The sequence below is a fragment of the Serratia sp. CY44782 genome (assembly GCF_052168715.1).
GTDB classification, from domain to species: Bacteria; Pseudomonadota; Gammaproteobacteria; order Enterobacterales; family Enterobacteriaceae; genus Serratia; species Serratia nevei.
The window spans coordinates 57,672-173,014 of record NZ_JBJNME010000012.1 but is presented as its reverse complement, the minus strand read 5'-3'; the positions used below and the strand labels follow the sequence as shown (position 1 = coordinate 173,014).

Here is a 115,343-nt window from a genome sequence, read left to right as displayed (position 1 = left end):
TACAACCTCTATACCAAAATGACCGGCTCGCAGCGCATCGGCATGTTCGGCGCGCAGAAAGACGATCTGCCGGCCATCTGGCGCAAGCTGCTCGCCGCCGGTTTTGAAACCGGCCACGCGTATGCCAAGGCGCTGCGCATGGCGAAAACCTGCGTCGGCAGCACCTGGTGCCGCTATGGCGTCGGCGACAGCGTCGGCTTCGGCGTCACGCTGGAACATCGCTACAAAGGCATCCGCACCCCGCACAAAATGAAGTTCGGCGTCTCGGGCTGTACCCGTGAATGCGCCGAGGCGCAGGGCAAGGACGTCGGTATCATCGCCACCGAGAACGGCTGGAACCTGTACGTCTGCGGCAACGGCGGCATGAAACCGCGCCACGCCGACCTGCTGGCCGCCGACCTCGATCGCGAGACGCTAGTGCGCTACCTCGACCGCTTCATGATGTTCTATATCCGCACCGCCGATAAACTGCAGCGCACCTCGGTGTGGCTGGAGAGCCTGGAAGGCGGCATCGATTACCTGCGCAAGGTGATCATCGACGACAAGCTCGGTATCAACGACCAGTTGGAAGCGGAAATCGCCCGCCTGCGCGATGCGGTGATTTGCGAGTGGAAAGAGACCGTCGAGCATCCGGAAACGCAGCTGCGCTTCTCCCACTTCATCAACAGCCCGCTGCGCGATCCGAATGTGCAGGTGGTGGCCGAACGCGACCAGCACCGCCCGGCACGCCCTGACGAGCGCATTCCCGTCACCCTGATCGATACCGAGGAGAGCCACGCATGAGCCAGTGGATTACCGTTTGTCCCGTCGCCGACATTCTGCCCGGCACCGGCGTGTGCGCCCTGATCGGCGATCGGCAGGTGGCAGTGTTCCGTCCCTATGCCGACGAGCAGGTGTTCGCCATCAGCAATATCGACCCGTTCGCCCAGGCCAGCGTGCTGTCGCGCGGCCTCATCGCCGAACATCAGGGCGAGCTGTGGGTCGCCAGCCCGCTGAAGAAACAGCATTTCCGCTTGTACGACGGCCACTGTCTGGAAGACGACAGCCGTTCCGTCGCCAGCTTCACCAGCCGGGTGGTCGACGGCATCGTGCAAGTCGCGGCATAACCTTTCGGGAGGCAACATGTTTACCGACACGATCAATAAATGCGCCGCCAACGCGGCGCGCATCGTCCGCCTGGCGAAAGAGAGCCCGCTCGGCTTCTGGATCAGCTCGGCGATGGCCGGCGCCTACGTCGGCCTCGGCATCATCCTGATCTTCACCCTCGGCAATCTGGTCGACCCCAGCGTGCGCCCGCTGGTGATGGGCGCCACCTTCGGCATCGCCCTGACGCTGGTGATCATCGCCGGTTCCGAGCTGTTCACCGGCCATACGATGTTCCTGACGCTCGGCGTCAAGGCCGGCACCATCCGCCAGAGCCAGATGTGGGCGGTGCTGCCGCAAACCTGGCTCGGCAACCTGCTCGGCTCGGTGCTGGTGGCGCTGATGTATTACTACGGGGGCGGCAGCCTGCTGCCGGTGGATACCAGCCTGGTGCACAGCGCCGCGCTGGCGAAAACCACCGCGCCGGCCGAAGTGCTGTTCTTCAAGGGGGTGCTGTGCAACTGGCTGGTTTGCCTGGCGATTTGGATGGCGATCCGCGTAGAAGGCGCCGCCAAGTTCATCGCCATTTGGTGGTGCCTGCTGGCCTTTATCGCCTCGGGTTACGAACACTCCGTCGCCAACATGACGCTGTTCGCCCTCTCCTGGTTCGGCAACCACAGCGAGGCCTACACCCTCGCCGGCATCGGCCACAACCTGCTGTGGGTGACGCTAGGCAATATCCTGTCCGGCTCGGTGCTGATGGGTCTGGGGTATTGGTACGCTACGCCGCGCGCCGAACGCCCGCAGGCGGCGAAAGCCGCCGCACGTCAGACCGCCTGAGTTTTCGGGGGCGCACTTCGCCCCCACACTGATTATCCCGAGGAGTGCCGATGGACTACCTGCCGATTTTCTGCCAACTGCAACACAAAGCCTGCCTGCTGGTCGGCGGCGGCGAGATCGCCGAACGCAAGGCCCGCCTGCTGCTGGACGCCGGCGCAGCGCTGACCGTCAACGCCGTGGACTTCACCCCGCAGTTTCGCCTGTGGGCGGAAGAAGGCCGATTGACGCTGGCCGAAGGCGAATTCAGCCCGGCCCTGCTGGCGGAAAAATGGCTGGTGATCGCCGCCACCGACCGGCTGGAGGTCAACGCGCTGGTGTATCAGTGCGCCAACCAGCAGCGGGTGTTCTGCAACGTGGTGGACGATCCGAAACGCGCCAGCTTTATCATGCCGTCTATCATCGATCGTTCGCCGATCATGGTGGCGGTGTCCTCCGGCGGCAAAGCGCCGGTGCTGGCGCGGCTGCTGCGCGAGAAGCTGGAAGCGATGCTGCCGCAGCACCTCGGCAAGCTGGCGCAGCTGGGCGGCTCGCTGCGGCAACGGGTAAAACAACGCTTCAATAGCCTCGGCGCGCGCCGTCGCTTCTGGGAACGGTTATTCGCCCACGATCGGCTGGCGCAGTCGCTGGCAAACGACGACGCCACGCTGGCCGAACGCCAGCTCGAGCAGCTGTTCAGTGAACAGCCGGAAGATCGCGGTGAAGTGGTGCTGGTGGGCGCCGGGCCGGGCGATGCCGGCTTGTTGACGCTGAAAGGGCTGCAGCAGATCCAGCAGGCCGACGTGGTGGTTTACGACCGGCTGGTCTCCGAAGAGATCATGACGCTGGTGCGCCGCGACGCCGAACGTATCTTCGTCGGCAAACGCGCCGGGCACCACTGCGTGCCGCAAGAGCAAATCAACCAAATCCTGCTGCAGCAGGCGCAGCAAGGCAAACGCGTGGTGCGTCTGAAGGGCGGCGATCCCTTTATCTTTGGCCGCGGCGGCGAAGAGCTGGAGACGCTGGCAGACGCCAACGTGCCGTTCTCGGTGGTGCCGGGCATTACCGCCGCCTCCGGCTGTTCCGCCTACAGCGGCATCCCGCTCACCCACCGCGACCATGCGCAGAGCGTGCGCCTGGTGACCGGGCACGCCAAGGCCGACGGCGGATTGGACTGGGCGACGCTGGCCGCCGGGCAACAGACGCTGGTGTTCTATATGGGGCTGTCGCAGGCGGCGGAGATCCAGCGCCAGCTGATCGCGAATAGATTGCCGGCCACCACGCCGGTGGCGCTGGTAGAAAACGGCACTTCCTGCCGCCAGCGGGTGATCGAAGGCGAGCTTGGCCAACTGGGCGCCCTGTCACTGCAGGCCGCCAGCCCCAGCCTGATCATCGTCGGCAGCGTGGTCAGCCTGCGCAGCAAACTCAACTGGTTCGCCAGCGAGGCATCACCCGCCGGTCTGGCGCAAATGGCGTGATACCGACATAAAAAAAGCGGCCCGTGGCCGCTTTTTTTATTTTCGCCGGCGTTACGCCTGCGGCGGTACGAAACCGACGGCCTGATAGACCTTCGCCAGGGTTTCCTGCGCGCGTGCGCGGGCCTTGGCGGCACCGTCGCGCATCACCTGCTGCAGATAGGCTTCGTCGTTACGGAAGCGGTGATAACGCTCCTGCAGCTCACCCAGCATGCCGGAGACGGCTTCCGCCACCGCGCCTTTCAGGTGGCCGTACATCTGGCCTTCGAACTCGGCTTCCAACTGCGCGATGCTCTTGCCGGTCACACCGGCGAGAATATCCAGCAGGTTGGAGACGCCCGCCTTGTTGACCACGTCGTAACGCACGACAGGCGGCTCTTCCGAGTCGGTCATTGCGCGCTTAATCTTCTTGGTCACCGCTTTCGGATCTTCCAGCAGGCCGATCACGTTGTTGCGGTTATCGTCCGACTTGGACATCTTCTTGGTCGGTTCCTGCAGCGACATCACGCGCGCGCCGGATTTAGGAATAAACGGCTCCGGCACTTTGAACACGTCGCCGTACAGCGCGTTGAAACGCTGCCCTACGTCGCGGCTCAGTTCCAGGTGCTGCTTCTGGTCTTCGCCCACCGGCACCTGGTTGGTTTGATACAGCAGGATATCCGCCGCCATCAGCACCGGATAGCTGAACAGCCCGGCGTTGATGTTCTCCGCGTAGCGCGCGGATTTGTCTTTGAACTGCGTCATGCGGCTCAGTTCGCCGAAATAGGTGTAGCAGTTCAGCACCCAGCTCAGCTGCGTGTGCTCAGGCACGTGCGACTGCACGAAGATGGTGCTTTTTTCCGGATCGATGCCGCAGGCCAGGTACAGCGCCAGCGTATCCAGCGTGGCTTTGCGCAGTTTCTCGGCGTCCTGGCGCACGGTGATGGCATGCAGATCGACGATGCAGTAGATGCAGTCGTAGTCGTCCTGCATCTGCACCCACTGACGCAGCGCACCCATGTAGTTGCCGATGGTCAGTTCGCCGGACGGCTGCGCGCCGCTAAATACGATGGGCTTACTCATGTTTAAATTTCCTGATTCTCTAAAGATGACAGCCCAAGAGCGGGCAACAAATCGGCGAAGCGCTCCAACACCCGATCGGGGTGGCTCAGGGCTATCGATTCGCCGTAGTTATAACCGTAGGTAAAGCCGACGCTTGGGCAACCGGCGCCCTGCGCGGCTTGAATATCGTTGCGTGAATCGCCGACGAACAGCAGTTCATGCGCGCGCAGCCCAAGCTTGCCGAGCACCAGATACAACGGCGCCGGGTGCGGTTTCTTTTCCGTCACGTCGTCGCCGCCGATCACCAGCGAGAAATAGTCGCCAATGCCCAGCGCCGCCAGCAGCGGCGCCACGAACGGCGTCGGTTTGTTGGTCACCAGCGCCATCGGGTAGCCGTGCGCGGCCAGCCGGGCCAGCGTCTCTTGCACCTGCGGGAACAGGCGGCTACCGCTGTCGACGGTCTGCGCATAGAAATGGTCGAAGCGTTCACGCAGCCGGCCGCTCTGTTCCGGCGTGCCTTCTGCTTCCGCCCAGCGCAGCGCGCGCTGCACCAGCACGTCGGCGCCGTTGCCGATCCAGGTGCCAACCCGCTCCTCACCCGCTTGCGGCAGGCCCGCTTCTTCCAGCGCCATATCGATGGCGGCCGCCAGGCCCGGCGCGCTGTCGACCAGCGTGCCGTCCAGATCGAAGGCCAATGCGCGGATCGCGCCGAAATCAGCCATGGGAAACCTTCGCCAGCTCGCTGCGCATCTCGTCGATCACCTTGCGGTAGTCCGGCTGGCCAAAGATGGCGGAACCGGCGACGAACATATCGGCGCCCGCGGCGGCGATTTCGGCGATGTTATCCACCTTCACCCCGCCGTCGACTTCCAGGCGGATGTCGCGACCGCTGTCGTCGATCAGCTTGCGCACCTGGCGCAGCTTGTCCAGGGTGCCGTGGATGAACGACTGGCCGCCGAAGCCCGGGTTAACCGACATCAGCAGGATCACGTCGATTTTATCCATCACGTAGTCGAGATAGCTCAGCGGCGTGGCCGGGTTGAACACCAGGCCGGCTTTACAGCCGTGCTCTTTGATCAGCTGAATGGTGCGATCGACATGCTCGGAAGCTTCGGGGTGGAAAGAGATATAAGACGCGCCGGCCTTGGCGAAATCAGGCACGATGCGGTCCACCGGTTTGACCATCAGGTGCACGTCAATCGGCGCGGTAATGCCGTAGTTGCGCAGCGCTTCGCACACCATCGGACCGATGGTCAGATTGGGCACGTAGTGGTTGTCCATCACGTCGAAGTGCACCACGTCGCCGCCTGCGGCCAGCACGTTAGCGGTATCTTCACCTAACCGGGCAAAATCTGCCGACAGAATGGACGGGGCAATCAAAAACTTTTTCATCCGCTTCTCCAAACGTAGGGTCGAGTTGTTATGCGCCGGGGCACCCCGGCTTAGCGATACAGCGCCAAAAGCTCGTTCACTTTGCTGCGGCCGAGAATATTGCGACTGATCGTGCGACGTGCTTTCACCACATACAGCGCAGCATGTTGGTACCAGTCGCGCGTCAGCTCAGTATCGTGATTGGAGATCAATACCGGTACCTGGCTCTCTACCGAGAGCTGGTGCGCCAGATGCGCCAGACTCTGCTGATCGGCGATGCTGAAGCTGTTGGTGTGATAAGCCGTGAAATTCGCCGTCGCCGACAGCGGCGCGTAAGGCGGATCGCAATACACCACGGTACCGGCCATGGCCTTCGCCATAGTATCGCGGTAATGCTCGCAGACAAAAGTGGCATTGCGCGATTTTTCGGCAAACCAGTAGAGCTCTTCTTCCGGGAAGTACGGTTTCTTGTACCGGCCAAACGGCACGTTGAACTCGCCGCGCAGGTTATAGCGGCACAGGCCGTTATAGCAGTGGCGGTTCAGGTACAGGAACAGCAGCGCCCGACGGTAAGGCTCGGTGCTAGTATTGAACTCTTCTCGCAGCAGGTAAAACTGATCCGAGTTATTGAATTCATCGGCGAAAAGCGTGCGGGCATCGCGCACGAAGTCATCCGTGCGCAGCTTAACGATGTTATACAGGTTGATAAGATCGCTATTGATGTCGGCGAGAATGTAGGCGTCGTAATCCGTATTCAGGAAGACGGATCCCGCACCCACGAAGGGCTCGATTAAGCAGTCTCCCGCCGGCAGATGGCGACGAATCTCGTCTACCAGCGGGTATTTTCCACCAGCCCATTTTAAAAAAGCGCGGTTTTTCTTCATGCCGTCAATTAGCTACTTATACAATTCAGAGCGGCGGATTGTACTCTGTTTCAGACAGCACATCAGCGCACAAATTTAAATGATTTATTTTTTAAGATCTTGCTGCACTTGGTGTACAGGTCGGACCCATGGTTTTTTCGCCTGCACATCCGCCGGCAGCGTAGCGATAGCGCGCTTCGCTTCAGCAGAAGATGCGTAGTTGCCGCTTACCAGCACATACCACGGCTTGCCGTCACGCTTGGTGGCGTATACCAGGTAGTTCTGCAGCTTCTGCTGTTTGGCGTAGGCGTTCAGCGTATCGGAACGCGAAGCGCTGCTCAGCTGCAGCGTGTAATGGCTGCCCGGTGCAGACTGCAGTGAACTGCCGCTGCTGCTGACCGCCCCCGCTTTCGCGGTGGAAGACGGCTTGACCGGCGGCGTATACACCGTAGTCGGTGATTTATGCTGCGTCGCGGTCGGTTTGGTGGCGGCGGTTTTCGCCGGCGTTTTATGCTGTTGCGGCGCGGTGCCTTGCACAGGGCGCGTCGCCTCGCGCGCCGCAGCGCCGCTCATCACCGTTGCCGGTGCAGTCGGCAACGTCGACGCTGCGCCGGTCATGCCCTGGGTTGCGGCATCCACCTGCCCCTGCTGCTGCGACAGCGCATCCGCCATGTTGCCAGGCAGATCGACGCGCTGCTGCGCACCGCCCTGCTGAGGCTGAGTTTGCGCTTCGGTCGGCGTGCCGGAGATCGGCGGAACGCTGACGTTCTGCGGTTGCTGCGGCTGAGTCGCGCTCACACCGTTGTTATCGTGGGTATCCGTCGTGCCGCCCGGCACGCCGTTGTTGGCGGTGGTCAGCGACGAAGAGCCGGACAGGTTGATGTCGCGAGCCGCGCCATTTTGCGCGCCGCTCTCCTGAGCCGCCTCATGCTTGGTCGGCGCCTTCAAGGCGGAACCGATACCGATAATCAGCAGCAACAGCACCAAAATGCCGATGCCAATCATCAAATGCTGGCGCGAGACGGCGAAGCGCGGCGCGGCGGCCGGCTTGCGCGAACGCGTAGGACGACGATCGCTGCTATCAGGTCTGAGATCGTCTTCCGGTTTAAACTCGTCCATCTGAAACCCTCCAACTAGAGGCAAAAGCCCACCACCGTAGACCTACCGTGGCACGGGCAGATTAACCCGATGATGGCAAAGCGACACCCGTCGTGCTCTGCTCACTGTATTAATATAGATGCAAATGGCGGCTAAGCCACTGTTACTTAGTCCGATTTAATTACGCTGCTGCTCAGGCAGGCAGGCGGCGATCGACGCCAGCACCAGCTCATGCCCTACGCCGCCGCGCACTTCCGCCGCACCGATCGCGGTCGGCAGCACCAGACGCAGTTCACCCGCCAGCACTTTCTTGTCGCGCAGCATGTGCGGCAAATAGGACTCCGGCGTCATTTCCTGCGGCCCGCAGACCGGCAATCCGGCGCGCAGCAGCAGCGTTTTGATGCGTTCGATATCTTCAACGGAGAACTGGCCAAGACGGTGCGCGGTTTCCGCCGCCATCACCATGCCTGCAGCCACCGCTTCGCCGTGCAGCCATACGCCGTAGCCCATTTCGGCTTCGATGGCATGGCCGTAAGTATGGCCCAGATTCAGCAAGGCGCGCAGACCGCTTTCGCGTTCGTCGGCGGCCACAACCTCGGCCTTCAGCTCGCAGCAGCGGCGGATGCAGTAGGCCAACGCCTGCATATCCAACGCCATCAGCGCATCGATGTTGTTTTCCAACCAGACGAAGAACTCGCGATCGAGAATGATCCCGTATTTGATGACTTCAGCCAGGCCGGAAGAGAGTTCACGCGTCGGCAACGTTTTCAGGCAATCCAGATCAACCACCACCGAAGCGGGTTGATAGAAAGCGCCGATCATGTTTTTGCCGAGCGGGTGGTTGACGGCGGTCTTGCCGCCCACGGAAGAATCCACCTGCGACAACAGCGTGGTGGGAACCTGAATGAAGCGCACGCCGCGTTGATAGCATGCGGCGGCAAAACCGGTCAGATCGCCGACAACGCCGCCACCGAGCGCTATCAGCGTCGTGTCGCGCCCGTGCGGTTTTTCAAGCAGCGCCGAAAACACCTGCTCCAACACCGCCAGAGATTTGTACTGTTCCCCATCGGGAAGGATCACCTGATCCACCACGACGCCGCCCCGCTCCAGCACCTGCCGGACGCGCTCCAAATAGAGCGGCGCCAGGGTCTGGTTGGTGACCAACATCGCTTGCTCACCCGCCTTCAACGGCATAAAAGAAGCCGGATCGTTAAACAATCCGGCGGCGATGGTAATCGGGTAGCTGCGCTCCCCAAGCGTTACAGTAATTCTCTCCATGTCGCGCTCAGTTCTCTGTATGGTGCGGCGGTGGTTGATCCCCGCAGCGGCGGGGAACACAAATCAGTTTTCCGCATTGGCCGACGGCGAACGCGAAAATCGGCAATCAGTTGCTTTCCAGCATGTTGATGATCTGGTTAGCAACCACTTTAGCGCTCTGATCGTCGGTGCGGATGGTGACATCGGCAATCTCTTCATACAACGGATTGCGCTCTTTCGCCAAGGCTTCCAGCACTTCACGCGGCGGAGAATCGACCTGCAGCAGCGGGCGTTTTTTATCACGCTGGGTACGAGCCAGCTGCTTCTCGATCGTGGTTTCCAGATAGACCACCACGCCGCGCGCGGACAGACGGTTGCGCGTTTCACGCGACTTCACCGAACCGCCGCCGGTCGCCAACACAATCCCTTGTTTTTCCGTCAGTTCATTAATGACTTTTTCTTCACGATCGCGGAAACCTTCTTCCCCTTCCACGTCGAATACCCAGCCCACGTCAGCTCCGGTACGTCGCTCAATTTCTTGATCGGAGTCGAAGAACTCCATATTGAGTTGCTGAGCTAACTGACGGCCAATAGTGCTTTTGCCGGCACCCATAGGCCCAACCAGAAAGATATTGCGTTTCTCTGCCATGTTTTTCGGTATTACTAAGACAATTCGTTAATGTTAACCCGCCCCGCCAATCAAATCAGCGGCGGGACCTAAACTGAAACCTCATGAGCGATAGTGCGAGATCAGACGAAAAATTATCTCAACACTCTTGGTAGTTTGGCAACCGAATAAATCGCAATCCACGCCGCGGGAGGGAAACCATATGTTTTTAACGGCGTCTTGACGCTAACAAAAAACCTCGGTGCTCAATTCGGTAACCCTTGTAAGCTAAATCGGCCGCAGCGTCAAACGCAGATCCCCCCAAGGAGATAAAAAAGTGTATCTGCTCATCAACTTTAGGAGATTTGCCGTCCGGCTGACAGGTAGCCGCTTATCCCTTAATCAGGGTCGGCGTAATGAAGATCACCAGCTCGCGTTTTTTCTGTTGTGCGCCGCTTTGTCGGAACAAGCCTCCCAATAACGGCGCATTCGCCAATCCCGGCACCTTGTCCGCCGTCTTGCCGCTATGCCGTTGAAAAATACCGCCAAGCACCAGGGTTTCACCGTTTTTCACCGTGATCTGCGTTTTAATCTCCTGTTTATCGATGGTCAGCGCTTCCCCCGCGCCCCGGCTGATGGCGCGCCCCGGCATATTTTGGCTGATGTGCAACGTCAGCGTGATGCGCCCGTCCGGCAACACTTTCGGCGTCACCTCCATGCCCAGCACCGCCTCTTTGAACTCGATGGCGGTCGCACCGCTGGCGCCGCTTGACACTTCGTAAGGGATCTCGGTTCCCTGCTTGATGCTGGCGGTTTGCAGGTGCGCCGTCAGCAGCCGCGGGCTGGCGATGATCTCCACCTGATTCTCCTGCTCCAGCGCCGTCAGCTCGAGGCTCAGCAAACGCCCGCTGATGCGCGCCAGATGGAAACCGGCGTTCACCGCGCTGCGCTCCAGCGGCAGGTTGACGCCGAGATTGCCCGGCCGCAGCGGCTGCGCCGGCCTATCGTCAGGCGCCAATCCCCAACGCACGCCGAGTTCGCGCAGGCTTTCGCTGTTGATGGTCACGATATGCGCAGCCAGCTGGACCTGTGCCAGCGGCGCGTCCATTTCCGTTACCCGCTTTTTCAACTGCGCCAGGATCGGCGCGGTGTCGCGCAGCAGCAGCGTATTGGTGCGCTTATCCGCCAGCACGCTGCCCCGCTCGCTGAGCAAGGCGCCGCGTTGGGCATTGAGGCTTTCGGCAATCTCCGCCACATCGCCGTTCTGTAACGTCAGGCTCAGGCTGTGCAGCGGTTGCCGCTGCGCCATCGCCTCTCGCTGCTGCCTTTTTTCCTGCGCGTCCGGCTCCGGCGCAATCAGCATCACGTTACCCTCCCGCGTCATCGCCAGTTTGCCCATGCGCAGGGTCAGCGCCAGCGCCTGAGGCCAGGGCACATTCTCCAGCCGCAGCGTCAGGTTGCCGCTCACGCCGGGTGCGGCGATCAGGTTCATCTGCCGATAATCCGCCAGCGCCTGCAGGATGACCGTGACCGGCGCATCCTGAAACTCCAGCGAAATAACCTGTTTATCCTGCGCCTGTGCAGCGCCGAGCGTCAGACACCACAGCGCCACGCCCAATCCAGCGCGTCCTTTCATGGCTTCCCATCCTTGTTGTCGCCCATCATGAGCGAGATGTCGCCCTGGCTCGCCGGGCAATCCGGTTCGGCCACCAGCGCCGTTAACGTTAGGCTGCGCGCCTGCACCTGCGTCACCTGCCAGCGCTCGGCCAGCACCCACTGCTGCGGCCGCAGGCGCAACCATTGCCCCGCTGGCGTCACCACCCAGCCATAACGCAACGTCGGTTGCCCGATGACGCCTTTCAGTCGCCAGCCCGCCGGCGATGCCGCCGTTTGGGCACAAGCAGGCAGCGGAGGCGGCGCAAACGGGTCGCGCGGCTCAGCGCATAAGGCCCACGGCCATAGCAGCCACCACCACCCACGGCCGGGTCTTCTACTCATCGGGCTGATCCTCGGTGGCATCCTGCAAAACCAACCGCGCCGTCATGCCAAGGGGCGGCGTCTCCACGCTCAGCTGCTCGAGGCGTAAATCGGCGGGCAGCGCCTCCAGCAGCGCCAACAAACCGGCGTAATCAATGCGCAAGCTCAGCGTTTGCCGCGGCGGTTTTTCCTGCCGCTGCCAGCGCAGCAAAGCGCCTCCCGCACGTTGCAGCACGCTCGCCAGATCGCCGGTGGTGGTCGGCGCAAGCGCCGCCGGGATAACGGTTTGCGGCATCTCTTCCAACTGGCTCTGCACCATAGCGATCTGTTGCAGCAGGCGCTGTTGCCGCTCCACCGCGTTTTCCCGCTGCCGCCATTCGTCTTGCAACAGCCAGCCGCCGCTCAACAGCGCCAGCGTGCCGATGCCCAACCCTTGCGACAGCAGCAATAGCCAGCCCGGCAAGCTCAGCCAAAGGCGCAACCCGGATGACAAACGGCTATCCATCACGCCCCCACTGCGCCGCCAGATGAAAGGAGTACAGGCCGTCTTCGCGTTGCGCCACCTCCGCCAAATGCAGCCGTGGCAACGCAGACATCCCCGCCAGCCGCCGTTCGAACTGCGTGATGGCCGCAGGAGAGCGGCTCAATCCACGCAGCCGCAGGCCGTTCGCCGCATTGCTGTCCAACGCCGTGAGCCACAGCGGCGGAGGAATGCTGGAAGACAATTGCTGCAGCAGCTGCAAATAACGCCGGTTATGTTGGGCGTTATTTGCCTGCCATTCGGCGCGGGCACTGTGCATCGCTTGCTGCGCCCGCTCTTGCTGCTGCTGGCGGGCGAGCAACGTCAATGCCGCCAGCTCCTCACCCAGCATCGCCTGCCGCGCCTGCCGCTGCGTCTGTTGGTGACGCAGTTGGCCGGCGACCAGGAACAGTGCCAGCAGCAGCGCCGTTACCTGCAACAGCAGCACGCCCAGCCAGAAATAGGCGCGTCGCCGATCGCGGCGCTGGCGCCAGGGCAGAAAGTTGACCTGATACATCAACGATCCTCCTCGCGCAGCGCCAGACCACCGGCCAACGCGAACGCAGAAGGATGCACAGGTAACGGCGGACGCAGCTGCGTAAAGGCGCTGAGCGGCGACCAGGCAAGGCAACCGACGGGCAAGTCTCCCGCCAGCACGCTGCCGGCATAGACCGGCCGATCGTCGCCCGCCGGCGTCAGGGCTTGCAGCGCCAGCCGCGCCTGCGCACCATCGTCGCCAGGAACCAGACCAAAGGCAAAGGCGCCATCGGCTGGCGCCACCCAAAGCCATTCCCGGTCGAGGCGATGCATCAGCCCCGCGGCGAGCGGCACGCCCGCCGCCGTCGCCATCACCCGCAGCGCGCAAGGGGTGATATCGACCGCCTGCGGATGCAGGCCAGCCTGACGCAGACAAAGCAGCCACTGCTGCAGTTCCTGCCGCCGCGCGGCGGTCAACAGCAGCGCCGCCTCATCCCCCGGTGCGGCGCGATAGTCGAGCGCCAGCGTCTGGCCATCGAGCGGAAACTGCTTCAAACCGTGGCCACCGATATAGTCGCTGCGTTCCGGCTCGCGCAGCCGCGCATCAGGCCGTGCCATAAGCTGCTGTAACACACGCTGCGCCGGCAGGGCAATGCGTAAGGAAATATGTCGCGGCAGTTGGACGCGCCATTGCCGCAGCGCCCGGATCAGGAATTCGGAAGGTTCCAGGCAGCCGTCGCGTAAAACTGCCTGCGGCAGCGCCTGCTGCCACCAGTGGCGCAACTGCCAGCCGTTGCGGCGGCGTTGGGCCGCCACCGCCCGCACGCAGTCGATTTGTATATCCAGCCCCACCTGCCATGCTTGAGGGAACATGTTTCGCAAGCCTCCATAACATCAGATGATAAAAGAACATATCCATGTCGCAGGCTTGCCTTTATACTACCGCGCGGTTGTTTATAAACTGCCCAAATGACTTAGAAATGGGAAATCTCAGGTGAAGTTCGTAAAGTATTTACTAATCCTTGCAGTATGTTGCATCGTGCTGGGAGCAGCCTCGATTTTCGGCTTGTACAAATATGTCGAGCCGCAGCTGCCCGACGTCGCAACGCTGAAAGATGTGCGGCTGCAAATACCGATGCAGGTTTACAGCGCCGATGGCGAACTGATCGCCCAGTACGGCGAGAAGCGCCGCATTCCGCTGAAGCTGGATCAAATTCCGCCGGTGATGGTGCACGCATTTATCGCCACCGAAGACAGCCGCTTCTACGATCACCACGGCGTCGATCCGGTCGGCATCTTCCGCGCCGCCTCCATCGCGCTGGTCTCCGGCCACGCTTCGCAGGGGGCCAGTACCATTACCCAACAGCTGGCGCGTAACTTCTTCTTAAGCCCGGAACGCACCCTGATGCGTAAAATCAAGGAAGCCTTCCTGGCGGTGCGCATCGAGCAGATGCTCACCAAGGATGAAATCCTTGAGCTGTATCTGAACAAGATCTATCTGGGTTACCGCGCCTACGGCGTGGGCGCCGCCGCGCAGGTCTATTTCGGCAAAGACGTCAGCCAGCTGACCCTGAGCGAAATGGCGACCATCGCCGGCCTGCCGAAAGCGCCGTCCACCTTCAACCCGCTCTATTCGCACGATCGCGCCGTTGCCCGTCGCAACGTGGTGCTGTCGCGCATGCTGGACGAACACTACATCACGCAGGCGCAGTACGATCAGGCGCGTTCCGAAGATCTGGTGGCCAACTACCATGCGCCGGAAATCAGCTTCTCCGCGCCGTATCTCTCCGAGATGGTGCGTCAGGAGATGATCAAGCGCTACGGTGAAAATGCCTATACCGACGGTTACAAGGTTTACACCACCGTCACCAAACGGCTGCAGCTGGCGGCGCAGGAGTCGGTGCGCAACAACGTGCTGGCCTATGACATGCGCCACGGCTACCGCGGCCCGTCCAACGTGTTGTGGAAAGTCGGCGAAGCGGCCTGGGATCGCAAACAGATTGTCGATTCGCTGAAAAATCTGCCGAACTACGGCCCGCTGGCGCCGGCGGTGATCACCGCCGCCAACCCGCAGGAAGCGACGGCGATGCTGGCCGACGGCAGCAGCATTGCCCTGCCGATGGCGACCATGCGCTGGGCGCGCCCATACCGTTCAGACACGCAGCAAGGCCCAACGCCGAAACGCGTCACCGACGTGGTGCAGGCCGGCCAGCAGGTGTGGGTGCGTAAAGTGAACGAGGCCTGGTGGCTGTCGCAGGTCCCGGACGTCAACTCGGCGCTGGTCTCGATCAATCCGAACGACGGCGCGGTGAAAGCGCTGGTCGGCGGCTTCGACTTCAACCAGAGCAAGTTCAACCGCGTCACGCAGGCTCTGCGCCAGGTGGGGTCGAACATCAAACCGTTCCTGTACACCGCCGCGATGGATAAAGGCCTGACGCTGGCCACCATCCTGAACGACCTACCGATCACCCGCTGGGATGCCGGCGCCGGCACCGACTGGCGGCCGAAGAACTCGCCGCCGACCTACGACGGCCCGATTCGCCTGCGCCAGGGGCTGGGGCAATCGAAGAACGTGGTGATGGTACGCGCAATGCGTGCGATGGGCGTCGACTACGCGGCGGAATATCTGCAGCGCTTCGGCTTCCCGGCGCAGAACATCGTGCATACCGAATCGCTAGCGCTGGGTTCTGCCTCCTTCACCCCGATGCAGCTGGTGCGCGGCTACGCGGTGCTGGCGAACGGCGGTTACCTGGTTGACCCGTACTTCATCACCAAAATTGAAGACGACAACGGCAATACGGTGTTCGAAGCCAAACCGAAAGTGGTGTGCAGCAGCTGCAACCTGCCGGTGATCTACGGCGACACCCACCGTTCGGCGGTGCTGTCCGACGACAACATCGAAAACGTCGCCACCTCGCAGGAAGGCAGCAACAGCACGGTGCCGATGCCGCAGCTGGAGCAGGTTACCCCGGCTCAGGTGCAGCAGGACGGCGACCAACAGTATGCGCCGCACGTGATCAGCACGCCGCTGGCCTTCCTCATCCACGACGCGCTGAACAGCAACATCTTCGGTGAACCGGGTTGGATGGGCACGGCCTGGCGCGCAGGGCGCGATCTGAAACGTCATGATATCGGCGGCAAAACCGGTACCACCAACAGTTCCAAAGACGCCTGGTTCTCCGGTTATGGCCCGGATACCGTGACGTCGGTGTGGATCGGTTTCGACGATCACCGCCGCGACCTGGGCCGTTCGACGGTATCCGGCGCCATCCCGGATCAGATTTCCGGCGGTGAAGGCGGAGCCAAGAGCGCCCAGCCGGCGTGGGACGACTTCATGAAGACCGCGCTGGAAGGCATCCCGGAGCAGAAAGTCACGCCGCCGCCGGGCATCATCAGCGTCACCATCGACAAGAGCAGCGGCAAGCTCTCTGGCGGTGGCGGCGGCAGCCGTTCCGAGTACTTCATCGAAGGAACTCAGCCGACGGACTACCCATCGCGCGATACCGGCACCACGTTGACCGATCCGGGCGGTGAAAGCCACGAGCTGTTCTGATCGAAAAGGGCCAGAGAAATCTGGCCCTTTTTTGTTTGGCGCGAAGCGTATCAGCGCGAAGCGCGCAAAAATGCCTCGGAGAGGAACAGCGCGCTGACGTTGCGCGCCTCACGAAAATCCGGTTCCGCCAGCAGCGCCATCATGTCGGCGATCGGCCAACGCACCTGCGGCAGGGGCTCCGGTTCATCCCCTTCCAGGCTCTGCGGATAGAGATCGTGCGCCAGCACGATATTCATTTTGCTGGAAAAGTAAGAGGGCGCCATCGTCAGCTTGCTGAGAAAATCGAAGCGCTTCGCGCCGTATCCCACCTCTTCCATCAGCTCGCGGTTGGCCGCCTCCAGCACCCCCTCACCGGGATCGATCAGCCCTTTCGGGAACCCCAGCTCATAGGATTCGGTGCCCACCGCATATTCGCGGATCAGCAGCAGGTCATCGCCAATCACCGGCACGATCATCACCGCTTCGCGATCCGAAGGCCGCATGCGCTCATACACCCGCCGCACACCGTTGCTGAATTCCAAATCGACCGACTCGACGTTGAACAAACGCGAACGCGCGACGGTTTCCACTTTCAGAATTTTAGGTTTTTGCAGGTGTTTATCCATGATTGCCTCAAAGAGGTTACCCAGGCGCGGACGGGGCAACCGAAATAATGATTGGCGTAACGCACGGCTCGTTGGCGCTCAAACGCTGACCAAATTCGATCTTGATCACATTGTGCGTTAAGGGCAAGCTCCGCCGCAACGAGCATGAACAGTAATTTACTTTCTTTTAACAAGCGTAGCCAGCGGCGGGCGATTTTCCGTACTGATTCAGCAAACAGCACGCATGAAAATAGGATAATACCGATATCGACGGCAGAGGCCGGTTGCTAGTATCACGCAGGCAAGAATCAGTGATAAAATGGCCTTGCGTCATGAAGGAATGAGATCCAGAGCGAGAATCTGTTTGTTCCCTCATTAGTTCTGGGTGCCTCCTGGCGGTTTACTCCGTATAATATTCACCTTTTCATCAGGTTGGCGAAATTCACGGGTGTGAGATGGGGATTGCATGAGCACAATAGTGTTGATATTGGCCTTAGTGCTTGTCTGCCTGATTGCCGCCGGCCTGTACCTGTGGTTCAAGGCGCGTAACCCGTCGGCGCTGGCGCACGCGCTGCCGTTTATCAAACCTGCCCACCGTAAGCTGACCGACGAAGAGCGTGCTGCGGTCGAGTTCTATCTCAATCAACAAAACAAGCTGAGCAACAAGCTGTTGCCCGGCGGCGGCGCTACCTTGCCCGCAGCCAAACTGGCGCTCACCCCGCAAAGCGATAACGTTTATCCCGTCACGCACGCCATCACCCGCTATGGGCTGGCCAGCGACGATCCCAATAAATGGCGCTATTACCTCGATGCCGAAGAGGTGCACCTGCCGCCGTTTTGGGAACCCTATATCACCGCCGACAACCATGTGGAAGTGATCCGTACCCAGACGCTGCCGCTGGTGATTTCGCTCAACGGGCACTCGCTGAAAGATCATATTCACGACCGGCCGCAACCGCCGGTGGTGAGCGCCGCGCCGACCAAAAACGCCTCTATCCGCAAGGAAGAGAGCGAGCATGTCGAGCTGGTCAATATTCGCAAGGAAACGCCGGAAGAGCATGCGCTGAACCGGCCTAACGGCATCCGTGAAGCCGTCATCATCTCCGCCGCGCTGCTGCTGCTGTTCTTCAGCCTGATAAGCCCGGTGCTGGTGATCCCCTGGATGATTTTCGTGGCGGTGCTGATGATCGCTTGGGGATGCTGGAACCTGTTCCGCCGTCCGGCGTCACGCGAGCTGAAAGAGATCCATTGCCTACGCGGCACGCCGAAGCGCTGGGGCCTGTTCGGCGAATCCGGCCAGGGACAGATCAGCAACATTTCACTCGGCATCATCGATCTTATCTACCCGCCGCATTGGCAGCCTTACCTGACGCAGGACCTGGGCAAGACCACCGATGTGGACGTCTACCTCAATCGGCAGGTAGTGCGCCAGGGGCGCTTCCTCTCGCTGCATGACGAAGTGAAAAACTTCCCGCTGCAGCAGTGGGGCCGCAACGCGGTGCTGGTCGCCAGCTCGGCGCTGGTGCTGCTGTTACTGCTGATCTATATCCCGCTCAACCTGCCGCTGACCCTCAGCATGGCCTGGCTGCAGGGCGCGCAAAAAGTGGAAGTGACCAGCGTGCAGGCGCTGGAAGCCACGCCGCTGCGCATCGGCGACACGCTGAAAGTGCGCGGCAGCGGCATGTGCTATGTCCCACCGCCGGCCAATGGGGGCGGCGCCGCCAATTTCGCGCCGTTCGACTGCTCCGGCATTTACTGGAACAACGCCGCCCCGCTACCGCAGCCGGAATCTGAAGTCATAGACAAAGCGACGGCCCTGCTGGCCACGGTCAACAGCCAGCTGCATCCGAGCGGCGCCGATCAGAAGGTCAACCCGCAGTTGGCCAGCGCCATCGAGAAATCCGGCATGATCCTGTTGGACGACTTCTCTGATATCGTTTTGAAAACGCAGGATTTGTGCCAGGCGGAAAACGACTGCGTGCGGTTGAAGAACGCTCTGGTCAACCTGGGCAATGCCAAAAACTGGAGCGGCCTGGTGAAACGCGCCAGGTCCGGCGCACTGCAAGGCGTCAACGTCCTGCTGCGCCCGGTGAGCGCCGAGTCGCTGGAAAGCCTGACCCAAGTCGCCACGTCGTCGTTCATCTTCAATGAAACGCGTTTGGCCGCCGCAGCGCTCAACAGCCCGCCGCCGGGCGGTTTCCTGATCAGCAGCGACGAAGGCCGCCAGCTGGTCAGCCATCCGCAGCCGTCGGCGCCGCAAAGCGAATACAACGCCCTCGACCAGTGGAATGAGTTGCAGCGCCTTTCCACTCTGCTGCTGCACACCCCCTTCCAGGCACAGGGCGTGATCACCAGCCTCAGCGTCGACGCCAACGGCACCCGTCATGTGGCGCTGCACAGCGAACCGGACATGATCACCCTATGGCGCTATCTCGGTACCAGTCTGCTGTTGCTGGCGGTGGTCGTCAGCCTGGGCTATAACGCCTGGCGGCTGGTGCAGCGTCGGCGCATCAATCAGCACCGCGTCGCCGATATCCAGCGTTATTACGACAGCTGCTTCAATCCGCAGCTCAATCCGATGTCGATGCGGCCGATGGCCTGAACCTGACGCCGGGGCCTCCGCCCTGTCATCTGCTTATGCTACGCTAACGCTATTATTCTCATCTGCGGACCGCCCGTCGGTCCGCCCGTGGAGTTTTTATGGTTCCCGAGTTTGATTGGCCGCAGATCGATACCGTGCTGCTGGATATGGACGGCACCTTGCTGGATCTGGAGTTCGACAGCCACTTTTGGCTCAGCCTGGTGCCGCAGGCGCTGAGCGAAAGGCGCGCCATTCCTTTCGACGAAGCCCGTCATATCATTGAGCGGGAGTATCAGGCGGTGCAGCACACCATGAACTGGTATTGCTTCGATTACTGGAGCGAGCGGTTGGATCTGGATATCTACCGCATGACCAGCGAAGTCGGCAGCCGCGCCCGGCTGCGCGAAGACACCGAGCCGTTTTTACAGGCGCTGCGCGACGCCGGTCTGCAAACCATTTTGCTGACCAACGCCCATCCGCACAGCCTGGCGGTGAAAATCGAGCATACCGGCCTCGATCGGCACCTTGATTTATTGTTTTCCACCCACACATTTGGTTATCCGAAAGAAGATCAGCGTCTGTGGCAGGCGGTGCAACAGCACACCGGATTCAATCCGCAGCGCACGCTGTTCGTCGACGACGGCGAGCCGATCCTCGACGCGGCACGCACTTTTGGCATTCGTTACTGCCTGGGCGTGCAAAACCCGGACTCCAGTACGGCGGAGAAAAGCTTCCAGCGCCATCCGTCGATGCGTGACTATCGCCTGCTGATACCGGCGCTGGCCAAGGGGGAAGCATGAAGGAAAAAGCGACGCGCGACGACGCGGTACGGCTGGATAAGTGGCTCTGGGCCGCACGCTTCTATAAGACCCGCGCGCTGGCACGCGAAATGATCGACGGCGGCAAGGTGCATTACAACGGCCAGCGCGGCAAGCCGAGCAAGATTGTCGAACTCAACGCCGAGCTCAAGCTGCGGCAGGGCAACGAAGAACGCACGGTGATCGTGCTGGCGCTGACCAGCCAACGCCGCGGCGCCGGCGAGGCGCAGCAAATGTATCAGGAAACCGAAGCCAGCATCGCCAACCGCGAAAAGATGGCGCTGGCGCGCAAGATGAACGCGTTGACCATGCCGCATCCGGACCGTCGTCCGGACAAAAAGGAGCGGCGCGACCTGATGAAATTTAAATTTGGTGAGCCGGAATAACCCCTCACCGCAATGAGAGAAGATTATGTCCAACCATGACCAATTGCACCGTTACCTGTTTGAAAACTACGCGGTGCGCGGCGAGCTGGTTACCGTCAGCGAAACCTATCAGCAGATCCTGAACAACCACGACTACCCGGCGCCAGTGCAAAAGCTGCTGGGCGAGCTGCTGGTCGCCACCAGTCTGCTGACCGCGACCCTGAAGTTCGACGGCGACATCACCGTGCAGCTGCAAGGCGACGGCCCGCTGAAGCTGGCGGTGATCAACGGCAACAACCGTCAGGAGATGCGCGGCGTTGCGCGCACTCAGGCACCTATCGCCGACGACAGCACCTTGCATCAGATGATCGGCAACGGCGTCATGGTCATCACCATTTCGCCGACGGAAGGCGAGCGCTATCAGGGCGTGGTCGGTCTGGAAGGTGAAACCCTGGCCGAATGCCTGGAAGCCTACTTCCGCCAGTCCGAGCAGCTGCCAACCCGCCTGTTCATCCGCACCGGCGAAGCGGAAGGCAACGCCGCGGCGGCCGGTATGCTGCTGCAGGTGCTGCCGGCGCAGGACGGCAACCTCGATGATTTCGATCATCTGGTGCAACTGACCAACACGGTAAAAAGCGAAGAGCTGTTCGGCCTGCCGGCCAACGAAGTGCTGTACCGCCTGTATCACCAGGAAGAGGTCACCCTGTACGAACCGCAGGACGTGCAGTTCCGTTGCACCTGTTCGCGCCAGCGTTGCGCCGACGCGCTGCTGACCCTGCCGACCGACGAAGTGGCGGACATGCTGGAGCAGGACGGCAATATCGACATGCACTGCGACTACTGTGGCAGCCACTATGTCTTTGACCCGGTTGATGTTGCCGCTTTGTATGCGGGTAACACCGGCGAAAGCGAACAGTTGCACTAAGTCACACCCCCTCGGCGGGCGCGCTCGGCGCCCGCCAACGCCCGCCGTTTGCACGTTTGCTTTTTTCCGTGTGCTATCTCTCAGATCGTAACGAAATACCGCCTAAAACGTTAAATATTTGATACCCATCGCGGTTACGCACCGTTAGATCCCTACAATTGCCGCCAGAAATTCTGTGACCAAGGAGTAGTAACATGCGCGTTAAAGGTATAACCCCTCAGGATCTGGCCGCTTACGGCATTCACGACGTTAGCGAAATCGTTCACAACCCGAGCTATGAACTGCTGTTTAAGGAAGAAACAGACCCATCTCTGGAAGGTTTTGAGCGTGGGGTAGTCACCAAGCTGGGTGCCGTCTCCGTCGATACCGGCATCTTCACCGGCCGCTCGCCGAAAGACAAATACATCGTCCGCGACGACATCACCCGCGATACCGTGTGGTGGGCCGATCAGGGCAAAGGCAAAAACGACAACAAACCCCTCAGCCCGGAAGTGTGGGCCGATCTGAAACACCTGGTCACCGAACAACTGTCCGGCAAACGCCTGTTCGTGGTGGATACCTTCTGCGGCGCCAACGCCGACTCGCGCCTGAAAGTGCGCTTCATCACCGAGGTGGCCTGGCAGGCGCACTTCGTGAAAAACATGTTCATCCGCCCAAGCGACGACGAGCTGGCTGACTTCGAGCCGGACTTCGTGGTGATGAACGGCGCCAAATGCACCAACCCGAACTGGCAGCAGCAAGGCCTGAACTCGGAGAACTTCGTCGCCTTCAACCTGACCGAGCGCATGCAGCTGATCGGCGGCACCTGGTACGGCGGCGAAATGAAGAAAGGCATGTTCTCAATGATGAACTACCTGCTGCCGCTGAAAGGCATCGCCTCGATGCACTGCTCGGCCAACGTGGGCGAGAAAGGCGACGTGGCGGTGTTCTTTGGCCTGTCCGGTACCGGCAAGACCACCCTCTCCACCGATCCTAAGCGTCAGCTGATCGGCGATGACGAGCACGGCTGGGACGACGACGGCGTGTTCAACTTCGAAGGCGGCTGCTACGCCAAGACCATCAAGCTGTCTGAAGAAGCCGAGCCGGACATCTACCACGCCATCAAACGCGACGCGCTGCTGGAAAACGTCACCGTGCTGGCCGACGGCAGCATCGACTTCAACGACGGTTCGAAAACCGAGAACACCCGCGTTTCTTACCCGATCTATCATATCCAGAACATCGTCAAGCCGGTGTCCAAGGCGGGTCACGCCACCAAGGTGATCTTCCTGACCGCCGATGCCTTCGGGGTACTGCCGCCGGTATCGCGTCTGACCGCCAACCAGACTCAGTACCACTTCCTGTCCGGCTTCACCGCCAAGCTGGCCGGCACCGAGCGCGGCGTAACCGAACCAACACCAACCTTCTCCGCCTGCTTCGGCGCCGCGTTCCTGTCGCTGCACCCGACGCAGTACGCCGAAGTGCTGGTGAAACGCATGCAGGCCGCCGGCGCCCAGGCTTACCTGGTCAACACCGGCTGGAACGGCACCGGCAAGCGCATCTCGATCAAAGATACGCGCGGCATCATCGACGCCATCCTGAGCGGTGAAATCGACAAGGCGGAAACCGTTACCCTGCCGATCTTCGATCTGGCGATGCCGACCGCACTGCCGGGCGTGAACCCGGAGATCCTCGATCCGCGCAATACCTACGCCAGCCTCGAGCAGTGGCAGGAAAAAGCGCAGGATCTGGCCGAGCGCTTCATCACCAACTTCGACAAATACACCGACACGCCTGCGGGCGCCGCGCTGGTCAGCGCCGGCCCTAAGCTGTAATTCGGTAGCGTTACCTCTTCAACTAAGGCGCGGATCCCGCGCCTTTTTTTATTTTCAGCGATTGCTTTTTAACCAGCAAGGCGAGAAAATAAGTCAATGCAATCATTGATAGCAAAGGAGGTTTCAATGGCTACTATCACCGTCAGAAATCTAGACGACGAAATCAAAGAGCTGCTGCGTATCTCAGCGGCGAAAAACGGCCATTCCATGGAAGAGGAAGCGCGCATGATCCTGAAACAGGCGCTGGTGAAAAAGCCGCCGCGCTATGGATTGGGTACCTGGATGCATCAGCACTTCGCCGAATTCGGCGGCGTCGAGCTGGAGATCCCACCGCGTGATGCCGTGCCACCACGCATCGTCACCTTTGATGATGAAGATGACAACGCATGATTATTCTCGACACCAACGTCATTTCAGAGACGCTGCGCCCCAGTCCGTACTACAACGTCATTAACTGGTTAAATGAAAAGGACAATGACGAGCTCTATCTGAGCGCCATTGTCCTAGCCGAACTGTTCAGCGGCGTCGCCTGCATGCCTGACAGCAAGCGCCAGCGGGATCTCAAACTCAAATTGGCGGACGCGATTGAATTGAAGTTCGAGGGGCAGATATTGCCGTTTGATGGTCTGTGCGCGATGCAATACGCGGAATTGACGGCAAGGAATCGGCTTCTGGGTAAAGCGATGAGCATGCCGGATGCCCAAATCGCCGCCACCTGCCTGCATTACGGCGCGGCCCTGGCCACCCGCAACACCAAAGACTTCCTCCACTGCGGCATCGAGTTAATCGATCCGTGGCAGGCGCCGACCGGCCGTCGGTTGCATGAGGATGCGGCGGAATACTACGTGATGAGCAGGAAGTCCTGACGGGGCCGCAGCAACGCGGCCCGCGCCAAGAGCGTCAGGCGTTTTCCCTGGCGGTTTGATGGCCGTTGGCCGACTCTTTCTTCTCCATCGGCAACGGAATATACGCGCGGATCAATAGCCCGCCGCGTTCGCTGGTGCCGATATCCAGTTCGCCGTCGTGCGCGTCGATAATACGCTGCACGATCGCCAGCCCCAGACCGGTGCCGCTGGTGCTGCGCGCGCTGTCACCGCGTACGAACGGCTGCAACAGGTGCTTCAATTCTTCCGGCTTGATGCCCGGGCCGTCATCCTCTACCTGGAACCAGCCGCGCTGCAGCTCGCGGCCGCTGCTGACCTTGATCCAGCCGTTGCCGTAACGTGCCGCGTTCACCACCATGTTCACCGCCGCCCGCTTAATCGACAGCGGATGCACGTTCATCATCAGCTCGCCCGGCGACAGCGCGGTTTCAATCACCCGCTCATAGCCGCTCTCCGCCGCGACCACCTCGCCCAAAATGGCGTTCAGATCGCTGCTTTCGGTCGGCATCTCCTGCCCGGTGCGCAGGTAATCGATGAACTGCTCGATGATGGCGTTGCACTCTTCGATGTCTTTATTGATCGACTCGGCCAGATAGCCGTCTTCGGCGCTCATCATCTCCGTCGCCAGCCGGATGCGCGTCAACGGCGTGCGCAGGTCATGGCTGACCCCAGCCATCAGCAAGGTGCGGTCATCCGCCAGCTGCTTGACGCCCGACGCCATCTGATTGAATGCGCGAGTCACCGACCGCACTTCGGAAGCGCCATACTCGCGCAGCGGCGGCGGAATGATGCCCTTGCCCACCTGCAGCGCCGCATGTTCCAGCTCCACCAGCGGGCGGTTTTGAATGCGGATAAATAGCCAGGCGCCGCCGATCGCCAGCAGCATGATCGCCAGCGTATAGCGGAACAGCGGAGAGAAGTCGCCCTGGTGGATTTCCGTCAGCGGTACGCGCACCCAGATATCGGGCTGCAGCCAGGTTTTCAGCCACACCACCGGGGAGTTCTTGTTCACCTCCACCCGCACATCGGTCGGCCCGCCGAGCTGCTGCGCCATCTGCTGGCTGAGGAACTGGTAGTGCTGCGCCCAGCGCAGGCCGCTCTCCTCCGCCGCCGAGTTGGTGTAGAGAGAGATGCCCAGTTCGCGGTAGATCTCACGGCGGAACGCCGGCGGCACTTCCAGCAGCGTGCCGTCCTCCAGCTGCAGCCGATCGGTCATCAGCATACGCACTTCGTACGCCAATACCTTGTTGAACTGCTGCAGGCTGGGCAGGATGGCGAAGTTCAGCACCACCAGATAGGTCGTCACCAGACTGACGAACAGCAAGGTGACGATCAACAACAGGGTTCGGGCAAACGAGCTACGCGGTGAAAAGCGCAATCGCCTCATGCCTTACTGCCGTCCGGGACGAACACGTAGCCGAGACCCCAAACGGTCTGGATATAACGCGGATGCGCCGGATCTTCTTCCACCATGCGGCGCAGGCGCGAGATCTGCACGTCGATGGAGCGCTCCATGGCGCTGTATTCGCGGCCACGCGCCAGGTTCATCAGCTTATCGCGCGACAGCGGTTCACGCGGGTGGCTGACCAGCGCCTTCAGGACCGCGAACTCGCCGCTGGTCAACGGCATCGGTTCATCTTCGCGGAACATCTCGCGGGTGCCGAGGTTCAGTTTGAATTTGCCGAACGCGATCACCGCTTCTTCCTGCGAAGGCGCGCCCGGCAGTTCGTTAGCCTGGCGGCGCAGCACCGCGCGGATGCGAGCCAACAGCTCACGCGGGTTGAACGGCTTAGGAATGTAGTCGTCGGCGCCGATTTCCAGCCCCACGATGCGATCGACCTCTTCGCCTTTGGCGGTGACCATAATGATCGGCATCGGGTTGCTCTGGCTGCGCAGGCGGCGGCAGATGGACAGCCCATCTTCGCCCGGCAACATCAGATCGAGCACCATCAGATGGAAGGATTCACGGGTCAGCAAGCGATCCATTTGCTCAGCGTTGGCAACGCTGCGAACCTGGAAGCCCTGCTCGGTTAAATAACGTTCTAAAAGCGCGCGCAGGCGCATGTCATCATCGACAACCAGGATCTTATGATTCTCTTGCATGGTATTACTCCCAAAGGCTTTATTGCCTGACTCGAATATTGTTAGAAAACCTTGCCATTTGAGACAGCGTTTAATGGTATGTATTCTAGACGAAATTGTTACAAAGCTTATTCTTTTCCCCATTTATCAACAATTTTCATCGAATGTCGACGGGGGTTCGTCAAAATTTCGCCCTTTATCGGCGCAATGTGGGGCGGCGGCCCAATTTTGCGCAATTTCGCCACCGGCGAACCGCACGGTGGCGTTTTGACGGCGAGTCAGGAAGTCTGCAAGAAACGCGCCAGCTGCCGGCGCAGCTGCCGGTTCTCTTGCTGCAGCGCATCAACCCGATCGAGCAGCGTCAGCGCCATGGCGATCCCCGGCCAATCCAGATCCAGCTCGGCCCGCAGCCTGCGTGCGCGCTGCAGATGGCTCAGCGCCGGGTAATCGAACTCCCAGCTCGGCTGCGCCGGCTCCAGCGGCACGATCACGCCCAGGCCGACGATCTCGACCAGCTCATCCTCTGAAATCTCCACCCTCTGACACAGTTCCACCACGGTGAATGTGATCTCTTTTTTCATCATGTGCTTTACTCCCATTCCGCGCGCGGGTTGAACGCCGCCTGTTCAGCCAGTTCTCGCCACAGGGCGCTGGCCTTCTCGTTCGGCTTCGGCGGCATCACAACCTTGAGAATGACATACAGATCGCCGGGCTCTTTCTTGCCCGCCAGCCCCTTGCCCTTGACCCGCAGCCGTTTGCCGCTCTGGCTGCCGGCCGGCACGGTCAGCGCGATTTTGCCGGTCAGCGTCGGCACCTCGATGCTGGCCCCCAGCGCCGCTTCCCACGGGGCGAGCGGCGCCACGATGCTCAGGTTGTGGCCGTCAATCTCGAACAGCGGATGCGGCGCGAGGCGGATGACCAGATACAGGTCGCCGTTCTGGCCGCCGCCCACGCCGGCAACGCCCTGCCCCTTGAGGCGAATGCGCTCGCCGTCGCCCACGCCGGCCGGGATTTTCACGTTCAGCGTTTTGCTGGCTTCGCTCACCTGCCGCCCCAGCTCGTCGTACACCGGCAGCTTGTAGGAGATCTCGCGGCTTTGGCCATGCAGCGTTTCCTCGAGGAACAGCGGCACCTCCATCTCGAGATCCTGGCCGCGGAAGCCATGCCCGCCGTGCGAGTGCGAAGCGGAGCGGTGCCCACCCGCCGCACGCCCGCCGAACATGCTTTCGAAGAAATCGGAGAAGTCTTGCGCGTCGGCACCGCCGCCGTGCCATGAAGCGCTCTGCTGATAGCCGCCGTGATCGCCGCGCGCCTGGCGGCCAAAGTTCGGATCGTTGCGGTGCAGCCGGATCTGATCGTACTCAGCGCGGCGCTCTTCGTCCTTCAGCACCTCATAGGCTTCGGCCAGCTCCTTGAATTTGCTCTCGGCGTCTTCTTCGGTGCTCACGTCAGGGTGATATTTACGCGCCAGCCGGCGGTAGGCCGTTTTGATGGTTTTCAGATCGGCGTTGGGCTCAACGCCCATCGTTGCGTAGTAATCTTTAAATTCCATGCGGTAATACCTTCAATGTGTTGGGTTGTGCGCCAAAATTCCTTGTCTCTCTCGCCAGATATCCTCCTTTCATCACATTCCTTTTCCGCTATCGCTAAGCATACTCCCGATTGTTAAAAGCTGCGCAAACTGAATAAAAACCGTGCGACAACGCGCAGGCCCGCGCGCCATTTCTAAAGCCCTGCGCATTCACGTACACTGTGGCGGTGGCCCCATAAAGATAAATCACGATGAGAACTCAACTGATAACCCGTGAAGGGTATGACAAGCTCAAACAAGAGCTGGATTACCTCTGGCGCGAAGAACGCCCCGAGGTGACCAAGAAAGTGACCTGGGCCGCCAGCCTGGGCGACAGAAGCGAAAACGCCGACTACCAGTACAACAAGAAGCGGCTGCGCGAAATTGACCGCCGCGTCCGCTATCTGACCAAATGCCTGGAGCAGCTGAAGATCGTCGATTACTCCCCGCAGCAGGAAGGCAAAGTGTTCTTCGGCGCCTGGGTGGAAGTAGAGAACGAAGACGGCGAGACCAAACGCTTTCGCATCGTCGGTTACGACGAGATCTTCGGCCGCAAGGATTACATCTCCATCGACGCGCCGATGGCGCGCGCCCTGCTGAAAAAAGAGGTCGGGGACGTCGCCACCGTCAATACGCCGCTGGGCGAGGCACAGTGGTACGTGAACGAGATAGACTACCCGAAGTAAGCTTTCAGCTTTTTCCGAACCGCCGCCAACGCCGCCGCCTGAGCTGCTCTCCACGCCGCGGCCGCGCGGCGGCGGCCCGCTCCACTGGCATTTTCCCCGATCAATCCGTATAACTGTCCCCCTGTTTATTCACCGTTCTCAATACAGATACCAGACCTATGAATGACCCACTGAGCCGCATTATTGCAACAGAACTGCAGGCCCGGCCGGAGCAAGTCGACTCCGCCATCCGTCTGCTGGATGAAGGTAATACCGTGCCCTTTATTGCACGCTATCGTAAGGAAGTCACCGGGGGCCTGGACGACACCCAACTGCGCCAGCTGGAAACCCGCCTGGGTTATCTGCGTGAACTGGAAGATCGTCGCCAGACCATCCTGAAGTCGATCGATGAACAGGGCAAACTGACCGAACAACTGGCGGGAGCGATCAACGCCACGCTGAGCAAGACCGAACTCGAAGACCTCTACCTGCCGTACAAACCGAAGCGCCGCACCCGCGGCCAGATCGCCATCGAGGCCGGTCTGGAACCGCTGGCGGACGCGCTGTGGCAGGATCCGCAACAGCAGCCGGAACAGCTGGCTGAACGCTACGTCGATGCCGACAAGGGCGTGGCGGACGTCAAAGCCGCCCTCGACGGCGCGCGCTATATCCTGATGGAGCGCTTCGCCGAAGACGCCACGCTGCTGGCCAAGGTGCGCGACTACCTGTGGAAAAACGCCCATCTGGTGTCCAAAGTGGTCGAGGGCAAGGAAGAAGAAGGCGCCAAGTTCCGCGACTATTTCGATCATCACGAACCGATTTCCCAGGTGCCTTCGCACCGCGCGCTGGCGATGTTCCGCGGCCGCAACGAAGGCGTGCTGCAGCTGGCGTTGAACGCCGATCCGCAGTTTGAGGAAGCGCCGCGCGAAAGCCAGGCGGAGCTGATCATCATCAATCACCTCAACCTGCGCCTGAACAACGCCCCGGCCGACGCCTGGCGCAAGGCAGTGGTCAACTGGACCTGGCGCATCAAGGTGCTGCTGCACCTGGAAACCGAGCTGATGGGCACGGTGCGCGAGCGCGCGGAAGACGAAGCGATCAACGTGTTCGCCCGCAACATGCACGATCTGCTGATGGCCGCGCCGGCCGGCATGCGCGCCACCATGGGCCTCGATCCTGGCCTGCGCACCGGGGTGAAAGTCGCCGTGGTCGACGCGACCGGCAAGCTGGTCGCCACAGATACCGTCTACCCACACACCGGGCAAGCGGCCAAAGCCGCCGCCATCGTCGCGGCGCTGTGCATCAAACACAATGTAGAACTGGTGGCCATCGGCAACGGCACCGCTTCACGTGAGACCGAGCGCTTTTATCTCGACCTGCAAAAGCAGTTCGGCGAGGTCCGGGCGCAGAAAGTGATCGTCAGCGAAGCGGGCGCCTCGGTGTATTCCGCGTCCGAACTGGCGGCGCTGGAATTTCCGGATCTCGACGTGTCGCTGCGCGGCGCGGTGTCCATCGCCCGCCGCCTGCAGGATCCGCTGGCGGAGCTGGTGAAGATCGACCCGAAATCCATCGGCGTCGGCCAGTATCAGCACGACGTCAGCCAGAGCCAGCTGGCGAAGAAGCTGGACTCGGTGGTGGAAGACTGCGTGAACGCCGTCGGCGTCGATCTGAACACCGCGTCGGTGCCGTTGCTGACCCGCGTGGCCGGCCTGACGCGCATGATGGCGCAAAATATCGTCAACTGGCGCGACGAGAACGGCCGCTTCAGCAACCGTGAACAGCTGCTGAAGGTCAGCCGCCTGGGGCCGAAGGCCTTCGAACAGTGCGCCGGCTTCCTGCGCATCAACCACGGTGACAATCCGCTGGACGCTTCCACCGTTCACCCGGAAGCCTACCCGGTGGTGCAGCGCATTCTGGCCGCCACCGAGCAGACGCTGCAGGATCTGATGGGCAACGCTTCGGCGGTGCGCAGCCTGAAAGCGGTCGATTTCACCGACGACAAGTTCGGCGTGCCGACGGTCACCGATATCCTGAAAGAGCTGGAGAAACCGGGCCGCGATCCGCGCCCTGAGTTCAAAACCGCGACCTTTGCCGAAGGGGTGGAAACCCTCAACGATCTGCAGGTGGGCATGATCCTGGAAGGGTCGGTCACCAACGTCACCAACTTTGGGGCCTTCGTGGATATCGGCGTGCATCAGGACGGCCTCGTGCACATCTCCTCGCTGGCGGACAAGTTCGTTGAAGATCCGCACACCGTGGTGAAGGCCGGCGACATCGTCAAAGTGAAGGTGATGGAAGTCGATCTGCAGCGTAAACGCATCGCGCTGAGCATGCGCCTGGATGAGCAGCCGGGCGAAGGTTCACCGCGCCGCGGCGGCAACGCGCCAGCGCAGGCACGCGACAACGCCAGCCGTTCGGCGGGCGCCAACAAGGCCAAACCACGCAACGCGGCGCCGGCCGGCAACAGCGCCATGGGCGACGCGCTGGCGGCGGCGTTCGGTAAGAAACGCTAAGTCGGAACCGACAGGGCGGAGCCTGCTCCGCCCTTTCTGATGAATAAAACCTGCGGCATTTTTTGACCCGTCTCAATAAACCGTCATCTTTTTACGTCCCGTTCCTGCGTGACCATCCTCCCATTATTCAGGCAATAAAAATCCTCTCCGCAGCCATTTATTAACAACTTCGTTAACACGCCTGTTTCATCTCGCGAATTGTGAACGAAACACAAATGGTTACCGCTCGCATTACGCCGGAATAATGTTATTGAATTACCTTTCGGCGGAAATAAATAAAGGGAAAAAACCATCGAAGTTTGCAAACAAGAAAACTCGGCTACAAATACGTAACTGATTTAACTCGTCATTCTCATTTGTTCCCGCTCGCCAGCGGTGGTAAAACGTCATTAATCTAGGCAACGCCATCAAAAACTGTCGTCGCCATAATAATTGGTTACAATACCCTTACTTTTTGTATTGAACGCGATAATGATAATTACTATTATTTGCGCTCACTTTATTGCATGACCTTATGGATGAATACCGCCGACGGCGTGGCATTTTCGCCGGCAACGTCCAATTATCATCAGCCCGATGTTCATCGGCACCCGGAAGGTTAATCACATGCAGCTTCAACCTAAACGCACGTATAAGATTGTCGGCTTTTCCGGTGAAATTGCGCCGGCCTACCGCCAGAAACTGTTATCGCTCGGCATGCTGCCCGGCTCTTCGTTCGACGTGGTGCGCGTCGCGCCGCTGGGCGATCCGATAGAAATTAAAACTCGCCGCGTCAGCCTGGTGCTGCGCAGGAAGGATCTGGCGCTGCTGCAGCTCGACGGCCAGTCCTGAGCCGGCACGCCCTCCGTTTGCCGACGCGCCCTTGCGCCGGCGCTGTTCTCCTTGAAGACGACACGCTGAACTATGAAAAAACTCACCATCGGCTTAATCGGTAACCCGAACTCCGGCAAAACCACGCTGTTCAACCAGCTGACCGGCGCACGCCAACGGGTCGGCAACTGGGCGGGCGTGACGGTCGAACGCAAAGAAGGCCATTTCACGACCCCACAGTCCGACGTGCGGCTGGTCGATTTGCCGGGCACCTATTCCCTGACCACCATTTCAGAGCAAACCTCGCTCGATGAGCAGATCGCCTGCCACTACATTTTGAGCGGCGACGCCGATCTGCTGATCAACGTGGTCGACGCCTCCAACCTGGAGCGCAACCTCTATCTGACGCTGCAGCTGCTGGAGCTGGGCATTCCCTGCATCGTGGCGCTGAACATGCTCGACATCGCCACAAGCCAGCATATCGATATCGACGTCGCCGCGCTGTCGGCGCGCCTCGGCTGCCCGGTGGTGCCGATGGTCTCCACCCGCGCCGACGGCATCGGCGTGCTGAAACAGATGATCGACAATCACCACATCAACGAACAGCTGGCGCTGGTGAACTATCCGCCGCTGTTGCTGAAAGAGGTCGCCACGCTGAGCGACGCCATGCCGCAAACGCTGCCGGCAGTACAGCGCCGCTGGCTGGCGCTGCAGATGCTGGAAGGTGACATCTACAGCCACCGGCTGGCCGGCCCCGCCGTCACACTGCTGCCTGCGGCCACCCGGGCATTGCAACAGCAGCAGCAAGAAGACCCGGCGCTGGTGATCGCCGACGCGCGCTACCAGTCTATCGCCGCCCTGTGCGACGCGGTCAGCAACTCGCAGCAGGCGATGCCCAACCGCTTGACCGAGATGCTGGATAAAGTGATCCTCAACCGCTGGCTGGGCGTGCCGATCTTCCTGCTGGTGATGTACCTGATGTTCCTGCTGGCGATCAACATCGGCGGCGCGCTGCAGCCGATCTTTGATATCGGCTCGGCGGCGATCTTCATTCAGGGCATTCAGTGGCTCGGCTACACCCTGCACTTCCCCGACTGGCTGACCGTTTTCCTGGCGCAGGGCATCGGCGGTGGTATCAACACCGTGCTGCCGCTGGTGCCGCAGATCGGCATGATGTACCTGTTCCTGTCCTTCCTGGAGGATTCCGGCTACATGGCGCGCGCGGCGTTCGTGATGGACCGCCTGATGCAGGCGCTCGGGCTGCCGGGCAAATCCTTCGTGCCGCTGATCGTCGGCTTCGGCTGCAACGTGCCGTCCATCATGGGTGCCCGGACGCTGGACGCCCAGCGCGAACGCCTGATCACCATCATGATGGCGCCGTTCATGTCGTGCGGTGCCCGTCTGGCGATCTTTGCGGTGTTCGCCGCCGCCTTCTTCGGCCAGGACGGCGCCGGGGTGGTGTTCTCGCTGTACATGCTCGGCATTGTGGTGGCGATCCTCACCGGTCTGGTGCTCAAATACACCATCATGCGTGGCGAAGCCTCGCCGTTCGTGATGGAGCTGCCGGTCTACCACGTGCCGCACCTGAAAAGCCTGCTGCTGCAAACCTGGCAGCGGCTGAAAGGCTTCGTACTGCGCGCCGGTAAGGTGATCGTGGTGGCCAGCATGTTCATCGGCGGCCTGAACAGCTTCTCGTTCAGCGGCAAGACGGTCGACAATATCAACGACTCCGCGCTGGCCTCGGTCTCCAAGGTATTGACGCCGCTGCTGCAACCGATGGGCGTCCACAGCGATAACTGGCAGGCCACCGTCGGTCTGGTGACCGGCGCGATGGCGAAAGAAGTGGTGGTCGGCACGCTGAACACGCTGTACACCGCCGAGCACATCAACAAAGAGGCGTTCGACGCCGCCAACTTCAACCTGCTCGATGAGCTGGGCGGCGCGCTGAACGAAACCTGGGACGGCCTGAAAAACACCTTTAGCCTGAGCGTGCTCTCCAACCCAATCGAAGCCAGCAAGGGCGACGGCGAGATGGGCGTCGGCTCGATGGGCGTGATGAGCAGTAAATTCGGCTCCGGCATCTCCGCCTACAGCTACCTGATCTTCGTGCTGCTGTATGTGCCCTGCGTCTCGGTGATGGGCGCCATCGCCCGTGAATCGAGCCGCGGCTGGATGACCTTCTCTATTCTGTGGGGGCTGAACGTGGCCTACTCGCTGGCGACGCTGTTCTATCAGGTGGCCACCTTCAACCAACACCCGCAGTACAGCCTGACGGCGATCCTGGTGGTGCTGGCGGTGAACCTGCTGGTGCTGTTCGGCCTGCGCCGGGCGCGCAGCCGCGTTACGGTGCGCCTGGGCAACGCTACGCCGGCGGCCTGTTGCCAGGGCGCCAAGGGGAGCTGTCACTGATGGCCGGGCTGCTGCAGGTGCGCGATGCGCTGGCGCTGCTTGGCAGCGCTCAGGCGCAGCAGCTCAGCCAATCGCTGGCGACGCCGCTGCCGTTGGTGCAGGCGATGCTGGACCGATTGGCGGCGATGGGAAAAGTCGAACGTATCGAACAGGATGACGGCGCCTGTCTGAGCGGCAGTTGCAAAGGCTGCCCGCAGGGCCAGGGGTGCAGTACGGTGTTCTACCGGCTGAAGGCCTGACGATCAGGGGCGCCACTGCGGCGCCCCTTGCCGTTGAAGGCTTATTGCTTGTCTTTGTAAACTTCAGCGATGGCGCTGAATTTACCGTGCTCGCGGCCTGCCAGGATCACGTAGTATTGACCGCCCTTTTCGTCCGCCAGTTTGGACAGCTCATCCTTGGCATCCATCGGCGAGGTGGTCTGCGCCGTGGTGGTCACGGTGCCGATCTTCTCGTATTTACCCGGGTTCTTATCCAGATCTTCCTTGGTCAGCAGGGTTGCCGCCATGGAGCCGAAAGACACCGAACCCAGCACTGCCGCTGCAATAATCATCTTCAATGATTTCATGACACTAACCTCTCAATGGATAATTTATCTGTTATGAAAGCCGTCAAGAATCCATGCGTAGTACAGCAGGCTGCCGCGACATCCTCAGGCCTCGTTGCTTTCCCTGACGGGGCCTGTTTCCCAGAGACGAAACGCCAAAATGAAAAGCGCCGCGCGCGGTCTTTTCATTTTGCAGCCAACGCATTGACTCACTAAGTATCGAACAGCTTTGTCTTTTATCCACCCGGCGGCGTTTTTTTTCGCGCCCTATCGTGCGTTTTCCCGCCGCATTCAATGTGCTGCAATAAACGCTTCGATCATCGTCACAAATTCGTCGGGATGAGAGATAAACGGCGCATGGGCGGCTTTGGCCACGACCTGCGACGTAGAATTCGGCCAGGCGGCGTCGAGCAGCTCGGCGACCTTGCGCGGCACCAGCCCGTCCAGATAGCCGTAAATCCGCAGCAGCGGCAGCTCCAGCGCGGCCAACGGCGCGCGCAGATCGGCGGTGCGCAGAATCTCCAGCCCGCCGTTCAACACCTCGACGCTCGGCGTCGGCTGGTTGAGCACCACCGCTTTCAGCTGGCGCGCATCCTGACGCGCACTCTCGGTGCCCAGCGTCTGCAACGCCAGAAAACGCTCGACGGTGCGCTGGAAATCCAGGCTCAGCTGGTGCTGAAAACCGCTCAGCACGTCCGGGCGGATCCCCGGCCACTCATCGCGGGCGGCAAAGCAAGGCGAAGAGGCCACGGTGATCAAGCCCTTGAGCCGCTCAGGTTGCATCAACGCCGCCTGGCTGGCCACCAGCCCGCCGAGCGACCAGCCTAGCCACCAGGCCTGCGGCGGGGCGGCCGCCAGCACGATTTCCGTCATCTGCTCCAGCAACAGGGCGCCGAACCCCTGGCTGCGGCCGTACCCCGGCAGATCGACCAGGTGCAGGCGAAAATGCGGCGCCAGTCGCGCCTGAATGCAACTCCACACTTCGGCGTTCAATCCCCAGCCGTGCAGCAGCACAAGATCGCGTTCGCCTTCACCTATTGTTTGCCAGTACAGCGCTGTCATTGGTTATTGTCCTTTCATGCTTATCCGTCTCGGAGGCTCTATGCTATCAATCCGCAGCCGCTGTTGGCTATGCCGACAGCCGTTGAGCCTGATGCGTCATGGCATCTGCAGCTGCTGCCTGCGCCATCTGCCGGCCAGCCCCCCGTGTTGCCCGCGCTGCGGGTTGCCCGCCGGGGGGACGCAAACGCCCTGCGGCCGCTGCCTGCAACGGCCGCCGCCCTGGCAACGGCTGGTGTTCGTCGGCGACTACGTTGCGCCCCTCAGCCAACTGGTAAAGAGGTTCAAGTTTCACCACGCGCCCGAGCTGGCCCCGGCGTTGGCGCGCCTGATGCTGTTGCGCTGGCAGCAGGCGCGCAGAGAGCAGTATCTGAACAGACCCGACCTGATTTTAGCGGTACCCTTGCATGCATCACGCTGCTGGCGCCGCGGCTATAACCAGAGCGATCTGCTGGCCCGGCCGCTGGCGCGCTGGCTGGGCTGCCCCTATCGGCCCGCCGCCTTGCGCCGGGTACGCAAGACCGCCCTGCAACAGCGGCTGAGCGCCGGAGCGCGCAGGCGCAATCTGCAGCGCGCGTTCGTCTGCACCGTCTCGGTCGCCGGCCGGCATATCGCCCTGGTGGATGACGTGGTGACCACCGGCAGCACCGTCGCGGAGATCGCGGCACTGCTGCGGCGGCAAGGCGCCGCCTCGGTGCAGATCTGGTGCGTTTGCCGCACGTTGTAGTGCCACGGCAATGGGCGTATTATAACCGACTATAGAAGTCAACTATTGAGCTAATGCTATGATCCGTATAACAGATGCTGCACAGGAACACTTTGCCAAACTGCTGGCAAATCAAGAAGAAGGCACCCAAATCCGCGTATTCGTGATCAACCCGGGCACGCCGACGGCCGAATGCGGTGTCTCTTATTGCCCGCCGGACGCGGTAGAAGCGACGGATACCGAACTGAAGTTCGACAAACTGTCCGCCTATGTCGATGAACTGAGCGCGCCGTATCTGGAAGACGCCGAAATCGACTTCGTAACCGACCAGCTGGGTTCTCAGCTGACGCTGAAGGCGCCGAACGCCAAAATGCGCAAGGTCGATGACAACGCGCCGCTGATGGAGCGCGTGGAATACGTGCTGCAGTCGCAGATCAACCCACAGCTGGCGGGCCACGGCGGCCGCGTGACGCTGATGGAGATCACCGACGACAACATGGCGATCTTGCAGTTCGGCGGCGGTTGCAACGGCTGTTCGATGGTCGACGTCACGCTGAAAGAAGGCATCGAGAAAGAGCTGCTGCAGAAGTTCCCGGAGCTGAAGGGCGTGCGTGATTTGACCGAGCACCAGCGCGGCGAGCACTCTTACTACTGATATCCGGCGCTCGCGCCACGGTAGATAACGCAATGCCGGAAGGGGGAACCCGTTCCGGCATTGTCGTTTTTAGCCCACCGACACTTTGCGCCGCCGTTTGTCCAAATCCTTCAGCAGCCGGTTTATCCGCGGATCGGCGAACATCTCCTCCAGCGTTTGGGTCAGCTTGCGCCGCCAGTTAGGGTACTGGTCACTGGTGCCGGGAATATTGACCGGATCGGCCATGTCCAGCCAGTCTTCCGGCTGCAGGCCGAGCAGGGCGCTGGCGCTGTCGGCGACATAACGCTGCAGGCCGCGGTTAAGCAGCGGGCTCATGCCGAGCAGCGCCGCCCTCTTGCCCACCTTCTGCGGCACGCAGCCATAGCGATGTAACCCGTCCAGCAGCCCTTGCTTGGCGCGTTCCCGATCGGCGAACAGCGCCCGCAGGATCTCCGCGTCCGGATAGAGCCCCAGTCGGTTGCCCAGCGTCAGATCGCCGCTTTGCCAATAGCCGCGCAACGTCGGCAGATCGTGGGTAGTGATGGTCGCCATCGCCTGCACCGGATAGGCCTGCGGCGCGCGGAAATGGTGTTCACCGTCGCTTTCGAAATACAGCACCTTGTAGGAATAGACGCCGCTGTCGCGCAGCTTGCCGACGATCTCTACCGGCACGGTGCCGAGATCCTCGCCGATCACCATGCAGCGGTGGCGCTGGCTTTCCAGCGCCAGCACCGCCAGCAGATCGTCCACCGGATATTTGACGTAGGCGCCGCGATCGGCGGTTTCGCCATAAGGGATCCACCACAGCCGCAGCAGCGCCATGACGTGATCGATACGCAACGCGCCGCAGCTGGTCATGTTGGCGCGCAAAAGATCGATGAACGGCTGATAACCGCGCGCCGCCATCACGTGCGGATCCATCGGCGGCAGGCCCCAGTTTTGCCCCAGCGGCCCCAGGATGTCCGGCGGCGCGCCGACCGACGCTTTCAGGCAGTACAGCTCGCGGTCGCACCAGGTTTCCGCCCCGCCTTCCGCCACCCCGACCGCCAGATCGCGATACAGACCAATCGGCATCTGCTGCTGCCGGCTCTGCTCAAAACACTGCGCAAACTGCGTGGCCGCCAGCCATTGCAGCCACAGGTAAAAGCGGACCGCGTCCTGATGTTCGTCGCAGAACTGCCGCACCGCTTCGCTCTGCCCCCGCCGATAGCCCTCGGGCCAGGCCGGCCATCCCCACTGGCTGGCGTCTTTGGCCGCCAGGTGGGCATGCAGCGCGTCGAACGCCGCCTGCTGATACAGGCTGTCGCCGCCCTCAGTCACGAACCGTTCGAACGCCTGACGCTGCGCGTCGTTCGGCTTGCGCGCCTGAAACAGCGGGAACGTCAGCTTCAGCGCCGCCAGCTTCAGCTGCATCACGGCGGTGTAATCCACCCACTCCGCGGCGCGCGCCTTGGCCAACTGCTTCTGCGTCGCCGGCTTCTGCCACCAGCGCTGCGCCGCGTCGCTGCGCTGGAAATCCTCCACCGCGTTGACGTCGATATACGCCAGATTCAGCCAGCGGCGCGACGAGGGGCTGTAAGGGCTGGCGCTCTCCGGGTTGGCCGGATACAGCGCATGGATCGGATTGAGGCCGACGAAGGCACCGCCGCGCTCCCCCACCTGCTCCACCATCAGACGCAGATCGCCGAAATCGCCGATGCCCCAGTTGCGATCGGAACGCAGCGTATACAGCTGAACGCAGGCGCCCCACAGTTTCTTGCCGGTCAGCAAGGCGTCCGGCTCGAAGCAGCGCCTCGGCGCGACGATCACTCGGCATGGCCACTGCCGTGCGCCCTGGCTCAGCGTCAATTGGTGATACCCCGCCGGCAGGTCGCCGGGCAGCGTCAGGGTCTTGCGCGCGCCGACGCGCCCCTGCAGGCATTCGCCGTCTTCACGCTGCAGCACCCACAGGTAGTCGCCTTCGCCCGCCGGGGTCAGCGCCAGCGGCGCGCCCTGATAGAACACCTTGACCGCCGGCAACGGCGATGCCGCCCCTTCCTGCGCGGCATCGGCCCGGTTCATGGCCGCCAGCAACTTGCGCTTGGTCTCCGGCTCAATCGCCTGCCGCTTGCCGTGGGCATTGATGAAATCGGCAGCGATCCCCGCCTGCACTGCCGCCTGATCGATACGCTTACGATCCATTCGCTCTCCTTAACGTTTGGCTTGCCAGATGCGCTGCTGGTAATCGCGAATCGAGCGATCCGAGCTGAACATGCCGACGCGCGCAGTGTTAAGGATAGTCCGCCGCGTCCATTCGTCCCGGTCGCGGTACAGTTCGTCGACCCGGCGCTGCGCCTGGCAGTACGAGGCGAAGTCCGCCAGCACCAGATAGGGATCGCCGCCTTCCAGCAGGCTGTGCAGCATCATGTCGAACGCGTGCTTGTCGCCGTGGCTGAACGCGCCGCTCGCCAGCTCGTCCAAAATCGCCTTCAGGTGCTTGTCTTTCTTGCGGTAGCTGAGCGGATCGTAGCCCTTCGCCAGTATCGCCTTCACCTGCTCCACGGTATTGCCGAAGATAAAGATATTGTCTTCGCCCACCTGCTCGGCGATTTCGACGTTGGCGCCGTCCAGCGTGCCGACCGTCAGCGCGCCGTTCAGCGCCAGCTTCATGTTGCCGGTGCCGGAGGCCTCTTTGCCGGCGGTGGAGATCTGCTCGGAGATATCCGCCGCCGGGATCATCAGTTCGGCCACCGACACGCGGTAGTCAGGAATGAACGCCACTTTCAGGCGATCTTTCACCAACGGATCGTTATTGATCTTCTCGGCCGCCTGGTTGATCGCGTAAATGATGTTTTTCGCCAGGTAGTAGCCCGGCGCCGCCTTGGCGCCGAACAGGAAGACGCGCGGCACGATGTCCAGATTCGGGTTGTCGCGCAGCTGGCGATACAGCGACAGGATGTGCAGCAGGTTCAGGTGCTGGCGTTTGTACTCGTGCAGACGCTTGATCTGCACGTCGAAAATCGCGTCCGGATCGAGAGTCAACCCCATCACGCCGTGCACGTAATGGGCCAGCGCCACCTTGTTGTCGCGTTTGATCTGCTGATAACGCTGGCGGAACGCCGCGTCGTCGGCGAATTTTTCCAGCCCGCGCAACGCGTCGAGATCGTTCGCCCATTCCACCTTCAGCGTCTCGTCGATCAGGCCCGACAGCGCCGGGTTGCACTGTTTCAGCCAGCGACGCGGCGTGATGCCGTTGGTGACGTTATGGAATTTGTTCGGCCACAGCTGGTGATATTCCGGGAACAGATCCTTCACCACCAGATCCGAGTGCAGCTGAGCCACGCCGTTGACTGCAAAGCCGCTGACCACGCACAGGTTGGCCATGCGCACCTGCTTGTTGTGATGCACCGCCAGTTTGGCCCACACCGCCTCGTCGCCCGGCCAGTGCTTATCCACCTGCTTTTTGAACCTGGCGTTGATCTGTTTGATGATGGAGAAATGGCGCGGCAGCAGGCTGCGCACCAGTTTTTCATCCCAGCACTCCAGCGCTTCCGGCATCAGGGTGTGGTTGGTATAGGCGAAGGTGTTGCTGGTGATCGCCCAGGCCGCCTCCCACTCCAGCTGGTGTTCGTCCAGCAGAATGCGCAGCATTTCCGGAATGGCGATGGTCGGGTGGGTGTCGTTCAGCTGGATCACTTCGTACTTCGGCAGCTCTTCAATCTTGCGGCCGGCCTGATGGTGCTTGCGCAAAATGTCCGCCACCGAGCAGGCGCACTGGAAATACTGCTGCATCAGGCGCAGGCGCTTGCCGGCCTGATGGTTGTCGTTCGGGTAGAGCACCTTGGTCAGCTTGTCGGCTTCTACGCCCTGCTTCTCCGCCTGCAGGAATTTGCCGTCGTTGAAATCGCTCAGGTTGAACGGATGCTGATGGGTCGCCTGCCACAGGCGCAGCGGCTGCGCCACGCCGTTGCGATACCCCAGCACCGGCAGATCCCAGGCTTCGCCGCGCAGGGTGAAGGCCGGGCGCCACAGTTCGCGGCCGTCGGCCTGCTTTTCCAGCTTGCCGCCGATGCCTACATCCACAGCCAGCGCGGCGTTGTGGCGGAACCACGGGTAGCTCTCGCGCTGCCAGTTATCCGGCGCCTCTTGCTGCTGCCCGCCCTGGAACGACTGGCGGAACAGCCCGTACTGGTAGTTCAGCCCATAGCCGGTGGCGGGTTGCTCCACCGTCGCCATCGAGTCGAGGAAACAGGCCGCCAGGCGCCCCAGCCCGCCGTTGCCCAGCGCCGGATCGGTTTCCTGCTCCAGCAAATCCGCCAGCTTGACGTTCTGCTCCGCCAGCGCCTGCTCGACGGTGTCGTACCAGCCCAGGTTGATCAGGTTGTTCGCCGTCAGCCGGCCGATCAGAAACTCCATCGAGATGTAGTTCACATGGCGCAGCGGTTTGGCGCTTTTGCGCGGCGCCGGCTGCGCGGCCAACTGCTCGGCCAGTGCTGCACTGACGGCTTCCCACCATTGATGCTGCGTCATCTGCTGTGCGGAACTGAGGCCGAACCGTTGCCACTGGCGGGCAAGCGCCGCCAGAAAAGCATCCTTCTTGAGCGTAGGCTGTGACATAAGGAAAACTCTCTATCCAGTAAGTGGGTCAAATTGCCGCTATCGTGCCGGTGAGAAAGCCTGACGGCATCATCCCGCCTGGGGATTAGCTGGGGAGGAGGATTGGGGCGTAGCTGGAATTGTGATCTCAGGCACTTTTTGACTCCCTTGCAACGATGCAAAAAAGCCCGCCAACGCGTGCGGCGAGCACTGAGAACGTTAACCATGACGTTAGCACAAGTATTCGCACTGCTGAAGTTTTGTCCATGGCCGGAAATGCGATCTGCAACCGCATCGCCGCGCGCCGGCGCCAAACGTAAAAAAGTGTGATCGATAGCAACTTAACTCCAAGCCGATGCGGAAGCTTGTTGCAATACGTTTAGGGTTGGCAGAAGTTAGGGGGAGCTATTAATTACGAACCATAAAATAATTAGCGCCACTCCAATCCCGGCGGGAACCGCGATTTATACCCTGGAATACTATGCTGATCCCATCAAAACTGAGCCGCCCGGTACGGCTGCAAAATACCGTGATCCGCGATCGCCTGCTGGCCAAACTGGCCAGCGCGGGCAACTATCGCCTGACACTGGTCAATTGCCCGGCGGGATACGGGAAAACCACGCTGATCGCCCAATGGGCGGCCGGCAAGGCCGATCTGGGCTGGTATTCCCTGGATGAGAGCGACAACCAGCCGGAGCGCTTCGCCAGCTACCTGATCGCCGCGCTGCAGCAGGCCAGCGGCGGCCGCTGCGTCAAGAGCGAGGCGCTGAGCCAGAAGCATCAGTACGCCAGCCTGTCGGCGCTGTTCGCCCAGCTGTTTATCGAGCTGGCCGACTGGCACCAGCCGCTGTACCTGGTGATCGACGACTACCACCTGATCACCAACGACGCCATCCACGAAGCCATGCGCTTTTTCCTGCGCCATCAGCCGGAAAACCTGACGCTGATCCTGCTCTCGCGCACCCTGCCGCCGCTCGGCATCGCCAATCTGCGGGTGCGCGATCAGTTGCTGGAAATGGGCACGCAGCAGCTGGCGTTTACCCATCAGGAAGCCAAACAGTTCTTCGACTGCCGCCTGGCGGCGCCGATGGAACAGCAGGACAGCAGCCGCCTGTGCGACGAAGTCGAAGGCTGGGCCACCGCGCTGCAGCTGATCGCGCTGTCGGCCCGTCAGTCCGCCTCGTCGGCCCAGCTGTCGGCCAAGCGCCTGGCGGGGCTGAACGCCAGTCACCTGTCCGACTACCTGGTGGACGAAGTGCTGGATCACGTCGATGCCGATGCGCGCGCCTTCCTGCTGCGCTGTTCGGTGCTGCGCTCGATGAACGACGCGCTGATCGTGCGGCTGACCGGCGAAGACAACGGCCAGCAGCGGCTGGAGGAGCTGGAGCGTCAGGGGCTGTTTATCCACCGCATGGACGACACCGGCGAATGGTTCAACTTCCACCCGCTGTTCGCCTCTTTCCTGCGCCAGCGTTGCCAGTGGGAACTGGCGTTGGAGCTGCCGGGGTTGCACCGCGCCGCCGCCGAAGGCTGGCTGGCGCTGGGATATCCGGCAGAGGCCATTCACCATGCGCTGGCGGCCAGCGACGTCAGCATGCTGCGCGATATCCTGCTGCAACACGCCTGGTCGCTGTTCCACCACAGCGAACTGGCATTGCTGGAAGAGTGCCTCAACGCGCTGCCCTATGAGCGCCTGATCCAGAACCCCAAGCTGGCGCTGCTGCAGGCCTGGCTGGCGCAGAGCCAGCACCGCTACGGCGAGGTCAACACCCTGCTGGAGCGCGCCGAGCGCACCATGCGCGAACAGAAAATCGAGATAGACCAAACGCTGCACGCTGAGTTCGACGCCCTGCGCGCCCAGGTGGCGATCAACGCCGGCAAACCGGAATAGGCCGAACGGCTGGCGACCGAAGCGTTGAAATTCCTGCCGCTGTCCAGCTATTACAGCCGCATCGTCGCCACCTCGGTGACCGGCGAAGTGCACCACTGCAAGGGCGAGCTGGCGCGCGCGCTGCCGATGATGCAGCAAACCGAGCAGATGGCGCGTCGCCATCAGGCCAACCATTACGCGCTCTGGGCGCTGCTGCAGCAGAGCGAAATCCTCATCGCCCAGGGCTTCCTGCAGGCCGCTTACGAAACCCAGGACAAGGCGTTCGAACTGATCCGCGAGCAACACCTGGAACAGCTGCCGATGCACGAGTTCCTGCTGCGCATTCGCGCACAAATCCTGTGGTCGTGGTCGCGGCTGGACGAGGCGGAAGACGCGGCGCGCTCCGGGCTGAAAATCCTGGCGAACTACCAGCCGCAGCAACAGCTGCAGTGCATCGCCATGCTGGCCAAATGCTCGCTGGCGCGCGGCGATCTGGACAATGCCAATACCCACCTGCAGCGCTGCGAAACCCTGCTGCACGGCGCCCACTACCATCGCGACTGGCTGACCAACACCGACAAGTCGCGGGTGATCCACTGGCAGATGACCGGCGACACTGCCGCTGCCGCCCAGTGGCTGCGCCACACCGAAAAGCCCGGCATGGCGGACAACCACTTCACGCAGGGCCAGTGGCGCAACATCGCGCGGGTGCAGATTCTGCTCGGCCAGTATGACGAGGCCGGCGTGGTGCTGGATGAACTGAACGAGAATGCCCGCCGGCTGCGGCTGGTGAGCGATCTCAACCGCAACCTGCTGCTCAGCAACCAGCTGTACTGGCTGCAAGAGCGTAAGGGCGAAGCGCAGCAGGCGTTGATCGAAGCGCTGTCGCTGGCCAACCGCACCGGCTTTATCAGCCATTTCGTCATCGAGGGCGAAGCGATGGCGCAGCAGCTGCGCCAGCTGATCCAGCTCAACACGCTGCCGGAGCTGGAACAGCATCGTGCCCAACGCATCCTGCGCGACATCAACCAGCATCATCGGCACAAGTTCGCGCATTTTGACGAGAACTTCGTCGATAAGCTGCTGACCCACCCGCAGGTGCCGGAGCTGATCCGCACCAGCCCGCTCACCCAGCGCGAATGGCAGGTGCTGGGGCTTATCTATTCCGGCTACAGCAACGACCAGATCGCCGGCGAGCTGGACGTGGCGGCTACCACCATCAAGACGCACATCCGCAACCTGTACCAGAAGCTCGGCGTGGCCCATCGCCAGGAAGCGGTGCAGCAGGCGCAGCAGCTGTTGAAGATGATGGGGTACGGCGCTTAAAAACCCTGATATCCCTCTGGTCTTAAACGCCGCAGAGTTGGTTACAATAGCGGCGTCCCCCAATTACGAGGCAGTCAGCAGTATGGAACAGTTCGAAGCGATCAACGTTGAGCAGGCGTACACCCGCTGGAAAGAGGGCAGCGCCGCCCTGGTCGACATCCGCGATCCGCAAAGTTTTGAAGCCGGGCATACGCCGGGCGCCTTTCACCTCACCAACGCCACCCTGTCGGCCTTTATGCAACAAAACGACTTCGAGCGGCCGGTGATGGTGATGTGCTACCACGGCAACAGCAGCCGCAGCGCGGCGCAGTACCTGCTGCACCAGGGGTTCGACGCGGTCTACAGCATCGACGGCGGCTTCGAGGCCTGGGCCCGCCAGTATCCGCAAGACGTGGAAACCTCTGCCTGATCCCCGCCGCCCGCCGCGCGTCGGCGGGCTTCCCCTTCATTTTTGTGCGCGTTTTCGCGGGTTTTTCGCAGATCCGTTTGCCAGCGCTCAGGATTTCGACGTTATAATCGGCCGTCAGGGTCGCCGGCGAGCAAGCCGCGGCCAAAATCATTCACTTACGACGGAAGAGCAATGGTTAGAGTAATCGCCATATCCAACCCGCGCCTGGCGCTGGCCTTTGTCGACTATATGGCGACCCAGGGCATCAGGCTTGAGCTGCGCAACAGCGGCGAGGCGGCGGAAATCTGGCTGGCCGACGACGGCCACCTCGAACAGGTGCAACACGAGCTGCAACAGTTTCTGGTCGATCCGCTCAACCGCCGTTATCAGGCCGCCAGCTGGCAGACCGGCCATACCGACGCCGGCCTGCACTATCAGAGCGAATCCTACCTGCACACCCTGCGCAGCAAGGCCGGGCCGCTGACGCTCGGCGTGATGGTGCTGTGCATCGCGGTCTACATCCTGATGCAGGTGCTGGGCGACAACACCGTGATGTACTGGCTCTCCTGGCCGCAGGACAGCAGCCAATACACGCAGCTGTGGCGCTGGGTCAGCCATGCGTTCCTGCATTTCTCCCTGCTGCATATCCTGTTTAACCTGATGTGGTGGTGGTATCTCGGCGGCCAGATGGAAAAACGCCTCGGCGCTGGCAAGCTGTTCGTGCTGGCGGTGGTGTCGGCCTTCTTCAGCGGCTGGGCGCAATCGCTGTTCAGCGGCGCGCTGTTCGGCGGGCTGTCTGGCGTGGTCTATGCGCTGATGGGCTATGTGTGGCTGACGGGGGAACGGGCGCCGGAGCGTGGCCTGATGCTGCCGCGCGGGCTAATGGTGTTCTCGGTGCTGTGGCTGGTGGCCGGATATTTCGATATTTTAGGAATGTCGATCGCCAACGCGGCACACGTAGCCGGTTTAGTGTTAGGGTTATTGATGGCATTTTGGGATACGCGTCATCGCGCACACAACGAACAATAACAGCCGGGAGCTGTGCCCAGCGGGCATAGCGGGCGTTTTAGGGGATTATCGTGAAGCAAACACAGCGTCATGACGCAATTATCGAGCTGGTGCGCCTGCAGGGTTACGTCAGCACGGAAGAGCTGGTGGAACATTTTGACGTCAGCCCGCAAACGATTCGCCGCGATTTGAATGACCTGGCCGACCAGAACAAGATCCAGCGTCACCACGGCGGCGCGGCGCTGCCTTCCAGCTCGGTCAACGCTGCCTATAACGATCGCAAGGTGATGTGGTCGGAAGAGAAAGCCCGCATCGCGCAGCGCGTCGCCAGCCAGATCCCGGACGGCGCCACGCTGTTCATCGATATCGGCACCACGCCGGAAGCGGTGGCCCATGCGCTGATGAACCACAAGAACCTGCGCGTGGTCACCAACAACCTCAACGTCGCCACCCTGCTGACCGCCAAGGAAGACTTCCGCCTGATCCTGGCCGGCGGCGAAGTGCGCACCCGCGACGGCGGCATCATGGGCGAAGCCACCCTGGACTTCATCTCCCAATTCCGCCTCGATTACGGCATTCTCGGCATCAGCGGCATCGATATGGACGGCTCGCTGCTCGAATTCGACTATCACGAAGTGCGCACCAAACGCGCGATTATCGAAAATTCCCGCTGCGTGATGCTGGTCACCGACCACTCCAAATTCGGCCGCAACGCCATGGTCAACCTGGGTAACATGAATCTGATCGACTACCTGTTTACCGACCAGTTGCCGCCGCCGAGCGTGATGAAAATCATCGAGCAGTACGACGTGCAGCTGGAGCTGTGCTGATCCGCTGTTAACCTGCGGGGTGCGCCGCCGCCCCGTTTCCTACCCCCGCCCCTCTTCATCGACAGCCGTTTGCGCGCCCGCACCATATCCACATCATTTATGTGACTATCATCACCAAACTGTTACCTCTATCACGCCTAAATGTTTTTGTTTGGTTAAGTCTTGGCTTGCTTGTTGGTTTTTGATTACAATCATGAGCGAAAACGAACATGAAAGAGCTATTTCGAACATCTGGAGGAAGATGACGTGGAAACCAAAGACTTGATCGTTATCGGTGGCGGCATCAACGGTGCCGGCATCGCGGCGGATGCTGCCGGGCGCGGGCTGTCGGTACTGCTACTGGAAGCGCAAGACTTGGCCTGTGCTACGTCTTCCGCCAGTTCCAAACTGATCCACGGTGGCCTGCGCTACCTGGAACACTACGAATTCCGTCTGGTGAGCGAAGCGCTGGCCGAGCGTGAAGTGCTGCTGAAGCTGGCGCCGCACATCGCGTTCCCGATGCGTTTCCGCCTGCCGCACCAGCCGCACCTGCGTCCGGCCTGGATGATCCGTATCGGCCTGTTCCTGTACGATCACCTGGGCAAACGCACCAGCCTGCCGGGCAGCAAGGGCTTGCGCTTTGGACCAGAGTCGGTGCTGAAGCCTGAACTGAAGCGCGGTTTCGAATATTCCGACTGCTGGGTCGACGATGCTCGCCTGGTGGTGCTGAACGCGCAGGAAGTGGAAAAACGCGGCGGCGAAGTACGCACCCGCACCAAAGTGACCCGCGCATGGCGTGAAAACGGCCTGTGGATGGTGGAAGCGGTCGATATCGACAGCGGCAAAACCTTCACCTGGCGCGCCAAAGGCCTGGTGAACGCCACCGGCCCGTGGGTGAAAAACTTCTTCGACGACGGCCTGAAGCTGAAATCGCCTTACGGCATCCGCCTGATCAAAGGCAGCCACATCGTGGTGCCGCGCGTGCACGATCAGCCGCAGTCTTACATTCTGCAGAACGAAGACCACCGCATCGTGTTCGTGATCCCGTGGAATGACGAGTTCTCCATCATCGGCACCACCGACGTGGAGTACAAAGGCGATCCGAAGGACGTGAAGATCGACGAGAACGAAATCGCTTATCTGCTGAAAGTGTACAACGATCACTTCAAGAAGCAACTGGGCCGCGACGACATCGTCTGGACATACTCCGGCGTGCGTCCGCTGTGCGACGACGAATCCGATTCGCCGCAGGCGATCACCCGCGATTACACGCTGGACGTGCACGACGAGCAAGGCAAGGCGCCGCTGCTGTCGGTCTTCGGCGGCAAGTTGACCACCTACCGCAAGCTGGCCGAGCACGCGATGGAAAAACTGGCCCACTACTACCCAGGCTGCGGCCCGGCGTGGACCAAAAACGCCACGCTGCCAGGCGGTGACATCGGCGGCGATCGCGACGGCTACGCAGCCAAACTGCGCCGTGCGCACGGCTGGCTGCCGGAAGCCCTGGCGCGCCGCTATGCCCGCACCTACGGCAGCCAGAGCGAGCTGATCCTGGCCGGCGCCAACGGCCTCGGCGATCTGGGCGAAGATTTCGGCCACGATCTGTATGAAGCCGAACTGCGCTACCTGACCGACAAAGAGTGGGTCGTAGAGCTGGACGACGCCATCTGGCGCCGCACCAAGCTGGGCATGTGGCTGGACGAAGCGCAGCAGGCGCGGGTGAAAGCCTGGCTGGCGGAACACGCGAAAACGAAAGCGCTGTCTCTGGCTTCCTGAGCCGCAGCGTAACGAAAAAGGGCCGGTTATCCGGCCCTTTTCTTTGCGCTTTCTCTTCCGTCTTACAGCTTCACCGGCTGAATGTGCCAGATTTCGTCCGCGTATTCCTGAATGGTGCGATCGGAGGAGAAGTAGCCCATGTTGGCGATATTCAGCACCGCGCGCCGCGTCCACTCGTCCTGATTGAGATACACCTCGTCCACCTTGTCCTGCGTATCCACGTAGCTGCGATAATCCGCCAGCAGCTGGTAGTGATCCCCCAGGTTCACCAACGAGTCGAACAGGTTGCTGTAGCGCTTCGGTTCGTCCGGGCTGAACACGCCGGTGGCGATCTGCGTCAGCGCCTGATGCAGCTCGGGATCCTGCTCGTAGTATTGATGCGGGTTGTAACCGTTGCGGCGTAGTTCCTCCACCTGTTCGGCGGTATTGCCGAAGATAAAGATGTTCTCCTCCCCCACGTGCTCGCGCATCTCGACGTTGGCGCCGTCCAGCGTACCGATGGTCAGCGCGCCGTTCAGCGCAAACTTCATGTTGCTGGTGCCTGAAGCTTCGGTGCCCGCCAGCGAGATCTGTTCCGACAGATCCGCCGCCGGGATGATGATCTGCGCCAGGCTGACGCCGTAGTTCGGAATGAACACCACCTTCAGTTGGGTATGCACACGCGGATCGTTGTTGATCACTTTGGCCACGTCGTTGATCAAGCGGATGATCTGCTTGGCGGCATAGTAGGCCGAGGCCGCCTTGCCGGCGAAGATCACCACCCGCGGCACACGCTCGATCTCCGGATCGTCCAGCAGGCGGTTATACAGCGTGATGACGTGCAACACGTTGAGCAGCTGCCGTTTGTACTCGTGGATGCGCTTGATCTGCACGTCGAACAGCGCATCCGGGTTAACCACCACGTTGAGCGTTTTGGCGATGTACAGCGCCAGCCGTTCCTTGTTCTGCCGCTTGGCGCGCTGCACCGCCTGCAGGAAACTCGGGTAATCGACGTTGGCTTTGATCTCGCTCAGCTGGCTGAGATCGGTGCGCCAGGTTTGCCCGATGCAGTCGTCCAGCACTGCCGCCAGCGGCGGGTTGGCCAGCGCCAGCCAACGGCGCGGCGTCACCCCGTTGGTTTTGTTGCAGAAACGATTGGGGAACAGCCGGGCGAAGTCGGCGAACAGCGACTGCACCATCAGCTCAGAATGCAGGGCGGAAACGCCGTTGACCTTGTGGCTGGCCACCACCGCCAGCCACGCCATGCGCACCCGGCGGCCGTTGGTTTCGTCGATGATCGAGACCCGAGCCAGCAGGTCGTTGTCGCCCGGCGCCACTTCCTGCACCATCTTGAGGAAGTGATCGTTGATTTCGAAAATCAGCTGCAGATGGCGCGGCAAGATGCGCCCTATCATGTCCAACGGCCAGGTTTCCAGCGCCTCGCTCATCAGCGTGTGGTTGGTGTAGGAAAACACCTGCTCCACCACTTCCCAGGCGTCGAGCCACTTGAATTTGTGCTCGTCGATCAGCCGGTGCATCAGTTCGGGAATCGACAGCACCGGGTGGGTGTCGTTAAGGTGGATGGCGATCTTGTCCGCCAGGTTGTCGAAGGTTTTGTGCATCAGCCAATGGCGGTTGAGGATGTCCTGCACCGTGGCCGACACCAGGAAATACTCCTGCCGCAGCCGCAGCTCGCGCCCGGAGGAGGTCGAGTCGTCCGGATACAGCACGCGCGACACGTTCTCCGAGTGGTTTTTATCCTCCACCGCGGCGAAATAATCGCCCTGGTTGAACTTGCCGAGGTTGATCTCGTTACTGGCCTGCGCACTCCACAGCCGCAGGGTGTTGGTGGCGTCGGTGTCGAAACCGGGGATCACCTGATCGTAGGCGATGGCCACGATCTCTTCGGTCTCCAGCCAGCGTGCCTTGGCGCCCTCCTGCTGCACGCGGCCGCCGAAGCGCACCTTGTAGCGGGTGTTGTGGCGCGGAAACTCCCACGGATTGCCGTACTCCAGCCAATAGTCCGGCGATTCCATCTGCTGGCCGTTGACGATGTTTTGCTTGAACATGCCGTACTCGTAGCGAATGCCGTAGCCGCGCCCCGGCAGCGCCAGCGTCGCCAGCGAATCGAGGAAGCAGGCCGCCAGGCGCCCCAGACCGCCGTTGCCGAGGCCAGGGTCGTTCTCTTCTTCCAGCAGTTCACCCAGGCTCAACCCCATTTCGTTCAGCGCGTTGTCGATGTCCTGATAGATGCCCATCGACAGCAGCGCGTTCGACAGGGTGCGGCCGATCAGGAACTCCATCGACAGGTAATACACCTGCCGCACGTCCTGCGACAGCTGGGCGCGGTTGGAGCGCAGCCAGCGTTCAACCATGCGATCGCGCACCGCGAACAGCACGGCGTTCAGCCAGTCGTGCCGGTTGGCGATGGCCGGATCCTTGCCGACGATAAACATCAGCTTATAGGCGATGGAGTGTTTCAGCGCTTCCACACTGACCGTAGGTGAGGTGTAACTAAACGGTGAAGTCATGGCTTTTTGATCCCTTTTAGGGAGCCCAGCCATTCGCCGCGGAATAGCTGGCCCCGCTGAACATGGACGCGGTACGCCGCGCCCCGACAATCAACCCAAACGGCTGCCCGCCGCGCGTCAACCCAAGACGCGAAACGCGGGCTACAAACGTTGATAAAGCGACAGATACTCTTTCGCCGCCACCGGCCAGCCGAAGTCCACGCTCATGGCGTGACGCTGAACGTGGCGCCAGTGTTTCGGCCGGCTCCACAGCACCATGGCACGGCGGATAGCATTGCCCAGCGCGACGGCATCGCAATCGTCGAACACGAAGCCGCTGGCAGTGCCGTCGGCCAGATTTTCCAGCGCGCAGTCCACCACCGTGTCCGCCAGCCCGCCGGTGCGCCGCACCAGCGGCAGCGTGCCGTATTTCAGGCCGTAGAGCTGCGTCAGGCCGCAGGGCTCGAAGCGGCTCGGCACCAGAATCACGTCGGCGCCGCCGATGATGCGGTGGGAGAAGGACTCGTGATAGCCGATCTGCACCCCAACCTGTTCGGGATAGTCGGCGGCGGCGGCCAGAAACGCCTGTTGCAGCACCGCGTCGCCGGCGCCCAGCAGCGCCAGCTGCCCGCCCTGCGCCAGCAGCTCAGGCAATGCCTGCAGCACCAGGTCCAGACCTTTTTGGCTGGTCAAGCGGCTCACTACCGCGAACACCGGCAGAGATTCGTCCACCTTCAGCCCCATGGCCTTTTGCAGATGCAGCTTGTTTTTGACCTTGCTTTTCAGATCGTCGGCGTCGTAGCGGGTACTCAGCCGCGGGTCGTGGGCCGGATCCCAAATCTTGTCGTCCACCCCGTTGAGGATGCCGCTCAGTCGGCCCTGCCGCTGCCGTTCCTGCAGCAGCCCCTCCATGCCATAGCCGAACTCCGGCCGGGTGATCTCGCGCGCATAGGTCGGGCTAACGGCGGTCACGTGGTCAGCATAAAACAGCCCGGCCTTGAGGAACGACATCTGGCCGTAGAACTCCAGGCCATAAACGTCGTAAAACGACGCCGGCAGCCACAGCTCGGTCACATGATGGGCGGAGAACAGCCCCTGATAGGCCAGGTTGTGCACCGTGAACACCGAGCGCGCCGGGTGGCCGTTGGCGGCCAGATAGGCGCAGCTCAGGCCGGCGTGCCAGTCGTGGGCGTGCACCAGCTGCGGGCGCCAGTAGCGATCCAGCCCCTTGGCCAGCTCGCAGGCCATCCAGCCCAGCAACGCAAAACGGCGATGGTTGTCGGGGTAGGCGTACATGGATTGGTCGTGGTACGGGCTGCCCGGCCGGTCATACAGCCAGGGCGCATCGATGAGATAGATGCCCACGCCATGGTAGGTGCCGTAACGCAGGCCCACCCGGCCGGCGAACGAGTCGATTTCCGCCACCAGCACGGTGTCCGGAATGCCGTTGCGTACGTCAGGGAAAGCGGGCAATAGCACCCGAACATCGGCGCCTTCGGCGATTTGCGCCGCCGGCAGTGCGCCAACCACGTCTGCGAGTCCGCCCGTTTTCAGCAGGGGGAACATTTCAGAACATACGTGTAAGACCTGCATTATCACTCCTGAAAGTCGGCCGAAGGCCTCTGGATAAGAAATAAAGCAGGCTTGCCGCTGTTATGTTTGCCGCGTTGCGCAAGCCATCGAACCGTTCATCAGGCGGCAGGCTATCGTTCTGCCGCCCACGTTAACTCACAATTTTGACAACATTTCGCGCGTCACCAGCACGATGCCGCCTTCCGAGCGATAAAAGCGCTTGCTGTCCTCATCGGCGTTTTCCCCGATCACCATGCCCTCCGGAATGTGGCAGGCGCGGTCGATGATGCAGCGCCGCAGGCGGCAGGAACGGCCGACGTTCACGTCCGGCAACAATACGGTAGAGTCGATGGTACAGAACGAGTTCACTCGCACGCGCGGGAACAGCACCGAATGCACCACCACCGAGCCCGAGACGATACAGCCGCCGGACACCAGCGAGTTCATGGTCATGCCGTGGCTGCCGGAGCGATCCTGCACGAACTTGGCCGGCGGCAGCGGCTCCATGTGGGTGCGGATCGGCCAGGCGCGGTCGTACATGTCCAGCTCCGGCGTTACCGACGCCAGATCGAGGTTGGCGCGCCAGTAGGCGTCCAGCGTGCCCACGTCGCGCCAGTACGGCGGCAGATCGGGGTTGGAAGTCACGCAGGACAAGGTAAACGGATGCGCCCACGCCGCCTGCTGCGCGGTGATTTTCGGGATCAGATCCTTGCCGAAATCGTGGCTGGAGCCGGGGGTCGACATATCCTCTTCCAATAGCTGGAACAGGTAGGCGGCATTAAAAATATAGATGCCCATGCTGGCCAGCGACATATCCGGGTTACCCGGCATCGCCGGCGGATCGGCGGGTTTCTCCAGGAACTCAATGATGCGGTCGCTTTCATCCACCTTCATCACGCCGAATTCGCCGGCTTCGCTGCGCGGCACCGGCAGGCAGGCCACGGTGCACTGGGCCCCCTTCTCGACGTGGTCGATCAGCATGCGCGAATAATCCATTTTGTAGATATGGTCGCCCGCCAGGATCACCACGTATTCGGCCTCATAGCGGCGGATGATGTCCAGATTCTGGTAGACCGCGTCGGCGGTGCCTTTGTACCAATGTTCGGTGCTGAGGCGCTGCTGGGCCGGCAGCAGGTCGACGAACTCGTTCATTTCCTCGTTGAGAAACGACCAGCCGCGCTGAATGTGCTGCACCAGCGTGTGCGACTGGTATTGGGTGATCACGCCGATGCGGCGGATGCCGGAGTTCAGGCAGTTCGACAGGGCGAAATCGATGATGCGGAATTTGCCGCCAAAGTGGACGGCGGGCTTGGCGCGGGTGGAGGTCAAATCTTTCAGGCGCGAGCCGCGGCCGCCGGCCAGGATCAGCGCTACGGATTTAATCGGCAGCTGGCGCGCCAACATCAGGGGGTCTTTATTTTCAAACCTAACCATAGCGGACTCCTTTTATTATTTCCGTACCAGAACGCAAAGCGAGCGCGCGTCCTGGTGCCAGGCGGGTAACACCGCCCGTGAGTCTTCCTGAGTGAACGGAGCGACAACCTGCCAATCGCCTTCCGGCAACCTCATCTCCACCGTTTGCGGCGTGGCGTTGACCAGCAGCAGCCAGCGCTGCGACAGCAGGATCTGCATGAGCAGATCGCCTTGCTCCCACTGCTGCGCGTCGAGCGCCTGCCCTTGTGCGTTCAGCCACTGCACGCTGCCGTCGTCCTGCTGCCACCAGCGGTCCTGTTGCAACGCGGGGATCCGGCGGCGCAGCGCGATCAGCGCCGCGACGTAATCGGTCAGCGCGTCATCCGCCGTGGACCAGTCGAGCCAGGTGGTGGCGTTGTCCTGACAATAGGCGTTGTTGTTCCCCTGCTGGCTGTGTCCCTGTTCATCGCCGGCCAGCAGCATCGGCGTTCCCTGGGACAGCAACAGCGTGGCGAGCATCGCCCGCTGGCTGGCCCTGCGGCGTTGCACAATGGCGTCGTCGGCGACCAGGCCTTCCACGCCGTGGTTGTTGCTGAAATTACGATCGCTGCCGTCGCGGTTGCCTTCGCCGTTCGGCTGATTGTGTTTCTCGTTGAAGCTGACCACGTCCTGCAGGGTAAAACCGTCATGGGCGGTCAGCATGTTGACGGTGGCGTAAGGCGCTCGCCCGCGCTGGTTGTACACATCGCTGGAGGCGGCAAAACGCCGGGCGAACTGGCCGAGCGACACGCCGCTCTGCAGCCAGAAACGGCGCATGTCGTCGCGGTAATGGTCGTTCCATTCTGCGAAACGCCCGGGGAATGCCCCCACCTGATAGCCGCCGGGGCCAACGTCCCAGGGTTCGGCAATCAGCTTGCAGCGCGACAGCACATCGTCCGCCAGCATCGCCTGAAACAGCGGCGCATCGCGATCGAACCCCGGTGTGCGGCCGAGCACGCTGCCCAGATCGAAGCGGAAGCCGTCGACGTGGCACTCCCGCACCCAAAAATGCAGGCAGTCCATCACCCAGGCCACGCCCTGCGGCTGATCGAGCCGCAGGGTATTGCCGCAGCCGGTGTCGTTGACGTAGTCCCCTTCCGGCGTCAGCCAGTAGTAGCTCTGGTTGTCGATGCCGCTCAGCGACAGCATCGGCCCGTCCATATCCAGCTCGGCGCTGTGGTTGAACACCACGTCGAGGATCACCTCGATGCCGGCTTGATGCAGCGCCTTGACCGCATCGCGAAATTCGTTCAGCGGCGTGCCGTCGGTGCTCAGGCTGGCGTAGCGGTTGTCCGGCGCATAGGGCGCCAGCACGTTATAGCCCCAGTAGTTGATCAGCCCCAGCCGCTGCAGACGCGGTTCGGAGGTATGTTGCTGCACCGGCAGCAGTTCCAGCGCGGTGATGCCGAGGCGTTTGAAGTGGGCGATCATCACCGGGTGCCCCAGCGCGGCGAAGCTGCCGCGCAGCGCCGGCGGGATCTTCGGGTGCAGCAGCGTCAGGCCGCGTACGTGCGCTTCGTAAATCACCGTCTGCCCCCAGGGCGTGGCGGGCGGGCGATCGTCCTGCCAGTCATAGCATTGGTCCACCACCACGCATTTCGGCATCAGCTCGGCGCTGTCGTGCGGATCCGGCCGATCGTAACCGCCGTGCAGGTGCGGGTGGTCCGCCACCGGCCCTTCCACCGCGCGCGCGGCCGGATCGAGCGCCAGCTTGTTGGGGTTGAACCGCTGTCCGTTCGCCGGGTCGAACGGGCCGTAGACCCGGTAACCGTAACGTTGCCCCGGCTTGCCGCCCGGCAGATAGCCATGCCAGATATCGCCGCTGCGCGCCGGCAGCGGCAGGCGCACCTCACGCTGCTGGCCGTCGAACAGGCACAGCTCCACCCGCTCGGCGTGCGCCGAGTACAGGGTAAAATTGATGCCTTCGCCGTCGTAATGCGCGCCCAGCGGTGCGGCGAGGCCGGCCGTCAGCTCCGTCATGGCGCCTCCCGCAGCAGATAAATGGTCGCCAGCGGCGGCAGCGTCACGCTGATGGAAAAGTCTCGGCCGTGGCTGCCGACCGCTTCGGAAGAGACCCGCCCCTGATTGCCGGCGTTGCTGCCGTGATAGTGGTGCGAATCGGTATTGAGGATCTCGCGATAGTCGCCGGCGCGCGACAGGCCGATGCGGTAGCGGTAGCGCGGCACCGGGGTAAAGTTGCTGATGGCGATCAGTTCATTGCCCTGCGAATCGTAGCGCGCGAACGCGAACACCGAGTTGTCGTGATCGTCGACCACCAGCCACTCGAAGCCGTCCGGGCGATAGTCACGCTCATACAGCGGCGCCTGCTGCCGGTAGCAGTGGTTCAGATCGCGCACCAGCCGCTGCACGCCGTTGTGCCAGTTATCCAGCCCTTCCAGCAAATGCCAATCGAGGCTGGTATCGAAATTCCACTCGCGCCCCTGCGCAAACTCGCAGCCCATAAACAGCAGCTTTTTGCCCGGATGCGCCCACATAAACCCGTAGTAGGCGCGCAGGTTGGCGAACTTTTGCCAGGCATCGCCCGGCATGCGGTCGAGGATCGATTTTTTGCCGTGCACCACTTCATCGTGCGAGATCGGCAGCACGAAGTTCTCGGTATAGGCATACAGCATGCCGAAGGTCATCTGGTTGTGGTGATACTTACGGTGCACCGGATCGCACTTCATGTAATTGAGCGTGTCGTGCATCCAGCCGAGGTTCCATTTGTAGTGGAACCCCAGACCGTTGGCGTCCGGCGGCAGGGTGACGCCGGGGTAGTCGGTGGACTCCTCCGCCAGCGTCACCGCGCCCGGCTGCGCCTGGCCGATAGTCTGGTTGGTATAACGCAGGAAGGCGATCGCCTCCAGGTTCTCGTTGCCGCCGTAGTAATTCGGCACCCACTCGCCGTCGGCGCGGCTGTAGTCGCGATAGATCATCGACGCCACCGCATCGACCCGCAGCGCGTCGATGCCGAAGCGCTCCAGCCAATACAGCGCGTTGCCCGCCAGGTAGTTGCGCACCTCGTGGCGGCCGTAGTTGTAGATCAGCGTATTCCAGTCCTGATGGAAGCCCTCGCGCGGATCGGCGTATTCGTACAGCGCCGTGCCGTCGAAGTTTGCCAGGCCGTAGGCGTCGCTCGGGAAGTGCCCCGGCACCCAGTCGAGGATCACGTTGATGCCCGCCTCATGCGCCGCCGCCACGAACGCCCTGAAATCGGCCGGCGTGCCGAAGCGCCGGGTCGGCGCATACAGCCCCAGCGGCTGATAGCCCCAACTGCCGTCGAACGGGTGTTCGTTGATCGGCAGCAGCTCGATATGGGTGAATCCCATGTCCTTCACATAGTCGATAAGCTGCACCGCCAGCTCGCCGTAGCTGAGCCAGAAGTGGTTGTCGGTGTGGCGACGCCATGAGCCGAGATGCACCTCGTAGATGGCGATCGGCTGTTCAAAATCGTTGGCGCGGCGGCGCGCCTGCGTCGACGGCACCACCTCCGGCAGCGGCGCCACCAGCGAGGCGGTGTCCGGGCGCATCTGCGCCTCGAAGGCGTAAGGATCGGCTTTCAGCTGGGTATTGCCGTAGCAATCGACGATTTCATATTTGTACAGCTGGCCGGCCCGCACGCCGGGCAGGAACAGCTCCCAGATGCCGTTTTCACGCCGCAGACGCATCGGATGACGGCGGCCGTCCCAGAAGTTGAACTCCCCCACCACCGAGACGCGCTGGGCGTTAGGCGCCCAAACGGCAAAGCTGACGCCGTCGACGCCATCCAGCGTGGCGAGGTGAGCCCCCAGGCGTTCATAGGGGCGCAGGTGCGTGCCCTCGGCCAGCAGCCAGCTGTCGATATCCTGCAGCAGCGGGCCGAACCGATAGGGATCGTCGACGATCTGTTGATGATCGCGCCAGCTGACCTGCAGCTGATAGCGGAAAGGATTTTTTCGCCGCGGCACCACGGCGCTGAAGAAGCCGCGCGGATCGTCGCAGTTCAGCTGCGCCAATCGCCGCCCGGTTTGCTGCTCCACCAGCCAAACTTCGGTGGCGTCCGGCAGCAACGCGCGCACCTGCAGACCGTTATCGGTCGCATGCATGCCAAGCAGAGCAAAGGGGTCGGCGTAATGGCCGGAGATGATCTGATCAATCACGTCACGATCGGGAAGTACAGGCATAGTCTTCTTCCTTAGATTAACAGCATGATCTAAGCACGGCTTGTTGGTTATTCCTTGGCCGTTTTGGTCATCATGCAATGCATTCGGACTCTAAAGCGTGATTGCGGTCGGTTATTGACCAATCTTTACTCTGCCGACCTGAATTTCGCTCTTTATGCTTATTTTTTGAAATATTTCAGTCATGGTGAAAAATTGTTCGCCCATGCGTTAAGCATAGCCAATGTCTGTTAAAAACTGCTCAGCATTGCTCAGGAAAATTCTTCATTAAGAAAACTGCCAGCCCGGCGGCTTCTGCATGCGGCGGCCGACGAGGAGATATGCGGGGTGGAGCCCGGTGAAACGAGGCTTGCGGTGACGTTGCCCGGCACGGTGCGCGGCGAACAAAAAAGCGGAAAACGAGGCTTTAGGGGGCTGAAATCAGCCAGCCCCCAGGAAGTACGGGTTTACAACAGGATACGCAGCATGCGGCGCAGCGGCTCGGCCGCGCCCCACAGCAGCTGGTCGCCCACGGTGAACGCCGACAGGTACTCCGGCCCCATATTCAGCTTGCGCAGACGGCCAACCGGCGTATTCAGCGTACCGGTCACCGCCGCCGGCGTCAGTTCGCGCATGGTCAGCTCGCGGTCGTTCGGGATCACGCGCACCCAGTCATTGTGCGTCGCCAGCATCTGCTCGATTTCCGGCAGCGACACATCTTTTTTCAGCTTCAGGGTGAACGCCTGGCTGTGGCAGCGCAGCGCGCCAACGCGCACGCACAGGCCATCGACCGGGATCACGCTACCGGTGTTCAGAATCTTGTTGGTTTCCGCCTGACCTTTCCACTCTTCACGGCTCTGGCCGTTGTCGAGCTGCTTGTCGATCCACGGGATCAGGCTGCCGGCCAACGGCACGCCGAAGTTATCGGTCGGCAGTTTGCCGCTGCGAGTGGCCTCGGTCACCTTGCGCTCGATATCCAGAATGGCGGAGGCCGGGTCCTGCAGCTCTTTCGCCACGTCGGCGTGCAGCATGCCCATCTGGGTCAGCAGTTCGCGCATGTGGCGCGCACCGCCGCCGGAGGCCGCCTGGTAGGTAGCGACCGACGCCCACTCCACCAGATCGTTGGCGAACAGGCCGCCGAGCGACATCAGCATCAGGCTGACGGTGCAGTTGCCGCCGACGAAGGTTTTGATGCCTTTGTCCAGACCCTGCTGAATCACCGCGTGGTTGACCGGATCCAGGATAATGATGGCGTCGTCCTGCATGCGCAGCGAAGAGGCCGCGTCGATCCAGTACCCCTGCCAGCCACTGGCGCGCAGCTTAGGATAAACTTCGTTGGTATAATCGCCGCCCTGACAGGTAATAATGATATCGAGCGCGCTCAGCGCGTCGATATCATACGCATCCTGCAGCGTGCCCTGCTGGCCGCCGAAGGCCGGCGCGGCGGAACCGTGCTGCGAGGTGGAGAAAAAGACCGGGCGAATGGCGTCGAAATCGCGCTCTTCCGTCATGCGTTGCATGAGAACCGAGCCGACCATTCCGCGCCAACCGATGAAACCAACGTTTTTCATAATATCTGTGTCCCGCCCGGATAAGGGCTATGTAGGTGATAACGAGTTGTGTGCAATATCTCCTCACCTTACAAAATGTCGGCGCGGGCGCAAAGTGAATTTATTCGATGGCTGGGGATTTCTCAGCAATCCTTCTTATAGGCAAGGACGCGGCCGGAAAGGCCGAGGCGTTTTCCCGATCACGAGGTCACCATGACAGAGATGATTTCCGCTACGGTATTGCTGTTTTTAATTATGGATCCGCTGGGCAATCTGCCGATTTTCATGTCGGTGCTCAAGCACCTGGAGCCGCGCAGGCGCCGGGTGGTGCTGATCCGCGAGTTGTTGATCGCCCTGCTGCTGATGCTGATCTTCCTGTTCGCCGGCGAGAAAATTCTGGCGTTCCTCAACCTGCGCACCGAAACCGTCTCCATTTCCGGCGGCATCATTCTGTTCCTGATCGCCATCAAGATGATTTTCCCGTCTCAGGAGGGCAACAGCTCGGGGCTGTCCGCCGGTGAAGAACCCTTCCTGGTGCCGCTGGCGATCCCGCTGGTAGCCGGGCCGTCGATTCTGGCGGCGCTGATGCTGCTGTCGCACCAATATCCGCACCAGCTGCCCCATCTGGTGGCGGCGCTGCTGATCGCCTGGGGTCTCTCTGCGGCCATTTTACTGATGTCGAACCTGTTCCTGCGCCTGCTGGGCAGCAAAGGCGTCAGCGCGCTGGAGCGGTTGATGGGGCTGATTCTGGTGATGCTGTCGACCCAGATGTTCCTGGACGGCGTGCGGGCTTACATGAAGCTGTAGGCGCCTCGCGGCGCCGACAACGGCCTGCGCTTAGCAGGCGGTAACGCGGCGAATATAGGCGAGCGTATCGGCGACCACGCCGTCAAGCGGCTGGTTGATGTCGATCGCTTGCACATCCGGCTCCTGCTCACCCGGCTCTTCCAGCGTGGTGAACTGTGAAACCAGCATCTGCGGTTTGAAGAAGTGGCCCTTGCGCTGTTTCAGGCGCTCCTCAATCACCGTCTTGTCCCCTTTCAGGTAGAGGAAATGCAGGTTGCTATTCCCTTCACGCAGGCGGTCGCGATAGCTTTTTTTCAGCGCCGAACACACCAGCAGCGACACCGGATTGGTGCGTTGCATGGCGAAGATGGCGTCGTTGAGCGCAGCCAGCCAAGGCGCGCGATCGTTATCGTCCAGCGCATGCCCGGCGGCCATCTTGTTGATGTTGGCGCGCGGGTGCAGGTAATCGCCGTCCAGCATGGCGGCATCGGCTTCACGGGCGACGGCGCTGGCCACGGCGGATTTGCCGCTGCCGGACACCCCCATCAGGATAAATACGTGATTCTGCGGATTACTCATTGTGTCATGCCCTTATGGGTACTGGCGCAAACGCGCCAAATGCGTCCCAACTGATAAAGATAACCTGAAACGCCGACGCCCCGCAGGGCGCCGGATAAAGATTATACGACCGTCGCCAGCAGCAGGCAGCCCACCAGGCCGCACACCGAGATGATGGTTTCCAGCACCGACCAGGATTTGATGGTTTCCATGATGCTCAGGTTGAAGTACTCCTTGAACAGCCAGAAGCCCGGATCGTTGACGTGCGAGAAGATAACGCTGCCGGAACCGACCGCAATCACCATCAGCTCAGGGCTGACGCCGGTGGTGGCGATCAACGGGGCGACGATGCCGCCGGCGGTGATCGCCGCCACGGTGGCGGAACCCAGCGCCAGGCGCAGCGCAGCGGCGATTGACCAGGCCATCAGAATCGGCGAGACGTTGCTGCCTTCCATCAGGCCGGCGATGTACTGCTCGACGCCGCTGTCCACCAGCACCTGTTTGAAGGCGCCGCCGCCGCCGATGATCAATAGCATCATGGCGATGATTTTAATCGAGTCGGTGATGGTGCCCATCACTTCATCCATGGTGCGGCCGCGGTTCAGGCCGAAGGTGAAAATAGCGATCAGCACGGCGATCAGGGTCGCCATTACCGGGTCGCCGAAGAACTCGGCGAAGCGCAGCAAACTGTGGCCCTTCGGCAGCACCATTTCGGCAACCGCGCGCAGCGCCATCAGGATCACCGGCACCAGCGACGTGGCGACGCTGACGCCAAAGCTCGGCATCTCTGCATCGGTAAAGGTTTTCGGGTTGTACAGGCCTTCCGGCACCGGCTTGTCGATGCCTTTCAGGAAGCGGGCATAAACCGGGCCGGCCAGGATCACCGTCGGGATCGCCAACAGCGTGCCGTACAGCAGCGTTTTACCCATATCGGCATGGAAGATGGTGGCGATGGCCGTCGGGCCCGGGTGCGGCGGCAGGAAGCCGTGGGTCACCGACAGCGCGGCGGCCATCGGCACGCCGACGTACAGTAGCGGGATGCGCGCGGAGGCGGCGATGGTGAACACCAGCGGCAGCAGCAGCACGAAGCCCACTTCGTAGAACAGCGCGAAGCCGACGGTGAAGCCGGTCAGCACCACCGCCCATTGAATATGTTTTCTGCCGAACTTGTCGATCAGCGTGGTGGCGATGCGCTGTGCGCCGCCGCAGTCCGCCAGCAGTTTGCCGAGCATGGCGCCGAAGCCCATGATCAGCGCCAGGCTGCCCAACGTGCCGCCCACGCCGGCCTTGATGGAGCCGATGACCTTATCGACCGGCATACCCTGTGCGATCCCGACCGCCAGAGCAACCAGCACCAAAGAGATAAAGCCGTTCAGCTTGAAGCGGATCATCAGCAGCAGCAGCAGCGCTACGCCGCCTGCAACAATCACTAATGGCATAATTTTTCTCCAACCTTTTATCGCGACTCTCTTTACGATAGGCGTAAAGCGTGCGGTTGTTTTATTTTTAGGCTCTTTCCCGGTGTTTAAGAAGAGCTGTAGGTGTTGTTGATTCAGAGGTTCAGTCTTGCTGCAAGATGACCGCACGCTCGTTGTTACCGGTATCATGATACCGGTAACAACATGAGCGCCGGAACCGGGTAAGCGGCTAAAATTCGCGTTCTGGGACAGAGATCAAACTTATGCCGGCAACGACCGGCGGGCTTACAGGCGGGATAACCCACGCGCCTCAGGGCGCGCTGCAAAAAGAAAGGGTGTTAAAACAGAACGTTAAAATGGCTCAGATACTGCCGCCGGGGATCACGGTGAAACCGACGTCCACCATGCGCGGGCACACCGTTTCGCCGCGCAGCCGGGCCAGCAAACGCTCGGCACCGATCTGCCCCATGCGTTCGCGCGGCGTCAGCACGCTGGCCAGCTTAGGCACCATCACCTGGCCGATATCATGGCCGTGGAAACCGGCGATCGCCATGTCCTGCGGGATCGACAGCCCCTGCCGCTGGCACTCGAAGGCCGCGCCGATCGCCAGGTCATCGTTGGTGCAGAAGATACTGTCGATCTGCGGATAGTCGCGCTGCGCCAAGCGCAGCAGCTCGCCGCCGGCGGAATAGGAGGAAGAGCGCGCGGTCATGATGCTGTACGGCTCCAGGCCGGATTCGCGCATCGCCTGCTCATACCCCTGCTGCTTGATGATGGTTCGCTCATCCTGACGAGCGCCGAAATAGACCACGTGGCGATGGCCATGCGCGATGATCTGTTGGGTCATCTGGCGCGCCGCCTCGAAGTTGTTGAAGCCCACCGCCAGATCGATGCACGGCGAGACGCAGTCCATCAGCTCCACCACCGGAATGCCCGCCACCTCGATCATTTTCAGGGTGCGCGGCGTGTGATGCCGTTCGGACAGGATCAGGCCGTCGATATTGTAAGAAAGCAGCGAGGTCAGACGCTCTTCTTCACGCTCCGACAGGTAGCCATAGTGCGCCAGCATGGTCTGGTAGTTGTGCGCGTCGGTGACGCTTTCGATGCCGCGCAGCACTTCGGCGAACACCTGGTTGGTCAGCGACGGCAACAGCACGCCAATCGCCCGGCTGGTGGCGTTGGAGAGGATGTCCGGCGCGCGGTTGGGGATGTAGCCCAGCTCATCCAGCGCGACGGCGATTTTTTGCTGCAGGGCGGCAGAAACCTGGTCGGGATTGCGCAGATAACGGCTCACCGTCATCTTGGTCACGCCCACCTTGTCCGCCACATCCTGGAGTACCGGCCGTTTTTTCTTCATTATCAATGAACTGACTAACCGTGAATGGGCAGTCATTTTAGCAAAAAAAACGGCGGGCCGATATTGTCGGTTATGCGACGGCCAACGCAAAAAGGGCTCACAACGTGAGCCCTTCATACGGTGACAAAGGGAAAAAGCGTGGTTTTTCCCCTTTGTGATTGTCAACCGAAAATCAATAAATTGATTTTCCTTGTTTTTATATGCTGCCGGCTTTCAGGCGGGCAACGTCATCAGGCTTGTCGTTAACCTCAAGGGCTCACATCGTGAGCCCTTGAAATTTACCGCTTAATCACACCGGCGGCAGATCGAACAGCAGGATTTCGCTCTCTTCGTCGGCCTGGATCGTCAGCGCCGATTCATCCCACACCGCAAACGCATCGCTGATGCCGGCGGCCTGGCCGTTGACCGAGACCTTGCCGCGCACCACCTGGATCCAAATGCGGCGGCCGGCGGCGATCGGGTACTCACCCTGTTCGCCTTTATTCAGCGCCCAACGCGACAGCGTCATATCCTGGAACACCTTCAGCGAACCGTCGCGCGCATCCGGCGACAGCACCAGCTGACGGCCCTGCGGCGCGTCGAACATGCGCTGCTCGTAGCGCGGCTCCAGCCCGACCTGATCCGGAATGATCCAAATCTGGTACAGGTGCAACGGACGATCCTGATTGGCGTTGTACTCGGAGTGACGCACCCCGGTGCCCGCGCTCATGATCTGGAATTCGCCGGCCTGGATCTGCTCCTTGTTGCCCATGCTGTCCTGGTGTTCCACCGTGCCGCTCAGCACATAGGTCAGGATTTCCATATCTTTATGCGGGTGGGTACCGAAACCCTGCCCCGCGTCGATCACGTCTTCGTTGATCACACGCAGCGCCGAGAACCCCATAAAGTTCGGATCGTAGTAGTCGGCAAAAGAGAAGGTGTGCCAGCTATCCAGCCAGCCATGATTGGCGTGGCCGCGGTCTTCCGCTTTACGTACATAAATCATATTCAACTCTCCTCAATGTTTTTTTACAGTCTAGTCCTGCGGGCAGAATAAGAAAGCGTAAAAAACTCATGCCTCTGTTCAAAAATTTCGATGGAATGAAACGGCAGATGGGCAACGGATTTGTTGAAGGCGGAAGCGGTTGAAAAAGGGCAAAAAAAAAAGCCAGCACCCGAGCTGGCTAAGTAAACACTGGAAGCAATGTGAGCAATGTCGTGCCTTCGCAGCGAGAGTATCAAGGGTTGATGCCCTCCCCGGAACGCATCGCAATAATAATCATTATCATTCGCACCTGTAAAGCGTTTTTTTTGACCCGTTCAAATAATATTGACTCAAGGCAGTAAACGGATAAATTCAGAGGTTATTCAACCGGTAAGCAACAGGAGCAGCGAGATGAGCGAGATCGTGATACGCCACGTGGAAACTACGGATGCGCAAGCCCTGCATCATCTTTATTCTCAGACGCCCGTCTATCGCGATACGCTGCAGCTTCCTCTACCGTCCGTCGAGTCCTGGCAGAAGCGCCTCGCCAATCCCGAACCGGGCACGCATAACCTGGCGGCCTTCATCGACGGGCAGCTTGCCGGCCAGCTGGTCGTAATGCTGAACCAGCGCGTGCGCCGCCGCCACGTGGCCACCTTCGGCATCGGCGTCGATCCGCGCTACCACGGCAAAGGCGTCGGCAGCCGCCTGATGCAGGCGATGATAGACCTGTGCGACAACTGGGCGGCCATCGAGCGCATTGAGCTGACGGTGTTCACCGACAACCCGGCGGCCATTGCGCTGTACCGCAAATTCTGTTTCGAGATAGAGGGCACCAGCCGCGCCTATGCCATGCGCGACGGCGTATTGGTCGACGCCTACCATATGGCGCGTTTGCGCTCCGGGCAGCCGCACGGCGATGCGTAATCGTCCTCACCCGCAGGGGCCGCTGCGCCGGCCCCTGTGCATCAACCGCCGAACCTTTTTACAAGCGCTGGCCGGCCTGACCGCCGCCGTCGGCATATTCTCTCCTCTCACCCCGTTAGGTGCCGCTATGCCAACTTCCGCCGCCGGGCGCCCAGGCGCCCGCAACCTGATTACCGATGTGCCGGGCCTGAAGGTCGGCGTGGCGCAAGACAGCCGGGTGCGTACCGGCACGACGGTTATCCTGCCGGACAGCCCGGCGATCGCCGCTGTGGACGTACGCGGCGGCGGCCCCGCTACCCGGGAAACCGACGCGCTGGGTGAAGACAATTTGGTACAGACCGTCGATGCGCTGACCTTCAGCGGCGGCTCGGTTTACGGCCTGGCGGCGGCGGATGGCGTCGCAGCCTGGCTGGGGCAACAGGGCCGAGGCTACGCGCTGCGCCCGGCACCCGGCGTGCCGGTCTCTCCTATCGTGCCCACCGCCTGCCTGTACGATCTGGCCAACGGCGGCGACAAAAACTGGCAGCTCACGCCGCCGTATCACCAACTGGGCATCGATGCGGTCGGCAAGGCCGGGCTGGACTTTCCGCTGGGCACCGTCGGCGCAGGCTACGGCGCCATGACCGGCATGGGTAAGCTGAAAGGCGGCCTCGGCTCGGCCTCTATCATTGCCGCCAATGGCGCTACCGTCGGCGCACTGGTGGCGGTCAACAGTTTGGGTGCGGTGGTCGCACCCGGCACCCGCGCCTTCTGGGCGACCCCCTATGAAATTGACGGTGAATTCGGCAACGGCGGCGCAGCGGCGCTGGCGCAACTGCGCGCGCAGGGCGAAGATTGGATGGAACAAGAGCCGCAGGGCGGTAGAAAGAACACCACCCTGGCCTACATCGCCACCGACCTGGCGCTGACGCGTGTGGAGTTGAAACGGGTGGCCATCATGGCGCAAGACGGCATGGCGCGCGCTATCCGCCCGCTGCACAGCCCGTTTGACGGCGACGTGGTGTTCGCCCTGTCCACCGGGCAGCGCGAGGTGCAGGGCAGCCGCGAACTGGCGGTGCTGCAAATCGGCGCGCTGGCGGCGGACACCCTGGCCCGGGCGATCGCCCGTGGCGTGCATGCCGCTACGCCGTGGCCCGGCAGCCAGGTCGCAACCTGGCAAACGCTCGGCGGCTAACACGCCGCCACCAAAAAAGGGGCGCTGGCGCCCCTTAATCATGATTAACCCTCGTCGCTTAAATGCCGGCGGTTTCCCGAATATAACGGCGCGCTTTTACCGCATACTCGAACGGGTTGGCCAGCGCCGGATCCTGCTCGGCCTCCACCACCATCCACCCTTTGTAACCGCGCTCGTCCAGTAGCTTGAACACCGGCCTGAAGTCGATCACGCCATCACCCGGCACGGTGAAGGTGCCCTTCTTCACGCCGTCGAGGAAGCTCAGCTTGTTGGCTTTCACTTCCGCCACCACCTCATCGCGCACGTCCTTCAGATGGACGTGGTTGATGCGCGGCAGATACTTCTCCAGGATCGCCATCATCGCCTGCTGGCTGCCTTCCGAATAGTAGGCATGGCCGGTATCGAACAGCAGGTAGACGTCGTCGTTGACCATGCTCATGTAGCGATCGATTTCGGCCGTGGTCTGAATGCCGGTGCCCATGTGGTGGTGCAGACACACCTGCATGCCTTTGCCGGCGGCGATCTTCGCCAGCTCGTTGTAACCGTCGGCCACGCGCTGCCACTCTTTATCGCTGAAGTACGGCTTCTCTTCGAACACGCCTTTGGTGGTGCCCTGAATGCTCTTGCTCTGCTCGGAGCAGCCGATCACCCTGGCGCCCATGGCATGCAGGAAATTCATGTGGTTGATAAATTCATCGATGGTTTTGTCTTTCTGGCCGTCGGCGAAAAAGGTGCTGAACCAGGCATTGCAGATCTGGATGCCGCGAATATCCAGCATCGGTTTCAGCACCGCCGGATCGCGCGGGTATTTGCTGCCCACTTCGCTGCCGGTGAAACCGGCCAGCGCCATTTCGCTGACGCACTGCTGGAAGGTGTTTTCCTTGCCCAGATCGGGCATGTCGTCGTTGGTCCAGCCGATCGGCGCGATGGCCAATTTCACGTTGTCTTTATTCATGGTCTGCCTCGGTCCTTGGAGGGCCGCCGGTGCAAACGCCGCCGGCGAGCCGAATAAGATTATTTGCCCAACAGCTCTCTTTCGATGCGCTCTCTGGTCGCCACCGCCTGGCTCGGCATCTTTTCCGGATAGCCGAACAGCGAGGTGCAGATGATCGATTCGCCGCCGACCTTGAAGCTGCGGTTGGCAAATTCCATGTCGCGCAGCGTCTGGAACAGGGCGTCGAAATTCACCTCGCCTTCGCCGATGCCGACGTGCTGATGCACCGCGGCGTCAACGCCCGGCGGGTTGACGATATAACGGCAATGCTTGGTGTGATTCATGGTGTCGGCGATCAGCACGTGGGAAAGATCGTCCCCGGCGTACTGCAGCATGCCGGCCACGTCACCCTGCCCCTTGTCGTAGTAGAAGGTGTGCGGCACGCTGTAGAGGTATTTGACGTGGTCGCTGCGCAGCGACTTCACCAGATCGGCGGTTTCGTTGCTCAGCTCGCAGAAGTCCCACGGGTGCGACTGGATCTCCATACGGATACCCTCGCGCTCGACGATCGGCAGCAGCTCCTCCATCGAGCGATACCACAGCTCCTCGCAGATCTCCGGTTCGTTGGGGTTGCCCGCCAGTTCGGTGTTAATCACCTGCACGCCCATTTCCACCGCGATTTCGATCATCCGCCGCCAGTTTTTGACCGCCGCCTGGCGGCGATCTTCTCCCGGCCCGGACCAGCGATACACCACGATAAATGAGGAGATATCCACGCCGGTCGCTTTCAGGGCGTTTTTATACTCCGCCATGATTTCGCGGCTGGCCTTCGGATGCTTGTAAAACGGGTTGATCTGCGGGTGCGGCGACTGCTCGATGTATTTGTAGCCCCAGTCCGCCACCTGCTGCACCATTTTGGTCACGCCCAAATCCCGTATAACGTCGACATCAAAAGCGATCTTCATGGTCACTCCTCTGCAATCGTAGGTATGGGGGACAAGCCGATTATTTGTTGTAGAACACCGGACGCGCCGGCAGGGTCACCGGCACGATCTCGCCGCTGAGCTGGGCCGCCACGCAGGCATCGGCGGTCACCGCGGCGGCGTAGCCGTCCCAGGCGGAAGGCCCGGTCAGCTTGCCCGCGGCCACGTCGTTGATGAACCCCTGCAGCTCGACGTCATAGGCGTCGATAAAGCGATCCTTCCAGTCGGTCAGGATTTCGGTCGACAGGCGGGCGCCGCTGCGCATCTGCACCGAAGACGGCTCCGGCAGTTTGGCGATGCCGGTTTCCCCCACCACTTCGCACTGAATGTCGTAGCCGTACTGGCAGTTGACGAAGATTTCGACGTCGATGCGCGTACCCTTGGCGGTTTCAAACAGCACAATCTGCGGATCCTTCAGGTGCGGGAACGCCTTCGGGCTCTTACGCGGGAACACCACCTGCACCGACACGTAGTCATCGTCGAGCAGCCAGCGCAGCACGTCGATTTCGTGGATCAGGGTGTCGGTGATCGCCATATCGGTGGTGTAAGCCTCGCCGACCGTCGGGTTGCGGTGCGCGCAGTGCAGCATCAGCGGCTCGCCGATCTGGCCGCTGGTCAGCACCTGTTTCAACGCGCGATAACCCTGGTCATAGGGGCGCATAAAGCCGACCTGCACCAGCCGCTTGCCGTGTTTCGCTTCGGCATCGACGATGTTTTTGCAGCCCTGCGCGGTCACCGCCAGCGGCTTCTCGCAGAACACCGGTTTGCCAGCGGCGATGGCCGCCAACACGAACTCTTCGTGGCTCGGCCCCCAGGAAGTGACCAGCACCGCTTGCACGTCGGCGGCCTTAATCAGATCGTGGCCGTTGTCATACACCCGCGCATCCAGCTGCAGATCGCTCACCACCTTGGCGGCGTTGTCGCGGTTAATGTCGTTTACCGCCACCACGCGGGCACCCTGCAACACTTTGCTGCAGCGACGGATATGATCGCGGCCGATGGCGCCGGTGCCGATAACCCCAATGTTCAATGTCATTTTCGCTACCCTCGAGATTTATGTATGAAAACGAGTCAGTAATCGCGCGCCTTATCGATGTTTTCCTGCAGTTTGCGCGCCACTGCGACGATTTTCTCGCTGTCGGCCACCTGAGCGCCGCCCACGCGCCACCAGCTGAGATACTTGTGCACCATGGTCTTCGGCAGCACCTTGATGTCCAGCAGCGTGGACACGGTTTGCCTGCGGGCGTCGGCCAGCGCGTCGAGCAGCTGCTGCTCGGTGGTGACGCGGTAGGTTTTACAACCGTAAGCCGCCGCCAGCATGGCGAAATCGACCGGCACCAGCTTGCCGTCGAGTTTACCGCCCTCTGGGTTGCGGAAGCGGAATTCGGTGGTGTAGCTGTCCATGCCGTGTTCCATCTGCAGGTTATTGATGCAGCCGTTGGTCATGTTGTCGAACAGCACCACGTTGATCTTGCAGCCTTCCTGAATCGAGGTGACCAGTTCGGAATGCAGCATCATGAACGCGCCGTCGCCTACCATTGCGTACACCTCGCGCTGCGGCTCGGCCAGCTTGACCCCCAGCGCGGCGTTCACCTCGTATCCCATGCAGGAGTAGCCGTATTCCACGTGGTAGCCGTGTTCGCCGCGGTTGTGCCACACCCGCTGCAGATCGCCCGGCAGGCTGCCAGCGGCGGCGACGATCACGCTGTCCGCCGGCAGCTCGCGGTTCAGCACCCCCAGCACCCGGCTTTGCGTCATCGCGGAATCGGTCTGGGCGATAAATTCGGCGAACACCCGCTCGCGATCGAGGTGATCGTCGATCTCCGGCACAAAGCCTGCGCCGCCGTATTCCACCGCGTAAACACGCGCGGTCTCTTCACGCTGCGCGCTGCGCGCCGCAGCGATAGCGTCGCCCCAGCCGGCGCGGTACTCGGTCTGCGCCAACCGTGCGGCCAGTTCGCTCAGGGCCTCGCGGGCGTCCGCCAGCACCTGCACGCCGTCGAGCTTGCCGGCATCGAAGGCGCTAACGTTGATGTTGAGGAAGTTGACGTCCGGATGTTGGAACAGCCATTTGGACGAGGTGGTGAAATCGGTGTAGCGGGTGCCGACGCCGATCACCAGATCGGCCTGCCGGGCCAACGTGTTGGCCGCCAGGCAGCCGGTTTCGCCAATGCCACCAAGGTTGAATTCATGGTCGCTCGGCACTGTGCCTTTGCCGGCCTGGGTTTCGGCGAACGGAATGCCGAAACGCTCGGCAAATTCGCGCAGCGCCCGCCCGGCCTGCGAGTACTTCACGCCGCCGCCGCACACCAGCAGCGGTTTGCGCTTGGCGATCAGCAGCGCCAACGCGTCCGCCAACATGCCCTCGGTCGCCGGGCGGCGATCGAGCCGATGCACGCGTTTTTGGAAGAAATAGTCGGGATAGTCGTAGGCTTCACCCTGCACGTCCTGCGGCAGGCACAGCGTCACCGCGCCGGTATCCGCCGGATCGGTCAGCACGCGCATCGCGTTGATGCAGGCGCTCATCAGCTGTTCCGGCCGCACGATGCGGTCCCAGTATTTGCTCACCGCGCGAAACGCGTCGTTGGTGCTGATGCTGAGATCGTAAGACTGCTCGATTTGCTGCAGCACCGGATCCGGCTGGCGGGAAGCGTAAACGTCGCCCGGCAGCAGCAATAAAGGAATGCGGTTGGCGGTGGCGGTGGCCGCCGCGGTGATCATGTTGGCGGCGCCGGGGCCGACCGATGAGGTGCAGGCGTAGATCTGCCGGCGCAGCTTCTGTTTGGCGAAGCCGATCGCCGCGTGGGCCATGCCCTGCTCGTTGCGGCCCTGATGCACCCGCAGCTCGCCGCTATCCTGCTCCAGCGCTTGCCCCAGCCCCAGCACGTTGCCGTGGCCGAAAATCGCGAAAATGCCCGCGACGAATTTGGTTTCCACCCCGTCGGCCAGCAGATACTGGTTGTCGAGAAATCTGACGAGCGCCTGCGCCATGGTTAGCCTGATCTTGCCCATTTACTCACCCTTTAGATTGAGGGCCGCCCCGGAAAGGGCTCGCGCCGAGCCGACAATCCCGTGTTTGTGTTACGCGGCGGCAGCTATTATCTTGAGCAGGCGATGCCCGCTGCTCACGAAGTCGACAACCTGAAACGTGAAGCGATTATAAACAAATATATTTTTCATAAAATCACATTACAGAAGAAACATTTCATTTTGCGATAAAGATCGCATATTAAATGAAAAGCCCGTTTCATCTCGTGGTTCAGCCTTCACTGACTTCGCGCCGCGCAATGGCAGATGAACGCCGTCAGTACACAGGATGACAGCCTTTTATCCTGCCCTCGCACTCCTTTTCAGCGCGCGCCTAGCAGCCCTTCCGTGGCCGTTTCACCGCCTTTTCCACCCCCTTGCCGATGTTTTAAACGCATCACATTTTTGGGGTGTAAATTTCATTCTATATTGAAATTGAAATTTTCATTCCCCATACTGTCCACATGCTTCCTGCAGGGCGCCACGCTCGGGCCGCCGCCGGAGTTTTGCTTAAACAGAAGGAAACGGGTATGGCTACACAAGAAAAACAGCTTGATGTCATTTGTCTCGGGCGCATCGCCGTCGATTTCTATGCTCAGCAGATCGGCGCGCGGCTGGAAGACGCCGGCACATTCGCCAAATACCTCGGCGGCTCCTCCGGCAACGTGGCCTACGGCACCGCTATCCAGGGGTTAAAATCCGGCATGCTGGCGCGGGTCGGCGACGAGCACATGGGCCGCTTTCTGCGTGAAGAGCTGCAGCGCGTCGGGGCCGATACTCGCTGTCTCATCACCGACAAGCAACGATTAACCGGCCTGGTGATCCTCGGCATCAAGGATCAGGAAACCTTCCCGCTGATCTTCTACCGAGAAAACTGCGCGGACATGGCGCTGACGCCGGACGACATTGACGAGACCTACATCGCCTCCTCGCGCGCGCTGGCCATCACCGGCACGCACCTTTCGCACCCGAACACCCGCGCCGCGGTACTGAAGGCACTGGAATACGCGCGCCGCCACGGCCTGCGCACCGCCCTGGACATCGATTACCGGCCGGTGCTGTGGGGGCTGACGTCGCTGGGCGACGGCGAAACCCGCTTTGTGGAATCGGACCAGGTCACGCGCGAGCTACAGGAGGTGCTGCACCATTTCGATCTGATCGTCGGCACCGAAGAGGAGTTTCACATCGCCGGCGGCAGCACCGACACGCTGACGGCGCTAAAAAACGTGCGGCGGGCCACGGCGGCCACGCTGGTGTGCAAGCGAGGCGCGCAGGGTTGCTCGGTGTTCGAAGGCGAAATCGCCGACGACTGGGCGCAGGTGAAGCTGCACGCCGGCGTGCGGGTTGAGGTGCTGAACGTTTTGGGGGCCGGCGACGCCTTTATGTCCGGCCTGCTGCGCGGCTACCTGAACGATGAGGGCTGGGATCAGGCCTGCCGCTACGCCAACGCCTGCGGCGCATTGGTGGTGTCGCGCCACGGCTGCGCGCCGGCCATGCCGACCAAACGGGAGCTGGACGACTACCTGCTGCGCGAACGGCAGGTCACGCGCCCGGACCGCGACGCACGCCTGAACCACCTGCACCGGGTCACCACCCGCAAGCAGCAATGGCCGGAACTGTGCGTGTTCGCCTTCGATCACCGCAAGCAGCTGGCGGACATGGCGTGCGAAGCCGGCGTCGGCGAGGAACGCATTCCGCGCCTGAAAACCCTGCTGCTCACCGCGGCGCAACAGGCTGCCGAGCAGGCCGGCCTCAACGGCAACAGCGGCATTCTGGCCGACACCACCTACGGCCAGGCGGCGCTGAACGAGATCACCGGCCAGGGATGGTGGATCGGCCGGCCGGTGGAGCTGCCCAGCTCGCGCCCACTGCGCCTGGAGCACGGCAATATCGGCTCGCAATTGATCGACTGGCCGCAGGAGCACGTGGTGAAGTGCCTGGTGTTTTATCACCCGCACGACGCGGCGGAACTGCGCCGCGAGCAGGATGAGCTGATCGCCGACGTCTACCGCGGCTGCTGCAAATCCGGCCACGAGCTGCTGCTGGAAGTGATCCTGCCGGACAGCAACCCCGACAAGGACGAACGCCATTACCTGGAGATGATTGAACACTTCTACCAGTTGGGCATTCAGCCGGACTGGTGGAAACTGCCGCCGCTGAGCGCGGAAAACTGGCAGCGGGTCGGCGCGCTGATCGACACCTACGATCCCTTCTGCCGCGGCGTGCTGATCCTGGGGCTCGACTCCCCGGAAGCGGTGCTGAAGGCGGGCTTTGCCGCCGCCGCAGATGCGCGCTGGGTGAAAGGTTTCGCCGTCGGCCGCACCATCTTCGGCCAACCTTCGCGCCGCTGGCTGCAGGGGGAAATCGATGACGCAGCCCTGATCGAACAGGTGAAACAAAAATACCTGACGCTGATCGGTTTCTGGCGCCAGTACCGCCCGCAGGCGAGCGACGCGCGCTGACAACGAGCGCGAGTTCACGTCCCCTTAAGGCCATTTCGCCGCTTTAAGGGGATTTTTTTGCCCCTTTTCTGTGAAGTCGCGCAATGTGCGATCGAATAAATCGCTTTTTGAGGAAATGAAATTTCCGCTCCGTCTGTTAAAATACCCTGTCAATATTTCAGGCGTCAGGCCAATGCGCCTTCACCCCACTGCGAGCCGAATGGATGAACAACCCAACTCAACTTTCGCTGTTACAGGACGAGATCCGCCACCGTTATGAAACGCTGAGCAAGCGTTTGAAGCAGGTGGCGCGCTATATTTTGGATAACAGTAACAGCATCGCTTTCGATACCGTTGCCTCCATCGCCGCACAGGCCAGCGTACCGCCTTCCACCCTGATCCGTTTCGCCAACGCCTTCGGCTTCAGCGGCTTCAACGAAATGAAGCAGGTGTTCCGTCAGCATCTGATGGAAGAGACGGTGAACTATACCGAACGCGCGCGCCTGTTCCGCCAAACCTCCACCGACGACAACGTCGCGCCGGAGAAACCGGCGGAAATTCTCAACGTATTTACCATGGTCAACGCGCAGGCGCTGCAGCAGCTGGCGATGCAGATCGCCCCCGAGCAGCTGGATCGCGCCGTCGAGCTGCTCAACAACGCCGAAAATATCTACGTGATCGGCCTGCGCCGTTCGTTCAGCGTCGCCTCCTATCTCACCTATGCGCTGCGCCATCTGGAGCGCCGCGCGTTTCTGATCGACGGGCTGGGCGGCATGTTCACCGAACAGCTGAGCATGGTGAAACCGAAGGACGTGGTGATCGCCATCAGCTATTCGCCGTACGCCCGCGAAGCGGTGGAACTGGTGGAATTAGGCGCCAAGCGCGGCGCACAGCAGATCGCCATCACCGACAGCCAGGTCAGCCCGCTGGCCGCCTTCAGCGACGTCTGTTTCGTGGTGCGCGAAGCGCAGGTGGATGGGTTCCGTTCACAGGTGGCCTCGATGTGCCTGGCGCAGACGCTGGCGGTCTCGCTGGCGCTGAATAACGCCCGAGACGAGTAAGGCTGGGGTGAACGCGCCCGACAGGCTCGGGCGCGGCGGGATTATTGCAGCAACAAATAGCGGTAGAGCGCGCTTTCCAGATCCTGCTTCATGCTGATGAAAAGCAGAATCTCTACCGTCTGGCCGTCGTAGTCATAGATGACGCGGTATTCGCTGTCGGGATCCAATCGCTCGTGCAACCGTACTCCCATGCCTGCCAGCACGGCGTTGAAGCGGTAGCGGGCAGGATCGTCGGCAATTGCCGCGAGGGACGATAACAACAGATTGTCCACGAACACCCCGGCCGCGACTGCACCTATCGTTCCACTCTTGTAAGACTCGATGTCTTTCAGGCTCCATTCCGCCGCCGGCGCGACGGTAAAACGTATTTCCTGGGGCATCCTGCACCTCGGGCCTATTTCCGCGCGTCGCGCAGCCGCTGCAAGGTTTCTTCGGGCGACAGGCCACGCTGATTTTTAATCTCTTGCTTCGCCAGCATAGTCAGTTTCAACAACGCGTTGGCCTGGCGCTCCAGATTGCGTTCCCGAATTTCGGCCTCTCTCTCAGCCGCCGTTTGCACAAACAGCTCAGCGACACCATTTTTTGTGACATAGACCCCGCCTTCAAACAGGTCGGGCGAACCTAATCCTTCGCGCGCCGCTTTTTGGGACATGGTAGTCGTCATGGTTCTTCCTCCTGTGTACCGGCAATCTCATTGCATAACAGCGGTTCGTTAGATTCACTCAGCCAGGGAGCGATCGCGTGCGGACAGGTTATCATTTGAGCAAGATGGAGGGCAAATTTAGGGCAAATTTATACCCTGATAAAAAGAAAGCCCGGCAAGCCGGGCCTCAAGCGCTTATTGCACGGCGGGATAGGCGTCGCCGTTAATCCAGGCGTGGTCTTTTTCCCAGGTGAATTTCCACTGCCGCACCGGCCCGGCCATCACGTTGAGATAATAGTTGTCGTAGCCCGCCAGGGTCGCCACCGGATGATAACCGCGCGGCACTTTCACCACGTCGCGATTGTAAACCGGCATGCACTCGTCGAGCGTGCGATCGTCGGTATAGACACGCTGCATGCAGAACCCCTGCTCCGGCTGAATGCGGTGATAATACGTCTCTTCGAGATAGGTTTCGTCCGGCGAGTCTTCCCGATCGTGCTTGTGGCTCGGGTAGGAACTGGTGTTGCCCTCGTCGGTGTAAACCTCCACCACCAGCAGGCTGTCGGCCGGCTCGCTGTCCGGCAGAATGTTGTGCACCAACCGCTGGTTACGCCCCTTGCCGCGCCGCTCCACGCCGATATCCGCCGGCGTGATCAGCCGTGAGGGCAGGTGGCCGCTGCCGGGCGCGCTGCACACCGCCAGCTCCAGATCGGTTTCTGCCCGCACGTCGATGCGATCGTGATGCGGCACATACACCGCGTAAGGCGGCGTGCGCTCGAACGGGCTCATGCGCTTGCCGATATGCGGGTACTCGGCGCGCAGCGTGGCGACGGAGGCGATACCGGCCACCAGCACCAGGCACAGCTCCTTATCGCCGCACTCAAGCTGCAGCGACTGCCCGGCGGCCAGGCGATAAACGTCAAAGCCGACATAGCGCCAACCGGCATTTTCCGGCGTCACGTGCTGGATGCGCCCTTCGGCGTTCGGCGTCTGACATTTGGCAAGCAGTGAAGACATCTCGATTCTCCTGTTAATGATTCGTGCAAAGGCCGCTGCCCCGAAGGAGCAACGGCCTGGCCTGAATATGACAGCGCTTAACCCAGCGTCGGCATGCTGAATTCGGACACCGTCTGCTGCCCGGCCGGCCAGCGCGCGGTGGCGGTCTTCATGCGCGTGTAGAAGCGCACGCCGTCGGTGCCGTGCACGTTCAGCGCACCGAACACCGAGCGCTTCCAGCCGCCGAAGCTGTGGAACGCCATCGGCACCGGTACCGGCACGTTGACGCCGACCATCCCGGCCTGCACTTCTTGTACGAACTGGCGCGCGTAGTGGCCGCTGCCGGTAAAGATGGCGCTGCCGTTGCCGAACTCGTGGCCGTTCACCGTGTCGATGGCGGTACGGTAATCCGGCACCCGCACGATGCCCAGCACCGGCCCGAAGATCTCTTCGCGGTAGATGCGCATATTCGGTTTCACATGGTCGAACAGCGTGCCGCCGACGTAGTAGCCTTCAGCATAGCCCGGCACCTGATAATTGCGGCCGTCGGCCACCAGGGTGGCGCCTTCTTCCACGCCCAGATCGATATAGCCCAGCACCTTCTTCTGGTGGGCGGACGACACCAGCGGCCCCATTTCATTCTCTTCGCCGCCCTGCTGCAAGCCCGGCCCGACGCGCAGCTGCGCGATCAGCGGCTTCAATTTGGCGATCAGTTTGTCGGCGGTATCGTCACCGACCACCACCGCGATCGGCAGCGCCATGCAGCGCTCGCCGGCGGAGCCGAACGCGCCGCCCATCAGCGCGTTGACCGTGGCGTCCAGATCGGCATCCGGCATGACGATCGCCTGGTTCTTCGCCGCGCCGAAGGCCTGTACCCGCTTGCCGTGCGCGCTGGCGGTGGTGTAGATATGTTCCGCCACGGTGGAGGAGCCGACGAAGCTCACCGCCTGAATGCGCGGATCGGTGCACAGCTGCGCCGCGTCTTCATTGGCGCAGTGCACCACGTTGAACACGCCGTCCGGCAGGCCGGCTTCTTTCAGCAGTTCCGCCAGGCGCACCGAGGCGGAAGGCACCAGCGCCGGCGGCTTGAGGATGAAGGTGTTGCCGCAGGCCAGCGCGATAGGGAACATCCACATCGGCACCATCGCCGGGAAGTTGAACGGGGTAATGCCCGCCACCACGCCCAGCGGCTGCATCAGCGAGAAGCTGTCGACGCCGCTGCCGACGTCCGGCGAATACTCGCCCTTGATCAGATGCGGGATGCCGCAGGCGAATTCGACCACTTCCATGCCGCGCGTCAGTTCGCCCAGCGCATCCGAGTACACTTTGCCGTGCTCGCTGACGATAAGCTCGGCCAGCTCGTCGCGGTGCTGTTCCAGCAGCGCCTTGAAATTGAACATGATGCGCGCGCGGCGCAGCGGCGTGGTGCGCGACCAGTCGGCAAACGCCCGATGGGCCACGTCGATGGCCTGTTTGACTTCGGCGGCGGTGCTCTGCGTGACGCGCCGCTCAACCTGCCCGCTGGCCGGGTTGTGCACGTCAACGGTTTGATTACTGCTGCTCAGGCACACCTGCCCGCCAATAAAGTTACCCACGGTTTTCATGTCACGCCCTCTTTTCAAGTCCGCTGTCGCCTGGCCACTCGCCGGCGGCGCGGCGTTAATCGTCCCGCTCGCCAAACCCCGTCGGCAAGCCGGCTAAATCCTGACCGGATGCAGCAAACTCTATTTCATTGAAAAAAAAGTTTCAAATAAATTGTTTTGGAAAATTTATTTTTAGTGCGTGAGGTCGCAATTTTGCGGTGTCGATCCGGTTGACGCTTTCATTATCGTGCCAGGGAAAGCGCAATGCCGAAGAAGAAATCCGGGGTAATGCACACTGACTTTGCTACATAAAATCCGCGCCGCGCCTGCCCTGCTGCCGTTACCGCCCGCCCCCGTTCGCACAAGGTATCCGAATCGCTCGCGACGGTTTTTTTTGAACTGGATCTAAAAATCAATATTCCATTATTCACTAATTATGAAATAAATGTTCTTGTTTGTTCCAGCATTTATCGACGACATCGCCTTGATGACAGGCACGGTTCACACCCTTCCGCTCGCCCTCTCCCCGACACCCCAACCGTGCGGACGGAAGCCAGGATAAAAATCGGAGCAACACATGTCATATCAGCGTAAGCACAATACCGGTTACATATTGCGAATTTGCGGCATCGCCGCCCTGGGCGGCATTCTGTTCGGCTACGACACCGCCGTGATCTCCGGCGCGATCGAAGCGTTGAAAACCTATTTCAGTCTCAGCCCGGCCGAAACCGGCTGGGCGGTCTCCAACGTAGTGATCGGCTGCGTGGTCGGCGCCTTCGCCGCCGGGCCGCTGGCGGCGCGCTGGGGCCGCAAAAAGGCGCTGATGCTGGCGGCGCTGCTGTTCACCGTGTCCGCCGTGGGCGCGGCCTTGGCCCCGACCTTCACCTGGTTCGTCATCTACCGCATCATCGGCGGACTGGCGGTCGGCATTGCCGCCACCGTGTCGCCGATGTACATGTCGGAAGTGTCGCCAAAAGACATGCGCGGGCGCGCGCTCAGCATGCAGCAGTTCGCCATCGTCTTCGGTCAAATCGTGATTTTCTACGTCAACTTCAAAATCGCCAGCCTCGCCAGCGAAGCCTGGCTGGTGGAAATGGGCTGGCGCTGGATGTTCGCCTCGGGCGTGATCCCCTGCATTCTGTTCTGCATCCTGGTGTTCGTCATTCCTGAATCGCCGCGCTGGAACGTAATGATGGGGCGCGACGATCAGGCGTTAGCGATGTTGACCAAGGTCTCCAACGCCGCCCACGCGCAGAATCTGCTGAAAGAAATCAAAGACTCGCTGCAGCAGGATCAACAGCAGCAGCACCGGAAGCTGAACTACGGCGATGTGCGGGTGCGTTTCATCCTGTTCGTCGGCTGCATGATCGCCATGTTGCAGCAGGTGACCGGCGTCAACGTAATGATGTATTACGCGCCGGTGGTGCTGAAAACCGTGACCGAAAACGCGCAGGAAGCGCTGTTCCAGACCATCTGGATCGGCGTGCTGCAACTGGTCGGTTCGGTCATCGGCGCCATGCTGATGGATCGCATGGGCCGCATCCCGCTGATGCGCTACGGCACGCTGGGCGCCATCGCCGGCCTGCTGCTCACCTCGTACGCGCTCTACACCCAGGCCACCGGCTATTTCGCGCTGTTCGGCATGCTGTTCTTCATGGTGTTTTATGCGCTGTCCTGGGGCGTCGGCGCCTGGGTGCTGGTGTCGGAAATCTTCCCGAACCGCATGCGCGCGCAGGGAATGAGCATCGCCGTCGGCTGCATGTGGGTCGCCAACTTCGCGGTGTCGCAGTCGTTCCCGATGATCAACGACCACCCGTATCTGTTCTCGCATTTCCACGGCGCCTTCCCGATGTGGATCTTCGCCGCCTGCTGCCTGTTCAGCTACTGGTTCATCGGCCGCTACATCCCGGAAACCAAAGGCGTCTCGCTGGAAAAAATGGAGCAGGTGGTGCTGGCCAAACGCCACCGCCACCCCCTGCCCGACGGCAAGCCGCTGCCGCTGGAAAACGGCAAATCCTGATCTCTCACCCCTGACCGCTGGAGTAATGCCTCATGACACTTGCGCTGGACCGCTTCTGCATTAACCGCAAGATCGCGCCGAATCTCGATCTGGACAGTTTTTTCCGCCTGGTGAAACGCTGCGGGCTCAGCAAAGTTGAGCTGCGCAACGACATGCCCAGCGGCAAGGTGACCGACGATCTGAGCGACGCGCAGCTCAACGCGCTCGCCGCGCAATACGGCATCGAGGTCGTCACGATCAACGCCCTCGGCATGTTCAATCGGGTGGATGATCCGGCGGCGCTGCAGCAGCGCGCCGAAGCGTTGCTGGCGCAGGCGCAGGCCATCCACAGCCGGGCGCTGGTGCTGTGCCCGCACTGCAGCGCCGATGACAAGCGCAGCGAGCAGCAAAAACGCGATGACACCCTCGCGGCATTGCGGTTGCTGGCACCGCTGTTTGCCCGCTATGGCGTGCAGGGGTACGTCGAGCCGCTGGGCTTCGGCATCAGCTCGCTGCGCTCGTCGCTGCTGACCCAGGCGCTCATCCGCGATTCGGGCGCGCCGTACCGCATCGTGCTCGATACTTTCCACCATTATCTGAGCGATGTGGCGCAGGCCGACTTCGACGCGCAAATCCAGGTGGCGCAGATCGGCCTGGTGCATCTGTCCGGCGTGGAGGACGGGAGGGATAAAGACGCTCTGAGCGACGAGGAACGCATCATGCTGAGCGCAGGCGATCGGCTGGAGAGCCGCCGCCAGGTGCAGAACCTGGAACGCCTGGGCTACACCGGCGTCTATGCCTTCGAGCCCTTCTCTTCGCAGCTGAACAGCTGGAGCGAGGCGGATATCGAACGGGAAATCCGCCAGAGCATCGCCCTGCTGCAAGAGTAAAAAAACGGCCTCCGCGGAGGCCGTTTTTCATGGCGTTACTTCAGGTTGCCGACCACCAGCTGGTGGCGCTCATTGTAAAACTTACGGTAGGCCAGATAGCAGGCGATGATGGTCGACAGGCTGGCGGTAGAAAGCAGCATGAAGGTCACCATAATCTGGTATTTGATCGCTTTCACCGGATCGATGCCGGCGAAGATCAGCCCGGACATCATGCCCGGCAGGCTAACCAGCCCAACGGTTTTCGCCGAGTCCACGGTCGGGATCAGCGAAGCACGGATGCTGTCGCGGATCAGCGCCGCCGAAGCGAACTTGGGCGTCGCCCCCAGGCTGAGCATCTCCTGAATCTTCTGCTGTTCGCTTTTGAAACGCTGGCCGAGGTTGGTGTAGCACAGCCCCACCGCCACCATGGCGTTACCGGCGATCATCCCGGAGATGGGGATCACCTGCATCGGCGTAAATTCGATGGAGCCGGTCAAGACCAGCACCGCCAGCGTCAGCACCGCGCCGGTGGTGATGGCGATAAACGACGTCACGAACGCGTGTTCGACGTACTTGCTGCGTTTCTTGGCGTTGTAGGCCGCGTTAAAGCAGATGAACAGCACCATCAACACGGTGAGCACCGCGTTATCCAGGTCGAAAATATACTTCAGCACGTAGCCGACGATGATCAGCTGCACCACCGCGCGGCAGATGCTCCAGATAATGTCCTTTTCCAGCGCCAGCTTTTCCCGGTGGCTGATCAGGATGGCGACCACCACCAGGACCATCGACAAGCCTAAAGATTCGTTGGTGATGTTATGCTGATTCATGCTGTTGCTCCTGTTGCTCGGCGCCGTGTGCGCGCAGGGTGATCACCTCATCCGCATGCGCTATCTCTTCGGTATCGTGCGTCACCCACAGCACCGCCAGCCGGTGTTCCGCCACCAGCTGATGCACTATCTCATTGACGTTGCGCTTATTTTCCTCGTCCAGCGCGCTGGTGATCTCATCGAGCAACAGCACCCGCGGCATAAACTGCAGGTTGCGGATCAGGGACACGCGCTGCTTCTCCCCGCCGGACAACTCATTGATGCTTTTGGTCAGCATCGCCTCCGGCAGCCCGAAACGTACCAGATCGGCCTTCATTTTGCGCTCGGCCGGCGGCTGTTGGCGGATCTGGTAGGGCAGCGCCAGATTGTCGTAAACCGTATTGCCGAACAGCGCCGGCGTCTGGAAGCAGTAAGAAACCTGCTTGCGATACGCCTCCGGCGACATCTCGGCGATCGACCGGTCGTCGAAATAGAGGTTTCCGCTCGTCGGATCCATTAAGGAAGAGATGATTTTCAGTAAGGTGCTTTTCCCGCAGCCGGAAGGGCCGGTGATCAATTTAAATTCCCCTTCCCCCAGCGTGAAAGAGACGGAGTCCAGGATCACCTGGTTGTCTATTTGATAATGAATATCATCCAATCTCAGTATGTCTTTCTTTTCCTTCATTGCGATGCCGGCTCCCTACACCTGTTCCCGTCTGAGCGATAAGTATATGGCTGCAAAAAACATCTTAGCAATGCCTGTGCGGCAGACAGGGCGCGAGAAGGTGGAGCGGCGGAGCGAAATGCCCCGCCAAATGGTAAGATTAATTAATGATTAGCTGTAGAAATAGTCAAAAGCGACCGCCAAGGTCGAATCACTCTTTTTTTAGCGCTGCCTGTTCGTCGCAGCTGTACCAACGTAGAGAATTATTGATGCTGCGGTGGGTGCAATGCACCTTGCCCTCCTTTTCCAGCGCCAGCAGCAGGGTGCGGGTGGTATAAATATTTTCGCCGCATTTATCCGCCAGTTCGCGCGTCTTCGGCCACTGCTCCGGCGGGGGATGATGCCCCCCAGACCCTTCCACACGATCCCTGCACAATCCTTGCAACACATTCAGCATCAGCGATTTTCTACTTTCAAACGTTTTCGGCGCCTTGGCCATAGCATTCCTCCTGAGTGGTTACTGCTGAGCTCCCCCGCTCATGACTGCACGTCAGCGATGCGCAGGGTATAAATCATCGTGGCGTCCGGAGGGATCGTCGGCGGACTGCCCTGCTTGCCGTACGCCAGCGCCGGCGGCACCACCAACGTGATCGAACCGTGGCGCTGCAGCTTTTCGATAGCGGCGCGAAACAGCGGCGGGTAGCGCGTCAACGGCTGCGAGATCACCGTCCCCGCCAGTTCCATATCTTTGACCACCCGGCCGTCGGTCAGGCTTTCGCGCACCACGATATCCACCCGATCGTCGGCGCCGATCGCCCCGCAGCCGGCATAGTCCACTCGATAGTAGAAACCGAGCGCATCTTGCTTGACCCCCTCCTGACGGGCGAAATCGGCCAGATAGGCCTTGCCGTCCAGAGGGGCAATTTGCGTCTGTTGCGCTTGCTGCAGCCGCTGCTGCGCCGTGTGCAAAGCGCTGTCGATAGCGGCTTCATCCAGCCGCAACCGCCCGGCCAGGGTATCGGCGATGCCCGCCAGCAACAGCTGCCGATCCGCCTCCAGCCCTGCGCGCCGGTTCTCCTGCTGCAGATGCAAAATGTCGCGCCCGAGCGATACGCCGGCGGCATACGCCTGTTTGTCCGACTCGCTGGCCAGCAAGGGCGGTTCGGTGGCCTGCTGCCGCTCGGCCAGCAAGGTGTCGATCCGCTGCTGCTGCTGCGCCACCTGCGCCGCCAACCTTGCGCTGCGCTGTTCGGCCCGCGTTAGCGAAGCGGCCAATGTGCCCACCTCAGGCACCGGCGCAACGGCTTGCCGCAATCCCTTCAGGGCATCGACCAGCGGCCGAATATCGACGACGGCCCGCTCCCGTTTCGGCGCCGCCTGAGCCGCCGCTAACTGCCGCTCCAACTGACGGATTTTCTCCACCTGCCGTTGCAAAGACTGCTTCAGTGAAGTTAAACGAACGCCGTCTGCCTCGACGATGGCAGCCGGTTTGGCGGCCGGTGCAGGCGCCGGTTTACGCGCGGCTTCTTCCTTGAGCGCGGCCGGCGGTGCCTGCCGTTGTTCGGCAAACTTCAACAGGGCGGGAATGCCGTCGTCGGCGGCGCAAGCGGCCCCGTTCGCCGCCAACAACAAAATGCCCATCGCCCATCCTTGCGCGCATCGCTTCATGGCTACAGATTCTCAACACGGCTGGACAGATCGGACATCAGCTCATGTTCGACGTCGGCGCAGAATTTCTCGGTTTTATATTGATAAAGAGCATCAATCGCTTTACGGGTGCTCTCATCCACGTTGCCACGTACCCCGGCATATCCGGAAGCATTGGAAAGTAGACCGTTAAAATAGGCGATGCGCTTCTGGTAACTTTGCGGATTAATATTCTTTAACGAATTAACTCGTTGTTGGCAAAGCGCAATGCGTTGCTCATCGGATTTATCATTAGGATTGTTCTGTGAAATTTTTTTCACAGAGTTCAGTTTTGTCTTGCTACCGCCCGCACAGCCAGACAACGCCATAAAAGACAGAAAAAATATAGTCAAACCCACCGTGCGGCGTCCGCCGCAAGCATTAATCATCGTTATCATTCCGTTTATAATCCTTTAATTGTCACTTAGGTCATCATTATGTGGCGAACGGCAGAGGTACATGCCTTAATTTGATTAATCAAAATAGGTTAGGTAGCGAAAAATCCCTATGTCGCAATGCGATAGAATAATTCACTACCGGTGAAATTGTTATTTAATTGTTAACCAATTAGATCTAAACGCAGACTAAACGCGAATAAGAAACCCAATCAATCGTGAACAGAAAATCACGAAACAACAATAAAAACAATGAATTATGTTTTATATTTTGTTTCTAACGGGAAATTCAGCATCTGCTGCCTAAGAGCGATATTAGCAAAACAATATTGTGAATTGTAGGTGCCACCCTATTTCACCCGATCTAATATCTCGCATATCGTTATTTATATAGTGATTTATACTGGATAATATTTGTATACGATCTATTGGTTTTAAAGCAAATATATTTCTTTTTCCTTTTAGTTTTATATTCTGAATTTGACTTAATTTAATAAAATCTATTTCCAAGCAATACTATTATTTGCAAGAATATTCCCAGCAACACGCCACACTTAAAACCCGTATTTTATTTACCAGAAATCCATTGTTGATTTTCCAAATCTCGTTATTTCTCACAAATAACGGATGTTGGCGTATTGCCCAGAGCAAAAGGATCTGGCTCCAACCGCACGGCCGGTGACATGGCGTTGCCGCCGCCGCGGGGGATTTAGATGTGCTGTTCTTTTTATTTAAAAACTCTCTACAGGAACCTGAGAAATGAAACTGAATAAATTAATGCTGGCAACCGTGATTGCTTTCGCTTCCGCATCTGTTGCGCATGCAGCACCAAATCAGGGCAGCGGTAAAGTCACCTTTACCGGCGAAATTATCGATGCGCCATGCAGCGTCGCACCGGAATCCGTTGATCAGACCGTGCCGATGGGCCAGATCAGCAGCCGTATCCTGGCCAACCAGGGCAAATCCAGCATGCAACCTTTCAGCATCGAACTGAAAGATTGCTCCATCTCCACCATGAAAAACGTCGAAGTGACCTTTACCGGCACGCCTGATCCGGTCAACAGCAAACTGCTGGCCCTGAGCGGCACCGCGACCGGCGCCGGCATCGTGATTTACGACAACCTGCACTCCAAAGAAGTGGAACTGGGCACGGCGACTGACGGCCAGGGCCTGAACAACGGCGACAACTCGCTGAAATTCGCCGCTTACCTGCAGGGCAGCAGCGCTTCTGCCGCCGTGGTACCGGGCGACTTCACCAGCGTGGCGAACTTCACCCTGGCTTACCTGTAATACCCCATAGGGGATGTCTCAGGGCATCCCCCGCTTTATTGCATGCCGAGGATACCGGCAAGGGAACAGGGAAAGACAGGGAGACGCCAGTATGACTATCCGCCTTTGCGGCCTGTTGCTCATCACGCTCAGCGTAGGCAGCACGGCGGCGGCAGCGAAAAATCAGGGACACGGCAAAGTCAGCCTGGGCGGCACCATCGTCGAAACGCCGTGCGGCATCGCCAGCGACAGCCTGGACCAAACCGTCGATTTTGGCCTGATCTCCATGACCGACGCCTCACAGGACGGACAATCGGTGCTGCTCGGCAGCCGCCGCCATTTCACGATAAAACTGGTGAACTGCGAGCTGGCAAGCCAGGTGAAACCTGACTTCGTCTATCGCGCGGCCAACGTCACGTTCGACGGCACCGCCGACAGCCGTGATCCCTCTCTGCTCGGCGTTTACGGCGAGGCGAAGGGTGTGGCTATCGAGCTGTTGACCGATGCCGGTACCCCGATCCCGCTCGGTAGCACGACGGCGGATTACCAGATCGTCGCCGGCGACAACACGCTGCGCTTCGGCGCGCAGTTGCGCCTGCATCCCGATAAGGCGCGGGCGGGCGGCTTCAGCTCTCTGGCCAAATTCACCCTGTCTTATCTCTAGCGCCGGCGGGCGCTGCACAGCATTACGAATTCAGGTCGCACGGATGACCTGCTATTGGGCGCGGACTTGCCATGAGTGATTATGCTATGACGTCATTACTGACACGGAAACACCTACCTCTCCTCGTCATTCTATCTTTCCTCTGGGTGCGTCCGGCATTTTCCGCCACGGAATTCAATACCGACGTCCTGGATATCGGCGAGCGCAGCAAAGTGGATCTTTCGCGCTTTTCCGACGCCGACTACGTCATGCCCGGCGCTTATCTGCTGGACATCAAGATCAACCAGAAAACGCTGCCTCAGCGCAGCATTCAGTATTTCCCGTCACAGGATAACAAGAGCGGCAGCCAAGTGTGCCTGCCGCCTGATCTGGTGGAAAAAATGGCGCTGAAAGAAGAAGCGGCCAAAAAAGTCACCCTGTGGCACGACAACCAGTGCGCCGACATTCGCGCGATCCAGGGTGCAACCGTCTCCGATCGCATCGGTGGCGGCGTGCTGGCGATCACCATCCCGCAGGCGTGGATGAAATACTCCGATCCCGACTGGACGCCGCCCGAGCAGTGGGATGATGGCATTCCCGGCCTGCTGCTGGACTACAACCTGAGCGGCCAGTTCGGCAAGCAAAGCCACAACAACAACACCGCCCAGAACCTGAGCAGTTACGGCACGCTGGGTGCCAATATGGGCGCCTGGCGCCTGCGCGCGGACTACCAGGCCAATTACAATCAGCAAGCCGGCGATCGCAGCACCGGTTTCGACTGGAACCAGATCTACGCCTATCGTGCACTGCCGATGCAGGCCGCCAAGCTGACGCTGGGTGAGATCTACCTGGATTCCGGGGTGTTCGACGCTTACCGCTTCACCGGCCTCAACCTGGCCAGCGACGAGCGCATGCTGCCGCCCAATCTGCAGGGTTACGCGCCGGAAGTGCGCGGCATCGCCAAAAGCAACGCCAAGATCACCGTCTCGCAGGAAGGCCGCACGCTGTACGAAACCACCGTGCCCGCCGGTCCGTTCGTCATCCAGGATCTCAACAGCTCGGTACGCGGCAAACTGGACGTCAAGGTCGAAGAGCAGGACGGCACCGTCTCGACCTTCCAGGTGGATACCGCCACCATTCCGTACCTGACCCGGCCGGGCTACGTGCGCTATAACGTGGCGCTGGGCAAAACCTCTGCCTACGACCACCGCACCCAGGGGCCGCTGTTTTCCGCCAGCGACTTCTCCTGGGGCTTGAGCAACGCCTGGTCACTGTATGGCGGAGCGCTGCTCGGTGGCGATTATAACGCCTGGGCGCTCGGCCTCGGCCGCGATCTGAACGTGTTAGGCGCCATGTCGGTGGACGTCACCCAGTCGATCGCCCGTCTGCCCGGCGAACCGACCGCCAGCGGCATGTCGTTCAAGCTCAACTACGCCAAACGCTTCGACGAACTGAACAGTCAGATCACCTTCGCCGGCTACCGCTTCTCGCAGCGCAAATTCATGAACATGTCGCAGTATCTGCAGGAGCGCTACGGCGACTACGACAAGAATTACAACGGCCGCCAGAAAGAGCTGTACACCATCACCGCCAGCAAAACCTTTATGGCGGAGGACAGCGCCAAGGCGATCACCGCCTATCTGACCTACTCGCACCAGACCTATTGGGACGCGCGAACCCAGGACCGTTACGGGCTGTCGACCAGCAAGCTGTTCAGCATCGGCGATATCAGCAACATCACTGCCTCGCTGTCGGCTTACCGTACCTACTACCAGGGCCGCACCGACGACAGCGTGATGCTCAACTTCACCGTGCCGATCGGCGATCGCCGGCGCGTCGGCTATGCGCTGCAAACCAACAACGGCGACGTCACGCAGACCGCGTCGTACAACGACTACAGCGATCCGGACAATACCTGGCAGGTCAGCGGCGGCTTTAATCAGTCCGGCAAATCGCTGGCACGTGGGTACTACACCCACAACGCCTCGTTCGGCTCGCTGAACGCCAGCGCCTCTTACCAGCAGGACAGCTATTCGTCGATCGGCGGCTCGTTCCGCGGCGGCCTCACCGCCACCCGGCACGGTATCGCGGCGCACCAGAACTCGAGCAACGGCGGCAGCCGCATGATGCTCGACACCGACGGCATCGCCGGCGTGCCGATCAACAACGGCCGCGCCTACAGCAACCGCTTCGGGCTGGCGGTGATTTCCGACATCACCAGCTACTACAACACCGACACCCGCATCGACGTCAACAAACTGGCGGACGACGTTGAAGCCACCCGCGCGGTGGTGCAAGGCACGCTGACCGAAGGCGCCATCGGCTACCGCCACTTCGAGGTGGTAAAAGGCAGCAAGCTGCTGGCCACCATTCGCCTCGCGGACGGCAGCGAACCGCCGTTCGGTGCCGCGGTGCTGAGCGAGAAAGGCCGCGAGGTCGCGGTGGTCAACGACGGTGGTTCGGTCTACCTGACCGGCGTGCAGCCGGAGGAAAAACTGGACGTCGCCTGGGAAGGCCAACGCCGCTGCCGCATCGTGATCCCGGGCGCCGCCAAGCCGCTGGACCAGCTGCTGCTGCCGTGCGCCACCCTGTAATCCGTAACGCTGAGAAATAATGACATGAACAAACACCCGATAACGCTACTGACCGCCGCCGGCCTGGCCCTGAGCGCCGTACTGCCCACCGCCGACGCGGCGATATCGCTGGATCGCACACGCGCCGTCTATGTGAGCGACGCCAAATCGATCAGCCTGAATATCGTCAACGAAAACAAAGAGCTGCCTTTCCTGGCGCAGTCCTGGCTGGAGAACGAACAGCACCAGAAAATCACCTCGCCGCTGGTGGTACTGCCGCCGTTGCAGCGCGTGGAACCGAGCGAACGCAGCGTGGTGCGTATCACCAAGACGCCGGAGGCGGATCGCCTGCCGCAGGATCGCGAGTCGGTGTTCTACTTCAACCTGCGCGAGATCCCGCCGAAAAGCACCAAAACCAACGTGATGCAGCTGGCGCTGCAAACGCAGATCAAGCTGTTCTACCGGCCGAAGGCCATCGTCGCGCCCAAGGGTGAAGTGTGGCAGGAAAAGCTGGTGTTCCGTAAAAGCGGCGGCACCGTCACCGTCGATAACCCGACGCCGTTTTACATCACCCTGACCGGCATGACGCGGCAGACGCAAAAACAGGGCGGCGGCGCAATCGGCGGCTTCCAACCGCTGATGCTGAAGCCGAAGTCCAGCGAAAGCCTCAAGCTGCACGACACCGGCATGAACAGCTTCGTCATCACCTACATCAACGACTACGGCGGCCACCCCGAACTGCGCTTCGCCTGCAACGGCAGCGTTTGCACCGCCGTGCCCGAGAAAAAATAAGGAGGTCCAGCATGGCTGAATTCACCGATCGACTGCGCCCGCTGCTGCTCGGCGCCCTGCTGTGCGGCGGCAGCGCGATGGCGGCAACGCCGCTGGGCGTGATCGAAGGCACCACCGGCACCGTCAGTTTTCACGGCGGCCTGCTCAGCTCCCCCTGCAGCCTGACGCCGGATAGCCGGGATCAGGCCGTCGATCTGGGCGACGTCAGCGCACGCGACTTCCGCAACGCCGGCGATCGCAGTACGCCGGTGCGTTTTCGCCTCTCGTTCCGCAACTGCCTGCTGGGCGCGCGCGCGTTGGCGGATAACCCGGCCGGCCCGCGCAACGGCGACGCCGGCCGCCTCTATCTGCAGGGAGAGCAGGCCGCGACGCTGGTATTTCTGGGCGAAAGCGACGTCGACAATCCGTCGCTGCTGAAGCTGAACGGCGGCGTACAGGGCATCGGCCTGCGGCTGCAAGACCAGCAGGGCCAGGCGCTGGAACTGAACCAGCGCAGCCGCCCCTACATTCTGCAACCCGGCAGCAACACCCTGTGGTTCAGCGCCAGCGTGGAATCCACCCAGCGAGCGGTGATGGCCGCCGGGTTCGCCGCCGTGGCGCACATTCAGGTGATTTACCTGTGAGGCTCGAGAACGCGATGAAAATGCAACTGACCAAACTTTGCCTGCCGCTGGCGATCGCGCTGGCGGCTCCCGCCGCCTGGGCCAACGGCTACGTCACGCCGGACGGCGGGGCGAAACCGTTCTATATCGATCTGAATCAAAGCAACATCACCAACCAGGTAGGGTTCACCAAAGTGTTCCCCTATTCATTAGGCGGCACCTATACCGGCAAGGCTTACTGCGACACGCCGATCCCCAGAAGCCCACACTTTTACAAGTCGGATTCGGCGCTCCCCCCATCCAGTTACGGCAACGGCTTCTTGCAGCTGAACGACTTCCTGGATTTAAAAGCCGAGGTGTGGATCGCCGGCTATAAGAAGGCCTATGTCACCGTGCCTTTTTACAACGAATCCAACGAGTACCCCAATCACAGCTGTACGCCGCCCTATGTGCAGGTCAACAACTATGAAAGCGGCTCCAAAGGCCGCATCACCTTCCGGGTGCGCAAAAAAATCATCAACGGCGTCGAGATTAACGATCGGCAGATCATCGAGATGTTCGGCCGCCTGGGCTCGACCGACGGCGGTTTCGGGCCCAACCCGATGGCGCAGGTGTTTATCCAATCCGCGATCCTCTACGTGCCGGATAAATGCGTGGTGAACGAAGGCCAGCTGATCAACGTGGAGTTCGGCGAGATCGGCGGCAGCGATCTTAACGGTTCGAACTACCCGCAAAGCATTCCGGTGCGCTTCCAGTGCGAAGGCGGCAGCTTTGAGGACGGTACGCTGAACATCAAACTGGCGGTCTCAGGCTCAGCGGCCTCTTTCAATAACGGGGTATTCAAAACCGACAAGAACGATCTCGGTATCCGGCTGACGCACAACGGCCAACTGGTCATCCCGAATGAGTTTTACCCGGTGCCGAATATCGGCAACGGCGGCTCCTGGAACCTGGTGGCAGCACCGTTCGCCAATGGCGGCGCAGAGATCGGCGAAGGGGAATTCAACGCATCGGCCACCATCGTGGCGGCATTCCAGTAACCGAGGGAGGAACGAAAATGCGTCTACGCGCTTTAGCGCTGCTGAGCTGCGTGCCCTGGTGGTTTACCGCCATGCCGGCGACGGCGAACACCGAGCTTATCGGCGCGCCGGTGCAGTTCCACGGCACCGTGGTGAGCCGACCGTGCAATATCGAACCGCAGTCCGCCGATCAACTGGTGGAGATGGGCACGGTGATCGTCAAAACCCTGTACCGCTACGGCCACACTACGCCGGTGCCATTCAGCATCAAGCTGACCGACTGCAAGACCACGGTATTCAAATCCGTCAGCGTGACCTTCAGCGGCACCGAAGACGGAGAGCTTCCGGGCAAGCTGGCGATCAACAACGGCGCGAACGGTGCCGCCATCGCCCTGTTCGATCATCAGGGTGCCGATATCGATCTGAATAAGGCCACCAGCGCCGTCGCGCTGCAAAACGGCCCCAACAGCCTGAATTTCACCGCCTATGTGCAGGGGCGGCCGAGTGCAATTCAGAACCAAAGTATTACCGAAGGCGAATTCACTTCCGTCGCCAATTTTGTGCTGGCGTACCAATAAGCCCGCACCATCCCAGGGAAATCAGGAAAACGACCGGCGCGCGAACGCCGGCGATTGGCCGTCACCGTTCGCTCCGGCGCGGTGCTGCGACCTTTTAAGGAGTCACCCATGCCAGATATTCGCTTCACGCTGTTCGACAGCGATAACTTCTACCAGCAGGGGCTGCGTCTGCTGCTGCAGGACTATCTGCACTCCCTGAACGAATGCCAGCGCCGGTATCCGCAGTTCTCGCCGCTGGCGCTGCAGGCGCTGGATAACATCGAAATCGTGTTCCGCACGCCGGAAGAGCGCTGGGGCTGCGCCAGCTGCTATCAGAGCCCCTACGGCATCCCGCGCCAGCGGCAGCTGACCCTGCTGATCCTCGACGACACGACTCAGCAACAGGTGAAAAACCTGTCGCCGCTGTTCAGCATTCATCGGCGCGATTCGGCCTATGCCATTCGCCTCAAGCTGCAAATGGCGTTGGAAAAATTCATCCAGCATCCGTGGATGGCGGTGCATGCCGCCGGCATGTGGAAATGCCAGGCCTGCCGCATCGCCGCGCTCAGCCACTGCGAGAAAAAGGTGCTGGGGTTGATGAGCAGCGGCATGTCCGCTTGCAGCATCGCCGGCCTGCTGCAGCGCAGCCAGAAAACCATCAGCGCCCACAAGCGTTCGGCGATGCGCAAGCTGAACGTGCGCAAAAACAGCGAGTTGAATAAGGTATTGCTGAATCAACGGGGGCTGAGCTGAACGACAACAGGCTCGCGAGTGACGCGAAAGTGGTTTACTCTGAATACTCATTTTCGCACTGAAAAACGAGCCGGAATGCATGCCCAGAACAGCCAAAGTCGTTGACGTCCCCGCCATCGGCGAGCTCGATCGCCAAGCGGGCCAGCTTAGCCACCAGCTGGCGCAGGCTCTGCGCCAGGCCATCCATCGGGGCGATCTGAAAGCGGGCGATCTGCTGCCCTCGACGCGCCGGCTGTCGGTAGCGCTGAATCTGGCGCGCGGCACGGTCTTGGAAGCCTTTGCGCAGCTGACGGCGGAAGGCTTTCTCGAACCGCAACCCGGCTCCGGCACCCGGGTCGCTCACTATCAGGCGCCGCACCGCACACCGTACGCCAACGTGCAGGCGAGTTCCGCGGTAGCGGTTCCGCTTTCTTCGCAGGCGCAACATCTGGCGCGTTTTGCCGCCCAGGCGCGGGCGTTGCCGCCGGTGCCGTTCACCGTCTCTGTGCCGATCGGCGATACCGCGCCCGACGATGTCTGGCGTCGGCTCGGCAACCGCATCCGGGCGCGCGGCCCCGGCGCCCCGTCGGGCTATGGCGAGCCGCTGGGCGCGCTGCCGCTGCGCGAAGCCATCTGCGACTATGTGCGCCGTTCCCGCTCGGTAAACTGCACGCCGCAGCAAGTCCTCATCACCTCTGGCACGCAACAAGGGCTCTATTTGGCTGCGCAGGTCCTGTTGGACGCCGGCGACAGCGCCTGGGTCGAAGATCCCGCCTACGCCGGCATTACCGCCATTTTCGACAGCCTATTTCGCGACCGCCGCATGGTCAGAGTGCCCGTCGACGATGACGGCATCGACGTCGCCGCTGGCGTGCGCCTGGCCGCCGATGCCCGCGCCGCCTTTGTCACGCCATCGCATCAATACCCGCTGGGCATGCCGATGAGCATGGCGAAAAGAAGCGCCCTGCTGGCCTGGGCCAGGGAGCGGCAGGCCTGGATCGTGGAAGACGATTACGACAGCGAGATGCGCTACGCCGGTCACCCTTTCCCGTCGCTGCAGGGGCTGGCGCCCGAACGGACACTCTATCTCGGCACCTTCAGCAAGGTGCTGTTTCCTTCGCTGCGGTTGGGTTACGCCATCGTGCCGCCAGCGCTGCTCGACGCTTTCTGCGGCGCCAGGATCCTGATGGATCGTCACCCTCCCAGCGCGGATCAACACGTGCTGGCCGCCTTCATCGCCGAAGGGTATCTCGACCGGCATATCCGCAAAATGCGCGGCGTCTACGCTGAGAAACGCCGGGTGCTGATCGAGGCGATCAACGCGCATATCCCCGCGGAGCTGGCGGTAGTGCAGCCCTGCGATCAGGGCATGCACATGGTGCTGTGGCTGAGGAAAGATCTCGACGACGTGCGGATCGCCCAGTGCGCCAACGAAGCCGGGTTGGCGCTGCGGGCGGTGTCGCCGATGTATGCGCCCGGCCACGGTGAGCCGGGCCTGGTGCTGGGATTGGGCGGTTATCACGATCGCCAGGTGCAGCAGGCGGTGGAACGGCTCGGCGAGGTGATCCGAGCCTGCGCCCGCAGCGGCGCCTAGCGGGAAAAGCGTTTGGCGCCGAACACGCAAACCACCACGCCGGCCATCACGGCGATCATCATCGGCTGGACGGTCTCATGCAGCAGCCAGCCCGCCAGCGCCAGGCCGAAGAACGGCTGCAGCAGCTGCAGCTGCCCGACGGCGGCGATGCCGCCCTGCGCCAGGCCGCGATACCAGAAAATAAACCCGATCCACATGCTGAACACCGAGACGTAAACCAGCGACAGCCAGGCGGCGCCGCTGATCACAGGCCAACCGGCCGGTGCCGCCAGCCAGGTGGCCGCCAGCGTCAACGGCAACGCCACCACCAGCGCCCAGGAGATCACCTGCCAGCCGCCGATCCGGCGCGACAGCACCGCCCCTTCGGCATAACCCAGGCCGCACAGCAACACCGCCCCGACCATCAGCGCATCCCCTTGCCAGGCACCGCCGCTCCCCTGGCTCAGCGCGAAGGCGCCCACCAGCGCGGCGCCGACGCCTGAGAAAGCCCAAAAAGCGGGCTTGGGCCGTTCTCCGCCGCGCAAGACGCCGAAACCGGCGGTCGCCAGCGGCAGCAGGCCGATATACACCAGCGAATGCGCCGACGTGGTGTGCTGCAGCGCCAGCGCCGTCAGCAGCGGAAAACCGATGACCACGCCGAGCGCCACAAACAGCAGCGGCGGCAAATCGGCCCGCGTGGGCCGCGCCTGGCGGGTGATCAATAGCGCGCACAGGGCCAACAAGGCGGCGATCGTCGCCCTGACCGCCGTCAGAAACAGCGGATCGAGCTCCAGCACCGCCACCCGCGTGGCGGGCAGCGAACCACTGAAGATAATCATGCCGAGGAAGCCGTTCATCCAGCCCTGGGCCGAATGCCCGACGGCGGGATGTGCAGGGGTAACAACGAGAGTTTTTTCAGACTGACTGTCCGTCATGTGAAGGCTCCGCACGCCTGAGGCATACCGAAATCGGCAACCCGCGAGGCGATGTCATAGTGAAAGAGAACATCGTTCCCCGGCGTCGCTTGCCGGGGCTAGGTTCTATTTTTCAGATAAAGCGGTTCACAGACAGGTCCAGATAGCGAGATTTTCACTGTGCCGGTTAGCAAAGCGCGCCGCTAACGCCAAAGAAGGGCGTTTTTCGGGCTGTCCTTGGCCGTTTGGCGGCTCTGCCTGCGGGGTATCATGGACTTTTATGCGTTTTTGCAGAACAGGACAAGGTGCGGTGCCGTGGTGAAACCCTTCTTACGCAGTGGCAGTTTGGATGATGTGCTGGCTTTAGGCGAAAACGGCCAACCGGTCTACGCCTGCGCGCAGCAGCTGCGGGAAACCCTGCGTCTTCGCCGACAGCAGCAGGCCGCCGACTGTCTGGCGATCCCCCAGCCGAACGAAAGCGGCACCCGCATCGACTGGTATGCCCCCTTCCCCGGCAAGGTCACCTCCTGGCTGGCGGCGAGCGACGCCCAGCGCGCGCAGGCGGTGCGCCACCTGGAACATTGCCTGACGACCTTCCGCAGCCTGACGGAACAGGCCCAGGCGACCGATCACCCCAGCCATCGTCTGTTCGGCGCGCTGCTGGCCAAAGCGCTGCACATGCCCGACCCCAACCACGTTTACCTGGTGGACGACCGGCCGGTGCTGACCTTCTGGGGCTTTATCAAGCCACAGGCGCAGAGCCCGGACGATCCTTTGGCCTGCCTGCGCCCGATCGAAGCAGAGGTGAAAGTCGAAGTGGAAAAACCGGCGCCGATCGCCGCCGCTCCGCGTAAAACGGCCATTGTCGAGCCGGTAAAACCGGCCCCGGCCGCCGAGCCCGAACCGCTGCCTGCCCCGGCAGCGCCTATCGAATCCCCTGCCGTCGTTCGCCCTCGCCGGCGCTACGCTCTCTGGCTCTTGCTCATACTGCTGCTAGGCAGCGCGGCACTGGCCACCTGGCTGCACCGCTCACCGCCGCCGCAACCGGCGATGCCGGCAGAGGTTCAGCCTCCGGCGCCGCCGGAAAAAGCCGCCGCGCCGTTGCCCAAACTGCGCTTGCCGTTGGCGCACGCGACGCTGATGCCGCCGCCACCGGCGCCGGTCATCCCGCAGCCGGCGGACAAGAATGCGCTGGTGCTGCCGCCCGAGGCGGTGAAAGCCGGCTCCACCCGTTTCCTTAACGGCAAATGGCGCGCCACGGTGGCGCTGAAAGACCCGATCACCGGCAAACGCCCCGGCCTGCAATACCGTCTGAACGGCGGCAAAGGCAGCGCCATCATCGCCTACGGCGACGGCGTCAGCTGCCGGGTGGCGGTCGAAGCCGGGCTGATGCAGTCCGGCAATCTGGTGATCAACAGCCGCACCAAGGCGCGCTGCAGCGACGGCAGCCGCTACCAGATCCCGGAGATCGTTTGCCGCCAGGGCGAAACCGGCGCGGCGGAGTGCACCGGCCGCTACGATGCGGACACCACCTATCCCATGACGTTCAAGCGCGAGAGTAAATGATGCTGGCACCCCTTACGGACTACAAACACGGCATTACGCTGATTCAGGACAGCGGTATTCAGTTTCTGGACTTTGCCCTGACGCCGCTGCTGGACGCCGAGTTTCCCGGCAAATTCGTGCGCAAGACCGCCAGCGGGCCGCTGCTGCGCCTGCAATGGGAGGCCGAGAGCGGCAAATACCAGCTGCCGGCCGCGAACGGCCAGGCCGCCGAAGTGGTGCGGCCGGAGTTCAGCTATCCGCTGCAGCAGTCGCTGCGCCTGCTGGATAAGCTCTGGCTGCCGCTGCCCTTCTTGCGCCACACCCCGGCGGGCCTGTTTTTGTCAGGCCCGGACAACTGGGCGCGCCTGCAGGTGGTGCAGCTGGATGAACCGGATCAGGACGGCAACCTGCTGCGCGTGGTGCTGGCCTTCGACACCCGCGCCGCCGCGCCCGGCCAGGAGACGCTGGCGCCGGGCGAAAGCGATCTCGGCACCGATCTTCGTTTCGCGCTGGCGCACCGCAACCACGAACTGGTCGAGTTTCTCGATCTGACCTGGGTAGACGGCTGGCTGCGCGAGGCATTCAGCCAACGCGCCGCCGAGCGAGAGCAGCGCGCCGAAGCGGAGATCAATGCCGGGCTGAAAACCTTCGAGTATCAGGCGCATTACCTCAACCTGCTGCACATGCTCGGCCACCAGCTGGCGGTGCCGCAGATAAAAATGGTGGCGGCGACGCTGCAGCAACCGGCGATCGACGTCGATCTGGTGCTGGATGTCGGCAACTCGCACACCTGCGGCGTGCTGGTCGAGGACCATCCGGAGGAGAGTAACGGCCTGAAGCAAACCTACGAGCTGCAGCTGCGTTCGCTGTCCGAACCGCACCGCGTCTACAACGAACTGTTCGAGAGCCGGGTAGAGTTTTCGCAGACCGGGTTCGGCAAGCCACATCTGTCGTTCCAGAGCGGGCGCGACGACGCCTTCCAGTGGCCGTCCATCACCCGCGTCGGCCGTGAAGCCGCGCAGTTGGCGCAGCGGCGAACGGGCCATGAAGGCACTACCGGCATTTCCAGCCCGCGCCGCTACCTGTGGGACGAGGAACGCTATGCGCCCGGCTGGCGCTTCAACGAGCGGCACGAGCCGATGGCCGCCGCCGCACCGTTGACCACCCTCATCAACGACGAAGGCGTGCCGCTGTCCGCCCTGCCGATGGCGCAACGGCTGCCGGTGTTCGCCGCCCATTACAGCCGTAGCGCGGTGATGACGCTGATGCTGAGTGAGCTGCTGGCGCAGGCGCTGATGCAGATCAACAGCATCGCCCAGCGCAGCCGCATGCCGAACGCCGCCGCGCCGCGCCGTTTGCGCGCCATCATTCTGACGCTGCCTTCGGCCATGCCGAAACCGGAGCGCGAGATTTTCCGCCGCCGCATGCAGGAGGCGATCGGGCTGGTGTGGAAGGCCCTCGGCTGGCACCCGCAGGATGCGCCGTTCGACGGCACGCACACCCGCTTCCCGGTGCCGCAGGTGCAGATGGAGTGGGACGAGGCCACCTGCGGCCAGATGGTCTATCTGTACAATGAAACCCAGGTGAACTTCGCCGGCCGCACCGACGCCTTTTTCGCCGCCATGGCCCGGCCCGACCGGCCGCTGGCACCGGGTGAGCAGGCGGGTAAAACGCTGCGCATCGCCTCCATCGACATCGGCGGCGGCACCACGGATCTGGCGATCACACACTATTCGCTCGACGACGGCGTGGGCAATAACATCAAAATCAACCCGCGCCTGCTGTTCCGCGAGGGCTTTAAAGTCGCCGGCGACGATATCCTGCTGGACGCCATCCAGCAGTTTATCCTGCCCGCAGTGCAGCAGGCGTTCGAAGCCGCCGGCGTGAGCGCCGCCCCGGCATTGATGGATAGGCTGTTCGGCAACGAAGGGCGTATGGACGGGCTTTCCACCCTGCGTCAGCAGGCCGCGCTGCAGATTTTCATGCCCGCCGGACGCGCGCTGCTCGGCGCCTATGAAGAATACGATCCGCTGGACAGCCGGGCGGAAATCGCCGCCAGCCTGGGCGATCTGCTGCCGCAGCCGCCGACGCCGCAGGTGCTGGCGTTTATCAATGGCGAGGTGCAGCGCGAAGCCGACAGCGACGCCTTCGATATTCTGCACACCCCGCTGGTGATCCGCCTGGCCGATCTGCACGCCGCCTTCTTGTCCGATCGCATCGGCATCGGCCGCTGCCTGCGCCTGCTGGCTGAGGTGGTAGCGCTGTATACCTGCGACGTGCTGCTGTTGACCGGCCGCCCGGCGCGTTTCCCCGGCGTGCAGGCGCTGCTGCGCCATCTGCAGCCGCTGCCCGCCAGCCGTATTCTGCCGCTCGAGGGCTACCACACCCGCAGCTGGTACCCGTTCAACAAACGCGGCCGCATCGACAACCCGAAATCCACCGCCGCGGTGGGCGCCATGCTGTGCCTGCTGGCGATCGACCTTCGCCTGGAGAGCTTTTACTTCAACGTCGGCGATTTCCAGCCCTACTCCACCATTCGCCATCTGGGCATGCTGGACGGCAACAACATGCTGGCGGACGATAACGTTTATTACCGCGACATCGATCTGGATCGCGCCGACTTCGCGCTCGACCCCGCCGGCAGCTTCCAGCTGCGCGGCCCGCTGCGCCTGGGCTTCCGCCAACTGGACAACGAACGTTGGCCGGCCTCGCCGCTCTATACGCTGACCATCAATGACGCCCTGCTGGCGCGCAAGCTGGCCGGCGATGCGGTGATCATCCTGCGGCTGGCCATTACCGCCAGCGCCGAACAGGGCGCCGAAAGCGTCAAGATCGCACAGGCGGTAATGGCCGACGGCAGCCCCGTTCCGGCGCACCACCTGCAACTGAAACTCAATACCCTGGCTGCCAGTGCCTCCGGCGCGACCCACTACTGGATAGACAGCGGGAGCATTTACCCACGATGAAAGCCACCACTACCGCCCAATCGGCCCCGAACCACGCACTCAGCACCGGCATTCTGCAGGCGATCGACTGGGTGGACGCCGCGCGCCGGCAGTCCACTCGTTTGGAACAGGAGGCGGATCGCCTGACGCTGCGCCTGCGCCGTTGCCATAACCGCGCGCTGCAATTGGCGAATGCGCAACCTGAGCAGGTCGCTATCGGCCTGTACGGCCACAACGCCGCCGCCAAGGCCCACCTGCTGGCGGCGCTGGCCCCCGGCGCAGAAAGGCTGCACGCAGACGCCGCGCTGGCGGTTCGTTACTGCGCCGCCGCGCCGTCGCCGTGCGCCGAGTATCCTCTCGCCCTCGCGCTGCTCGATGAAGCGCAGTGGCTGGCCATCACCCTCGATGCCGCCGCGATGGGCGGCTTCCGACTGGACTGGGACGCCCGCGCGATCGCCGGCCATCTGCAAGCGTTGGCGCGCCACCGCCAAACCGTCGCCCTCGACGGCCTCAGCGACAGCGATGTGCTGACACTGTGGGATAGCCAACGCCGCCACGGCGACAAGGGGCAACAGACGCTGGACAGGCATTTCTGGCCACAGGCCGTGGCGCTGGCGCCGCAGTTGAGCATCGACGATCGCGCGCGCCTGTTTGCGCCGCTGTGGGGAGAGGAAGCAACGCTGACGGCGCGTTATCGCCAGCTGGCACACACGCTGCATGCCCTCGGCGGCAGCCGACAGGTTCATGCTCCGCACCGCGCCTTGCCGCTGCTGACCGCGAGCGCCGCAGCGGAAAACGCTACGATCGTCGTGATGGCCGAACACGGCGGTAAACGGGAGATCGCGCTGAGCGATCTGACCTGGCTGACCGCCGAAGTGACTACCGTTCTGCCGCAAACGACGCAGGCGGCCCTGCCCGCCGACGTGGCGCTGATCGACCTGCCCGGCAGCCGCGCCTGCCCGCAGGCGGAACCGACGCAGCGGCTGCAACAGGCGAAACGCGCCCATTTGCTGACCCGCTGCGCAGACGGCCTGCACGCCAACCTGCTGCTGGTAGCCGATGCCGCCGCCATGCCGCAGGACGCCGCCCGCATCGGCCAGGCGCTCGCCAACTGGGTCAACCAGACTCAGGGGGAAACCCCGGCGCTGCGCCAGCGCCGCAAGCCTGGCCTGATCTGGGCGGTCACACCGTTCGACCAACGCGGGGAAGGCAAAGCGCGCCCCGACGACGCCGTACAGCGCCAGGTCGGCGAACCCGGCGACAGCTGGGCCACGCTGCTGGCGCTGGATGAACAGGATTGCCGCCGCATGGTGAGCTACCTGGCCACTCAGGCGCGCCCGGCCCAGAAGCAAGCGCGCCTGCTCGAACAACGCGAAGAGTTGCAGCGCGAGCTGACGGAAAGCCTGCTCGGTAACTGGCTCACCGCCGCCGATCCACACGCGGCGCAGCAACGCGGCCAGCAGCTGCTGCGAGCGCTGCAGGCGCAGGCCGGCCGCCACGGCGAACTGCTGGAACGGCTGTTGCCCCAGCGCGATACGTTGCGCCAGCTTTATCAGCAACAGCAGCACGCCGCGCCTGCCCCGGCGGCGACGCCTGCGCCGTTCGGGCTCGACATCGATCTGTTCGGCGCGCCGGAAGCCTCAGCGCCCGGCGAGCCCCCCGCGTTACCCTTTGCTACGCGGGTGTTCGCGGATTGGATCAACCATCTGCGCAGCCTGCCGGACAGCCACCGGTTGCTGGATCTGCTCGGCGTCGAAAAACCGCATCTGGAACTGCTGGTCGATGCGCTGATCGGTGCGGCCTGTCGCCTGCGGCTCGATGATGAGCTGGAACGCGCGCTGTGCGCCGGAGGCCTGCCGGACCAGAGCGAAGATCGGCAAATCAGCCAAGCGCTGGCGATACTGGGCGACTTTGTCGCCTGGCTCGGTTTCCAGCGGCGCGATGCGGCAACGCGCCCCGAGAGCCGCGTCAATCCCGGCCAGCCGATCTTTACCCCACCGCCGCAGCCGGCGGTGGACTGGAGCCGCCAGCAGCGGTTAACCCGGCTGGCGCCGACGCCGACCAAAAACACCGCGTTTTATATCTATGACTGGCTGATCGGCCTGCAAACCCTGCTGGCGGAGAATGCGGCGGCGGAAAGCGCACTCGGCGAGGCGCAACGCGCAGCGTTGGAAGAGATCGTGGCGACTCTGCGCTAAGCGGCGGCTCTGGCAGCAATAGGGGGAGAAAACAGGATAAATCGGGCGTTGCCGATTATGCTGATGAGTAATGCCGCGATTCTGGGAGAAAATCATGCCCCCTTTCAGCCTGAAGACTATCGACCATGTGGTTCTGCGCGTGCGCGATATGCAGAAAAGCCTGCATTTTTATACCCAGATCGTCGGCTGTGATATCGCCAAACGGCGGCCGGATTTGGGGCTGATGCACCTGCGCGCCGGGGCGGCCATGATTGATCTGGTCGACGTTAACGGCCAGCTTGGAAAAAAAGGCGGCGATGCGCCCGATCCTCACCGGCAAAATGTCGATCACCTCTGCCTGCGCATCGATCCTTTCAACGAAGACGAGCTGTTGACCTATCTGCGATCGCAAGGGATCGCCGTCGATCCTGCTGAATCGCGCTACGGCGCGGAAGGTGACGGGCCGTCGATTTACTTCAGCGATCCGGACGGCAATCGCATCGAGCTTAAGGGGCCGGCGATCGGCTAGATCCTGGCGCTCCCGTGGATGTCGGCCAGCCGTTGGCTATCCACCACCCGCAGCGATTTGTTTTTAAAGTGAATAATACCGTCCGCCGCGAGCTGCGCCAGCGCGCGGCTCAGCTGCCTGACGGAGATCCCTAATCTGCCCGCCAGCAACTCCCTGTTTTCGAGCTGAATCTGCACGCCTTCCTGCTTTATTTTAAATAACAGAAATTTACGCAACTTATATTCTGCCGTTAAGCCGCCGCTCGCATGCAGCAATGAAGCGTTAAGCAGCTTGTCGCTCAACTGCCGGCACATAAAGGCGAGGAAAACAGGATCGTGCATGGCCCGCTCTTTGATGGCCTCGATAGGTAACGTGAAGATCAGCGCGTCCGTGACCGCCTGTACGGTGCTGAACACCACCCGCTGCGCCTGGGAGAACAGCTCCAGATCGCCTATCACGGAGAAATCCGTTTCGAAGGAAAAGACGATGTGCATGCCGTTCACATCGTAATTCTCAACCTGCAATTTTCCCTGCACGAGAAAAAACAGGTGGGTCAACCGATCGCTTTGCGTCACCAGGTATTCACCGGCCTCGACCCTGACCAGGCGCAAAGCGGCCAGCAGCGGGGGCGAAAGCGCCGTTCGCAGATCGTGAGCTTCGATAAACGCTTCTTTCAGCTTGCTGTCACCGACAGTTTTCACGGCGATTCACTCCCAGGGTTTATCCGTTAACGTCTTGCATCCTATCTTTTCGGCTGCGCCCAGAATAGCCGGCGCACTTCAGAACGAAACAGGACATCTGACCTTTTTTGCCTCGGGCCGTCTGGGTATTTTCTCCGCAGACCCCACCCAAGGAGAGTGCCATGCGACATATTTTGATAGATACCGATACCGCCTCCGACGATGCCGTCGCCTTGCTGATGGCGTTGCGCGAGCCTGACGTGAGGGTGGAAGCGATCACCACGGTCGCAGGCAACTGCCCGCTTGAACAATGCGTCAAAAATGCGCTTATCTGCGTCGAAAAAGCGGGAACCTATGCCCCTCCGGTATACGCCGGCATGGCGAAACCGCTGTTCCGCACGCGCTATCACTCGCACCACATTCACGGCGAAGACGGCATGGGCGACATGGCCTTGCCCGACCCGCAGCTGACCGCCGCACCCATTCATGCCGTAGACGCCATCATCGACTGCGCCGCACGGCTCAATGGCGAGCTGGAAATCGTCACCCTCGGGCCGCTGACCAATCTCGCGATGGCGGTGCTAAAAGCGCCCGCGCTGGCCGAACAAGTGAAAAGGGTTTATGTCATGGGCGGTTCCGGGCTGACGCCGGGCAATATTACCCCGCTGGCCGAATTTAACTTCTACGCCGACGCTGAGGCCGCCCATCTGGTGCTGAATGCCGGGCTTCCCCTCACCCTCGTCGGTTGGGAGATCGGGATGGGAGAAGCGTTTATTGGCGAGGACGATGTTGAACGATTGCATCATCTCGGCGAACTGGGGCGCTTTGCCGTGCGCTGCAACCGCACGCTGATGGCGTTCAACGCCGGGCGCACAGAGCGTAAAGGCTTTGATTTGCCCGATCCGACCACCATGGCGGTGGCGCTCTACCCGGATATCGTCGAGACCAGTCTGGAGGCGTATTCCTGGGTTGAATATAAAAGTGAAAGGTCTTACGGCCATTACGTCATTGATTCCACCCATCTGACCGGCGAACCGGCCAATGCACGCGTGATCACCCGCATTAAACCCGGCCTGTTTAAAGAAAAACTGTTTTCGTTGTTATCTCAGCCGTTAATGAAATAAGTGGCCCGTATGAAATTCGATCCAAGAATATTGAAGAAAGTGGAATTACACGTCCATTTGGATACCTGTTTAAGCTACCACTATGTCAAAAAGATCGACCCGCAAATAACCAGAACGGCCTTTAATCGGCAATTTATCGCGCCGAAACGATGCGCCGATCTCGGAGACTTTTTAAACAAGATCGCACCGCAAATAGACCTCCTGCAGACGCGCCAGGCGATAACGCTGGCCGTCGATGACTTGTTCGCGCAGCTGGCGGCGGATAACGTCATCTATGCGGAAGTGCGCTTTGCCCCGCTGCTGCATACCCGGATGGGGTTAAGCGGTGAAGCGGTGGTCGAGACGGTGCTCGCCGCGATGCGTGACGCCGCGCAAACTTATGGCGTCGCCACCGGGCTGATCCTGTGCACGCTGCGGCATTTCGATGCGGCCGCCAGCCTGCAAACCGCCGGGCTCGTGGTTAACTTTCTGGGCCGCGGCGTGGTCGCGCTGGATTTGGCCGCCGACGAAGCGCGTTACCCGCTGGCCAATCACGTAGCGGCCTTTCGGGCGGTGCGCGAAGCCGGCGGCAACGTCATCGCCCACGCCGGCGAGGCGAAGGGCGCCGACAGCGTACGGGAAACGCTGGATTGGCTGCAGGTGTCGCGCATCGGCCACGGCGTCAGGAGCATCGAGGATGCTGCGCTTATCGAGCGCCTGATAACCACCGGCGTCCTGCTCGAGATCTGCCCCAGCTGCAATCTCGTCTGCAATCTGTTCGACAGCATCGACAGTCACCCGATAGACCGGCTGAAAAGGATGGGAGTGCGGCTGAACGTGAATACCGATGCGCGCACCGTCGCCGATACCACGCTGAACAAAGAGTACCAGCTGTTGCATGACGCCTTCGGCTGGCAGGATGACGATTTTAACCGCAGCAACCGACAGGCGTTGGAAGCGAGTTTTCTCGACGGCGATACTAAAATGAAATTAATGAATCAGCTCAAGGCCGGGCCAATGTGACCCGGTACGTTTCAAGGCTGAGCGGGTTTTAACGCTCCTGCGCCGCCAACGCCTGGGCGCACGCCCAGGCCGAGCTCCAGGCCCACTGGAAGTTGTAGCCGCCCAACCACCCGGTCACGTCCACCACTTCGCCAATAAAATAGAGCCCCGGCGCCTTGTGGGCTTCCATCGTCTTGGAGGAAAGTTCGTTGGTGTCGACGCCGCCGAGCGTCACTTCCGCCGTGCGGTAACCTTCGGTGCCGTTCGGCTGCACACGCCAGTTCTGCAACAGATCCACCAGCGCCGCCTGCTGCGGCGCATTCAGTTGCTTCAGCGTGGCCTCCGGCAGTTGTCCCAGGGTCTGCAAGCACTCCACCAGCCGCTTCGGCAAGTGCAGCGCCAGGGTGTTTTTCAGGCTTTGGTTCGGGTGCTCCCGGCGTTGGTCATCCAGGAAGACCGCCAAATCCAGCTCAGGAAGTAAGTTAACGCTCACATACTCACCCGGCTGCCAGTAGCTGGACAGCTGCAGCACCGCCGGGCCGGACAGGCCGCGATGGGTGAACAGGATGCTTTCACGGAAGCTGACGCCGTTCTCGGCGGTGATCACCGCCGGCACCGAGACACCGGACAGCGTCTGTAAATGCTCCAACAGCGGCTTATGCAGGGTAAAAGGCACCAGCCCGGCCCGCGTCGGCAGCACCTTGAGGCCGAACTGCTCCGCCAGCTTGTAACCGAACGGCGAAGCGCCCAGCCCCGGCATGGACAATCCACCGCTGGCCACCACAAGTGAGCGAGCACTTACTTTTTCACCATTCAGCGCCAGCGCGTAGCCATGTTCGGTTTTCTCCACGCCCAGCACTTCGCTGCGCAGACGCATCGTCACCTGGCCCAGTTCGCACTCTTTGACCAGCAGATCCACCACCTGCTGCGCCGAGTCGTCGCAGAACAGCTGCCCCAGCGTTTTTTCATGGTAGGCGATGCCGTAGCGGTTGATCAGATCGATGAAGTCCCACTGGGTGTAGCGCGCCAACGCCGACTTGCAGAAGTGCGGGTTGTTCGACAGATAGGCCGCCGGCTCGGCATACATATTGGTAAAGTTGCAGCGCCCGCCGCCGGACATCAGGATCTTGCGGCCCGGTTTTTTGCCGTTGTCGAGCAGCAACACGCGGCAACCGAGTTGCCCCGCCTGCGCGGCGCAAAACATGCCGGCGGCGCCCGCCCCAATCACTACGACATCAAACTGTTCCACCTGAGCCTCACTTATCAAAACCACAATCGCGACAAAAGAGCGCCATATTACGCCGTTTCGCCGCCGGTCACCGCCAAATTCACGGCGGCAGATTGTAAAGCCCCGGCGCCGCCAACGCCATAGTAAGAAAATATTACAGAGGTCAGAGGAGAATAACGCGTTGATATTTCATATTTTTGTTATAGACACGCCATCATTTCGTCATGTCCAAATCAAAAAAACGTCATATTTTCCTTTTCCCCGGCCCCGGTTGTCACTGATAATGCGCGGCGTTCATGTCCACAAACTGGCGTAACGCTTATGCTGCATTTGTTCGCTGGCCTGGATTTCCATACCGGCCTGATGTTAATTCTCGCATTGTTGTTCGTGTTGTTTTATGAAGCCATCAATGGTTTTCATGATACGGCCAATGCGGTCGCTACAGTTATTTATACCCGCGCCATGCGCTCGCAACTTGCGGTCGTGATGGCAGGTTTGTTCAACTTTCTTGGCGTAATGCTCGGCGGTTTGAGTGTTGCTTACGCCATCGTCCACTTGCTACCTACCGATCTGTTGTTGAACGTCAGTTCAGCACACGGATTAGCCATGGTCTTCTCCATGCTGTTGGCGGCAATCATCTGGAACCTCGGCACCTGGTATTTCGGTCTGCCGGCCTCCAGTTCCCATACGCTGATAGGCGCAATCATCGGTGTCGGTTTAACCAACGCCCTGATGACCCACACTTCGGTGGTGGATGCGCTTAACGTCCCGAAAATGATTGGTATTTTCCTTTCTCTGCTGTTCTCGCCGCTGGTCGGCATGATGGTGGCGGGAGTGATGGTGTTCGCCTTGCGCCGCTATTGGAGTGGCACCAAGAAACGCCAGCGTATCCACATGACCCCTGCGGAACGTGAAAAGGTCGACGGCAAACGCAAGCCGCCGTTCTGGACCCGTATCGCACTGATCCTGTCGGCGATTGGCGTCAGCTTCTCGCACGGCGCCAACGACGGCCAGAAAGGCATCGGCCTTATCATGCTGGTGCTGATCGGCGTTGCGCCGGCCGGTTTCGTGGTCAATATGAATGCAACCGGTTATGACATCACACGTACGCGTGATGCCGTGACCCACCTGCAACAATATTACCAGCAGCACGGTGATGCCCTGTCGCATGCGGTGTCATTGACGCCGCTGGTGCCAAGCCCGGATGACGAGGCCGAACCTAACAAGCCGGCCGAGTTCCACTGCGACAGTTCGCGCGCCATGCCGGCGATCGAGCTGGCTCAGGGCATGCTGACCAACCTGCAAAGCTACGATCAGCTGACGGTTGACCAGCGCAGCCACCTGCGCCGCCTGCTGATGTGCGTGACCGACACGGCGGATAAAGTCGCCAAGCTGCCGGAAACCTCATCCGCCGACCAGCGCTTCCTGAAGAACCTGCGTCAGGATCTGCTGCAGACCGTCGAGTACGCGCCGATGTGGATCATCGTCGCCGTCGCGCTGGCGCTGTCGCTCGGCACCATGGTGGGCTGGAAACGTGTGGCCACCACCATCGGCGAGAAGATCGGCAAGAAAGGCATGACCTACGCTCAGGGCGTGTCGGCCCAGATGACCGCGGCGCTGTCGATTGGCGTGGCGAGCTATACCGGCATGCCGGTCTCCACCACCCACGTTCTCTCTTCGGCAGTTGCCGGGACGATGATCGTGGACGGCGGCGGCGTACAGAGCAAAACCGTGAAGAACATTCTGTTGGCTTGGGTACTGACCCTGCCAATCTCGATTCTGCTTTCCGGTGCGCTGTATTGGGTCGCGTTGAAGCTGATCTAAGCGATAAGCATCATGAGAAAGGCGGCCGCAGGGCCGCCTTTTTTTTGCCTGCATCAAGGGAAACAGGAAGGCATTAATACCAGATCATCAGCGCTATCAGGCTGATGACCACCAGGCCGCACAGGGCCGAGGTCAGCATAAACTGCCCGCGCACCCGCTCGCAGCGGCGAATAAACTCCGGATCGTGGTGCTCGACATAGCGCTGCGCAAAGATATAGCGCACCAGCCTCAGCTGCTTACTGGGTTGCCCGTGGGCGGTGAAGAAACCGCCGCCGTCGACGTATTGGTACAGCAGCGGGTCACAGCCGCGCAATACCACCAGCAGCGCACGCAAAGAAGAGTAATAACGCACCATGTTTACCACACACACCACACATAAGGCCCAAAACAGCGCGACGGTACTGATCATGATTGCCCCCTCAAGGCGTTGTTATCCGCGGCCATCCGCCGGGTCCAACCGCCCTACCTCATTACCCGATACTCTGCTGGAGCTTACCGCTCTCATCCCCTTTTTTGCCTGCACGGGCCACGCCCATAACCCACCACCTCCGGAGACGTTACCGCACCGCACAGAGAGATTTGCACAGCGTGGTTCCACTCAGAGGGGAAATGGTGAGGCCCATATCCATCATTGTAGGTTAATGAAACGCAAACTGGCCTGAGCAGTGGATAAAATTTACCGAAACGACCTCCGCCGGGGCGTGCTGACGGCTCACCGCCGGCCGGTGATTGGTCGATTTTTCTGGATAGTCTATCCCGCCCCGCGCCGCTGATCTTTCCCCCCACGCTGGCTAGACTCAGGTTTCCGTTACGTTCATCCAAGGAAACTGTTATGGCAAACCATTCAATCAAAGGAAAAACCGTCCTCATCGCCGGCGGCGCCAAAAACCTCGGCGGGCTGATCGCGCGCGATTTGGCTGAACAAGGCGCAAAAGCGGTGGTAATCCACTACAACAGCGCCGCTTCCCAAGCCGAGGCGGAAAAAACCGTCGCCGCCATTCAGGCCGCCGGGGCGCAAGGCATCGCGCTGCAGGCCGATCTCACCACCGCGGGCGCGGTCGAAAAACTGTTCGCCGATGCGGTCGCCGCCGTCGGCAAGCCGGATATCGCCATCAATACCGTCGGCAAAGTGCTGAAAAAGCCGATGGTCGACATCAGCGAAGCCGAGTACGACGAGATGACGGCGGTCAACGCCAAAACCGCGTTCTTCTTCCTGAAAGAGGCGGGCAAACACCTCAACGACAACGGTAAAATCTGCACGCTGGTCACCTCGCTGCTCGGCGCCTTCACGCCGTTTTACGCCGCTTACGCCGGCACCAAAGCGCCGGTGGAACACTTCACCCGCGCCGCCGCCAAGGAGTTTGGCGAACGCGGTATCTCCGTGACGGCGGTCGGCCCCGGCCCGATGGACACCCCGTTCTTCTACCCGGCGGAGGGTGCGGATGCCGTGGCCTACCACAAGACGGCGGCGGCGCTGTCGCCGTTCAGCAAAACCGGCCTGACCGATATCGAAGACGTGGTGCCGTTCATCCGCCACCTGGTCAGCGACGGCTGGTGGATAACCGGCCAAACCATCCTGATCAACGGCGGCTACACCACCAAATAAGTTCGACGGGGGCACAGATGCCCCCGCACCTGCTCGCGCGCAACCGCGCCATGCGGCTACACTCTCTGTCAGAAACGGCGCCAAGGAACAGCAGGTCAACGAGATGGACAGATTCAATCAATACCGCGTATTCGTACAGGTGGCGGAAATGGGCAGCTTTATCCGGGCGGCCCATGCGCTGGAGGTGCCGCGCGCCTCGGTGTCCGCCGCCGTGCAACAGCTGGAAACGCAGCTGGGCGTGCGCCTGCTGCACCGCACCACGCGGCAGGTGCGGCTGACCGCCGACGGCGAACAGCTGCTCGAGCGGCTGCGCCCGCTGCTGGCCGAGGTGGAAGACATCGATCAGTCGTTTCAGGCCAGCCAGCGCCAGGCCTCCGGCCGGCTCAGCGTCGACGTGCCGAGCCGCATCGCCCGCCGGCTGATCGCGCCGGCGCTGCCCGGCCTGCTGCGGCGCCACCCTCATCTGCAGCTGGTGCTCGGCTCCGCCGATCGCGCCATCGATCTGGTGCAGGAAGGGGTCGACTGCGCGGTGCGCGTCGGCGATCTGCACGACAGCAGCCTGGTGATGCGCCCGCTCGGCCATATCGTGCTGATCAACTGCGCCAGCCCCGCTTACCTGGGCGAATTCGGCCATCCGCGCCAGCCCGGCGATCTCGTCGAGGGACACTGGAGCATCGGCTACGCCTCGCCCAAAACCGGCCGCGAATCCCCCTGGGAATACCTGGCCGACGACGGCCATACGCAACGGCTCGAACTGCCCAGCCGGGTGGTGGTCAACAACGCCGAAAGCTATATCGCCTGCTGCCGCGCCGGGCTGGGGCTGATGCAGATCCCGCGCTACGACGTGCAACACCTGCTCGACGCCGGTGAACTGGTGGAAGTCCTGCCCGGTTACCGCGCCGCTTCCATGCCGATCGCCCTGATCTACCCCCACCGCCGCCAGCGATCGCGCCGCCTGGCGGTGTTTCATGAGTGGTTTGAAAGCCTGCTGCAGCCGCATCTGGAGCGCTGATTGCACATTTAGCGCTATACTTTGTTTAATAACGCTTATAATTCAAGCGGTCAGACCGTCAGCATCCGCATAATCCATAGGCTTTTACGCCGCGCGGGTGTACAACGAAAGGTATCGGGCGGAGAGATTTTCGATGCGGCGCAGTGTGATCGCCCCAACATATCATTGCGTTATCCGAATGATACTATGGAACCAAAAGCGCCAGGCGGGTAAACGGAACGCCTGCTAACCCTTTTTAATCGGCATGTTTATGGAAGGAGTATTCTTATGGCTTACAAACACATACTGATCGCGGTGGACCTATCCCCGGAAAGCAAGATTCTGGTAGAAAAAGCCGTCTCGATGGCGCGGCCGTACAACGCTAAAGTTTCTCTGATCCACGTCGATGTCAACTATTCCGACCTCTATACCGGCCTTATCGACGTCAATCTCGGCGACATGCAAAAACGCATCTCCGAGGAAACCCATCAGGCGCTGACCGAGCTGTCGCAGAACGCCGGCTACCCGATCACCGAGACCCTGAGCGGCAGCGGCGATCTGGCGCAGGTATTGGTCGATGCCATCAAGAAATACGACATGGACCTGGTGCTGTGCGGCCACCACCAGGACTTCTGGAGCAAGCTGATGTCTTCGGCACGCCAGCTGATCAATACCGTGCACATCGACATGCTGATCGTGCCGCTGCGCGATGAAGAAGACGAATAAAGTAAGCACTTGCTAACTTAACTGCCCAACGCCCGCGCCCTGCGGGCGTTTTTCATGCCGCCGCGCCGATTAATCGCTTGATAATCAACCGCCCTCCGATGATATAGTCGCTAAAGACACAACATCCTCCCCCGAGCATCGCCTATACCCATATCTATAAGAAATAGCGGGGGAAATTTAATGCGAAAAGGAGTTATCCATGGAATATGCCGTATCGGTAGAGTCTTTCCTGTCCTCGTTACAACGCCATAACCCCCACCAGCCGGAATATCTGCAGGCGGTGCGCGAAGTATTCACCTCGCTGTGGCCGTTTATCGAACGCAACCCGCACTATCGCGAACAGGCGCTGTTGGAGCGCCTGGTGGAGCCCGAGCGCGTCATTCAGTTCCGCGTCAGCTGGGTGGACGATCGCGGCCAGGTGCAGGTCAACCGCGCCTTCCGCGTACAGTTCAACTCGGCTATCGGTCCCTACAAGGGCGGCATGCGCTTCCACCCGTCGGTGAACCTGTCGATCCTGAAGTTCCTCGGTTTTGAGCAGACCTTCAAGAACGCGTTGACCACCCTGCCGATGGGCGGCGGCAAAGGCGGCTCCGATTTCGATCCGAAGGGCAAAAGCCAGGGCGAGATCATGCGCTTCTGCCAGGCGCTGATGACCGAGCTGTATCGCCATCTGGGCCCGGACACCGACGTGCCGGCCGGCGATATCGGCGTCGGCGGCCGCGAAGTCGGCTTTATGGCCGGCATGATGAAAAAACTGTCCAACAATACCGCCTGCGTATTTACCGGCAAGGGCCTCTCCTTCGGCGGCAGCCTGATCCGCCCCGAGGCGACCGGCTATGGCCTGGTTTACTTCACCGATGCCATGCTGCAGCGCCACGGCCTGGGCTTTGAGGGCATGCGGGTGGCGGTGTCCGGCTCTGGCAACGTGGCGCAGTACACCATCGAGAAAGCGCTGGAGCTGGACGCGCGCGTGATCACCGTGTCGGATTCCGGCGGCACCCTGGTGGACGAAGACGGCTTCACCACCGAGAAGCTGGCGCACCTGGCGGAGATCAAAAACCAACGCTACGGCCGGGTGGCGGACTACGCCCGCGAACGCGGCCTGACGTATCTGGCGGGCCAGCAGCCGTGGAACGTGCCGGTGGATATCGCCCTGCCGTGCGCCACCCAGAACGAACTGGATCTCGAGGCGGCGCAGACGCTGATCCGCAACGGAGTGAAGGCGGTAGCGGAAGGCGCCAACATGCCGACCACCATCCAGGCCACCGACGCCTTCCTCGACGCCGGCGTGCTGTTCGCGCCGGGCAAGGCGGCCAACGCCGGCGGCGTGGCCACCTCGGGGCTGGAGATGGCGCAAAACGCCGCGCGCATCGGCTGGCGGGCAGAGAAAGTGGATGTACGTTTACAACATATCATGGCCGATATTCACCACGCCTGCGTGGAATACGGCGGCGAAGGCAAGCAAACCCACTACGTGCACGGCGCGAATATCGCCGGTTTCGTCAAGGTCGCGGACGCCATGCTGGCGCAGGGCGTGCTGTAATCCGTCTTAAAGGTGATCTTGTTCACACATCGATTAAATGCTTCAATGCCGGCCTCTGCGCCGGCATTTTTTTATGCTTTCCCGCCATTCAAATGATGCAAGTGCGTTAAATAAAAGTTAACAATAGGTTATTTATTACTTCTTAATCGGTAGTAAATTTACCACTGCCAAATAATTAAACATTTATTTAACACTAAATACGCCATTATTTTACTTAAATGTGCGCAGATCACATTTCATTAACTTCAGCTACGCCCCCTCTTCCATTCCTTTGTAATCTGCAGCGGTGGAAAAACCGCCACCCCTACAGATAAAAAAAGGTACAGCTAATGAAATTTAACCTCGCATTATTAAATGCATGTGTGGTTTCTGCGTGCATGTTATCGACAACACCTGTGTTCGCCGCTGATAAGTATGAGATTGCCGTGGTCGCTAAAGTGACCGGTATTCCGTGGTTCAACCGCATGGAAGTGGGCGTCAACGAAGCGGCGAAAAAACTCGACGTCAACGCCTACCAGACCGGCCCTTCTACGCCGGATCCGGCCGCGCAGGTCAAGGTGATTGAGGATCTGATCGCCAAAAACGTCAATGCCATCATCGTGGTGCCGAACGATGCCAAAGTGCTGGAGCCGGTGCTGAAAAAAGCGCGCGACAAAGGCATCGTGGTGCTGACCCATGAATCCCCGGACCAGCAGATCGGCCAGTGGGACATCGAGACCATCGACAGCGAGAAATACGCGCAGGCCAACGTCGATGAGCTGGCGAAAGACATGGGCGGCAAAGGCGGCTACGCGATCTACGTCGGCTCGCTGACCGTGCCACTGCACAACGCCTGGGCCGACTCCGCCATCAAATACCAGAAAGAAAAATACCCGGACATGTTTGAAGTCACCTCGCGCCTGCCGGTGGCGGAAAGCATCGACAAATCCTACGCCACCACGCTGGACCTGATGAAAACCTATCCGCAGATGAAGGGCATCATCGGCTTTGGCTCGCTCGGCCCGATCGGCGCCGGCCAGGCGGTGGCCAAGAAACGCGCCAAGGACAAGATCGCGGTGGTGGGCATCGCCATGCCGGCGCAGGCCGCCCCTTACCTGATGCGCGGTGACATCAAAAAAGCGCTGCTGTGGGATCCGAAAGACGCCGGTTATGCGCTGGTGACGGTGGCCGACCAGCTGCTGCAGGGCAAGGAAGTGAACAAAGACCTGTCGATCGAGGGCCTTGGCAAGGCTGACGTCGACATGGAACACAAAGTGATTCGGTTTAATAAGATTTTGGAAGTCACCAAAGACAACGCCCAATCGCTTGGATTCTGATTTTTCGCGTAATTTCGCTACACCGGGAAAGTAGTTAAACCCTCGTAGGGGCGCAGCATTGCTGCGCCCAGGGCTTCGGCCGCTACGCAAGCACAGGTTAACGTTATGACAGCCTCCCCCGCATTTATCACCCTGGAGAATATCAG

General features: G+C 61.2%; 100 protein-coding genes and 1 pseudogene (2 of these 101 cut by a window edge). 53 read left to right on the top strand and 48 right to left on the bottom strand.

Annotated features, from left to right (window positions below; genetic code table 11):
• The 4 genes in view from nirB to cysG are tightly spaced (at most 50 nt apart) and all read left to right on the top strand, a layout consistent with a single transcriptional unit that may run on beyond the window.
• A protein-coding gene (gene nirB / locus ACJ8HT_RS21845; protein ID WP_197653367.1) for a nitrite reductase large subunit NirB crosses the window boundary here: on the top strand, window positions 1-783 show its 3' portion. 1,767 nt of this gene lie to the left of the window's left edge; only the last 783 of its 2,550 coding nucleotides appear in the window; its start codon lies beyond the left edge, outside the window; it ends in the stop codon at window positions 781-783.
• Entirely contained in the window at window positions 780-1,106 is a 327-nt protein-coding gene (gene nirD, locus ACJ8HT_RS21840; RefSeq protein ID WP_038878129.1) for a nitrite reductase small subunit NirD, read from the top strand. Before nirB ends, nirD begins: the two co-directional genes overlap by 4 nt.
• A 16-nt stretch (window positions 1,107-1,122) precedes the next feature.
• Window positions 1,123-1,923 carry a nitrite transporter NirC gene (nirC, locus tag ACJ8HT_RS21835; protein ID WP_033636294.1) on the top strand — a complete coding sequence of 267 codons (801 nt, stop codon included), beginning with the start codon at window positions 1,123-1,125 and terminating at the stop codon, window positions 1,921-1,923.
• A 50-nt stretch (window positions 1,924-1,973) separates the two neighbouring features.
• On the top strand, window positions 1,974-3,377 hold the full coding sequence (gene cysG, locus ACJ8HT_RS21830; protein ID WP_197653366.1) for a siroheme synthase CysG: 1,404 nt from the start codon (window positions 1,974-1,976) through the stop codon (window positions 3,375-3,377).
• Between the two features lie 51 nt (window positions 3,378-3,428).
• Here the strand turns inward: cysG and trpS are convergent, their stop codons facing one another.
• From trpS to pilM, 12 genes are all read right to left on the bottom strand, one after another.
• The gene (gene trpS, locus ACJ8HT_RS21825; RefSeq protein WP_025304534.1) at window positions 3,429-4,436 is read right to left on the bottom strand and encodes a tryptophan--tRNA ligase; all 1,008 of its coding nucleotides are present in this window, start codon (window positions 4,434-4,436) and stop codon (window positions 3,429-3,431) included.
• Window positions 4,437-4,438: 2 nt separating this feature from the next.
• Window positions 4,439-5,137 carry a phosphoglycolate phosphatase gene (locus tag ACJ8HT_RS21820; RefSeq protein WP_194572238.1) on the bottom strand — a complete coding sequence of 233 codons (699 nt, stop codon included), beginning with the start codon at window positions 5,135-5,137 and terminating at the stop codon, window positions 4,439-4,441.
• The gene (rpe, locus tag ACJ8HT_RS21815; protein ID WP_019456160.1) at window positions 5,130-5,807 is read right to left on the bottom strand and encodes a ribulose-phosphate 3-epimerase; all 678 of its coding nucleotides are present in this window, start codon (window positions 5,805-5,807) and stop codon (window positions 5,130-5,132) included. Before rpe ends, ACJ8HT_RS21820 begins: the two co-directional genes overlap by 8 nt.
• 50 nt (window positions 5,808-5,857) lie before the next feature.
• Window positions 5,858-6,670 (bottom strand): adenine-specific DNA-methyltransferase, encoded by an 813-nt coding sequence (dam, locus tag ACJ8HT_RS21810; RefSeq protein WP_194572237.1) that lies wholly within the window; start codon window positions 6,668-6,670, stop codon window positions 5,858-5,860.
• 84 nt (window positions 6,671-6,754) lie between these two features.
• Window positions 6,755-7,768, bottom strand: a complete 1,014-nt coding sequence (locus tag ACJ8HT_RS21805; protein WP_197653365.1) for an SPOR domain-containing protein — start codon at window positions 7,766-7,768, stop codon at window positions 6,755-6,757.
• Between the two features lie 156 nt (window positions 7,769-7,924).
• On the bottom strand, window positions 7,925-9,025 hold the full coding sequence (gene aroB, locus ACJ8HT_RS21800; RefSeq protein WP_060424528.1) for a 3-dehydroquinate synthase: 1,101 nt from the start codon (window positions 9,023-9,025) through the stop codon (window positions 7,925-7,927).
• A 106-nt stretch (window positions 9,026-9,131) separates the two neighbouring features.
• Window positions 9,132-9,653 carry a shikimate kinase AroK gene (gene aroK / locus ACJ8HT_RS21795; protein WP_004391482.1) on the bottom strand — a complete coding sequence of 174 codons (522 nt, stop codon included), beginning with the start codon at window positions 9,651-9,653 and terminating at the stop codon, window positions 9,132-9,134.
• Window positions 9,654-10,002: 349 nt separating this feature from the next.
• A complete protein-coding gene (hofQ, locus tag ACJ8HT_RS21790) occupies window positions 10,003-11,247 on the bottom strand; it encodes a DNA uptake porin HofQ (RefSeq protein ID WP_197653364.1) in 1,245 nt (414 codons plus the stop codon).
• A complete protein-coding gene (locus ACJ8HT_RS21785) occupies window positions 11,244-11,609 on the bottom strand; it encodes a HofP DNA utilization family protein (RefSeq protein WP_197653363.1) in 366 nt (121 codons plus the stop codon). Before ACJ8HT_RS21785 ends, hofQ begins: the two co-directional genes overlap by 4 nt.
• Window positions 11,602-12,093, bottom strand: coding sequence for a hypothetical protein (locus ACJ8HT_RS21780; protein ID WP_197653362.1), 492 nt, complete (start codon window positions 12,091-12,093; stop codon window positions 11,602-11,604). The genes ACJ8HT_RS21785 and ACJ8HT_RS21780 overlap by 8 nt, the downstream gene beginning before the upstream one ends.
• Window positions 12,086-12,625 carry a PilN domain-containing protein gene (locus ACJ8HT_RS21775; RefSeq protein WP_197653361.1) on the bottom strand — a complete coding sequence of 180 codons (540 nt, stop codon included), beginning with the start codon at window positions 12,623-12,625 and terminating at the stop codon, window positions 12,086-12,088. Before ACJ8HT_RS21775 ends, ACJ8HT_RS21780 begins: the two co-directional genes overlap by 8 nt.
• Entirely contained in the window at window positions 12,625-13,458 is an 834-nt protein-coding gene (gene pilM, locus ACJ8HT_RS21770; RefSeq protein WP_195873763.1) for a pilus assembly protein PilM, read from the bottom strand. Before pilM ends, ACJ8HT_RS21775 begins: the two co-directional genes overlap by 1 nt.
• A 121-nt stretch (window positions 13,459-13,579) precedes the next feature.
• Here pilM and mrcA point away from each other — a divergent pair, with 121 nt between their 5' ends.
• Window positions 13,580-16,138, top strand: coding sequence for a peptidoglycan glycosyltransferase/peptidoglycan DD-transpeptidase MrcA (gene mrcA, locus ACJ8HT_RS21765; protein ID WP_048232080.1), 2,559 nt, complete (start codon window positions 13,580-13,582; stop codon window positions 16,136-16,138).
• A 50-nt stretch (window positions 16,139-16,188) separates the two neighbouring features.
• On the opposite strand, the gene nudE is transcribed toward mrcA, so the two are convergent.
• Window positions 16,189-16,743, bottom strand: a complete 555-nt coding sequence (gene nudE, locus ACJ8HT_RS21760; protein ID WP_038878156.1) for an ADP compounds hydrolase NudE — start codon at window positions 16,741-16,743, stop codon at window positions 16,189-16,191.
• Window positions 16,744-17,188: 445 nt separating this feature from the next.
• Between nudE and ACJ8HT_RS21755 the strand changes: the two genes are divergently transcribed.
• The 7 genes from ACJ8HT_RS21755 to ACJ8HT_RS21725 all read left to right on the top strand — a co-directional run bounded on the left by ACJ8HT_RS21755 (window position 17,189) and on the right by ACJ8HT_RS21725 (window position 24,091).
• The gene (locus ACJ8HT_RS21755; protein WP_194572703.1) at window positions 17,189-19,324 is read left to right on the top strand and encodes an intracellular growth attenuator family protein; all 2,136 of its coding nucleotides are present in this window, start codon (window positions 17,189-17,191) and stop codon (window positions 19,322-19,324) included.
• Window positions 19,325-19,422: 98 nt separating this feature from the next.
• Window positions 19,423-20,103 carry a GMP/IMP nucleotidase gene (yrfG, locus tag ACJ8HT_RS21750; protein ID WP_197653360.1) on the top strand — a complete coding sequence of 227 codons (681 nt, stop codon included), beginning with the start codon at window positions 19,423-19,425 and terminating at the stop codon, window positions 20,101-20,103.
• Complete coding sequence (hslR, locus tag ACJ8HT_RS21745) at window positions 20,100-20,507, top strand: ribosome-associated heat shock protein Hsp15 (protein ID WP_015379306.1); 408 nt, start codon at window positions 20,100-20,102, stop codon at window positions 20,505-20,507. The genes yrfG and hslR overlap by 4 nt, the downstream gene beginning before the upstream one ends.
• 25 nt (window positions 20,508-20,532) lie before the next feature.
• On the top strand, window positions 20,533-21,411 hold the full coding sequence (hslO, locus tag ACJ8HT_RS21740; protein WP_197653359.1) for an Hsp33 family molecular chaperone HslO: 879 nt from the start codon (window positions 20,533-20,535) through the stop codon (window positions 21,409-21,411).
• Between the two features lie 194 nt (window positions 21,412-21,605).
• Window positions 21,606-23,225, top strand: coding sequence for a phosphoenolpyruvate carboxykinase (ATP) (gene pckA / locus ACJ8HT_RS21735; RefSeq protein WP_043138920.1), 1,620 nt, complete (start codon window positions 21,606-21,608; stop codon window positions 23,223-23,225).
• A gap of 126 nt (window positions 23,226-23,351) precedes the next feature.
• Window positions 23,352-23,615, top strand: a complete 264-nt coding sequence (locus tag ACJ8HT_RS21730; RefSeq protein WP_004930730.1) for a FitA-like ribbon-helix-helix domain-containing protein — start codon at window positions 23,352-23,354, stop codon at window positions 23,613-23,615.
• Entirely contained in the window at window positions 23,612-24,091 is a 480-nt protein-coding gene (locus ACJ8HT_RS21725; RefSeq protein ID WP_197653358.1) for a type II toxin-antitoxin system VapC family toxin, read from the top strand. Before ACJ8HT_RS21730 ends, ACJ8HT_RS21725 begins: the two co-directional genes overlap by 4 nt.
• Window positions 24,092-24,125: 34 nt before the next feature.
• On the opposite strand, the gene envZ is transcribed toward ACJ8HT_RS21725, so the two are convergent.
• The 4 genes from envZ to cbpA all read right to left on the bottom strand — a co-directional run bounded on the left by envZ (window position 24,126) and on the right by cbpA (window position 27,743).
• A complete protein-coding gene (gene envZ / locus ACJ8HT_RS21720; RefSeq protein ID WP_038881686.1) occupies window positions 24,126-25,496 on the bottom strand; it encodes a two-component system sensor histidine kinase EnvZ in 1,371 nt (456 codons plus the stop codon).
• The gene (gene ompR / locus ACJ8HT_RS21715; protein WP_004709363.1) at window positions 25,493-26,212 is read right to left on the bottom strand and encodes an osmolarity response regulator transcription factor OmpR; all 720 of its coding nucleotides are present in this window, start codon (window positions 26,210-26,212) and stop codon (window positions 25,493-25,495) included. The genes envZ and ompR overlap by 4 nt, the downstream gene beginning before the upstream one ends.
• Before the next feature lie 257 nt (window positions 26,213-26,469).
• Window positions 26,470-26,775 (bottom strand): chaperone modulator CbpM, encoded by a 306-nt coding sequence (locus ACJ8HT_RS21710; RefSeq protein WP_049202813.1) that lies wholly within the window; start codon window positions 26,773-26,775, stop codon window positions 26,470-26,472.
• A 5-nt stretch (window positions 26,776-26,780) separates the two neighbouring features.
• On the bottom strand, window positions 26,781-27,743 hold the full coding sequence (gene cbpA, locus ACJ8HT_RS21705) for a curved DNA-binding protein (RefSeq protein ID WP_197653357.1): 963 nt from the start codon (window positions 27,741-27,743) through the stop codon (window positions 26,781-26,783).
• A gap of 230 nt (window positions 27,744-27,973) precedes the next feature.
• Between cbpA and greB the strand changes: the two genes are divergently transcribed.
• The 5 genes from greB to ACJ8HT_RS21680 all read left to right on the top strand — a co-directional run bounded on the left by greB (window position 27,974) and on the right by ACJ8HT_RS21680 (window position 34,397).
• Complete coding sequence (gene greB / locus ACJ8HT_RS21700) at window positions 27,974-28,447, top strand: transcription elongation factor GreB (protein WP_038878177.1); 474 nt, start codon at window positions 27,974-27,976, stop codon at window positions 28,445-28,447.
• Window positions 28,448-28,605: 158 nt separating this feature from the next.
• Window positions 28,606-30,939 (top strand): Tex family protein, encoded by a 2,334-nt coding sequence (locus ACJ8HT_RS21695; protein WP_197653356.1) that lies wholly within the window; start codon window positions 28,606-28,608, stop codon window positions 30,937-30,939.
• Window positions 30,940-31,545: 606 nt separating this feature from the next.
• On the top strand, window positions 31,546-31,770 hold the full coding sequence (feoA, locus tag ACJ8HT_RS21690) for a ferrous iron transporter A (protein ID WP_038878234.1): 225 nt from the start codon (window positions 31,546-31,548) through the stop codon (window positions 31,768-31,770).
• 72 nt (window positions 31,771-31,842) lie between these two features.
• On the top strand, window positions 31,843-34,158 hold the full coding sequence (gene feoB / locus ACJ8HT_RS21685; protein WP_194572700.1) for a Fe(2+) transporter permease subunit FeoB: 2,316 nt from the start codon (window positions 31,843-31,845) through the stop codon (window positions 34,156-34,158).
• A complete protein-coding gene (locus ACJ8HT_RS21680; protein WP_048232091.1) occupies window positions 34,158-34,397 on the top strand; it encodes a FeoC-like transcriptional regulator in 240 nt (79 codons plus the stop codon). The genes feoB and ACJ8HT_RS21680 overlap by 1 nt, the downstream gene beginning before the upstream one ends.
• Before the next feature lie 41 nt (window positions 34,398-34,438).
• On the opposite strand, the gene ACJ8HT_RS21675 is transcribed toward ACJ8HT_RS21680, so the two are convergent.
• Window positions 34,439-34,723 (bottom strand): YdgH/BhsA/McbA-like domain containing protein, encoded by a 285-nt coding sequence (locus tag ACJ8HT_RS21675; protein ID WP_049202818.1) that lies wholly within the window; start codon window positions 34,721-34,723, stop codon window positions 34,439-34,441.
• A gap of 270 nt (window positions 34,724-34,993) precedes the next feature.
• Entirely contained in the window at window positions 34,994-35,764 is a 771-nt protein-coding gene (bioH, locus tag ACJ8HT_RS21670) for a pimeloyl-ACP methyl ester esterase BioH (RefSeq protein WP_194572699.1), read from the bottom strand.
• A gap of 40 nt (window positions 35,765-35,804) precedes the next feature.
• Here bioH and gntX point away from each other — a divergent pair, with 40 nt between their 5' ends.
• Both gntX and nfuA read left to right on the top strand, forming a co-directional pair.
• A complete protein-coding gene (gene gntX, locus ACJ8HT_RS21665; RefSeq protein WP_195873764.1) occupies window positions 35,805-36,488 on the top strand; it encodes a DNA utilization protein GntX in 684 nt (227 codons plus the stop codon).
• 58 nt (window positions 36,489-36,546) lie between these two features.
• On the top strand, window positions 36,547-37,122 hold the full coding sequence (nfuA, locus tag ACJ8HT_RS21660; RefSeq protein ID WP_033631902.1) for a Fe-S biogenesis protein NfuA: 576 nt from the start codon (window positions 36,547-36,549) through the stop codon (window positions 37,120-37,122).
• 69 nt (window positions 37,123-37,191) lie between these two features.
• Here nfuA and malQ read toward each other — a convergent pair whose 3' ends face one another.
• On the bottom strand, window positions 37,192-39,282 hold the full coding sequence (malQ, locus tag ACJ8HT_RS21655) for a 4-alpha-glucanotransferase (RefSeq protein ID WP_197653355.1): 2,091 nt from the start codon (window positions 39,280-39,282) through the stop codon (window positions 37,192-37,194).
• Between the two features lie 9 nt (window positions 39,283-39,291).
• The gene (gene malP / locus ACJ8HT_RS21650) at window positions 39,292-41,697 is read right to left on the bottom strand and encodes a maltodextrin phosphorylase (RefSeq protein WP_055311831.1); all 2,406 of its coding nucleotides are present in this window, start codon (window positions 41,695-41,697) and stop codon (window positions 39,292-39,294) included.
• Window positions 41,698-42,157: 460 nt separating this feature from the next.
• Here malP and malT point away from each other — a divergent pair.
• The 5 genes and pseudogenes from malT (at window position 42,158) to glpD (ending at window position 48,853) form a co-directional block, all read left to right on the top strand.
• Window positions 42,158-44,872 (top strand): annotated as a pseudogene (gene malT / locus ACJ8HT_RS21645) (HTH-type transcriptional regulator MalT).
• Between the two features lie 82 nt (window positions 44,873-44,954).
• Window positions 44,955-45,281, top strand: coding sequence for a thiosulfate sulfurtransferase GlpE (gene glpE / locus ACJ8HT_RS21640; RefSeq protein ID WP_004930790.1), 327 nt, complete (start codon window positions 44,955-44,957; stop codon window positions 45,279-45,281).
• A 171-nt stretch (window positions 45,282-45,452) separates the two neighbouring features.
• Window positions 45,453-46,289: a rhomboid family intramembrane serine protease GlpG gene (gene glpG / locus ACJ8HT_RS21635; protein ID WP_084827091.1), complete on the top strand. Its 837-nt coding sequence runs from the start codon at window positions 45,453-45,455 to the stop codon at window positions 46,287-46,289.
• A gap of 50 nt (window positions 46,290-46,339) precedes the next feature.
• Window positions 46,340-47,098 carry a DeoR/GlpR family transcriptional regulator gene (locus ACJ8HT_RS21630; protein WP_004930797.1) on the top strand — a complete coding sequence of 253 codons (759 nt, stop codon included), beginning with the start codon at window positions 46,340-46,342 and terminating at the stop codon, window positions 47,096-47,098.
• A gap of 246 nt (window positions 47,099-47,344) precedes the next feature.
• A complete protein-coding gene (glpD, locus tag ACJ8HT_RS21625) occupies window positions 47,345-48,853 on the top strand; it encodes a glycerol-3-phosphate dehydrogenase (protein ID WP_197653354.1) in 1,509 nt (502 codons plus the stop codon).
• 62 nt (window positions 48,854-48,915) lie between these two features.
• Here the strand turns inward: glpD and glgP are convergent, their stop codons facing one another.
• From glgP to asd, 6 genes are all read right to left on the bottom strand, one after another.
• Window positions 48,916-51,363: a glycogen phosphorylase gene (gene glgP / locus ACJ8HT_RS21620; protein WP_055311829.1), complete on the bottom strand. Its 2,448-nt coding sequence runs from the start codon at window positions 51,361-51,363 to the stop codon at window positions 48,916-48,918.
• 141 nt (window positions 51,364-51,504) lie between these two features.
• Window positions 51,505-52,935 carry a glycogen synthase GlgA gene (glgA, locus tag ACJ8HT_RS21615; RefSeq protein WP_049202834.1) on the bottom strand — a complete coding sequence of 477 codons (1,431 nt, stop codon included), beginning with the start codon at window positions 52,933-52,935 and terminating at the stop codon, window positions 51,505-51,507.
• Window positions 52,936-53,070: 135 nt separating this feature from the next.
• Complete coding sequence (gene glgC / locus ACJ8HT_RS21610) at window positions 53,071-54,348, bottom strand: glucose-1-phosphate adenylyltransferase (protein ID WP_004930810.1); 1,278 nt, start codon at window positions 54,346-54,348, stop codon at window positions 53,071-53,073.
• 15 nt (window positions 54,349-54,363) lie between these two features.
• The gene (gene glgX, locus ACJ8HT_RS21605) at window positions 54,364-56,346 is read right to left on the bottom strand and encodes a glycogen debranching protein GlgX (RefSeq protein WP_060424485.1); all 1,983 of its coding nucleotides are present in this window, start codon (window positions 56,344-56,346) and stop codon (window positions 54,364-54,366) included.
• On the bottom strand, window positions 56,343-58,529 hold the full coding sequence (gene glgB, locus ACJ8HT_RS21600; RefSeq protein WP_197653353.1) for a 1,4-alpha-glucan branching protein GlgB: 2,187 nt from the start codon (window positions 58,527-58,529) through the stop codon (window positions 56,343-56,345). Before glgB ends, glgX begins: the two co-directional genes overlap by 4 nt.
• 443 nt (window positions 58,530-58,972) lie before the next feature.
• Window positions 58,973-60,076, bottom strand: coding sequence for an aspartate-semialdehyde dehydrogenase (gene asd / locus ACJ8HT_RS21595; protein WP_016930397.1), 1,104 nt, complete (start codon window positions 60,074-60,076; stop codon window positions 58,973-58,975).
• A gap of 192 nt (window positions 60,077-60,268) precedes the next feature.
• On the opposite strand from asd, the gene ACJ8HT_RS21590 reads away from it, so the two are divergent.
• A complete protein-coding gene (locus tag ACJ8HT_RS21590) occupies window positions 60,269-60,862 on the top strand; it encodes a YhgN family NAAT transporter (protein WP_025159894.1) in 594 nt (197 codons plus the stop codon).
• A 30-nt stretch (window positions 60,863-60,892) separates the two neighbouring features.
• Here the strand turns inward: ACJ8HT_RS21590 and gntK are convergent, their stop codons facing one another.
• The 4 genes from gntK to ACJ8HT_RS21570 form a co-directional block, all read right to left on the bottom strand.
• Window positions 60,893-61,420, bottom strand: a complete 528-nt coding sequence (gene gntK, locus ACJ8HT_RS21585) for a gluconokinase (protein WP_197653352.1) — start codon at window positions 61,418-61,420, stop codon at window positions 60,893-60,895.
• A 101-nt stretch (window positions 61,421-61,521) separates the two neighbouring features.
• A complete protein-coding gene (gntT, locus tag ACJ8HT_RS21580; protein ID WP_016930400.1) occupies window positions 61,522-62,838 on the bottom strand; it encodes a gluconate transporter in 1,317 nt (438 codons plus the stop codon).
• Between the two features lie 340 nt (window positions 62,839-63,178).
• Window positions 63,179-64,174: a gluconate operon transcriptional repressor GntR gene (gene gntR / locus ACJ8HT_RS21575; RefSeq protein WP_197653351.1), complete on the bottom strand. Its 996-nt coding sequence runs from the start codon at window positions 64,172-64,174 to the stop codon at window positions 63,179-63,181.
• Window positions 64,175-64,463: 289 nt separating this feature from the next.
• Window positions 64,464-65,159, bottom strand: a complete 696-nt coding sequence (locus ACJ8HT_RS21570; RefSeq protein ID WP_038873615.1) for a pirin family protein — start codon at window positions 65,157-65,159, stop codon at window positions 64,464-64,466.
• A 390-nt stretch (window positions 65,160-65,549) separates the two neighbouring features.
• Between ACJ8HT_RS21570 and ACJ8HT_RS21565 the strand changes: the two genes are divergently transcribed.
• Together ACJ8HT_RS21565 and ACJ8HT_RS21560 are read left to right on the top strand one after the other, a co-directional pair.
• On the top strand, window positions 65,550-66,065 hold the full coding sequence (locus tag ACJ8HT_RS21565; RefSeq protein ID WP_197653350.1) for a GNAT family N-acetyltransferase: 516 nt from the start codon (window positions 65,550-65,552) through the stop codon (window positions 66,063-66,065).
• A complete protein-coding gene (locus ACJ8HT_RS21560) occupies window positions 66,058-67,239 on the top strand; it encodes a P1 family peptidase (protein ID WP_197653349.1) in 1,182 nt (393 codons plus the stop codon). Before ACJ8HT_RS21565 ends, ACJ8HT_RS21560 begins: the two co-directional genes overlap by 8 nt.
• 58 nt (window positions 67,240-67,297) lie before the next feature.
• On the opposite strand, the gene iolE is transcribed toward ACJ8HT_RS21560, so the two are convergent.
• The 4 genes from iolE to iolD are packed head-to-tail and all read right to left on the bottom strand — an operon-like array spanning window position 67,298 to window position 72,168.
• A complete protein-coding gene (gene iolE, locus ACJ8HT_RS21555; protein ID WP_197653348.1) occupies window positions 67,298-68,194 on the bottom strand; it encodes a myo-inosose-2 dehydratase in 897 nt (298 codons plus the stop codon).
• Between the two features lie 59 nt (window positions 68,195-68,253).
• Window positions 68,254-69,138: a sugar phosphate isomerase/epimerase family protein gene (locus ACJ8HT_RS21550; protein WP_197653347.1), complete on the bottom strand. Its 885-nt coding sequence runs from the start codon at window positions 69,136-69,138 to the stop codon at window positions 68,254-68,256.
• A gap of 40 nt (window positions 69,139-69,178) precedes the next feature.
• A complete protein-coding gene (locus tag ACJ8HT_RS21545; protein WP_038871433.1) occupies window positions 69,179-70,192 on the bottom strand; it encodes a Gfo/Idh/MocA family protein in 1,014 nt (337 codons plus the stop codon).
• 35 nt (window positions 70,193-70,227) lie between these two features.
• The gene (iolD, locus tag ACJ8HT_RS21540; protein WP_194572284.1) at window positions 70,228-72,168 is read right to left on the bottom strand and encodes a 3D-(3,5/4)-trihydroxycyclohexane-1,2-dione acylhydrolase (decyclizing); all 1,941 of its coding nucleotides are present in this window, start codon (window positions 72,166-72,168) and stop codon (window positions 70,228-70,230) included.
• A 545-nt stretch (window positions 72,169-72,713) separates the two neighbouring features.
• On the opposite strand from iolD, the gene ACJ8HT_RS21535 reads away from it, so the two are divergent.
• Window positions 72,714-74,645, top strand: coding sequence for a bifunctional 5-dehydro-2-deoxygluconokinase/5-dehydro-2-deoxyphosphogluconate aldolase (locus ACJ8HT_RS21535; protein WP_197653346.1), 1,932 nt, complete (start codon window positions 72,714-72,716; stop codon window positions 74,643-74,645).
• A 203-nt stretch (window positions 74,646-74,848) separates the two neighbouring features.
• Window positions 74,849-75,685: a MurR/RpiR family transcriptional regulator gene (locus ACJ8HT_RS21530; RefSeq protein WP_004930856.1), complete on the top strand. Its 837-nt coding sequence runs from the start codon at window positions 74,849-74,851 to the stop codon at window positions 75,683-75,685.
• Between the two features lie 41 nt (window positions 75,686-75,726).
• On the opposite strand, the gene ACJ8HT_RS21525 is transcribed toward ACJ8HT_RS21530, so the two are convergent.
• The 4 genes from ACJ8HT_RS21525 to ACJ8HT_RS21510 form a co-directional block, all read right to left on the bottom strand.
• Window positions 75,727-76,065, bottom strand: coding sequence for a type II toxin-antitoxin system RelE/ParE family toxin (locus tag ACJ8HT_RS21525; protein ID WP_047570170.1), 339 nt, complete (start codon window positions 76,063-76,065; stop codon window positions 75,727-75,729).
• A 14-nt stretch (window positions 76,066-76,079) separates the two neighbouring features.
• Window positions 76,080-76,349 (bottom strand): hypothetical protein, encoded by a 270-nt coding sequence (locus ACJ8HT_RS21520; protein ID WP_148877516.1) that lies wholly within the window; start codon window positions 76,347-76,349, stop codon window positions 76,080-76,082.
• Window positions 76,350-76,523: 174 nt separating this feature from the next.
• Window positions 76,524-77,345, bottom strand: a complete 822-nt coding sequence (gene iolB / locus ACJ8HT_RS21515; protein ID WP_194572282.1) for a 5-deoxy-glucuronate isomerase — start codon at window positions 77,343-77,345, stop codon at window positions 76,524-76,526.
• Window positions 77,346-77,422: 77 nt separating this feature from the next.
• Entirely contained in the window at window positions 77,423-78,928 is a 1,506-nt protein-coding gene (locus ACJ8HT_RS21510; protein WP_194572281.1) for a CoA-acylating methylmalonate-semialdehyde dehydrogenase, read from the bottom strand.
• 556 nt (window positions 78,929-79,484) lie between these two features.
• Here ACJ8HT_RS21510 and ACJ8HT_RS21505 point away from each other — a divergent pair.
• Both ACJ8HT_RS21505 and ACJ8HT_RS21500 read left to right on the top strand, forming a co-directional pair.
• Window positions 79,485-80,927, top strand: a complete 1,443-nt coding sequence (locus ACJ8HT_RS21505; RefSeq protein ID WP_049202853.1) for a sugar porter family MFS transporter — start codon at window positions 79,485-79,487, stop codon at window positions 80,925-80,927.
• 32 nt (window positions 80,928-80,959) lie between these two features.
• Window positions 80,960-81,796, top strand: coding sequence for a TIM barrel protein (locus tag ACJ8HT_RS21500; RefSeq protein ID WP_197653345.1), 837 nt, complete (start codon window positions 80,960-80,962; stop codon window positions 81,794-81,796).
• A gap of 35 nt (window positions 81,797-81,831) precedes the next feature.
• On the opposite strand, the gene fetB is transcribed toward ACJ8HT_RS21500, so the two are convergent.
• The 5 genes from fetB to ACJ8HT_RS21475 form a co-directional block, all read right to left on the bottom strand.
• Window positions 81,832-82,605: an iron efflux ABC transporter permease subunit FetB gene (gene fetB, locus ACJ8HT_RS21495; protein WP_033645324.1), complete on the bottom strand. Its 774-nt coding sequence runs from the start codon at window positions 82,603-82,605 to the stop codon at window positions 81,832-81,834.
• On the bottom strand, window positions 82,592-83,269 hold the full coding sequence (gene fetA, locus ACJ8HT_RS21490; RefSeq protein WP_194572279.1) for an iron efflux ABC transporter ATP-binding subunit FetA: 678 nt from the start codon (window positions 83,267-83,269) through the stop codon (window positions 82,592-82,594). The genes fetB and fetA overlap by 14 nt, the downstream gene beginning before the upstream one ends.
• Window positions 83,270-83,459: 190 nt before the next feature.
• The gene (locus ACJ8HT_RS21485) at window positions 83,460-83,747 is read right to left on the bottom strand and encodes a FaeA/PapI family transcriptional regulator (RefSeq protein ID WP_049202857.1); all 288 of its coding nucleotides are present in this window, start codon (window positions 83,745-83,747) and stop codon (window positions 83,460-83,462) included.
• Window positions 83,748-83,785: 38 nt separating this feature from the next.
• The gene (locus ACJ8HT_RS21480; RefSeq protein WP_350429870.1) at window positions 83,786-84,889 is read right to left on the bottom strand and encodes an FKBP-type peptidyl-prolyl cis-trans isomerase N-terminal domain-containing protein; all 1,104 of its coding nucleotides are present in this window, start codon (window positions 84,887-84,889) and stop codon (window positions 83,786-83,788) included.
• A 29-nt stretch (window positions 84,890-84,918) separates the two neighbouring features.
• Entirely contained in the window at window positions 84,919-85,332 is a 414-nt protein-coding gene (locus ACJ8HT_RS21475) for a hypothetical protein (protein WP_049202860.1), read from the bottom strand.
• Between the two features lie 756 nt (window positions 85,333-86,088).
• On the opposite strand from ACJ8HT_RS21475, the gene ACJ8HT_RS21470 reads away from it, so the two are divergent.
• The 9 genes from ACJ8HT_RS21470 (at window position 86,089) to pdxR (ending at window position 95,110) form a co-directional block, all read left to right on the top strand.
• Window positions 86,089-86,619, top strand: a complete 531-nt coding sequence (locus tag ACJ8HT_RS21470) for a fimbrial protein (RefSeq protein ID WP_123892904.1) — start codon at window positions 86,089-86,091, stop codon at window positions 86,617-86,619.
• A 91-nt stretch (window positions 86,620-86,710) separates the two neighbouring features.
• On the top strand, window positions 86,711-87,262 hold the full coding sequence (locus ACJ8HT_RS21465) for a fimbrial protein (protein ID WP_194572277.1): 552 nt from the start codon (window positions 86,711-86,713) through the stop codon (window positions 87,260-87,262).
• 86 nt (window positions 87,263-87,348) lie between these two features.
• Window positions 87,349-89,835: a fimbria/pilus outer membrane usher protein gene (locus tag ACJ8HT_RS21460; RefSeq protein WP_350429869.1), complete on the top strand. Its 2,487-nt coding sequence runs from the start codon at window positions 87,349-87,351 to the stop codon at window positions 89,833-89,835.
• 24 nt (window positions 89,836-89,859) lie between these two features.
• Entirely contained in the window at window positions 89,860-90,606 is a 747-nt protein-coding gene (locus tag ACJ8HT_RS21455) for a fimbrial biogenesis chaperone (RefSeq protein WP_174137754.1), read from the top strand.
• Between the two features lie 11 nt (window positions 90,607-90,617).
• Window positions 90,618-91,229 (top strand): fimbrial protein, encoded by a 612-nt coding sequence (locus tag ACJ8HT_RS21450; protein WP_194572275.1) that lies wholly within the window; start codon window positions 90,618-90,620, stop codon window positions 91,227-91,229.
• 14 nt (window positions 91,230-91,243) lie between these two features.
• Window positions 91,244-92,248: a fimbrial protein gene (locus ACJ8HT_RS21445; RefSeq protein ID WP_197653342.1), complete on the top strand. Its 1,005-nt coding sequence runs from the start codon at window positions 91,244-91,246 to the stop codon at window positions 92,246-92,248.
• 17 nt (window positions 92,249-92,265) lie between these two features.
• A complete protein-coding gene (locus tag ACJ8HT_RS21440; protein ID WP_038871490.1) occupies window positions 92,266-92,805 on the top strand; it encodes a fimbrial protein in 540 nt (179 codons plus the stop codon).
• 108 nt (window positions 92,806-92,913) lie between these two features.
• Window positions 92,914-93,537, top strand: a complete 624-nt coding sequence (locus tag ACJ8HT_RS21435) for a helix-turn-helix transcriptional regulator (RefSeq protein WP_126179839.1) — start codon at window positions 92,914-92,916, stop codon at window positions 93,535-93,537.
• 79 nt (window positions 93,538-93,616) lie between these two features.
• Window positions 93,617-95,110, top strand: coding sequence for a MocR-like pyridoxine biosynthesis transcription factor PdxR (gene pdxR / locus ACJ8HT_RS21430; protein ID WP_197653341.1), 1,494 nt, complete (start codon window positions 93,617-93,619; stop codon window positions 95,108-95,110).
• Here the strand turns inward: pdxR and ACJ8HT_RS21425 are convergent.
• Window positions 95,107-95,946 (bottom strand): DMT family transporter, encoded by an 840-nt coding sequence (locus tag ACJ8HT_RS21425; RefSeq protein ID WP_197653383.1) that lies wholly within the window; start codon window positions 95,944-95,946, stop codon window positions 95,107-95,109. The two genes, pdxR and ACJ8HT_RS21425, sit on opposite strands and share 4 nt — an antisense overlap.
• Window positions 95,947-96,318: 372 nt before the next feature.
• Between ACJ8HT_RS21425 and ACJ8HT_RS21420 the strand changes: the two genes are divergently transcribed.
• The 4 genes from ACJ8HT_RS21420 to ACJ8HT_RS21405 all read left to right on the top strand — a co-directional run bounded on the left by ACJ8HT_RS21420 (window position 96,319) and on the right by ACJ8HT_RS21405 (window position 103,199).
• On the top strand, window positions 96,319-97,569 hold the full coding sequence (locus ACJ8HT_RS21420) for an SrfA family protein (protein ID WP_197653340.1): 1,251 nt from the start codon (window positions 96,319-96,321) through the stop codon (window positions 97,567-97,569).
• The gene (locus tag ACJ8HT_RS21415) at window positions 97,569-100,514 is read left to right on the top strand and encodes a virulence factor SrfB (RefSeq protein ID WP_197653339.1); all 2,946 of its coding nucleotides are present in this window, start codon (window positions 97,569-97,571) and stop codon (window positions 100,512-100,514) included. The genes ACJ8HT_RS21420 and ACJ8HT_RS21415 overlap by 1 nt, the downstream gene beginning before the upstream one ends.
• The gene (locus tag ACJ8HT_RS21410) at window positions 100,511-102,691 is read left to right on the top strand and encodes a virulence factor SrfC family protein (protein ID WP_194571275.1); all 2,181 of its coding nucleotides are present in this window, start codon (window positions 100,511-100,513) and stop codon (window positions 102,689-102,691) included. The genes ACJ8HT_RS21415 and ACJ8HT_RS21410 overlap by 4 nt, the downstream gene beginning before the upstream one ends.
• A 94-nt stretch (window positions 102,692-102,785) precedes the next feature.
• Window positions 102,786-103,199: a VOC family protein gene (locus ACJ8HT_RS21405; protein ID WP_194571277.1), complete on the top strand. Its 414-nt coding sequence runs from the start codon at window positions 102,786-102,788 to the stop codon at window positions 103,197-103,199.
• Here ACJ8HT_RS21405 and ACJ8HT_RS21400 read toward each other — a convergent pair.
• The gene (locus ACJ8HT_RS21400) at window positions 103,196-103,879 is read right to left on the bottom strand and encodes a Crp/Fnr family transcriptional regulator (protein ID WP_197653338.1); all 684 of its coding nucleotides are present in this window, start codon (window positions 103,877-103,879) and stop codon (window positions 103,196-103,198) included. The two genes, ACJ8HT_RS21405 and ACJ8HT_RS21400, sit on opposite strands and share 4 nt — an antisense overlap.
• A gap of 161 nt (window positions 103,880-104,040) precedes the next feature.
• On the opposite strand from ACJ8HT_RS21400, the gene ACJ8HT_RS21395 reads away from it, so the two are divergent.
• The gene (locus tag ACJ8HT_RS21395) at window positions 104,041-104,982 is read left to right on the top strand and encodes a nucleoside hydrolase (RefSeq protein ID WP_197653337.1); all 942 of its coding nucleotides are present in this window, start codon (window positions 104,041-104,043) and stop codon (window positions 104,980-104,982) included.
• Between the two features lie 39 nt (window positions 104,983-105,021).
• On the top strand, window positions 105,022-105,984 hold the full coding sequence (add, locus tag ACJ8HT_RS21390) for an adenosine deaminase (RefSeq protein WP_350429868.1): 963 nt from the start codon (window positions 105,022-105,024) through the stop codon (window positions 105,982-105,984).
• Between the two features lie 28 nt (window positions 105,985-106,012).
• Here the strand turns inward: add and ACJ8HT_RS21385 are convergent, their stop codons facing one another.
• On the bottom strand, window positions 106,013-107,212 hold the full coding sequence (locus tag ACJ8HT_RS21385; protein WP_197653335.1) for an NAD(P)/FAD-dependent oxidoreductase: 1,200 nt from the start codon (window positions 107,210-107,212) through the stop codon (window positions 106,013-106,015).
• Window positions 107,213-107,512: 300 nt separating this feature from the next.
• On the opposite strand from ACJ8HT_RS21385, the gene pitA reads away from it, so the two are divergent.
• Entirely contained in the window at window positions 107,513-109,015 is a 1,503-nt protein-coding gene (pitA, locus tag ACJ8HT_RS21380) for an inorganic phosphate transporter PitA (protein ID WP_123892918.1), read from the top strand.
• A gap of 73 nt (window positions 109,016-109,088) precedes the next feature.
• Here pitA and uspB read toward each other — a convergent pair whose 3' ends face one another.
• A complete protein-coding gene (gene uspB, locus ACJ8HT_RS21375; protein WP_016930435.1) occupies window positions 109,089-109,424 on the bottom strand; it encodes a universal stress protein UspB in 336 nt (111 codons plus the stop codon).
• 423 nt (window positions 109,425-109,847) lie between these two features.
• On the opposite strand from uspB, the gene ACJ8HT_RS21370 reads away from it, so the two are divergent.
• From ACJ8HT_RS21370 to ACJ8HT_RS21345, 6 genes are all read left to right on the top strand, one after another.
• Window positions 109,848-110,621 carry an SDR family oxidoreductase gene (locus tag ACJ8HT_RS21370; RefSeq protein WP_197653334.1) on the top strand — a complete coding sequence of 258 codons (774 nt, stop codon included), beginning with the start codon at window positions 109,848-109,850 and terminating at the stop codon, window positions 110,619-110,621.
• Between the two features lie 103 nt (window positions 110,622-110,724).
• Entirely contained in the window at window positions 110,725-111,633 is a 909-nt protein-coding gene (locus ACJ8HT_RS21365; RefSeq protein WP_197653333.1) for a LysR family transcriptional regulator, read from the top strand.
• Window positions 111,634-111,900: 267 nt separating this feature from the next.
• Window positions 111,901-112,338, top strand: coding sequence for a universal stress protein UspA (gene uspA, locus ACJ8HT_RS21360; RefSeq protein ID WP_004930988.1), 438 nt, complete (start codon window positions 111,901-111,903; stop codon window positions 112,336-112,338).
• A gap of 199 nt (window positions 112,339-112,537) precedes the next feature.
• Complete coding sequence (gdhA, locus tag ACJ8HT_RS21355; protein WP_060441424.1) at window positions 112,538-113,881, top strand: NADP-specific glutamate dehydrogenase; 1,344 nt, start codon at window positions 112,538-112,540, stop codon at window positions 113,879-113,881.
• A 329-nt stretch (window positions 113,882-114,210) separates the two neighbouring features.
• Window positions 114,211-115,197, top strand: a complete 987-nt coding sequence (locus ACJ8HT_RS21350; protein ID WP_033636379.1) for an autoinducer 2 ABC transporter substrate-binding protein — start codon at window positions 114,211-114,213, stop codon at window positions 115,195-115,197.
• 105 nt (window positions 115,198-115,302) lie between these two features.
• Window positions 115,303-115,343 carry the start of a sugar ABC transporter ATP-binding protein gene (locus ACJ8HT_RS21345; protein ID WP_197653332.1) on the top strand. 1,459 nt of this gene lie beyond the right edge of the window, so the window shows 41 of its 1,500 coding nt (coding positions 1-41); the start codon lies at window positions 115,303-115,305; the stop codon falls past the right edge of the window.

Bases quoted from the DNA above. Each gene is read 5' to 3' on its own strand.
- nirD (WP_038878129.1), top strand. From the start codon at position 780: ATGAGCCAGTGGATTACCGTTTGTCCCGTCGCCGACATTCTGCCCGGC.
- nirC (WP_033636294.1), top strand. From the start codon at position 1,123: ATGTTTACCGACACGATCAATAAATGCGCCGCCAACGCGGCGCGCATC.
- cysG (WP_197653366.1), top strand. From the start codon at position 1,974: ATGGACTACCTGCCGATTTTCTGCCAACTGCAACACAAAGCCTGCCTG.
- trpS (WP_025304534.1), bottom strand. From the start codon at position 4,436: ATGAGTAAGCCCATCGTATTTAGCGGCGCGCAGCCGTCCGGCGAACTG.
- ACJ8HT_RS21820 (WP_194572238.1), bottom strand. From the start codon at position 5,137: ATGGCTGATTTCGGCGCGATCCGCGCATTGGCCTTCGATCTGGACGGC.
- rpe (WP_019456160.1), bottom strand. From the start codon at position 5,807: ATGAAAAAGTTTTTGATTGCCCCGTCCATTCTGTCGGCAGATTTTGCC.
- dam (WP_194572237.1), bottom strand. From the start codon at position 6,670: ATGAAGAAAAACCGCGCTTTTTTAAAATGGGCTGGTGGAAAATACCCG.
- ACJ8HT_RS21805 (WP_197653365.1), bottom strand. From the start codon at position 7,768: ATGGACGAGTTTAAACCGGAAGACGATCTCAGACCTGATAGCAGCGAT.
- aroB (WP_060424528.1), bottom strand. From the start codon at position 9,025: ATGGAGAGAATTACTGTAACGCTTGGGGAGCGCAGCTACCCGATTACC.
- aroK (WP_004391482.1), bottom strand. From the start codon at position 9,653: ATGGCAGAGAAACGCAATATCTTTCTGGTTGGGCCTATGGGTGCCGGC.
- hofQ (WP_197653364.1), bottom strand. From the start codon at position 11,247: ATGAAAGGACGCGCTGGATTGGGCGTGGCGCTGTGGTGTCTGACGCTC.
- ACJ8HT_RS21785 (WP_197653363.1), bottom strand. From the start codon at position 11,609: ATGAGTAGAAGACCCGGCCGTGGGTGGTGGTGGCTGCTATGGCCGTGG.
- ACJ8HT_RS21780 (WP_197653362.1), bottom strand. From the start codon at position 12,093: ATGGATAGCCGTTTGTCATCCGGGTTGCGCCTTTGGCTGAGCTTGCCG.
- ACJ8HT_RS21775 (WP_197653361.1), bottom strand. From the start codon at position 12,625: ATGTATCAGGTCAACTTTCTGCCCTGGCGCCAGCGCCGCGATCGGCGA.
- pilM (WP_195873763.1), bottom strand. From the start codon at position 13,458: ATGTTCCCTCAAGCATGGCAGGTGGGGCTGGATATACAAATCGACTGC.
- nudE (WP_038878156.1), bottom strand. From the start codon at position 16,743: ATGGATAAACACCTGCAAAAACCTAAAATTCTGAAAGTGGAAACCGTC.
- ACJ8HT_RS21755 (WP_194572703.1), top strand. From the start codon at position 17,189: ATGAGCACAATAGTGTTGATATTGGCCTTAGTGCTTGTCTGCCTGATT.
- yrfG (WP_197653360.1), top strand. From the start codon at position 19,423: ATGGTTCCCGAGTTTGATTGGCCGCAGATCGATACCGTGCTGCTGGAT.
- hslR (WP_015379306.1), top strand. From the start codon at position 20,100: ATGAAGGAAAAAGCGACGCGCGACGACGCGGTACGGCTGGATAAGTGG.
- hslO (WP_197653359.1), top strand. From the start codon at position 20,533: ATGTCCAACCATGACCAATTGCACCGTTACCTGTTTGAAAACTACGCG.
- pckA (WP_043138920.1), top strand. From the start codon at position 21,606: ATGCGCGTTAAAGGTATAACCCCTCAGGATCTGGCCGCTTACGGCATT.
- ACJ8HT_RS21730 (WP_004930730.1), top strand. From the start codon at position 23,352: ATGGCTACTATCACCGTCAGAAATCTAGACGACGAAATCAAAGAGCTG.
- ACJ8HT_RS21725 (WP_197653358.1), top strand. From the start codon at position 23,612: ATGATTATTCTCGACACCAACGTCATTTCAGAGACGCTGCGCCCCAGT.
- envZ (WP_038881686.1), bottom strand. From the start codon at position 25,496: ATGAGGCGATTGCGCTTTTCACCGCGTAGCTCGTTTGCCCGAACCCTG.
- ompR (WP_004709363.1), bottom strand. From the start codon at position 26,212: ATGCAAGAGAATCATAAGATCCTGGTTGTCGATGATGACATGCGCCTG.
- ACJ8HT_RS21710 (WP_049202813.1), bottom strand. From the start codon at position 26,775: ATGATGAAAAAAGAGATCACATTCACCGTGGTGGAACTGTGTCAGAGG.
- cbpA (WP_197653357.1), bottom strand. From the start codon at position 27,743: ATGGAATTTAAAGATTACTACGCAACGATGGGCGTTGAGCCCAACGCC.
- greB (WP_038878177.1), top strand. From the start codon at position 27,974: ATGAGAACTCAACTGATAACCCGTGAAGGGTATGACAAGCTCAAACAA.
- ACJ8HT_RS21695 (WP_197653356.1), top strand. From the start codon at position 28,606: ATGAATGACCCACTGAGCCGCATTATTGCAACAGAACTGCAGGCCCGG.
- feoA (WP_038878234.1), top strand. From the start codon at position 31,546: ATGCAGCTTCAACCTAAACGCACGTATAAGATTGTCGGCTTTTCCGGT.
- feoB (WP_194572700.1), top strand. From the start codon at position 31,843: ATGAAAAAACTCACCATCGGCTTAATCGGTAACCCGAACTCCGGCAAA.
- ACJ8HT_RS21680 (WP_048232091.1), top strand. From the start codon at position 34,158: ATGGCCGGGCTGCTGCAGGTGCGCGATGCGCTGGCGCTGCTTGGCAGC.
- ACJ8HT_RS21675 (WP_049202818.1), bottom strand. From the start codon at position 34,723: ATGAAATCATTGAAGATGATTATTGCAGCGGCAGTGCTGGGTTCGGTG.
- bioH (WP_194572699.1), bottom strand. From the start codon at position 35,764: ATGACAGCGCTGTACTGGCAAACAATAGGTGAAGGCGAACGCGATCTT.
- gntX (WP_195873764.1), top strand. From the start codon at position 35,805: ATGCTATCAATCCGCAGCCGCTGTTGGCTATGCCGACAGCCGTTGAGC.
- nfuA (WP_033631902.1), top strand. From the start codon at position 36,547: ATGATCCGTATAACAGATGCTGCACAGGAACACTTTGCCAAACTGCTG.
- malQ (WP_197653355.1), bottom strand. From the start codon at position 39,282: ATGGATCGTAAGCGTATCGATCAGGCGGCAGTGCAGGCGGGGATCGCT.
- malP (WP_055311831.1), bottom strand. From the start codon at position 41,697: ATGTCACAGCCTACGCTCAAGAAGGATGCTTTTCTGGCGGCGCTTGCC.
- glpE (WP_004930790.1), top strand. From the start codon at position 44,955: ATGGAACAGTTCGAAGCGATCAACGTTGAGCAGGCGTACACCCGCTGG.
- glpG (WP_084827091.1), top strand. From the start codon at position 45,453: ATGGTTAGAGTAATCGCCATATCCAACCCGCGCCTGGCGCTGGCCTTT.
- glgP (WP_055311829.1), bottom strand. From the start codon at position 51,363: ATGACTTCACCGTTTAGTTACACCTCACCTACGGTCAGTGTGGAAGCG.
- glgA (WP_049202834.1), bottom strand. From the start codon at position 52,935: ATGCAGGTCTTACACGTATGTTCTGAAATGTTCCCCCTGCTGAAAACG.
- glgC (WP_004930810.1), bottom strand. From the start codon at position 54,348: ATGGTTAGGTTTGAAAATAAAGACCCCCTGATGTTGGCGCGCCAGCTG.
- glgX (WP_060424485.1), bottom strand. From the start codon at position 56,346: ATGACGGAGCTGACGGCCGGCCTCGCCGCACCGCTGGGCGCGCATTAC.
- glgB (WP_197653353.1), bottom strand. From the start codon at position 58,529: ATGCCTGTACTTCCCGATCGTGACGTGATTGATCAGATCATCTCCGGC.
- asd (WP_016930397.1), bottom strand. From the start codon at position 60,076: ATGAAAAACGTTGGTTTCATCGGTTGGCGCGGAATGGTCGGCTCGGTT.
- ACJ8HT_RS21590 (WP_025159894.1), top strand. From the start codon at position 60,269: ATGACAGAGATGATTTCCGCTACGGTATTGCTGTTTTTAATTATGGAT.
- gntK (WP_197653352.1), bottom strand. From the start codon at position 61,420: ATGAGTAATCCGCAGAATCACGTATTTATCCTGATGGGGGTGTCCGGC.
- gntT (WP_016930400.1), bottom strand. From the start codon at position 62,838: ATGCCATTAGTGATTGTTGCAGGCGGCGTAGCGCTGCTGCTGCTGCTG.
- gntR (WP_197653351.1), bottom strand. From the start codon at position 64,174: ATGAAGAAAAAACGGCCGGTACTCCAGGATGTGGCGGACAAGGTGGGC.
- ACJ8HT_RS21570 (WP_038873615.1), bottom strand. From the start codon at position 65,159: ATGATTTATGTACGTAAAGCGGAAGACCGCGGCCACGCCAATCATGGC.
- ACJ8HT_RS21565 (WP_197653350.1), top strand. From the start codon at position 65,550: ATGAGCGAGATCGTGATACGCCACGTGGAAACTACGGATGCGCAAGCC.
- ACJ8HT_RS21560 (WP_197653349.1), top strand. From the start codon at position 66,058: ATGCGTAATCGTCCTCACCCGCAGGGGCCGCTGCGCCGGCCCCTGTGC.
- iolE (WP_197653348.1), bottom strand. From the start codon at position 68,194: ATGAATAAAGACAACGTGAAATTGGCCATCGCGCCGATCGGCTGGACC.
- ACJ8HT_RS21550 (WP_197653347.1), bottom strand. From the start codon at position 69,138: ATGAAGATCGCTTTTGATGTCGACGTTATACGGGATTTGGGCGTGACC.
- ACJ8HT_RS21545 (WP_038871433.1), bottom strand. From the start codon at position 70,192: ATGACATTGAACATTGGGGTTATCGGCACCGGCGCCATCGGCCGCGAT.
- iolD (WP_194572284.1), bottom strand. From the start codon at position 72,168: ATGGGCAAGATCAGGCTAACCATGGCGCAGGCGCTCGTCAGATTTCTC.
- ACJ8HT_RS21535 (WP_197653346.1), top strand. From the start codon at position 72,714: ATGGCTACACAAGAAAAACAGCTTGATGTCATTTGTCTCGGGCGCATC.
- ACJ8HT_RS21530 (WP_004930856.1), top strand. From the start codon at position 74,849: ATGAACAACCCAACTCAACTTTCGCTGTTACAGGACGAGATCCGCCAC.
- ACJ8HT_RS21525 (WP_047570170.1), bottom strand. From the start codon at position 76,065: ATGCCCCAGGAAATACGTTTTACCGTCGCGCCGGCGGCGGAATGGAGC.
- ACJ8HT_RS21520 (WP_148877516.1), bottom strand. From the start codon at position 76,349: ATGACGACTACCATGTCCCAAAAAGCGGCGCGCGAAGGATTAGGTTCG.
- iolB (WP_194572282.1), bottom strand. From the start codon at position 77,345: ATGTCTTCACTGCTTGCCAAATGTCAGACGCCGAACGCCGAAGGGCGC.
- ACJ8HT_RS21510 (WP_194572281.1), bottom strand. From the start codon at position 78,928: ATGAAAACCGTGGGTAACTTTATTGGCGGGCAGGTGTGCCTGAGCAGC.
- ACJ8HT_RS21505 (WP_049202853.1), top strand. From the start codon at position 79,485: ATGTCATATCAGCGTAAGCACAATACCGGTTACATATTGCGAATTTGC.
- ACJ8HT_RS21500 (WP_197653345.1), top strand. From the start codon at position 80,960: ATGACACTTGCGCTGGACCGCTTCTGCATTAACCGCAAGATCGCGCCG.
- fetB (WP_033645324.1), bottom strand. From the start codon at position 82,605: ATGAATCAGCATAACATCACCAACGAATCTTTAGGCTTGTCGATGGTC.
- fetA (WP_194572279.1), bottom strand. From the start codon at position 83,269: ATGAAGGAAAAGAAAGACATACTGAGATTGGATGATATTCATTATCAA.
- ACJ8HT_RS21485 (WP_049202857.1), bottom strand. From the start codon at position 83,747: ATGGCCAAGGCGCCGAAAACGTTTGAAAGTAGAAAATCGCTGATGCTG.
- ACJ8HT_RS21480 (WP_350429870.1), bottom strand. From the start codon at position 84,889: ATGGGCATTTTGTTGTTGGCGGCGAACGGGGCCGCTTGCGCCGCCGAC.
- ACJ8HT_RS21475 (WP_049202860.1), bottom strand. From the start codon at position 85,332: ATGATAACGATGATTAATGCTTGCGGCGGACGCCGCACGGTGGGTTTG.
- ACJ8HT_RS21470 (WP_123892904.1), top strand. From the start codon at position 86,089: ATGAAACTGAATAAATTAATGCTGGCAACCGTGATTGCTTTCGCTTCC.
- ACJ8HT_RS21465 (WP_194572277.1), top strand. From the start codon at position 86,711: ATGACTATCCGCCTTTGCGGCCTGTTGCTCATCACGCTCAGCGTAGGC.
- ACJ8HT_RS21460 (WP_350429869.1), top strand. From the start codon at position 87,349: ATGACGTCATTACTGACACGGAAACACCTACCTCTCCTCGTCATTCTA.
- ACJ8HT_RS21455 (WP_174137754.1), top strand. From the start codon at position 89,860: ATGAACAAACACCCGATAACGCTACTGACCGCCGCCGGCCTGGCCCTG.
- ACJ8HT_RS21450 (WP_194572275.1), top strand. From the start codon at position 90,618: ATGGCTGAATTCACCGATCGACTGCGCCCGCTGCTGCTCGGCGCCCTG.
- ACJ8HT_RS21445 (WP_197653342.1), top strand. From the start codon at position 91,244: ATGAAAATGCAACTGACCAAACTTTGCCTGCCGCTGGCGATCGCGCTG.
- ACJ8HT_RS21440 (WP_038871490.1), top strand. From the start codon at position 92,266: ATGCGTCTACGCGCTTTAGCGCTGCTGAGCTGCGTGCCCTGGTGGTTT.
- ACJ8HT_RS21435 (WP_126179839.1), top strand. From the start codon at position 92,914: ATGCCAGATATTCGCTTCACGCTGTTCGACAGCGATAACTTCTACCAG.
- pdxR (WP_197653341.1), top strand. From the start codon at position 93,617: ATGCCCAGAACAGCCAAAGTCGTTGACGTCCCCGCCATCGGCGAGCTC.
- ACJ8HT_RS21425 (WP_197653383.1), bottom strand. From the start codon at position 95,946: ATGAACGGCTTCCTCGGCATGATTATCTTCAGTGGTTCGCTGCCCGCC.
- ACJ8HT_RS21415 (WP_197653339.1), top strand. From the start codon at position 97,569: ATGCTGGCACCCCTTACGGACTACAAACACGGCATTACGCTGATTCAG.
- ACJ8HT_RS21410 (WP_194571275.1), top strand. From the start codon at position 100,511: ATGAAAGCCACCACTACCGCCCAATCGGCCCCGAACCACGCACTCAGC.
- ACJ8HT_RS21405 (WP_194571277.1), top strand. From the start codon at position 102,786: ATGCCCCCTTTCAGCCTGAAGACTATCGACCATGTGGTTCTGCGCGTG.
- ACJ8HT_RS21395 (WP_197653337.1), top strand. From the start codon at position 104,041: ATGCGACATATTTTGATAGATACCGATACCGCCTCCGACGATGCCGTC.
- pitA (WP_123892918.1), top strand. From the start codon at position 107,513: ATGCTGCATTTGTTCGCTGGCCTGGATTTCCATACCGGCCTGATGTTA.
- uspB (WP_016930435.1), bottom strand. From the start codon at position 109,424: ATGATCAGTACCGTCGCGCTGTTTTGGGCCTTATGTGTGGTGTGTGTG.
- ACJ8HT_RS21370 (WP_197653334.1), top strand. From the start codon at position 109,848: ATGGCAAACCATTCAATCAAAGGAAAAACCGTCCTCATCGCCGGCGGC.
- ACJ8HT_RS21365 (WP_197653333.1), top strand. From the start codon at position 110,725: ATGGACAGATTCAATCAATACCGCGTATTCGTACAGGTGGCGGAAATG.
- uspA (WP_004930988.1), top strand. From the start codon at position 111,901: ATGGCTTACAAACACATACTGATCGCGGTGGACCTATCCCCGGAAAGC.
- gdhA (WP_060441424.1), top strand. From the start codon at position 112,538: ATGGAATATGCCGTATCGGTAGAGTCTTTCCTGTCCTCGTTACAACGC.
- ACJ8HT_RS21350 (WP_033636379.1), top strand. From the start codon at position 114,211: ATGAAATTTAACCTCGCATTATTAAATGCATGTGTGGTTTCTGCGTGC.